Origin of the sequence: Blautia massiliensis (ex Liu et al. 2021), assembly GCF_052064225.1 — a bacterium.
In the GTDB taxonomy this organism is placed as follows: Bacteria; Bacillota; Clostridia; order Lachnospirales; family Lachnospiraceae; genus Blautia_A; species Blautia_A fusiformis.
In genome coordinates this window covers 1-107,266 of the sequence record NZ_JBQHWA010000010.1, presented here as the reverse complement: position 1 = coordinate 107,266, position 107,266 = coordinate 1, and the positions used below count along the sequence as shown (strand labels likewise).

Below are 107,266 nucleotides of genomic sequence, written 5' to 3'. Positions count from 1 at the left end.
GGCAGAGGTGGAAGTGTGGTAACACATGGAGCTGACTGTTACTAATCGGGTGAGGGCTTGACCAAGAAACGCAGGTTAAGAATTGATTCAAGAGTTTGATTAACGATCAACAAGCATGTATGTAGTTTTGAGAGTACAATGTAAAAGAATTTGTGGCCAACAGCCACTTTTTCTTGTATATAGGGGATTGGTCAAATGGTATGATAGGGGTCTCCAAAACCTTTGGTGGGAGTTCGATTCTCTCATCCCCTGCTATTTAAAAGTCGGAAAATCTTGAAAATCAAGGTTTTCCGGCTTTTTCTTTTAATGTATAGTAATTAATATCTCTTTATGCTATATTAATGGTAATTATATTTATGCATGAAACTAAGGAGAAAAAGGAGAATGAAAAAAATTATAATTGCATTTTTAAGCATTGCATTAGTGATTTCACTTAGTTTTAATATAATATTAATACGAAAAAGCAAAATAAATATTAATTCTAATGAGGATAATAATTTAAAAATATCTAAAGATACTTCTAATAATAAGGTAACATTTCCGCAGGAATTGATTGGAACATGGAGCGCAACGGCAAATAGAATTGTACAGATTTTGGATGATGGTACAGTATATTGGATGTATATTCCGGATAGTACACCGGGAGAAGTATATAGTGGAATGATAGGCGTTGTTGACGGAAATAGCTTTATTTTTTCAAAAGAATATGATATTTGGAAATGTACAAATGGACACTATAAGCATTTATCTGATATTCCAGAAAGTGAACTCAAAGATGTTAGTATACTTTATAATATTACAATGTATGGTACCAATGGTTTTTCAGCTCAAAATGTAAATCTAAGTGAATTACCATGGTCATTTGTTAAACAAGAATAAATTGTTGCTAATATTATATAATGGATTAATTTTTTCACCTGCTGAGATAAAAGATGAGGAGTTTGACAAGTTCCAGTCACTCGAACTCAAAGCAGCTCGAGTCATCAACTCCATAACCGGATTAAACCTACGATTTCCAGAAACAGAAAGGAGTGTTGATATGTGTCAGGCTGTACAGGAAATGTGTGATGATGCAAGAGCAGAGGGCAGAACACAGGGGTTTACAGAGGGTGAAAGTATTGGGCTTCAGAAACAGGCGCTGCTTACCGCACAGAAAATGCTCAAAGACAGCAGATTTACACTGGAAGATATCTCTAATTTTTCCGGATTGCCGCTGGATGAGGTAAAGAAATTACAAATGAAATAACATTCTTAGAATTATGTAAACAAAACCAGGGGATTGCCAATCGGCAATCCCCTGAATCATTACTATATATATTATGCTTCTGTCTCAGCTTCAGCGTCCTCATCCTCTTCCGGAGCTGCCTCATACTCACCGATATGAACAACAACTGCATCCTCAGGTGTAATGAAGTGAACGTGTTTGCCTTCCGGAATCGGGAGGTCTTTTACATGAATATCACGGACATCTGCTGGATAGCCGTTAAAGTCAATCACGATGGTATCCAGAAGGTTGGCCGGATCTGCTTTGTAGTGGATCTCTTCCATCTCCTGCTCAACGATACCCTGAACCATGTCGGTGTGCTCCAGTTTGACAGCGACTGTTGTGGAAACCTTCTCACCGGCTACCAGTGCCTGGAAATCCAGAGCCATCAGCTGTTTTTCAATTGGATTATAGTCAATGTTCTTTACCAGGGCATCAACTTTTTCGCCTTCGATGTCCAGGTAAATCTGTGTACCTTCTTTATTTGCTTTAATGAATTTGGCTGCCTCGGCACCGTCAAACTGAAGTGCTACAGGCTCTTTCATTTCTTTTCCACTAAGAATTCCTGTGACGTAACCCTCACGTCTTAATTTTTTAGCTTTTACATTCGGGTTTCTTTTCTCTGCTTTCAATGTGATCATGTCAAATTCCTCCTCCTGATGCATGGATTCCGGTAATGTTGCTGTTCGCGCTGTTCGCAGTAACACGAATTCTGCATTTCTTTTCTGACTGGGATTATTATAGCACTTCTCGGACGAGGTGGCTAACAAAAAGTTTGAAAATTTAAGAGAAATATTTTGTATTGTTTGACTTGTATACAGAAATTCAAGGGTAAAATTAGACAAAAACAAAGGAGGAAATCAACTGTTTACAGAAAAAATTATGGTTTGATGGTTTTGGTTAAAATCCACTTTGTTGACAGAACAGAAATAATTCGGTAAGTCTGTAATAATATCAGAGTCAGCAGGATATTTACAATTTTCGCAGGGAATTTATTCGAATTAGGGAAGTTCTCTGTTTCAATTGCGAAAAGCAGCAAACAGAGGATAGGAATTTGTCTGTATCCCTCTGATTGAAGAAAGGAAGAAAAGTATGAAGAAAAGAGGCAAACTGCAGGTTTCCATATCTTGTCTGCTGTCAGCGGCGCTTCTGACTACAACACCGTTTATGACAGGAGCAGCTGTTTACGGACAGGGGATGGAAGAGGAATTTGTATCAGATCTGGTGGCGGGTAGCGGTCAGGATGAAAATGATTTTTCTGACAGTAGTATAACGACGAATATAACAGATACTTCCGGAGGTGTTCAAACGGCTGAGAACAATTCAGAAATCAACAGATCAGAATATCTGTCCAATGAAAAAGCCGACGAAAAAACGGATGAAGCAAAATCAGACGACATAAGTATAAGTGATATACAGGGAGAATCAGATACCGATCCAAGGAACGAAGGAGCTATTGAAGAGGATTCAACTGAAGCAGACTCAAATAAAGCAGATTCAAATAAATCGGCTTCAAATGGAGTGGCTGAAGCAGACTCTATTTCTATAGAAGAAATACCGGAAGAACAGTCTGACACCCTGAGCATGGAACCTGAATCCGAAGATATGGAAATAACGACAGAAGCAGAGAACCTGGACAGTGGAGAAGCCGTCGCTGCTTATGGAAGCATCAGCAATTCCGGTGTCTGCGGGAGCAACACCCGCTGGACGTGGAAAAACGGTACACTTACAATATCCGGAACAGGCTCTGTAAAAGGAGATCCCGACCATCCGGTCCATCAGATAGATTCCAATGGTAATGAGACAGAAACCGGCTGGTATAGCTGGGGCTTTGCCGGATCTGAGGATGGCACCAAGGTGTATTCCATTTCAAACGATACCACATCTATTATAATAGAGGAAGGCGTTACCAGTCTGGCAGATGGAGTCTTTATCAGTTTTGATGCGCTTACAAGTGTATCTATGCCCAGCAGTCTCCGAAGTATTGGAAATTATGCTTTTTCCGATTGCATAGCACTTCCATCTGTGACAATACCGGAAGGTGTTACAGAGATTGGAGAGAGTGCTTTTTTCGGTATGGATAATCTCTCATTTGTAAAGATTCCAGGAACGGTTAAAACCATAGGGAAAAATGCTTTTCGAACTGCCGGGCGTAAAATTCCAAAACTTACGGTTACCATGGGAAAAGGAATTACAACCATAGGGGCTAATGCATTTACAGCGACTAATATTTATGAGTTAAATATTCCGGACAGTGTAAAAACAATTGGCGAGGGTGCTTTTTACAGCTGCAGCAAATTACAAAAAGTTACAATGGGAGACAGCGTGACAAAAATCGGTGCACATGCTTTTGCGTGGTGTGAAGAACTGACCAGTATCAGACTTTCTAACAATATTACAGAAATTCCGGAATCAATGCTGTATGTCTGCTCGAAGATCACAAAGGTTACGTTGCCGGCAAAGATCAAATCTATTGGAAAAGCTGCTTTTTGTCATTGTGAGAATCTTACAGAAATTACGATACCTTCAGGAGTCACAGAGATTGGGCCAACGGCTTTTGCTTCCACCAAGATCAGATCGGTAGTAATTCCTGATGGAGTGAAAGTGATCGCAGAAGGGGCGTTTGATTTTTGTGAAGAACTGGAGAAGGTCACATTTCCGGCAGGAATCACCGATATAAAAGCAGCAGCATTCGAAGGCTGTAAAAAAATAAAACATGTTTATTACAGCGGTACTCCGAAAAAATGGGCAGCAGTTAAGATATATGGCTGGAATGATCCTATCAGAAGTGACTCGTTTGGAAGCAGTCTTAAGATGCATTATGTATCCGTCACTATGCCGGTAAGCGGAATCGTTTACAACGGTGCTGCAAAGAAGCCTGCAATCACAGTAAAGGATCCGGCAGGAAAAGTCATTTCTTCCAAATATTACACAGTTACCTGGAAAAATAACAAAAACGTGGGAACTGCCAGCGCAACGGTCACTCTCAAAGGAAAGTACGCAGGTACTGTCACAAAAACATTTAAGATCCTGCCGAAAGCAACTGCTCTCAGCGGAGTATCTGCATTATCCAAAGGTTTCAGGGTCAACTGGAGAGCCCAGACATCCCAGACCACTGGATATCAGGTGCAGTATTATGTAAATAAAAATTTTAAAAATCCTGTAACAAAAACAGTTGCTTCTTATAAAACAAGAACATTAACGGTAAAGAAGTTAGGAGCAGGAAAGAGATACTATGTGAGGATCCGTACATACAGGACTGTAGGTGGAAAGAAATACTATTCTGCATGGAGCACGGCAAAAACAGTTACGACCAGAAAATAAATTAACTGAAGCGAGGAAGTCTTCCGCAGGGGTGCCAAAGCAATAAGTACTGGGTGGGGACTTGCTTGTATCAGGAGGAGTACAGCTCTTACTGATAAACTGCGAAGCAGTTATTTGGTTATGAGCAAGTAGCGAAGCGGATACTTTTATCCGCTTGACCCGAATTAAGGAAGTTTCCTGCGGGGTATAAAACATAACACAGCCCTTCGGCGTTTGCAGAATCATGCAGCCCGGAGGGCTTTTTTCGGGCAGAATGACAGAATTTCGCTGCATTATACAATAACGATAAAACAGAAAAATAATCCTCAGGGATCGCACAGAATCCAGAGGCCATTTAACACAAATCCACAGAATCCACAAAATAACTTTACATACAATTCACAAAGCTTTATCTCAACCACGATATCTGAACAGCCGGAAAAGTTCTATACTACAAACCATGCGAGCGAGAGAAGAGAAAGGAGATAAGTAATGTCAGAAATTGCATTTAGGATAAAAAGCGGGAATCCTCGGCAATTCAATTACCGAGATGAAAGCGTAAACTGTGCATATCTGCACTCATTATAAACAGAAATAACAAAACGGTTTTCGTTCAATTTTCTCCTATAAAAGCTTTCTATAAAAAGCTGTATCCAGCATTATAAAAAGAAAGTATGTTCGATATTTTGTTGCAGGATTTTCGATATCATGGTATACTATATGCATGAAAGAAAATCTTATACATTACCGCACTTGTGTGTGCAATATTAATTACCATATGGTATGGTCGGTAAAATACCGGCGGAAGATATTAAATGCGGAGGTCGAGGCATATCTGCAGGAACTGGTGCAGGAGATTGCAGAGGATAAGGGCTTTACGGTCCATCTGTTTGAATGTGGGGAAGGAGACCATGTACACTGTTTTGTGTCAGCCCCTCCGAAATTATCCATAACTGCGATCGTGAAATACCTGAAGGGGATCTCCGGCAGGAAACTTTTCGAACGTTTTCCGGAAATAAGAAACCAGCTTTGGAAAGGGGAGCTGTGGAACCATTCCTATTATGTGGAAACGGTCGGATCTGTATCGGAAGAAAATATCCGCAGGTATATCGAACATCAGAGCAAAGCTTACTGATACGATGGAGGAGAGGAAATGCTGCTGTCAAAGAAAACATCCATAAAGGTCAGCCGGGAATATGCGAACATCATCGGGCATATGTGCTATGCAGCATCCAAGCTCTGGAATGTCTGCAATTACGAGCGTCAGCATTACAAAGAAACTGGGATGGAGCAGTATCCGGACTGGTATTATCAGAAAAAAGCCCATAAAGAGGATCTGTGGTATAAACAGCTCCCGTCCCAGACCGCACAGGAAGTCTGTAAACTGTTGGACAAGGCATGGAAGTCTTTTTATGCCCTGAAAAGATCCGGAGGGATCGAGACTCCCAGACCGCCGCGGTTTAAGCAGAAAAGTATCCCCATTACCTATATGCAGATGGGGATCGCGCATGAAAGGGATACGGGCAGAGTCCGCCTTTCCCTTCCAAAGGCATTAAAAAAATATATGGAAGAAACGTATCAGATCCATGAAAGATTTCTTTACCTTGAAAATAAGATCTTCAGGGACGTGGATCAGATCAAACAGATGCGGATCTATCCGCCGGAGAAAGGAAACTGTAAAATCATAGTTGTTTATGAGGTCCCTGACCAGGAAGAACTTCCACAGAACGGACATGAACTGTCTATTGATCTGGGGCTTCACAACCTTATGACGTGTTATGATTCTGAAAATGGGAAGACGTTTATCCTGGGCAGGAAGTACCTTGCACTGGAAAGATATTTCCATAAAGAGATCGCAAGGGTGCAGGCCCGGTGGTATGGGCAGCAGTCCGGAAAGGGAGTAAAACATCCGGTCACATCAAAACATATCAGGAAATTATATAGGAAAAAACAGGATTCGGTAACAGATTATCTGCACAAAGTCACAAGATATCTTGCAGAATACTGCCGGGAACAGGGGATTACCTGTGTCATTACAGGGGATATCCGGAATATCCGAATGGAAAATGACCTGGGACATCGAACAAACCAGAAGCTCCATAGCCTGCCATATAACCGGATCTACATGATGCTGGAATATAAGCTGAATAGATATGGGATCCGTTTTGTAAAACAAGAGGAAAGCTATACCAGCCAGTGTAGTCCGCTGTCACCGGAAGTGAAAAAGAAATATGCAGAGCCGTCCAACCGGAAACACAGGGGTATGTACAAAGATGATGGCAGGATCTATAATGCAGATGCTGTAGGTGCATATAACATCCTGAGAAAATATCTATCCGTATCCGGAGAGAAAAAGGAACTGTCCGTAACCGAACTAAAAACGCCAGAAATAATAAAAGTAGCTGTATAGCTCTAAAGAGCGAGCAGTAGTGGTGTCATGGACGCACCCTGAAAAGGCGGTATCCCGCCTTAATTCAGATGCTCTGGTAACTCAGTTGCCGAGTAGTTCACAAATGTATGTAAGCAATTTGATTCGGAGCATTGCGGTGTGAAGGATTTTAACCTTGATATACATGATAAAGAGTTTGTGATCTTTGTAGGTCCGTCCGGATGTGGAAAATCCACAACCTTGCGTATCATCGCAGGTCTGGAGGAGATTACAGACGGTGAGCTGTGGATCGACGGTGAGTTTTCCAATTATCTGGAGCCAAAGGAGCGTGGAATGTCCATGGTTTTCCAGAACTATGCTTTATATCCTAATATGACAGTTTACGGAAATATGGCATATGCCCTGAAGATCCGTAAGCTTCCGAAGGATGAGATCGACAGAAAGGTCCGTGAGGTGGCAAAGATCCTGGCGATCGACCAGCTCCACGATTCCTCCGCAGACTATGTAGGCGCTCTGTTAAGTGTATTCCCGGAGGCAAGAGCTACCGTGGAATCCGAGATTGAGAGCATGCTCAACGGAAAAGAGGATGTGGATACAGCTGTGAAAAACATGGCAGACTCCATCAACAAATCCATCGAAGAGTATAATCTGGTGAATGAATAATTCGAAAAGGCGTGGAAACTGAAAAAGAAAAATAAATATATACAGCCAAAAATCCCCGGATAAACTCCAGGGGATTTTTGCTATAGTCACGGAAAAAAACATCCTGACAGGAAAATATCAGGAGAAAAATCAGAGGAATCTCTGGACGTAAGAGTATATATTGGCTATAATGATGAAGTTAATATCTACTCCTCAGGAAGGAAGAAAAATCTGTGAATAGAAGTAAAAGAGAAGATTATAAGAGATTTGTGGTATTTTGTCTGGCAAGTCTGATCGTGATCGCACAGGCAGCGATCTTTGCTTATGTATGGTATGATTTTTACAGTGACCTGATCCTGAAGCCATTCTGGAGAAAAGGTAACTGGGTAATGATACTGATCTATGCGCTGATCTATCTGATGTTTGCCAAGCTTTACGGAGGTCTGAAGGTAGGCTATCTGAAGCGTATCGATGTATTTTATTCATTGACGCTGGCAACGATCTGTACCAATGTTGTGACGTATTTTCAGATCACACTGATCAACAGATGGTTTATGTCGGCCAGACCGGTGATCGAAATGACCGGAGTCCAGCTTGTTGTGACGGTACTGTGGATCTGGGGCTCCAGGTATATTTACTCCAGACTGTACGGAGCCAGAAGGCTGCTGGTGATCTACGGAGACCGTGATCCCGGTGATGTGATCCACAAGATGAACACCCGAAAGGATAAATACGATATCAGCGGTAAGGTTCATATCCGTGAGGGCGAAGAGAAGATCCATGCCATGATGGAAGATTATGAAGGCGTGATCATCTGGGATCTTCCGTCCCAGATCCGAAACAAGTATCTGAAATACTGTTTTTCTCATTCCATCCGCTGCTATATGAGCCCGAAGATTTCCGATATCATCCTGCTTGGAACAGACAGGATCCATCTGTTTGATACGCCGCTTCTGATGTGCAGGAATCAGGGACTTTCCATGGAGCAGCGTGCAGCCAAGAGAGTTCTGGATATCATTGTTTCCGGACTTGGGATCATCGTATCCTCACCCATCATGCTGATCATTGCCATTGCGGTGAAGGCTTATGACGGCGGTCCGGTATTTTATCTCCAGGATCGTCTTACCTATCAGGGAAAGGAATTCCGCATCCGGAAATTCCGAAGCATGTGTGTGGATTCCGAGAAGAACGGAGCACGTCTTGCGTCCAAGCACGATTCCCGTATCACACCGGTAGGACATGTTCTGCGTAACCTGCATCTGGATGAGCTTCCCCAGCTGTTTAACGTGTTTATGGGTGATATGTCTCTTGTAGGTCCACGTCCGGAACGAGATGTGATCATGCAGGAATATGAGCAGGAAATCCCGGAATTCCACTATCGTCTTAAGGTAAAAGCCGGATTGACCGGTTATGCTCAGGTATATGGCAAATATAACACCACACCGTATGATAAGCTGAAGCTGGATCTGTTTTATATTGAAAATTATTCATTCCTTCTGGATATCAAGCTTCTGTTTATGACTGTAAAGATCTTTTTCCAGAAAGAAGTTTCCGAGGGCGTGGATGATAATCAGAAGAACGCTCTTAAGGATTCCGAAGACAAAAAATAAGTAACGAAACGAAATGCGTGTCAGGCTGCGGCAGATCATCCTGACGCGCATTTTGTGGATAGAGAGGACGGAGGTTGTTTTTATGGAAAAGCCGTTGGTTTCCGTAGTGATGCCCGTATATAACGGGGAAAGATATATTGGAAAAGCGATCGAATCAGCACTGGGACAGGAGGTTCCGGTAGAAGTGCTGGTCATTGATGACTGTTCTGCAGACGGCACAGAGCTTGCTGTAATGAAATATATGGACAGCGGAAAGATCCGTTATATCCGAAATGAACAGAATATGGGTGCTGCCCGTTCCAGAAACCGGGGCGTAAAGGAAGCCCGGGGAAAATATATCGCATTTCTGGATGCGGATGACTGGTGGGAAAAGGGCAAGCTGAAAGTCCAGACAGAGGTTATGGAACAGACCGGCTGTGCGATCTGCTCCACCGGAAGAGAGCTGATGACGCCGGATGGGCGCACTACCGGCAAATATATTCCGGTAAAGGAACGGATCACATACAGGGAGCTTCTGAAGCATAACAGCATCAACTGCTCTTCCGTATTGCTGCGAAGAGAAGATGCACTTGCGTTTCCGATGGAGCATGATGACAGCCATGAAGATTACATTACCTGGCTCCGGATCCTGAGAAAGGGAGGATTTGCAGCAGGGATCAACAGACCTTACCTGAAATACCGACTCAGTGAAGGGGGAAAATCCAGAAATAAGCTGAAGTCTGCGGCAATGACTTATCAGGTGTATCGGTATGTAGGATATGGTCCGCTGAAGAGTCTGTTTTTCTTTGTTTCCTATGCGTTCCACGGGATATGGAAATACCGTTGAAAAATTCTGGAAGAGGTGAATAATTCTGACATATATTAATTTTTTATTTCCAAATTCATAAATATATGTTATTATTTATTCATACTTTTATCAAATATTACAAGGTGGAAACAAATGAAACAGAGAACGGATAACCAGGGAGTGCCGTATTCTTACCTGGTCGATAACATTAAAGTAGTACTGATCTTTCTTGTCGTATTTAATCATCTGATCGCATTTCAGCTGGTCAAGGTGGACATGGTGGTGCGTTATGTATGGTATGGGATCACCATTTTTCACATGCCTGCTTTTATTTTTATATCGGGATATCTTTCCAAGAAGCCACAGGATGTACTGAAGAATGTGAAGAATCTGCTGATCCCTTATATTCTTGGATACAGTCTGACCTGGTATGCGTATATCTGGACTGGCAGAAGCATGGATTATGAGCTGCTCCGTCCGTCCGGAACAGTTATGTGGTATGTGCTGGCACTGTTTATCTACAGGCTGACTATCGAAGCACTTGGCAAGATACGTTTTATCGTGCCTCTGAGCATTATTTTTGCATTGTGGGCAGGAACAAGACCGGAATTTACGACCTATCTTTCAAGCTCCAGGATCGTTGTATTTTTTCCGTTTTTTGTGGCAGGCTATCTGTGGAAGAGTGATTACACAGACGTGGTCCGTAAATTCAAGGGTAAATGGATCCTGCTCCTGGTTTCAGCCCTGCTTTTGTATGCAGTTCCGAATTTTATGATCGCCAATGAGATCCCGGTAGATATTTTCCGTGGGAATCATACGTATCAGTTATCGGGAATGGATGATATCACAGGAATGCTGATCCGCCTTCTGATGTATCTGGTATCTTTTGTGCTGGTGCTGACGCTTCTGGCATTGATCCCGGATGTGAAGCTGCCGGTTACCTTTGTTGGAAGAAATACCATGGGGATTTATTTTTTCCATTATCCGATCATGATCGTACTCAACGGCCTGCTTCTTCTCAGCATCCCGCAGATGCTGAATGTCTGGGTGCTTTTCGGAGTATCCTGGGTGCTTGTGCTGATCCTTGGAAGCAAGCCGGTATCTTTCCTCTACGGAGGGGTACTGAACCTGCTTACATTTATTCTGTTCAAACGTGAGAAGCAGGTGCAGGATGAAGGACTTGAGGATGAATATGATGAAGATGACCGTTATGAGATCATACTGAAAAGAAAGAAAGCCATTGAGGAGCTTGCGGCAACTCTGGACGAGGAGGATGCACGTAAGGTGAAGGACGATGTGGCGGCTGTACTGGAACATGAGACAGAAGAGACGGAAGAAATCCGTGACGAGGATTTCTTTGTAGATGAGGATCTTGAGATGGAGGAAGGCATGGATGATGCCGGAGCTCCACAGGAATTTGAGCAGCTCCAGGACCTGGATGATATATTAGAGATCACAGAACCGCAGGGGGGAATGGAAGTGCTTTTGAAAAATAAAGAAGAGAAAGCGCAGGATTAAATTAATAATGAAAAAAGTCATTACTTACGGTACCTTTGATCTGTTCCACCAGGGACATTACAATATTCTGAAAAGAGCCAGGGAGCTGGGGGATTATCTTGTTGTGGGTGTCACCAGTGAAAGCTATGATATCGAACGCGGCAAGCTGAATGTACAGGACAGCCTTCTGAAGCGTATCGAAAATGTCCGCAAGACCGGTTTTGCGGATGAGATCATTGTAGAGGAATATCAGGGGCAGAAGCTAAATGATATTACAAAATACAATATCGACCTTCTGGTAGTCGGTTCGGACTGGCGTGGCAAATTTGATTATCTGAAGAATTACTGTGAGGTCGTTTATCTGGAACGTACCAAAAATATTTCCAGTACCAAGCTCAGAAGTGAGGGTATGATCTACAGCATGGGCATTGTTACGGATGATGCAGAGGACAACGAAATGGTGATGGAGTCCAAGTATGTCAGCGGACTGCATGTAGAAAGTGTGTATTCCGAGGACGTTTTTGTTGCGAGAGAATTCTGTGACAGATACGAACTTGACTCTTATGGTACAGATTACGGACAGTTTCTGGAAGGACTGGATATCATTTATATCCGATCCGGTCTGAAAAACAGGGCAGATTATATCCGAAAGGCACTGGAATGTGATAAATATGTGATCAGTGACACGCCTATGGCTCTGGAGCCGGAAGAGATAAGAGAGCTGTTTGCACTGGCAAAGGCACATCAGGTTGTTCTGGTAGAGAAGCTTACCATGGTCTATCTGCGCGCGTTTACGCAGCTTGTCTGGCTGACACATGGAGCGCTTGTGGGAGATGTGGTAGCTGTAAAATGCGCGATTTCTCAGGATGATTTTGAGGGCGGAAAAAATTTCAGCGAAACAGTCAGCCAGGCGCTGTGTGCATGCATCAAGCTTCTCGGTAAGGATTACCTGGAGGTGAAGAGCAATGCGGTGAAAAGCAGTGACAGCTGCTTTATTTATGATATGATCACGATGAAGTATCTCCGGGCACTGGCGACCATTGAGATCGGAACAACGGTGGATGTGGAAAACGAGCTTGCGATCATCGGAACCAGGGGGCGTATCACCGTACCCGGTGACTGGTGGAATACCGGATATTTTGAAGCCAAAATAGAAGGTCAGGAATTCCTGAAACGCTACAGCTTTAATTTTGAGGGAAATGGTCTTCGCTATCTGCTTCAGGAGCTGGTCATCATGATCCGTGACAGACGGACAGAATGTACGAGATTTTTTTATGAAGAATCAGAAACTCTGGCTGAGCTTTTGAAAATAATTAATCAAAGAGGTTGACAGATGACAGAAAAACAGAAGCTTCTTTTGCAGCTCTTCCGGGAGGTTGACGCGATCTGCAAAAAGCATGATCTTAGATATGTAATGGCCGGAGGTACTCTGATCGGTGTTCTTCGAAATGAAGGCTTTATCCCATGGGACGATGATGTGGACATTTACATGCCCAAAAGTGACTGGGATAAATTTGTAGAAATATGTCAGAACGAGATGCCGCCGAACCGGGCGGTTTATTGTGCAGAAGTGGACCGTAATTATACCAACGGTTTTCCGCGCTACGGAAGTACGGATACCTGTGCGATCCACAAGCATCAGATCATAGGAGACGACAAGGCTGGTGAGATCATTGACGTACTGACTCTGGATCCCATTCCGGATGATGACCGTGAGTATGAGAAATACCGGGACCATATGATGATCTATACGGAACTTCTGAATATCAGCATGGTCGTGGGAGTCAGATGGGAAATTTCTCCCTGGCGGTATCTGTACTGGCTTTTCCGCTATACCTTCTGCGGAAAGGACAGAACCTTAAAGAAATTGGAGAAGATCATGTTTTCTTATAAAGAAGAGGAGTGCAGCCGCTATGCCATGCGATGGGGAGGCTGCCCGTTTCTTTTTGACAAGGATATGATGTTCCCTGTAAAATATATGGACTTTGAGGGCGAAAAGGTTATGATCCCTCACAGGACCAGTGATTATCTGATCTGGCATTACGGGGACGAATGGTCCTATATACCGCCTCATGGGGAAAGAGAATCTCATGAGTCTGTTGATGTTCCGGGCGCCAGCTATCAGGAGGTGCGGGATGAATATATGCCAAGGATCGACAAAAAACGTATCCGCAGACAGATGCTTTTCCGCAAATTCTACTGCCTTCTTATGGCAAAGGGAGACCATAAACAGGATGACAGACGAAGAAGGATCAAAGCCGGTGTTGTAGCCCGGGATGTGTCTGCCCGGCTGATGAGATCCGAAAAAACAGCGGAGACCCTGCTGAAAGAGAGAAGATATGATGTGCTTGGTGAGATCTTTGAGGAGTATTACCGTGTACAGCTCAGCATGGAGTTTATCGGGCGTGAGGATTTTAACGGGATCCGTCCGTTCTATCATCCGATCCTGATCCCGCTGGAGGATGAGGCTTTTCAGGCGGCCATGCTGACACTGATCTATCAGGAGCGTGTTTCCAAGGCATACCGTATGTACGAGGTACGCAAGAAAATGGATCATCTTACTCCGGAAATGGAGCAGACAGTGGAGGATATCCGACGTTTCCGAAAAGCAGCCAGCCACTATGAATTTAAAGAAATGCAGGAAGCAGAGGCGATCGTGGATGATCTTCTCAGAAAATATCCGGATGCTCCGGGATTCCTGAAATTTAAATGCCGGTTTGTGATGGAGCGCCTGGAAGGACCGCAGAATGCTTCTGAAGCGGAGAAATTTCTGTCTTACTGCCTGAGAGTATTTCCCCAGGATGGATATTTTATAAAATATAAGGGGGATCTTCTCTGGAAAAAGGGCCTCCGGAACGAAGCAATGGCAGAGTATCTGAAAGCCAGAGAATGCACCAGTAATGGCATTGTGCAGCTGGAACTGGATAAATTCCTGAAAAAACAGAAGTCCCAGGCGATCCGGGACTGTCGGGATCTGCTTGGAAGCCAGAGAAGATCAGAAGCACTCTCTCTGATGGAATTCTGGAGCAGACTGATGCCGGAGGATGAGGAGATCAGAGGCGCTCTTTATCTTGCGAAGGTATCTTCCGTCCGTACAAAAGGGGAGCTGGAAGAGCTGGTGAGGGAGCTTTGCAAAGAACTGGGGATCACCGGTAATTCTCCAAGGGAGGGAACCCTTGAGGAGCCGGTGTACAAAGAGGCACTTACCTGTGCATGGCAGAGATTCGGCTATCCCAAAGCACTGGCAGAGGGCCGTACCAGGATCCTGTGCAGTGAAGAAGAGGGCGAGATGGAATATCTGGCAGAGGAGATCCGCAGCTTTCTGGTCCATAAGGAATGGCAGGGAGAGGTATACAAGCTTCTGGGAGATATCCGGAAGAAACAGGGGCGTACCCGGGAAGCCTTCGAAAATTATTTCCTTGCATTGGATCATGAGCCGCATCCCTATATAAAAAATGAGCTTTCCAGGATTTTCCTGGAGGATCTTTACGATGGAAGCCGGCGTACCGGATTTTTCGCAAAGAAGGCAGACGTGACAGAATTTCTGAACAGCTGGCTGGATAAGTATAAAAGTCAGGAGGAGCTTCAGAAGCTTCTGAAGCGGATCCTGTAATGACAGATCAACAGAAACGAGGCAGAGTGTATTGAACAGAGAACAGCAGAAAGTACTGGAACTTCTAAAAGAAATAGATACCATATGCAGAAAAAATAAGATCACATATTATCTTTCTCCGTATCTTACCCTCTGTGCGGTAACGGAGCGCCCTTTTCCCATGAATCCGGCAAGCAATGATATTTATATGAAGACCGGTGATATGGCCCGGTTTAAAAACATCTTTGACGAAGAACCGGAGCTGCGCAGAGCTTTGGAATCTATGGAGAATAACAGCCGTTTCCCCGGATTTTTTCTGCGTTATACAGATAAAGATACGTTGTTTTATAAGCTGGACGAGTACGGAAAATACAAACATCCGGGACTGGGAATCAATATCCTTCCGCTGCAGTGTGAATATGGCCCAAAGGGAAAATACCTCTGGAACCGTATGCGCGAAGATGGATGGAAAAGGATCTACGGGAAAAAAGGCAAGTGGCGAAACCGGCGTGAGCTGGGATGTATCTGGATGGTGCGAGTCCTTTCTCTTTGCGGACGAGGCTGGCTGGCAAAGAGCATATTCCGGGATCTGCTCCGGCAGCCGCAGGATGGCGCAAAAACCTATGTACTCCGATATTTTGACCAGAATCTTTATTTTCCTGCGCATATTTTTGAAAATCCCGGGGAGGCAATGCTTGGAGGAGAATCCTTTATGGTCCCGGGAAACACAGACAGCTATCTCACCCGGGCCTACGGCAAAAATTATCGAAATAAGTCAATGGAAAACTATGTTCCCGGCTCGCTGGTGGTGTGCAGCACACTGATCCCATGTGAGGAATTTCTGCAGCAGTCAAAGGAACTGAAGAAATTTGCTTCTGTCAGGAAGAAAAGGGAAAAGCGCAGGCAGTTTGGAATGAATTACCGGGAATATCTTGCACAGTGCTGGGATTATGCAAAATTCTGCGGGGAAAAATATACCTGTGCACTGGCTTATCGCAAAAAGCTCAGCTATATCCGTAATCTCTTCAAAAATGAAGATTATGTGGAACTGGAAAAAGCATTTGCAGGATATACCAGGATGAATGATCGCTGTCTGAAATATGAAGAAGCATTTGAAACAGATCCGGAGGTTTTTGACCTGTATCTTAAGTATCTGGAAAAAACAGGAAGGATCTCGTATATGGAGAAGGTAAAAAAATATGTCTAAGGTCAAGCTTACAGATTATGTTGTGGAATTTTTGCAGAAAAAAGGGATCCATGATTTCTTTGGATATCAGGGAACCATGATCGCACATCTGGTAGATTCCATTGAGAAGAATCCCCATGCAAGAAGTCATTCCAGCTATCATGAGCAGGGAGCTGCTTTTGCCGCCTGCGGTTATGCTCAGGCAAAGAATGCCTGCGGCTGTGCCTATGCCACCAGTGGTCCGGGAGCTGCCAATCTGCTTTCCGGTGTGGCAGATGCGTATTTCGATTCTCTTCCGGTGATCTTTATCACCGGACAGCTGAATACCTATGAATATTCCGGTATTACAGGCCTTCGTCAGCAGGGCTTTCAGGAGATCGATATGGTTTCCATGGCAAAGCCGGTAACCAAGTACGCGGTGCAGGTCCGTGATCCGAAAAATATCGTTCGTGAACTGAATCTTGCATGGCAGATTGCCAATACAGGTCGAAAGGGACCGGTTCTTATCGATCTTCCCATGAACGTGCAGAGAGGCGAGGTGGAAGACCCGGTTTATGATATGGAATTTTCCGAGGAAGAGATCGAGACAGCTGTATATGGAAAAAATGATCCGGAAAACGGGGCAGCCTTTTACAGGGATGCAGTTGCAAAGGCGGATTCTTCTGATGGAGCAGAGGCGGCAGAATATATTCTGAATAAGATCAGGACTGCAAAACGGCCGGTATTTATGATCGGTCACGGAGCTTCCGGAGAAGCAGAAAAAATGCTCACAGATCTGGCGCGTGCCCATCACATTCCGGTGATCACAAGCGTACTTGCCCGGTCCGCACTGAGCTTTGATGATCCTTTGAACTTCGGGTGCATCGGAGGTGCCTACGGACACCGGTATGCAAATATGATCGCCAATGCAAAAAGCGACCTTCTGCTCTGCTTTGGAATTTCCCTGTGTACCCGTCAGATTGGTACTAAGGTTCATGAGTTTGCGAAGAATGCCGAAATCATCCGTGTGGATATTGATCCTTATAATCTTCAAAGAGAGATCCATGAGGGAAGAGAAGATGAGAAATGCTTTTGCGTCAGCGCAGAGACTGTGGTGCGTAAGCTGACAGAGCAGCATGCACAGATCGGTTCTTATGAGGAATGGTTTGCTGTCTGCCAGAAGATCCGTAAGGAACTCTGGAAAGTGGACGATGAGACACCGCAGCGTTATCCGAACCGCATGATCGCATATTTGAGTGATCAGCTTTCCGATACCGGAGCGGTTGCTGTGGATGTGGGACAGCATATGGTATGGAGCTATCAGTCCTTCCACAATCAGCAGGGGCAGAAGACACTTTTTTCCGGCGGACATGGTGCTATGGGATATGCACTTCCGGCGGCTATCGGAGCTTATTATGCTACCGGCAAGCCGGTGGCATGTATCTGCGGAGACGGAGCCTTCCAGATGAATATCCAGGAGCTGCAGTGGGTGAAGCGCGAGAATATCCCGGTGAAGATGATCGTAATGAATAATGAGGCGCTGGGAATGATCCGTCATCTTCAGAGAGATTATTTTGACTGTGTATATGCGGATACCTCCGATGGCAGCGGATTCTCGTCCTGCGATTTTACAGATGTGGCGCAGGCCTACGGAATTCCTGCAAAGCGCATCCAGGGAGAAGACGTGGAAAAATATGCCGGTGGATTCCTGGAGCAGAACGGGCCGGGGCTTCTGGAGATCATGCTGGAGCATGGAACCTACGCATACCCGAAGACCTGTCTGGGTGAGCCGATCCACAATCAGCAGCCTTATATACCGAAACCGATATTTGATGAACTGATGGAGCTGTAAAATGGGAAAAATAACTGTGATCACAGGCGGTACCTCCGGAATCGGAAGAGGGATCGCCGAAAAGATCCTGGCAGAGTCAGCAAAAACTGACAGGATCTTCGTAACATATGGACATGATGAGAAGAAGGCACTGTCGTTTCAGGAGAGCCTTCCTGAGGAAAAAAGATCTCAGGTGACTTTGATAAAGGCAGATATGTCTTCCTATGAAGAGATGATGGTTTTTGTGGAGGAGCTGAAAAAGCAGACAGACCATATTGACTGGCTTGTAAGCAATGCCGGCATCAGCACCTACGCAAAATATGAAGACTACAGCTTTGAGGAGTGGACACGGATCGTAAACACCAATCTTTCCGTACCTGTATTTATGGTCAAAGAGCTGAGAGCCATGATGGTGGAGGGCGGCAGTGTGCTCTTTACCGGTTCCTATGCAGGACAGCAGGCGTATTCTTCCTCCCTTGTATATGGAGTCACCAAGGCAGCCATCCATTTCCTGACAAGATCCCTGGTAAAGGAATTTGAGCCAAAGGGCATCACAGTCAACGCTATTGCACCTGGCTTCATCGAAACTCCGTGGCACAGCGCCCGCACCCAGGAGAGCTACGACCGTATCAACCGGAAGATCGCACTCCACAGGTTTGGAACTGTGGAGGAAGTGGCGGATATGGCTTATGCAGTGCTGTCTAACGGATATATGAACGGCAGTGTGGTGGATATCCACGGTGGTTATGACTACTTTTAATAGAAGTTGAAAGTGTGCAGGAAGACAGAAGAAGATACGTTGTGCCTGCACATAAGGGGCTTCTTATGACTTTCTTTATCTTTCTTTATATTTAAGCGAAAAAGGCTTGACTTGCACACCTGCTCTGTGATAAAATTGACGAGCGACATGGAAGTTAGGTCTTTTTTTTTATGCCCGAAAATGACGACGGATATACGTTCCGGGCGGCATAGAAGACCGTGCAAATGAAAACACTGGAGGTGGAAGTTGTGCGCGTTAAGATTACATTAGCATGCACCGAGTGCAAGCAGCGTAACTACAATATGACGAAGGAGAAAAAGAACCATCCTGAGAGAATGGAGACCAAGAAATACTGTAAGTTCTGTCATACACACACTCTGCACAAGGAAACAAAGTAATCACAGAGATTTGTGAGGTTATGCTATGGAAAAACAGAAATCTGAGGATAAGCCGCAGAAGAAAAGTTGGTTTCAGGGACTTCAGTCAGAATTTGAGAAGATTGTCTGGACAGACCGTCCCACACTGGCAAAGCAGACTGTTGTGGTCGTGATCATCACGATCATCCTGGCAGTGGTTATCAGTGTAATGGATTCCGGAATTCTGGAATGCATTAATTTCTTAATGAAGTAAGGACAAGGTGATTATATGTCAGAAGCAGCAAAATGGTACGTTGTCCATACCTATTCCGGGTATGAGAACAAGGTAAAAGCCAACATTGAAAAGACGATCGAGAACAGACACCTGGAAGACCAGATCCTGGAGGTACGTGTTCCGCTGCAGGATGTAGTGGAGATGAAGAACGGAACCTCAAGACAGGTTCAGAAAAAGATGTTTCCAGGCTATGTGCTTCTCAATATGGTGATGAATGACGATACCTGGTACGTTGTCCGTAATACCCGCGGTGTTACAGGATTCGTAGGACCGGGATCAAAGCCTGTGCCTCTTACAGAAGAGGAAATGATGCCGCTTGGTATCCAGAAACCGGATATCGAAGTGGACTTCGCAGAGGGCGACATGGTAGTCGTTACCGGTGGTGCATGGAAAGATACCGCAGGTGTGATCACAGGTATCAACATGCAGAAACAGACGGTAACGATCAATGTTGAGCTTTTCGGTCGTGAAACACCGGTAGAAATAAGTTTCACAGAAATCAAAAAAGCTGAGTAATTCAAAAACAAGGTAACAGCAAGTGGGAGGGACACACCCCCGCCAATACCACATAGGAGGTGCCGAAAATGGCAAAGAAAGTAACAGGATATATCAAATTACAGATTCCGGCTGGTAAAGCAACTCCAGCACCACCTGTAGGTCCGGCTCTTGGACAGCATGGTGTAAACATCGTACAGTTTACTAAGGAGTTCAACGCAAGAACAGCTGATCAGGGAGATCTTATCATCCCGGTTGTCATCACTGTTTACGCTGACAGAAGTTTCAGCTTCATAACCAAGACTCCGCCGGCAGCAGTTCTTCTTAAGAAAGCTGCAAACATCAAATCTGGTTCCGGTACACCGAACAAGACCAAAGTAGCTAAAGTTACTAAGGCACAGGTTCAGGAGATCGCTGAGCTGAAGATGAAAGACCTCAACGCAGCATCCATCGAGGCTGCTATGAGCATGATCGCCGGTACAGCAAGAAGTATGGGAATCGAAGTCGTAGACTAATAAATACCGAAGCTTAAGTTCGGGGTTCCCGTAGAAAAAGTGAAATTTTCAAGTGGGAGGGCTTTTCCCCGCAAATACCACAGGAGGTTATAGAAATGAAACGAGGAAAGAAATATGTGGAAGCTGCGAAAGCAGTAGACCGCGCAACATTATATGATGCACCAGAGGCTATCAGCCTTGTTAAAAAAGCAGCTGTAGCTAAGTTCGACGAGACCATCGAAGTTCACATCCGTACAGGCTGCGATGGACGTCACGCAGATCAGCAGATCCGTGGAGCAGTTGTTCTGCCACACGGAACAGGTAAAAAAGTTCGTGTACTTGTATTTGCTAAAGATGCTAAGGCAGAAGAGGCAAAGGCAGCAGGAGCAGACTTCGTAGGAGCTGAGGACCTCATTCCGAAGATCCAGAACGAGGGATGGCTTGACTTTGACGTTGTAGTTGCAACACCGGATATGATGGGCGTTGTAGGTCGTCTTGGTCGTGTACTTGGACCGAAAGGTTTAATGCCAAACCCGAAAGCTGGTACTGTAACAATGGACGTAACAAAAGCTGTTAACGACATTAAAGCAGGTAAGATCGAGTATCGTCTTGACAAATCCAACATCATCCATGTTCCGATCGGAAAGGCTTCCTTTACCGAGGAGCAGTTAAGCGACAACTTCCAGACGCTTATGGGAGCTATCACAAAGGCTAGACCTAGCACACTGAAAGGTCAGTATCTGAAGAGCGTTACAATCGCTCCGACAATGGGACCTGGTGTTAAGCTTAACCCGATTAAATTAGCTCAGTAATAAATTTTAAATACCCTGTACAGAGGAAACTTTGTATGGGGTATTTTTTTATACATTTATACACCTTGATTTTTGGGGGCAAAAATCCTACAATAAGGCACAAACAGAGTTGTAACAGACCGAAAGCTCATCAGAGCTTTTTCATATAGATTTTACAGAAGAAAATAATAATCATGTTAATATAAAAAAGATGGGGAAAACGTTTCTGTAAGTAAAACTTACAGATGAATTTGTCGGAACAGGGAGTATAAATTGAGATCAAAAAAGCGTAAAGCGAAGAAAATAAAAAAACAGGTAAACAAAATAAAAATGATACTCTGCCTGGTGGTAGAGGCTATCGTGATCCTGACACTTGTAGTGATCATCGGCTGGAATAAAGGGGTAGGTGACTGGATGGAGTCTCTGCAGAGACCGGTTGTCCGTAAGCTTGAGATGAGCGGTATCAACAGTCCCTACGCAGTGCTGATGCAGGTAAAAGGCGGAAAGATCATCGGAAATATGAAGGGCGATGAGAAGATCTATCCGGCTTCCATGACGAAGATCATGACGGTGATCGTGGCTATTGAGAACCTGGATGATCTGGATCAGGAGATCACTCTGACCCAGGAAATGTTCCAGGGGCTTTATGAGCAGGATGCCACCCAGGCAGGCTTTCAGCCCGGTGAGACCGTGCGGGCCATCGACCTTCTTTATGGTGCCATGCTGCCATCCGGTGCGGAGTGTTGTATCGCACTGGCGGATACCGTAGGCGGTTCCAGGGATGGATTTGTGGAGCTGATGAATAAGAAGGCACAGAGGATTGGAATGAATGGTACACATTTCTGTGATACGACAGGGCTTCATGATCCGGATCATTACAGTACAGTGAGAGATATTGCGGTGCTGCTCAGGTATGCGCTTCGGAACGATACGTTCAGAGAGATCATTGAGAGCCCGCGGCATTCCACAGGAGTGACGAATATCCATCCCATCGGGATCACATATTACAGTACCATGTTCAAAAATCTTTCTGACCCTTCCGTTACCGGCGGCAAGATCCTGGGCGGCAAGACAGGATATACCAGTGAGGCGGGTCTGTGTCTTGCAAGCTTTGCAGAGGTCTACGACAGGGAATACATACTGGTAACGGCAGGCGCATCGGGAAATACCGGAAGCCCACTCCATGTGGAGGATGCGGTGACGATCTATAACCGCCTTGGAAAGGCCATTGAGGCACAGATGACAGGCAGTGATGGATCGGAGTCCTGAAAAGATAAAGGATAGATTCTGTGCATCACGAAGCGTGTTACGGAGAACGGAGTGAACAGTAATGTTTTTGGATAAATAAACACTGGCACAGAGGTGTATGCTGCTGTATTGGCAGCATAACACTTCTGTGCCGTTTTTTTGATTCTTCAAAATGAAATCGTATAGCGGGAACCTGCAATGTATTCACGGCTGATGTAAAGCGGATTTCCATCAGGAGCTTCCATATAGGAATCCAGGATCAGCACGGGATCGCCGGAAGACAGACGCAAAGTTTTTGCCATATCCGGGGAGGCTGCAGTAACAGAAATGGTGCTGCGGCTGGATTCTGCGATCGTACAGCGGTAGGTGTTTTTGATATATTCAAAAAAAGAACCGTTTTCTACAGCGTTCGGATCAAAATCCGGGAAAAGCCGTGTGGGGAGCCAGGTGTGGACATCAATAACCGGAATACTGTCAGCCAGAAGAAGACGTTCCAGGAAAAAAACTTCCTCATCCGAAGTAAGCTGCAGAAAATCAGAGGTTACGCTGTTCGCAGGTTTTTTGCAGAAGGACAGTACGTGAGATTCCGGAATCCGGTCATTCTGACGGCAGGATTCGGAAAAGCTCATATTTTTCTGGGATTCAAATTTCCGGAAGATCATGGGGGATTTTACAAAGGTTCCTTTTCCCTGATGCTTGATAAGATAGCCCTGTGTGCAAAGCTCCTCCACGGTACGTCGGACAGTGATCCGGCTGACATGGTAAAGATCGGCAAGCTCCGGCTCAGGAGGGATTTTTTCTCCGGGCTTATAAGTACCGTTTTTGATCTGCTGGGTGATGATATCCATAAGCTGCTTGTAAAGCGGCTGGATCGAATTTTTATTTAACATGAAAATATCCTTTCTGAGGTTGTTCATAAAAGATATTTTACTATAGTGCGGATGTATTTGTCCAGTAAGGGACAAACCTCTGCAGTGCGTCAGAATGGAATTGGATGAATAATTAATCATAAATCATGAATATACTCTTTACTATAACGTTATAATATGTTATATTCTTCAAAAAGGTAAAATGCAAAAGTACAAGAAGGAGAAATTCATCTGAAAATCCGAAAAAAACCTGTATTTTCAATGGATTCAGAGGATTACCAGACGAATTTCCACGAAAACCGGAGGATGAAAATGGACGCAGTAAAAATCGTAAATAAGATCAACAAAGAGCATGGAACAATCAAAAATGTGTATTTTCTTGCATGCGGAGGATCTCTTGTGGATCTGTATCCGGGATATTATTTTGTCCGTGCGGAATCCGCAGTGATGGATGCACAGTGGATCCCTGCAAGAGAGTTTGCACTGACACCGCCGAAGAAGCTGGGAAAAGACAGTCTTCTGATCATCTGCTCCCACAGTGGCAAGACAAAGGAGTGTCTGGAGGCAGCAAAAACAGGAATGGATGCAGGTGCGGCTGTTGTTACAATGACACATGCGCCAGGTTCCCCATGTGATACAGATAAATGGATCTCCGTTGTATACGACTGGGCACCGGGGGTAAAGGAAGCAGAGAAGCCTCAGGGAATCGTACTTCGTATTCTTAATGAGCTGATGAAGGTACAGGAGCCGGGATATAAGCTTTACGATAAGATCGTGGAAGGCTTTGAAAAGATCGATGATGTTATTGCAGCAGCAGTGAAGGATCAGCAGAATGCAGCATGGCTTTTTGCAGAAAAATATTCAGAGGAACCGAACCTTTATATTATGGCATCGGGAGCCTCCTATTCTCAGGCATATGGCTTTGCGATCTGCTCACTTCAGGAAATGCAGTGGATGGATTGCGGATATCTGAACAGTGCGGAATATTTCCACGGACCGTTTGAGGTAACGGATGAGGATCATCTGTATATCCTTATGATGAGCCGGGGCAGAAATCGTATGATGGATGAGCGTGTGCTGACTTTCCTTGAAAAATACGGAAAGAAATACGAAGTGATCGATGCAGATAAGCTTGGTATGGAAGCAATTGATGACAGCTGCGTGGAATATTTTACTCCGATGCTGTTCTACACCATGACGACCGTTTACCGTACCGCTCTCCAGGATAAACGCCGTCATCCGCTGGATATGAGAAGATATATGGGCGTTGTAGAGTACTAAAGGTGCTGCTGTGCCTGTGCACAGAGAAAGGGAAAATATGAGTAAATACAGTACAAAGCTTCTTGGCTTCGGAGACAATGTAGTGGATATCTATGATCATCTGAAAACCATGTATCCAGGCGGAAACTGCGTAAACGTCAGTGTTTACGGAAAGATGGCCGGATGTGAAAAAACTGCGTATATGGGATATTTCGGAGATGACGACAGAGCAGAACTGATCATGGATACACTGGAAAAAATCGGCGTGGAAACCGTAAAGTGCAGACAGCTGCACGGCGAGAACGGTTATTCCAGGATCACATTAAAAGACGGAGACCGTGAGTTCCTGGATTTTAATGATGGTGGTATCCGTGGAAAAACACCGTATATCCTTGATCGTTTTGATCTGGAATATATGAAAGGCTTTGATGTGGTACATAGCGGAAATTACTCTTTTACGGAGGAAGAGCTGCATAAGATCAAAGAGGCGGGAATTCAGGTTTCTTTTGACTTTTCCGATGATTCCACAGAGGAATATTATGAAAAAACAGCACCGGAGGTTACTTACGCATTTTGCTCCTTTGACGGAACTGACCAGGAGGCAGAAGAGCATCTGAAAAAGATCATCTCCATGGGGCCGAAGCTTGCCATGGCCTCCAGAGGAGCCAGGGGCTGCATTCTTTATGACGGAAGGAATTTTTACCGACAGCCGGCAGCGCCGCTTACGGAAGTAAAAGATACTCTTGGCGCCGGGGATTCACTGATCGCATCTTTCCTTACCGGGTATATCGGAAGAATGAAAAACGGCATGGCGGAGGAAACCGCGATCTGTGAAAGTCTTGAAGAGGCAGCTGCTTTTGCAGCGGGCATCTGTGGCATGGAAGGTGCTTTTGGCTACGGAAAAAAATATGAATAGCAGGAGGGGAAAATAATGGGACGCAATGGAAAAAGCAGAGCTCTTATCTGTTTTGTACTGTGTATGATCATGGCTTTGCCGGTGTATTTCAGCAGTGCAGTGGCAGTAAAAGCGGCAGAACAGCAGACCATCATCATAGGAACGAACGCAGAGTATTCACCGTTTGAATACCTGGATGATAATGGAAATATTACAGGTTTTGATTACGATCTTCTGGAGGCGATCGCCAAGGAAGAAAACGTAAAGCTGGTATGGAAGGATATGCCCTTTGATTCCCTGATGGGTTCCATGGAGGCTGGCGATGTACAGGTGATCGCAGCCGGGATCGGACCTACGGAGGACCGTAAAAAAAGCGTTGATTTTTCCGATGTTTATTACACCGGTACACAGTGCATCATCAGTCGTAAGGATAATCCGATCAAGGATTTTGAGGAGATGTCCGGAAAAACCGTTGCAGTTCTGGAGGGTGCACAGAGTGATATGATCGCATCCGGCGAGACTACTGATTACGGTGAAGTTAAGGATGCCAAAGTAAAAAGATTTAAAAACGCTTCCAGTGCAGTCATGGAGCTGAAAAACGGTGGAGCAGATGCAGTTCTGATCGACAATATCATGGCTGAGATCTACTGCAAACAGAACTCAGACCTGCAGTATGAGTCCGTGCCAAGTACAGCAGAGGATACTGTTTTCTGTATTGAAAAAGGAAACACAGAGCTTGTCCAGATCATCAATGACGGGCTTGCAAAAGTTAAAAAATCCGGGGAATATGATGATCTTTATCAGAAGTATTTTGTGGACACACTTGAAAACAGCGAGGATGTGACAGATGTAGCAGCAACCGATGGTTTTCTGGGACTTTTAAGCTTTATTTTCCTTCAGGATAATCGTTGGAAGTTTTATATTAACGGTCTTGGGATTACGCTGATCGTTTCCCTTTTGTCAGTGATCGTAGGTATCCTGATCGGTCTTGTAGTGGCTTTGGTACGGCTTGGAGCTGCGAAAAAAGGCAGAAGAACCATTCTTTCCACGATCGCGGATATTTATGTTGATGTGATCCGTGGAACACCGTCAGTCCTTCAGCTGATGATCATCTATTTTGCAGTGTTCCACAGCAGGCTGGGATATGTGGCAGCAGTGGTCAGCTTCGGTATCAACAGCGGTGCATATGTTTCCGAGGTTATCCGCGGAGGTATTTTATCTGTAGACAAGGGCCAGAGCGAGGCTGGTCGTTCTCTGGGCCTTGGGTATAAGGATACCATGCGTTTCATTATCATTCCGCAGGCTGTAAAAACCATCCTTCCGGCAATGGGTAATGAGTTTATCCAGCTGATCAAAGAAACATCTATTTTGGGCTATGTGGGTATCATGGATCTGACAAAAGCGGCAAGCTATGTTTCTTCCCGTACTTATCAGATGTTCATACCGCTGATCGTTGCAGGTATCATGTACTATCTGATCGTGAAGTGCCTGAGCCTTCTGCTGAAGAGATTTGAAAGGAGACTGAGAGAAAGTGATTGATGTTAAAAATCTGAAAAAGTCCTTCGGGGACGTACACGTATTAAAGGGAATCACAACTCACGTAAACAAGGGTGAGTGTATCTGCATCATCGGTCCGTCCGGCTCCGGAAAATCTACATTTCTGCGATGTCTGAACCTTCTGGAAAAACCGGAGGAAGGCGAGATCACCGTAAACGGACAGCAGCTTCTGGATCCGAAGCTGGATGTAGATAAATTCAGGGAAAATGTGGGAATGGTTTTTCAGCATTTTAATCTGTTTCCAAATATGACAGTATTGAAAAATATCACCCTTGCGCCGGTGCGCCTTGGCAAATGGAATGCAGCGGAAGCTGATCAGAAGGCGAGGGTTCTTTTGAAAAGAGTCGGCCTTGAAGAAAAAGCCGATGTCTATCCCGGAAAGCTTTCAGGCGGACAGAAGCAGAGGGTTGCCATTGCCAGAGCCCTTGCAATGAATCCCCAGGTGCTTCTGTTCGATGAACCAACATCAGCTCTTGATCCGGAGATGGTCGGAGAGGTTCTTGAGGTTATGAAGGAGCTTGCAAAAGAAGGTATGACCATGCTGGTGGTTACCCATGAGATGGGCTTTGCAAGGGAGGTCAGCGACAGAGTGCTTTTTATGGATGATGGGGTGATTCTTGAGGATAGAAATCCGAAAGAACTGTTTGGGGATCCTCGAGAGGAAAGGACGAAGGAGTTTCTTTCCAAAGTGTTGTAGATTTTTTGGGTAAAAAAGTTCTGTTTTGAAAAAACGGGGAAATTCGTGGGGAGGGGAGGCACTCGGAGTTGCGAAGCCCGTTTCCCCTCCCCACACCCCACCCCTCCGGGCACGCCGCTGTGCTACGCCTTGGAGTGTGGGAATTTATCGGCTTAGTCCTGTATGCTGCTGTATTGGCAGTGTCAGGCTGAGCCGATTTTTGTTTCGCCGGACGGGAAAGCGGCCCGCGCAGCGGGCCTGTTCCCTGTTGTTAATGGAAGTATGTCTATGCCAGTGATGTGACAACAGACGGGAGCAAGTGAGCGCCGTCAATACAGCGACAGGCAGAAGTATGTCTATGCCAGTGATGTGACAACAGACGGGAGCAAGTGAGCACCAGCAATACAGCAGGCAGGAGCAGATTAGCGCCAGCAATACAGCAGGCAGGAGCAGATTAGCGCCAGCAATAGAACAACAGGCAGGAGCAGATTAGCGCCAGCAATACAACAACCACCAGGAACAGGTCTGCTGCGCAGACCGCCTTCCGTCCGGCGGAAAAAAATCGGCTCAGCCTGACGCCACCAATACAGCAGCATACAGGTATTTGCCAATACACTACCCCATACCACAGCGCAGAACAGCGACGTGCCCGGAAAGGGGGAGCGCGAGGGGGAAAAGCGGGCTTCGTAACTCCGAGCGCCTTTCCCCCTCGCAAACCTGCCCATGCCAAAGTGTCCCCCCTGGAAAGGAAACGCCCTCCGCCCAGGAGCGTCCGTCAGACGCCCGACATTGTACAATATCTGGTACAATTTTCTCATTATTTTTATCAATAATACAATTACTTGTATATTATAAAGAACATACTTCCAAGCTGTTGACTTTAAATCCGGAATCTGTTATCTTATGGTCGTCATGAGAAATGTTATATATTACTAACTGCGCGGGCAGTGAACGAAATATTGAGACAACAGGAAAGGATGTGTAACAAATTGGCAAAAGTTGATTTTGAACAGTGGAATGGTTTTAAGGGTGATCGTTGGAAAGAGAAGATCGATGTTCGTAATTTCATCAGTATGAACTATACACCATATGATGGAGATGCTTCCTTTCTGGAAGCACCAACAGAGGCAACAGATAAACTCTGGGGCAAGCTTCAGGAGCTTCAGAAAGAAGAGCGTGCTAAAGGCGGCGTTCTTGATATGGAGACAGAGGTAGTAACAGGAATTACAGCATACGGTCCTGGATATATCGATGAGGAACTCAAAGACCTGGAGCAGGTTGTAGGTCTTCAGACAGACAAACCTCTGAAACGTGCTTTCATGCCATACGGCGGAATCAAAATGGCAGAGCAGGCATGTGAGACTTACGGATACCATGTAAGCGACAAGATCAAAGATGTTTTCAACAACTATGAGTTCAAAACACACAACCAGGGTGTATTCGATATCTACACACCGGAGATGAAGAGAGCACGTCACAACAAGATCCTTACAGGACTTCCGGATACTTACGGACGTGGACGTATCGTAGGTGATTACAGACGAGTTGCTCTTTACGGAATTGATTATCTGATCGCAGGTAAAGAGAAAGATTTCGCAGCATGCGACCGTCAGGGTATGAGACGTTATGACTTCCAGCTTCGTGAGGAGATCGCAGATCAGATCCGTGCTCTGAAGAAGATGAAAGAAATGGCTCAGATCTATGGCTTTGATATTTCCCAGCCGGCTAAGAACGCAAAGGAAGCATTCCAGTGGCTGTACTTCGGATATCTTGCAGCGATCAAAACTCAGAACGGAGCTGCAATGAGTGTTGGACGTATCTCCACATTCCTTGATATCTATATTGAGAGAGACCTTGAGAACGGAACTCTTACAGAGAAAGAGGCACAGGAGCTTGTTGACCATATCGTAATGAAATTCCGTATGGTTAAATTCGCTCGTATCCCGTCTTACAACCAGCTCTTCTCCGGTGACCCGGTATGGGCAACTCTGGAAGTAGCAGGTATGGGACAGGACGGACGTTCCATGGTAACAAAGAACGACTATCGTTTCCTTCATACACTTGAGGATATGGGACCGGCTCCGGAGCCGAACCTTACAGTTCTCTACTCTTCAAGACTGCCTGAGAACTTCAAGAAATATGCAGCAGACATCTCTGTTACAACAAGTTCCATCCAGTATGAGAACGATGATGTTATGCGTCCGGTATGGGGCGATGACTACAGCATCTGCTGCTGTGTATCTGCTACAGAGACCGGTAAAGAGATGCAGTTCTTCGGTGCTCGTGCTAACCTTGCAAAATGTCTTCTTTACGCGATCAACGGTGGTGTTGATGAGAAGACAAAACAGCAGGTAGGACCGCAGTACCAGCCGATCACTTCCGAGTATCTTGACTATGATGAGGTAATCGCAAAATACGACCAGATGATGGACTGGCTTGCACATCTGTATGTTGGAACACTGAACATGATCCACTACATGCATGATAAATACTACTATGAGGCAGCTGAGATGGCACTTATCGATACAAAGGTTGACCGTTCCTTCGCAACAGGTATCGCCGGATTCTCACACGTAGTAGATTCCCTTTCCGCTATCAAATATGCAAAAGTAAAAGCAATCCGTGACGAGGACGGAATCACAACAGACTTCCAGGTTGAGGGTGACTTCCCACGTTATGGTAACGATGATGACAGAGCAGACGAGATTGCAACAACTCTGCTTTCCACATTCCTTGAGAAGCTGAAACACATCCATACCTATCGTGATTCCAAGCCAACCACATCCATCCTTACCATCACATCCAATGTTGTTTATGGTAAAGCTACAGGATCTCTTCCGGACGGAAGAAAAGCCGGCGAGCCTCTGGCACCGGGAGCAAACCCGTCTTACGGCGCAGAGCAGAACGGACTTCTTGCTTCCCTGAACTCTGTTGCAAAGCTTGACTATGAGGATGCCCTTGACGGAATCTCCAATACTCAGACGATCAACCCGGATGCACTTGGCCATTCTGAGGAAGAGCGTACAGAGAATCTTGTAAATGTACTTGACGGATACTTTGACCGTGGTGCACATCACCTCAATGTAAACGTATTCGGTAAAGAGAAACTTATCGATGCTATGGAGCATCCGGAAAAAGAGGAGTATGCAAACTTCACGATCCGTGTTTCCGGATACGCTGTTAAGTTTATCGACCTTACAAGAGAGCAGCAGCTTGACGTTATCGCAAGAACCTGCCACGAAAGGATGTAATAAAAAATATGGACGACCAGAAAAAAATCACTGGCTACGTCCACTCACTGGAGAGCTTCGGCTCTGTTGACGGACCAGGAGTCCGGTATGTGATCTTTTTGAGCGGCTGCGCCATGCGCTGCCAGTTCTGCCACAATCCGGACACCTGGCAAATGAAAACAGGGACGGAGTACACAGCAGATGAGCTGCTTGAAAAAGCCTGTCGATACCGCTCTTACTGGGGAAGTAAGGGCGGTATTACTGTGAGTGGAGGCGAGCCACTGTTACAGATCGATTTCCTCACTGAGCTGTTCAGAAAAGCAAAAAAACTTGGGATCCACACAACACTTGATACCAGCGGCAACCCTTACACAGAAGTGGGTCCGTGGTATGAAAAATGGGAAGAACTGATGAAATACACAGATCTTGTCATGCTGGATATCAAGCACATTGATGAGGAACAGCATAAGATCCTCACAGGATGTACCAATAAAAATATCCTTGCCATGGCCCGGAAGCTTTCCGATATGGGCGTATCCATGTGGATCCGTCACGTACTGGTTCCGGAACGCAATGACCGGGATGACTATCTCCACCGGCTGGCTGACTTTATCGCAACACTGAAGACAGTTGAGAGAGTGGAGGTTCTTCCATATCACACACTGGGAACCTTTAAATGGGAAAATCTGCATATTGATTATCCGCTGAAGGGAATTGATCCGCCAACAAAAGAACGTATCGAAAATGCGGAAAAAATCCTGGGAGCAGGTACACAGTAATAAAAAAACCATATCTTATGTCGAAAAACAGACATAGATATGGTTTTTTTGATGTTCACACCAGTTCTTTGTTTTTGATCAGCATTTCTTTGATGATATCCTGTGTATAGGAACCTAAGCGGCGCTGAGTATCCCGGTCAAGCTCTGAAGGAATGATAGGCTTGCCATATTCGATCACTACGTGTGTAGGTGTCATCTTCGGGAAATTGGCTTCCCAGATATTGGCAGAGTTGCTGATCGCAATAGGAATGATCGGGCTTTTGGCTCTGGCTGCGATCTTGAAGCTGCCGTCATGGAAAGGCAGCATTTCTGTTTCATCAGCATTCTTATTTCTGGTTCCTTCCGGGAAGATACATACGGAAATGCCGGATTTCACATAGTCTGCGGCCTGAAGGATCGTTTTCAGACCCTGCTTGATATCCTCTCTGTCGAGAAAGAGACAGTAGAGATTGCGCATCCAGTTGGAGAGCAGCGGATAATGCTCCATTTCCTTCTTGGCAACATAGCCGGTGCGGATCGGACAGCGGCTGTAGGTGAGCAGGATGTCGAAATAGCTCCGGTGGTTTGCTACATAGAGAACAGCCTGATCCTTTGGAACGTTTTCTTCGCCGATGACGGTGACTTTGGCGCCTGTGATCCACAGGATGAATTTGAATATGGCCTGTACCATGCGCAGAGAGCTGATATCCTTAGTCATGGGAGAAAATTTCCCGATGATCCATTCTACAAGGAGAACCGGAATGGTCAGCACCAGATAGGCGATCACCACGATACAGACAAGTATGAATCGAATCATGTCTTTTGTCCTTTCTGTTATAGATACTTGCGGAGAGTTCCGCAGTAAGATGGTATTTTTATATTATACGAAGAAAATCCGATAGTTGCAATAAATCTTTCCCTGCTCACATAGAATAAATACTGAATAATGGTTACTGTTTACTGGTGATCTTCCGCAAAGCGTGTTACTGAGAACGGAGTGAACAGTAACGAATCATGCAGGTGGCTTATATTATGAAAAAAGCAGTATTTCTGCGGATCGTGCTGACAGCTGCCGTGCTGGCACTGCTGCTTTCCGGGTGTCGATTTGTCCGGGTGGAGGAAGAAGAACGAAAACCGGTAGATTACATCGTTGTGGAACGCCGGGATATCCCGGAGGAGCTTTCCAGGCTTATGGAAGAAAAAAAGGAAAAGGAATTTCAGCTGAGTTATGAAACCGGAGAGGATCTTTACCTGGCCAAAGGGTACGGGCGGCAGATGAGTGGCGGATACAGCATCCAGGTAGAGGAGCTTGGAGAATCCTCGAATGGGATATTTTTTGTTACAAAACTTCTTGGACCGGAGGATCTTAAGGAGGCAGGAGTTCCGTCCTATCCCTGCATTGTGATAAAAACCCGGAAACAGGAAAAGCCGGTAACGTTCCGGGAAAGCAGCAGTCCGGTGAAAAAAGAGTCGGAGAAAGGGGAATAGACTGTGGAATTAAAAAAAGAAAGCATGCAGATATTAAAGGAAAAAAGCAGGGCAAAAAGTCAGATCACTTTTGATGAGGATTTTAATGTACCGGATGTAAAACCGGATGCAGGAAGACTGATCCAGAATAAGGGCAGGATCATTATGGATGATGTCCGTCTTACTGACGGGAAAGGTATTCTTACGGGAAATCTGCAGGTAGATATCCTTTATGTGGGGGAAGAAAGAGGGATCGTCAGCAGTCTTACTGCAAAACTTCCATTTGAGGAAACCTTGAACCTGAAGGATATCATAAACGGGGATAAAATGTGTCTGAAGTGGGAAATTGAAGATCTTACGATCCGCCTGATCCATTCCAGAAAGCTCAATATCAAAGCTTTGGTAACTTTTTGTGCGACTGTGGATGAAACGGAACAGATCCGCCTGCCGGTGGCGCTGGATGCAGAAGAGGTATCCGTCAGAAAAAAAACAGTCCGTTTTCTGGGACTTACCGTACATAAAAAAGATACACTCCGGATCAAGGATGAGTATACCATTGCCTCCAATCGTCCGGATATCGCCAGCCTGATCTGGTATACTATGGATGTACGGGGACTGGATCTGAAGCCGGAGGAAAATGTGGTAAAGGCAAGGGGAGAGCTGTCTGTTTTTGTGCTGTACGGAGCAGAAGATACAGAAGCCCCGGTGCAGTGGCTGGAATATTCGCTGCCTTTTTCCGGAGAAGTGGAATGTCCGGACTGCACGGAGGAACTGATCCCGCTGATCGAAGTTTCGGTGATGCATCAGAGTCTGGAGGCCAAACCGGATGTCGATGGGGAAGAACGGATCCTTGTTTCGGATGTTGTGCTGGAGCTGGATATGAAATTTTTCAGGGAAGAGGAATATGATCTTATTACCGATGTGTATACACCGATCCGTGAATGTGTTCCGGAAGGAAAGAATGAGGTACTGGAACGGCTTCTGGTACGTAATTTTTCCAGATGCAGGATCAGTGACAGGATCCAGGTAAAGGAGACTCAGGGAAAAGTCCTCCAGCTGTGTCACAGTCAGGGAAAAGTGAAGATCGATAAGACCAGGATCGTAGAGAACGGTGTGCAGGCAGATGGCGTGGTTATGCTGAAGATCCTGTACATTATTGGAAATGATGATATGCCGTTTTATTCCATGGAGGCAATGATACCGTTTTCCCATATGGTGGAAGCAAGAGGGATCCGACAGGACAGCTGTTATCAGTTAAAAGCAAAGCTGGAGCAGCTTTCCGCAGCCATGGCAGATGGAAATGAGATCGAGATCCGGGCAACTGTAGGACTGGAGCTTCTGGCAGTTGCCAGAGAACCGGTATTTGTCATTGAGAAAGTAGAGGAAAAACCACTGGATATGAAAAAACTCCAGGCTATGCCGGGAATCCTGGTTTATATGGTAAAACCGGGAGATGAATTGTGGGATATCGCAAGGAAATATCACACATCTATCCAGGAGATCCGGACGATCAATGCTCTCAAGGAAAATCAGGAACCCTCTCCGGGAACTCCGCTTCTTGTTGTGAAAAAAGTGGAAGGTCAGATCAAATAAAAAGTGGAATATTTTGCTGTTGAAAAGAATGTAAAAATCATATAAAATACATGTATAAATACTGTATACAAAGTACAAATGGAGGGGCTTATGCGTTTAAAAGCAATGGCAAAGATCAATCTCGGACTTGATGTTCTGGGAAAGAGAGAGGACGGTTATCATGAGGTACGCATGATCATGCAGACCATCCGTATGTATGATATCCTGGATATCAGAAAGACCAGACGGCCGGGGATCGTACTGACGACCAATCTTCCGTTTATTCCTACAGATCAGAGAAATCTTGTATATAAGGCAGCACAGATGCTGATGGAGGAGTTCGATGTTGAAGAGGGACTTTCCATCAAGCTTCGTAAATTTATCCCGGTGGCAGCAGGCATGGCAGGAGGCAGCTCCGATGCAGCGGCCGCATTTGTGGGTGTGAACCGGATGTTCCATTTAGGGCTTACCGAAGAACAGCTGATGGAACGTGCAGTAAAGGTCGGAGCAGATGTTCCGTATTGTATCATGCGGGGAACAGCTCTTGCGGAGGGAATCGGAGAGAAGCTGACCAGACTTCCGGAAGTTCCGAAATGTTATGTTCTGATAGGAAAACCGGGGATCAATGTTTCCACAAAAACAGCCTATGAGAATCTGAATCTGGAAGGGATCGGAAAACATCCGGACATCGATGGACTCATCGGAGCTATCAGAAATAATGATCTGTATGCCATGGCATCCAGAATGGAGAATGTATTTGAACCGGGGATCATCCGACAGTATCCTGTGATCGGCAATATCAAAAATCTTATGGAAGAAAAAGGTGCGCTGAAAGCCGTGATGAGCGGAAGCGGTCCTACTGTGTTTGGAATCTTTGATAACAGAGATAAGATGGCCGCGGCAGCCAGAAGCCTCAGAAAGAGCGGGCTTGCAAAGACTGTATTTGCCACGGATATTTACAATAGAGATGGAGGAGTTACAAATGACAAGTGATTTTTCTGTGGATATGAATGAATATCTGCCGCTTCGGGATGTTGTTTTTAACACCTTGCGGCAGGCAATCCTGAAGGGAGAGCTGAAGCCGGGCGAAAGACTTCTGGAGATCGCCCTTGCAGAGCGTCTTGGCGTGAGCAGAACACCGGTGCGTGAGGCTATGCGTAAGCTGGAGCAGGAAGGTCTTGTAGTGATGATCCCACGCAGAGGTGCACAGGTAGCCAGCATCACAGAGAAGGATCTGAACGATGTTCTGGAGGTGCGTATCGCCCTCGAAAATGTTGCCATAGAAAAAGCGTGCAAGCTGATCACAGAGGATGAGCTGGGAAGGCTCTGGGTGGCAGCCAAGGAATTTGAAAAAACAAAAGCAGAGGGAAATCTGGTCCGTCTGGCGGAAACCGATGTGGCTTTCCACGAGATCATATATCAGGCTTCTGATAATAAGCGTCTGAATCAGGTCCTGAATAATCTCCGTGAGCAGATGTACCGTTATCGTGTAGAGTATCTGAAGGAGGAGCAGACAAGAAATCTTCTGGTCAGTGAGCATGAAGAACTGGTAAAAGCCATCCGTGAAGGAGATGTGCAAAAGGCGCAGGATATTTCTTTCCATCATCTGGAGAATCAACGAAAAGCGATCATCCGTACTATCCGCGCGGAGAATGAGGCCAAAGAGGCCGAGAAAAAAGAATAAGAACCGGATATGCGGGAATATTAAGAGAGATGTCATTGGGGCATCTCTTTTTTTAACCGAATCAAGTAAGTCCCCTGTTTCAATTGCGAAAAGCAATAAGCAGTGGGGGAACTTGCTGTAAAGGATGGTGACTTTATGGAAACAAGGAAGATATCGATATCTCTTCATGAAAATGAATCGTATATCCGGAAACGGTGTGAAAACTGCGATGATATCCTGATCAGGCCCATGCGCCTTGGTGAGGGACATAAGGCGGACTGTCTGATGGTCTATATTGAGGTTGCGGTTTCAAACATGATGCTGGATGATTCTGCTATCGGAAAAATGATCAATCATTTCTGGGAGATCCCGGAGGAAAAGATCCGGGAATTTATCCGCCGAAACAGTCTTGGAATTGCAGATGTGAAGGAGCTGTCTTCCATGGAGGAGGTATTTGGTGCCATTCTTTCGGGAAATGCAGTTTTCTTTCTGGATGGATACGACAAAGCAATGAAAATTTCCAGTAAAGGATATCCGGGGCTGGCTGTATCAGAGGTGAAAACGGAAAAGGTCCTCAGAGGCTCCAAGGAGGGCTTCTGTGACAGTGTAAAAACCAATGCGGCCCTTGTGAGAAAGCGGATCCGGGATACCAGGCTGAAGGTGGAGCAGAGCAGCATCGGTGTACGCTCCAATACGGTGGTACAGCTTCTTTATGTGGAGGATCTGGTCCATGAGGAGCTTCTGACTGCTGTGAAAGAGCGCCTGGAATCTTTTGCAGTGGACGGGATCCTGGACAGCGGGATGCTGGAACAGCTGACAGAAGAAGCATGGTATTCTCCTTTTCCTCAGTTTCAGACAACGGAGCGGCCGGACCGGGCAGCCCAGGAGCTGCTGAATGGAAAAGCAGTTCTGCTCTGTGACAACTCGCCGGTGGCACTGGTGGTTCCCGGAGCATTCAACAGCTTTATGGAAAGCAGTGAAGACTGGTACAACCGTTTTGAGATGGCATCCTTCCTGCGGGTGCTCCGGTATCTGGCCATGGCTGTGGCAACGCTGCTCCCCGGACTTTATCTGGCTGTGATCCGGTTTCATACACAGATCCTTCCGGCGAATCTGATCCTTTCCTTTGCACAGGCAAGAGAGGGCGTTCCATTTTCCAGTGTAGTGGAGCTGGTGTTCCTGGAACTGTCTTTTGAGCTGATACGGGAGGCTGGTGTGCGGATCCCGGGAGCTCTTGGAAATGCCATTGGGATCGTAGGAGGACTGATCATCGGACAGGCTGCGGTGGAGGCCAATCTTGTCAGCCCGGTGGTAGTGATCATCGTGGCACTGACAGCACTGGGATCACTGGCTATACCTAATGAGGAATTTGCTTCTGCATTCCGGCTTCTGAAGTACGCTTTTCTGTTTCTGGGAGGATTTCTAGGTATATTCGGAATCGTGTTGGGACTGTATCTCACCATGGCGCATCTGGCAGGACTTTTAAGCTTCGGTGTCCCATATCTGGTACCTTTTGTAGAGAAGAACAGTGAGGCGGAAACCGGTGGAAGGATTTTGCGACAGCCCTTCCGGAAGCGGAAATTCCGGCCGCTGTATGCCAGAAATGCCCAGAAACGCAGGCTTCGGACAAGGCCATGGAGCCGGAAAGGATAAAGGTTATGAGATTTGCGGAGAATAACAGGATTTCCCACAGACAGCTTTTTCGGCAGATCATACTGGTGTTTCCGGCGCCGTTTCTGCTGTGCCTGTTTAAGAATGGAGCGATGTTGGGCATCAGTGCCATGGCAGGGACAGCTGCTGCGGCCGTAGTGCTCTCTTTTTATGTGATCTGGCTGATACGTCTGACACCTGCATATGGAGAGCTTTCCAAAAGGACAGGAAGTTTTACTGTACGATTTATCGGACTGTTCTTTTTGGTATATGTGATCGCAAGTTCGGCATTTCTTTCGGGCCTTCTGGGGGAGGTGATCCCGGAAAGTCTGATCAGCGGGATTTCCGGAAAATGGCTGTCTCTTCTTGCAGTTGCAGCCTGTAGTCTGGGAACGCATCGCGGAATGCAGAGAAGAGGGCGGATCGCTGAGGTGTCCGGAAGGATTTTTCTGGCAGGAATCCTTCTTCTGATGCTTTTATGTGCAGGGCAGGGAAAAACAGAGTACTTTATGGAAGTGATGAAAGATCCGGAAACAGGATTTACAGGAGAGCGATGGCTCCGTGATCTGTATACACTTTTGTGTGCTTTTTCAGGAGCAGGACTTCTTCCCTTCGGGCTGGAGTATGCAAAAAAACAGGGAAGTGCCAGAAAACCTGTGATCCTGGCTTTTCTTACAGTTTGCGGGATCATTTTTGGAATGCAGCTCCTTCTTCCGGCAGTCTTTGGAGGTGCACGCCTTAAAAACGAGATCTGTCCGGTACTGCCTCTTCTGGAGGGTGCAGATCTTCCGGGAAACGTACTGGCGAGATTTGATGTGATATGGATGGGATTTCTGGTATTCGGACTTTTGTTTTCTCTGGGAAGTTTGTTTCATTACGGAAATCAGATCGCGGAAAAAACCGGATTCGGGACCGGCCGGTACTGGATCCCGGCAGCAGGCTGGCTGCTTTCCCTGTATGAGAGAAACGGGATGGGGATACGGGAGTATTATGGCTGGTATCTGGGGTACATCTTTGTGCCGTTTCTGCTTGTGATACAGCTTTTTCTCAGTACGGAAAACCGGGGAAGACGGAAGAAAAAAGTAACTGTGGCAGGACTTGTCCTGGTCATCACTTTGACGGGATCAGGCTGTGCGGCAGTAGAACCGGAAAAAAGAGCTTATCCGCTGGCACTGGGGGCCGGTGTTTCAGAGAATGGCTTTGTGCTGAAATATGCAATGCCGGATATGAGTACAGCTACCGGACAGGAAAAACCGGACGAAGATCCGATTTCTGTGCTGACTCTTTCCGGCCGGGACTTTCAGGAGATCGAGGCAGTCTACAACCGGTCTCAGGAAAAATTTCTGGATCTGGGTCATCTTGAAGTGCTGATCCTGGATGAACAGATCCTGGAAGAGGGATCCCGGGAAGCACTGATCGGATATCTGAAGCAGGAAGAGCATATCGGAGAGGATGTCTACGTGTTCCGGACGGATATGCTGGGAGATGTTTTTTACTGGAAAGGAGCCCGGGAAAGCTCCATAGGGGAATACCTTCAGGGAATCCAGGAGAACCGCACATCCGGGCAGCAGAAGAAGGGTGTGACTCTGCGGGAGGTATATCATCAGTTCTGTCAGGATGGAACGCTGCCCTGGCTTCCGGAGATATGGGTGGAAGGTGAGCTTCTGGAAGTGGATTACGGCAGTAATGAATAGATGGGAGCCGGACTGTTAATAATACAGATGATGATCAGTACGATAAATCGTACAGTATATCTCTGGATAAGATCATCAGAAGATTTTTGACAGGAGGGCTTTCTCATGGAGCATATAAAAATGAAGAAGCATGTATTAAAAAAAGCAGGAGGGTTCCTTTTGCTCACGGCAGTGATCCTTGCAGGGAGTACCTGGGAGAGAAGAACTGCCGGTGATCGGCAGCCACAGTTTTATGCCTGGTGGGGAACAATCTATCCGGAATTCTGTTTTGAAAAAGCAGAGGATAACGGGGAAAATAAGCCGGTGAAGATATCCTTCTGGCTTGCGCAAGCCCTGGATTGGTGATACAATATTTCAACGGACCAATCACGTTCGATTAATTATTTCAGGAGATAAGATCAATGAATATAGACAGAAACGCACCGGTGGGTGTGTTTGATTCCGGTATCGGAGGACTGACAGTAGCCAGGGAGATCATGCGCAATCTCCCATCGGAAAAAATCGTATATTTCGGAGACACAGCCAGAGTTCCCTATGGAAGCAAATCCAGAGAAACGGTGATCCGTTATTCCCGCCAGATCATTCATTTTCTGCAGGAACAGAAGGTGAAGGCCATTGTGGTGGCCTGTAATACAGCCAGTGCATTTGCTCTGGATGCGGTGAAGGATGAACTGGATATCCCGATCCTTGGAGTGATCGAGGCCGGTGCCAAAGTTGCTGCCCAGGAAACCAGAAATAAACGGGTGGGCATTATCGGAACGGTGGGCACGGTAGGAAGCGGTATCCATGCCTCTTATCTGAAGGAACTGGATCCGGAGATCACCGTGATCGGAAAAGCGTGCCCGCTGTTTGTTCCGCTGGTAGAAGAGGGCTGGTATCATGATCCGGTCACCGAGGAAGTTGCGAGAAGATATCTGAAGGAGCTGCAGGAGCAGAAGATCGATACACTGATCCTCGGATGTACGCACTATCCTCTTTTAAGATCTACCATCCGCAAGATCATGGGTGAGGAGGTCTGCCTTGTGAATCCTGCATATGAGACGGCGCTGGAGCTTAAAAAGTTACTCTCCAGACTGGATCTTGCCAGCAATGAGGTAGCACAGGAGGAATTTCCGTATCGTTTTTATGTAAGTGATCTTGCAGAGAAGTTTAAGGATTTTGCCAATTCCATCCTGCCGTATAACGTAGAAAAAACACAGAAGATCGATATCGAAAAATATTAAACAGATCTGTACATAAATGATAGGAGAAAAGAATGCAGAAAGAAGTTTTGATCCATGTAAGAGGGCTTCAGATGATGGATGCACAGGGGGATCAGGAACCTATAGAGATCATTGTTCCGGGACAGTATTATTTCCGCAATGGTTCTCATTACCTCAGATATGAGGAACTGCTGGATGAAACAGCAGAGCCCACCATCAATTACATAAAAGTATCCGGAAAGGGTCTGGAGGTCAGCAAGAAGGGTCTGGTCAATGTACACATGGTATTTGAACAGGGCAAAAAAAACATGACCTATTATACTACCCCTTACGGAACACTTCAGATGGGGATCTCAGCTACGAATCTGGAGCTGACGGAAAGCGAAGAGAACCTTCAGATTAAAGCAGATTATGCGCTGGATATGAATGAAGAACATGTGGCAGACTGCTATCTGGCGATCCAGGTACAGCCAAGAGACTGCAAGGATTTTGTTTTATAGATCCTGCAGAAAATAAAAGATATATAATTACACTACATAAGAAAAGCCGCCGTGCATCAGGGGAATTCCTGAAAGCATGGCGGCTGTTTTGGATTCTGATCATTTACGGAATCTTGCGAGGAAGCCTTTTTTCTTCTTCTGTGGTGCTTCGAGAGAACCACGGATTCCTTTTACGCCAACGATGTAAAGGCCGCTGACTTCAGCTTTGATCTCTTTTTTGACCGGGATCAGATCAAAAACTTTTTCATCTGCAATAAGGATGTTGATCTTCGGACCGACTTTGGCTTTTACGATCGGAAGCTTGGACCGGCGCATAAGCTTAGGTGTCTGGTCGATGACCATCTGTGGAAGTCCGGAATCTTTCAGCGGCATCCGTTTTTTATCGATGACCAGCATGGAAACTGTCTGCTTGTTAGCCTGGATCTGAGCCTGCTGTTCGTCCTGTTTTTTCTGAGCTTTTTTTCCGAAGAAATAGAGTGCGATCACTGCTGCGATCAGAATAACGAGGATGACCAGAAGAACGATGGTAACTGTACTCATTTGAGAATCCCCCTGTATATATATTTGTTTCGCAATCGGTTACATTACGCAAACAACATTTTAGCATTGTTTCGTCAAAAAGGCAATTAAAAAAGTGAAAAAGACAGGTGGAACGGTGGAAATTTCAGCAGTTACCAGTTATAATGATTACGATGCAGTTCATCTGTGTATGCTGCAGAGATTAGAGGACATAACTATCTTTGAGCTAACATATGTAATGGATAAACCAGAGATGGAGGAAATATTATATGAAAGAGAACAAGCCCCGGGGAACCCGACCGGAAATGGGGACTCCTGAGTATGAAGAATGGCGGAAAGAGGTATTGAAACGCCGCAGAAAGCGCCAGCTTAAGGAACGCAGAAAACGTCTGGCCATCATAACAGCGGCAATGATCGTCGCAGTCGGGGCATCAGTAGGGGTCGGTGCACTGAAGGGCAGAAGTGAGAAGGCTTCAAAAGAGAAGATGGTTTCTTCTGACAAACAGAAAGAACAGACTGTTTCCGGAGAAAAAGCTTTAGAAGCAGGTACTAAAAATACAGAGACCGCTTCCAAAGATACTCTCGCAGAGGCAGAGCTTCTGGCCAGTCAGTATAACTATGACAAAGCTATCGATCTTCTGAAAAAGGCTCCGTCCTATGATTCGGATAAGAAGATGCAGGCAGCTGCAAAAAAATACGAAGACATAAAAGCAACCTGTACGGCATGGCCCCTTGAAAAGGTGACACATGTCTTTTATCATATTTTGATCAAGGATCCATCCAAAGCGTTTGACGGAGACTACAAAGAAGCAGATTATAATCAGGTCATGACAACCATTGATGAGTTTAACAAGATTACGCAGATCATGTATGACAAGGGCTATGTGATGGTAAGCATCAAGGACATGGCAAAGGCAGACGACAACGGGAATATCACAGAGGGAGAGATCCTTCTTCCGCCTGGGAAAACGCCGTTTGTCCTCTCACAGGATGATGTATGCTATTATCATTACATGGACGGTGACGGCTATGCCACGAAGCTGATCGTGGATGATAAAGGAAAGATCCGCAATGAATATGTGGAAGATGACGGAAGTGTCTCCGTGGGAGATTACGACATGGTTCCGCTGATCGACCGTTTTGTGGAAAAGCATCCGGATTTTTCATACCGCGGTGCAAAAGGAATCCTGGCACTTACCGGATACAACGGGATCCTGGGATACCGTACCGACGAAAGCTATGAGACCCGTCCGGCAGATCTGGATGAGAATAAAGTACAGTGGCTGGATGAACATCCGGATTTCAGCCTGGAAAAAGAACGGACAGCCGCAAAAAAGGTTGCCGATGCCATGAAGGCAGAAGGCTGGGAATTTGCGAGCCATACCTGGGGACATCAGAATGTGGGACAGGTCACACTGGAGAAGCTTCAGGCAGATACCGAACGTTTCAAGAAAAATGTAGATCCGCTGATCGGGGGAACGGATGTTATCATTTTTGCTTTTGGAACCGACATTACCAATGACCAGGAGTATTCCGGGGATAAATTCGAATATCTGAAGGGGCAGGGATATAATTATTACTGCAACGTGGATTCCAGCCAGTATTATGTACAGATCCGGGATCGGTACTTCCGTCAGGGAAGACGGAATCTGGATGGATACCGTATGTATTATAATCCGGAACTGTTATCCGATCTTTTTGACGTAAAAGATGTTTTTGATCCGGCAAGACCGACACCGGTACCGCCGATGTAACGGTCATATCCGGAGATACGAGGGGACTTTTAGAAAGGGGCATATATATTATTATGAAGAAAAAAATTGCAGGTGTACTGACAACAGTGCTTGCGGCGTCACTTCTTGTGGGCGGAAACCATCCGGTCACTGTTCAGGTGGACAATATGATTTCCGGGACACAGGATGACGAGGATACACAGTCTGATGAAGCGGAAGCAGAAGCTGCGGAAGCCGAAGAAGAACAGTCCGAAGAAGCCAAAGTAGCAGCGGATCCGGAGGACCAGCCGGCAGCTGCCGAGACACCGAAGGAAGAAAAAAAGGCAGAAAAAGAAACACAGAAAAGAGAAGCTGCCGAGAACAGCTCCGACAGTACTTCCTCAGACGAAAAAACACTTCTCAAAAAAGCCAAAAAACTGGCACAGCAGTATGATTACACCGGCGCGATCTCCGTGTTGAAAAACAACTGGAAATTTGCCACCAGTGACAAGATGCAGGAAGCAGCAGCAGCCTACATGAAAAAAAGAGATGCCTGTGTGGAATATCCACTTGAGAATATCACCCATGTATTTTTTCATTCCCTGATCGTGAATACCTCACTGGCCTTTGACGGAGATTCCGATGAGGCCGGATATAATCAGATGATGACCACAGTCAGCGAGTTCAAAAAAATGCTCCAGATCATGTATGATAAGGGTTACGTACTGGTGAGTCCTCATGATATGGCTGTGATCAATGATGACGGAACCATGAGCAGGGGAAAGATCATGCTGCCGGAAGGCAAGATTCCTTTTGTTCTTTCAGAGGATGACGTCAGCTACTATCATTATATGGACGGAGACGGATTTGCCACAAAGCTGGTGATCGACGACAACGGAGATATCAAATGCGAGTATAAGAAGGCAGACGGTACAGTTGTGACCGGAGATTACGATGTGGTGCCGATCCTGGATTCCTTTATCAAAGAACATCCGGATTTTTCCTATCATGGAAGAAAGGGTATCCTGGCAATGACCGGTTATAATGGTGTTCTGGGCTACCGTACAGATGGGGCATATAAGACCAAGAAGAATCTTCAGGATGACCAGAAGGCTTTTCTCAAGGCCAATCCGGATTTTGACTATGATAAAGAAGTAAAAGCAGCCAAAAAAGTGGCGAAGGCCATGAAAAAGGACGGGTGGGAATTTGCAAGCCATACCTGGGGTCACAGAAACGCTACAAGCTCCACAGCAGCGGAGTTGAAGACCGATAATAAAAAATGGGAAAAATATGTGGCACCCATCCTCGGAAAAACCGATATGATCATTTTTGCCTTTGGTGCGGATATCGGCGACTGGGAAGGATACACCTCGGATAATGAGAAGTATGAGTATTACAAAAGCCGTGGCTACCGCTATTTCTGCAATGTAGATTCCAGTCAGTATTTTGTGCAGATCACAAGTGAATATTTCCGTCAGGGAAGACGGAATCTGGATGGATACAGAATGTATTACAATCCGGATATGCTCAGTGACCTGTTTGATGTATCGGAGGTGTGGGATTCTTCCAGACCGACACCGGTACCGGAAATGTAAGACAGCAAACACACTTTACAAATCTGTATAAAAAAAGATTATAATCGAACCGACAGTACTTGATGAAGGGAGTAGGTTATGAAGAAAAAAGCATATCTCATGGTTCTTGCACTGTGTGCGGCACTGGCGATCACTGCATGTGGCACATCAACAGACCAGAAAGATGACAAAAAACCTGCAGCAGAAGCGCAGGATACAACAGATAAAGAAGATTCCGGATCTGCAGATTCCAAAGAGTCAGAAGAAACGGATTCCAATAAAGACAGCGAAGAGGCAGCCTCCGGAGATACAAGGCTTGTTTCCGTGGATGATGTGAGCAAATATGTGACCATCGGAGAATATAAGGGACTGACTCTTGATAACACAGTAGAAGCCGTAACCGATGATATGGTTGACGGAAGGATCAAGGAAGAACTTCAGAACAAGGCTGAGGAAGTAACGGAAGGCAGTGTTCAGAACGGAGATGTGGTTACCATTAATTATGTGGGAACCAAGGACGGAGTGGCTTTTGACGGCGGTACTGCAAATAATTATGAGCTGACCATAGGCTCCGGAACGTTTATCGACGGATTTGAGGACGGGATCATCGGAATGAAAAAAGGTGAGACCAAGGATCTCGATCTGACTTTCCCGAAGGAATACTCTTCGGAAGAGCTGGCCGGACAGGAAGTGGTATTTAAGGTCACTCTGCAGAGCTTTAAGCGTGCACCTGAGCTTACCGATACCTGGGTAGCCAAGAATACAGACTGCAAGAGTGTGGATGATTACAAGAAGGAAATCCGTACCACACTGGAGGATGAAGCGAAGACAAGTGCACAGAACACATTGCGTGAAACTGCATGGAACACAGTGCTCTCAGCATCTGAAGTGAAGGAATATCCACAGGAGGATCTGGATACAGCCAAGACAGAGTTTCGCAGTCTGTATGAGAATTATGCAAAACAGGGTGATATGACGCTGGAGGATTTTGTAAAAGCTCAGGGAATCTCCATGGATGATTTTGAGGAGCAGAGCGGTCAGTATGCGGAGTTTAAAGTAAAGCAGAACCTGATCGTACAGGGGATCATGGATGCGGAGAATATGACACTTGAAGACAAAAAATCTCTCAGTATCCAGGATGAACTGATCAAAGCATACAGTGTGAAGGATCTGGCTGCGCTGGTAGATAAATACGGACAGGCAGCCGTGGATGAATCCATCGGACTTCTCAGAGTGGAAGATTTTATCCTGGACAATGCAACGGTTGAGGAGAAGGTTTCTGCCGGTGATACCCAGGGAGTAAACGGAGATGATCCTTCCTCGGACGGAAGCAGTGCGGAAGGTACCGTGGATGAAGAGCTGGAAGCGGCAGAGACTACAGATATGGTGCCGGAAGACGGCGAGGCGGATCAGGATGCAGCGGGTCAGGAGTGATCGGACAGTATCAGCGGCTAAAAAAGTGTGGTGCCCGGAATGTGTTCCGGGTACCATTTTTTTTACATGTGCATCGCGAAGTGTGTTACTGAGAACGGAGTGAACAGTAACAAATTAAGAGATTCTTTCGGGAATTTCCATTGTATTTAAGCGTTAAATGCGGTATGATTAAAGAGAGACATTAAATATCAAAGAAAGATATGGGTATATAAACGGGGATGTAAAAAATGGACAAAAGAGTTTTGCGTGAGAGGATGCGCAGAAAACAGCAGCAGTTAAGACGGCGGCGGATGATGAAGCGGATAACCTGTGTAGTTGCGGCGATTCTTCTGCTGGTTTTTGTTGTTCGAGGGGTAATTCTTCCCATCGTCAACCATGCAGGCGGCGGAAGCAATAAGGATGCGGAGACAGTAAATGTCCAGGCAAATACCGCCGGAGCTTCCACAGGAAGCAGTACGAAGGACGGTACGGCATCGACGGATACGGCTGCTTCGGATACAGACAGCGCGGATTCCGGTACGGATGCAACGGTGATGCCGGTAAAGGGCAGTGCAGCAGGCGAAAGGCTTTCTGTTATGACTCCGGGATGGCATGAGGATTCTACAGGAAAGTGGTATCAGAATCCAGATGGTACATATTATGTAAATGGTTTTGCGGATATTGACGGAACAACATACAGCTTTGATAAAAAGGGATACATGCAGACCGGATGGGTGGAGAAAGGTGTGAAGGACTATTATTTTAATGAGGAGGGCTCTTATGATCCTTCCAAGAAGCGCCCGATGATCGCTCTGACCTTTGATGATGGTCCTGGAGAGTATACAGAGACACTTCTTGATACTGTTGAGAAATATAATATCCATGTTACGTTCTTTATGCTGGGACAGAATGTGGAGGGCCGTGAATCTACCATACAGCGAATGGTAAAGCTTGGCTGCGAGATCGGTAACCATACTTGGGATCATCAGGAACTGCCGAATATGGACCTTGATTCTGCTTTGCAGGAGTTCCAGAAGACGGATGATGCACTGGTAAAAGCCTGTGGGCAGGCATCAACGGTATGTCGTGCACCGTATGGCGCGATCACAGATGAGCAGATGAGTGCAGTTGGCAAGCCTTTCTTCATGTGGTCTACGGATTCTCTGGACTGGAAGCTGATGGATGCGGATGCAGATTATAATCAGATCATGAATGATTCTTCCTTGGGAGATGGTTCTATCATCCTGATGCATGATATTCATGAACCATCTGTGAAGTGTGCCACAGAGAAGCTGATCCCGGCACTGATCGACCAGGGATATAAGCTTGTAACAGTCAGCGAGCTTGCAGAAGCGAAGGATGTTACGTTACAGAGTACTTCCTATTCTGACTTCTGGGACAGCTCTCTTCAGGCTGGTCGTGTTGCAGGATATGCAGGAAATTCCAGCGATTCAGAGGATTCCTCTGAGGATGGCTCCGATGGAAGCGATTCTTCTGACGGATCGGATGTCAGTGACGGATCTTCCGATGAAGGGGACTATTCCGATGGCTCTGACGAAAGTGATTATTCTGATGGATCTTTCGATGATGGAAGCTATGATGACGGTTCCTACGACGAATCTTATGACGATGGAAGCGAAGAATATTAAAAAATAACAGGAGAGACCTGAATGACAAAATGTGCGTCATTCAGGTCTCTTTTTTGACTTTATCTGACACTGTCGGATAATAGACACATATTAGCCGGAGAGGGTTTTTCCTTGACTGAAAATATGGGGATTGGTATAATTATAGAATAAAAAACTCCACTTAAAATTGGGGAATGGACGGTGGCAGAACTATAAAGGGAGGTACCTGAAAATGGGAAAGAAATTACAATTTACGGAGCTTGACCAGTATCTGTTTGGTCAGGGCACGAATTATGATATTTACAGGAAGCTGGGAGCACATCCAGATACGCAGAACCGGAAAAAAGGGGTTTATTTTGCAGTGTGGGCACCTAATGCACAGGCGGTTTCTGTTATAGGTGAATTCAACGAATGGGATACGGAGAAGAATCCCATGAAAAAAGTTGGACCCATTGGCGTTTATGAGACATTTGTACCGGGAGCGAAGATCGGACAGCTGTATAAATTTTACATTACAGGTGCACATGGTGAGGAGCTTTACAAGGCAGATCCATATGCCAATGCCGCTGAAATGCGTCCCGGAACAGCCTCTCGTATTACAGATATCACCAACTATAAATGGAAAGATGATACCTGGATGAAAAATCGCGAGAACTTTGATCCGGACACAAGTGCCATGTCTATCTATGAGGTGCATCCGGGTTCCTGGATGAAGCATCCGCAGACAGCAGAGGATGAGGATGGTTTCTATTCCTACAGAGAACTGGCGCCGAAGCTTGCACAGTATGTCAAAAAAATGGGATACACCCATGTGGAGCTTATGGGTATCGCAGAGCATCCTTTTGACGGTTCCTGGGGCTATCAGGTAACCGGCTATTACGCACCGACTTCCCGCTACGGAACACCGCAGGATTTCAAATATCTGGTGGATTATCTTCACCGTCAGAAAATCGGTATCATTCTTGACTGGGTACCGGCACATTTTCCGAAGGATGCACACGGACTGGTTAACTTTGACGGAACTGCTGTATATGAGCATGCAGATCCGAGACAGGGTGAGCATCCGGATTGGGGAACCAAGATCTACAATTACGGACGTCCGGAGGTGAAGAATTTCCTGATCGCAAACGCTCTTTACTGGGTAGAGGAATGCCACGTTGATGGTCTTCGTGTAGATGCGGTTGCATCCATGCTCTACCTGGATTACGGTAAGAAAGACGGTGAGTGGATCGCCAATAAATACGGTGGAAACAAGAATCTGGAGGCTATTGAATTTTTTAAGCATCTGAATACCGTTGTTCTCGGAAGAAATCATGGAACTGTCATGATCGCAGAGGAATCTACCGCATGGCCGATGGTAACAGGTAAGGCAGAAGACGACGGGCTTGGATTCTCTCTGAAGTGGAATATGGGCTGGATGAACGACTTCCTGGAATACATGAAGCTGGATCCATATTTCCGTAAATTTAATCATAATAAGATGACATTTTCTATGACTTATGCATACAGTGAGAAATATGTTCTGGTTCTGTCTCATGATGAGGTAGTACATCTGAAGTGTTCTATGCTGGAGAAGATGCCAGGAGAGCTGGATGATAAATTCAAGAACCTGAAGGCCGGATATACTTTTATGTTCGGGCATCCGGGTAAGAAGCTTCTGTTTATGGGACAGGATTTCGGACAGCTGCGTGAGTGGAGTGAGGCCAGAGAGCTTGACTGGTATCTTCTTGGCGAGGAAAATCATCAGAAGCTGCAGCAGTATGTCAGTGATCTTCTGCATATCTACCGCAAATATCCGGCACTTTACGGTGCAGATAATGATCCATCTGCATTTGAGTGGATCAATGCCAACGATGGCGACAGAAGTATCTTCAGCTTTGTGAGAAAATCTCCTACAAGACGTAATAATATCCTGATAGTATGCAACTTTACACCGGTAGCACGTCCGGATTACCGTGTAGGCGTTCCGAAGAAAAAACAGTACAAGCTGATCATGGATGAGCAGGGGCTTCTTCCGAAGGGCAAGGTATTTAAAGCCGAAAAGAAAAATTGTGACAACCGGGAATTTTCTTTTGCATATCCGTTGGAAGCTTATGGAGTTGGTATATTTACATACTGATATTCTGTATAGCGAAATCTTTGAAAGAAAATATAAAAGATAAAATAAAAATACCGGAGATCTGTGTACCTTTGAAGTGTTGGCTTCAGAAGTGCCGGATCTCCGGTATTTTATGAATCAGGGTATAGACTGGTTACGAAAAGTTATTGCTATTCTTCGCTATCATCGTAGGAACCATCATCGTAGGAACCGTCGTCGTAGGAACCATCGTCGTAGGAACCATCATCGTAGGAAACGTCATCGTAGGAACCGTCGTCAGAGTAACTGTCGTCGTAGGAACCGTCATCCGAGGAGTCGTCTGTGCTGCCTGAGTTATTATCAGCAGAGTTAAAGTCTTCGGAAGTGATGTCAATGCCTTTATCTGCGTAATATTTTTCTGCTGTGATGGAGTCGGTATCTTCTACGACATTTCCGGATGCATCGATCATGTTCAGGTCTGTGTCAATGGTCACATCAAGGAGGTTGGTTCCTGTGGATGGAGTGACATTCATGGACATGATCTCGTTGAACTTCTTTTTCAGGTTGTCAAGAGTGAATACACCGGAGCCAATGTATGACTGTACACCGTTCTGAGATGCAAGTTCTTCTGTGTAATCGGAAAGCATATATGGTCCGAATTCACCGGCATCGCTGTTGTAATGCATGACCAGAGGTTCCACTGTAGGGGTCAGGATCTCAATTGAGGTCTTGCCGTCCTGTACGGTTTTCTGAATGGTGAATTTTGCCATTCCGCCGAGAAGTTCTTCCAGCTTCTGCTGGGTGGATACGAAATTTCCCAGAGAGTAGAAGACTACAGTTTCATTGCCTTTGTCATCAGTAAGGCGGCCATATGGCTGGAGTACATGTGGATGTCCGCCGATGATGACATTTACGCCCTGCTCCATAAGGTAGGCTGCCCACTGTTTTTCGTATTCGTTTGGCATGGTTTCGTCTTCGGTACCCCAGTGTGCTACAAAGATGATGCAGTCGGCCTGCTGTTTTGCTTTCTGGATCATGGCTGTAATCTTGTCTTTGCGGATCATGTCGATCATGTAGTCTTTTCCTTCAATGCCGCCTACGTTTGTGCCGTAGGTGTAATCCAGAAATGCGATCTTGATACCGTTTACTTCACGGATCTTGACGGTGTCGGCATCTTCCTGGGAGTCGTGGATCCCCAGAAGTGTGACATCCGGATATTTGGTTTTCCAGAAGTTCAGTGTGTCTGTGAGGAAGCCTTCTCCGAAGTCATCGATATGGTTGTTGGCGGATTCTACTACGTTGAATCCTGCTTTTATAATGGCGTCTCCTACTTCTGTGGGTGTTGCAAAGGATGGGTAGGAGCTTACGCTGTCATGGTCGGTTGTGAAGACGGTTTCCTGATCGATCATTTTGATGTCTGCGTCCTTGATGGCGTCCTGGATGTGGGTGTAGATCTTGTCGTAGTTCCAGTTGCCGTCAGAGGATGCGCCTGCGTCGATGAGACTCTGGTGATAGAGGTTGTCGCCTACTGCGATGACGGAGGCAGTGGTAGTTTCGGCAGTGGTGTCGGCTGCTTCCTGATCGGCCTTGGCTTTGACTGCCGCGGCTTTTTTCTGGGCGTCTATGGCTGGTTTGCGGATGAGGCGGTAGTCCAGTTGATTGAAGAAGAGGACCAGGATCGCAAGGACGATGACGGATGCCATAAGACTTACGCGGGCATTGCTGCGTTCGCGGAAGTTCAGGGGGATGTTGTCCTTGGGGTTGCGCCGGGTTTCTCTGAGGGGCTCCGGGGTGGAGCTTTTTTTGAAGACTCCTTTGAGGGAGTCGGGGATTTTGATGTTGGGTGGAAATTTCATTTATGTTTTACCTTGTCTTTCTTTGGATTTTGAATGCGATTGATTGGTGATTGTTCGCTTTGTGATTTTTGATTTTTGTTGCGTGGTTGTATTATAGCAGATTTTTATTTTGGTGGGAAGAGGGTGGTGGGGGTGAACGTACGCCCGAGCCGGGGATGCTGTCTGGTCTGCGGCTTCGTCGGGGGCTGGCTTCTAGGCTGCCGGGAATCTGCTAAAAGCGTTTTCCAAAAGTCCGAACTCGCGTCTTGCAGCCGCTCAGACAGCGGACTTTTGAAAAACAACGCAGATTTCCGCCAGCCAAGAATCAGCTCCCCTCCTGCAGAGGCAGACCAGACAGCATCCCCGGCTCGGGCTGTGAGGTTCAAGGCGGTAGGGCTAGGGTGGCTGGGCGGGAGTTGGATGAGCCGTCAGCGCTGCGCTGGACGGCGTGGAGGAAAGGCTGAGTTTCCTTGTGGTTTGATGGGAAGGGGGGTGGGCCGAGGCGCTTCGCTGTCGGCTGGGAGTGTGTCGAGGTGCTTCGCTGTCGGCTGGGAGTGTGTCGAGGTGCTTCGCTGTCGGCTGGGAGTGTGTCGAGGCGCTTCGTTGTCGACTGGGAGTGTGTCGAATTGTGGTGGAATTTTTGGATGGGTTTTGCGTGATTTTTTTTCTGGTGTATGGTATGGTTGGTATATCTTATAAGATCTTTTGTCTGTATGGACATTCTTGGAGCTTCGGGTTCTGAAGCGTTTTCCATTTTTTGTTACTGTGAAGGTTATGAAAATCCGTTTTATGGGGTTTTTATGTTTTCTTTGTGTGGTATAATTTATATATCAGTAGGAGTGTTAATGAATAACAATACTATATTTGACGATGTTTTCCGGACAATGGTGGAGAAGATGACTTACCTGCTCGTTCCGCTTATCAACGAGGTGTTTCATACCTCATATCCGAAGGATGTGAAGATCGTGCATCTTCGGAATGAGCATCAGCTGGAGGACGGGGAACTGATCACGGATGCCCAGCTTTTGATCGGGGATAAGGTGTATCATATTGAGTGTCAGAGTACGGATGATACTACGATGGCGATCCGAATGTTTGAGTATGATTTTGCGATTGCTTTGGAGAGTAGGCGGAGAGTAGGACGGAAGTTTTATGTGGAGTTTCCGAGATCATGTGTAATTTATTTAAGATCTACGAAGAATACGCCGGATGTTGAGGAAGTGGAGCTGCTGCTTCCGGATGGGCAGGTGTGTGTATATCGTGTTCCGACGGTGAAGGTGGAGCGTTATACAAAGGATAGCATTTTTGAGAAGAATTTACTGATGTTACTTCCGTTTTATGTAATGAGATACGAGGAGTCGGCGCATATAATAGGGGAGGATTCTGAGAAACTACGAAGATTATTGAATGAATATGAAACTATACGGATGAATCTGGAGAAAGAGCTTTCGATGTCTGGAAGGTCTGATCTATATACAGATTTGAATAGATTGATTGTAAGGATATCAGATTACATTTTCCGAAAAGAAGAAAAATCAAGGAGTAGATGAAGTTATGGGTGGAAAGGTTTTACAGTTGGAATCGGAACGCTTGTTTGAGCTGGGAGAAGCACGTGGGAAAATTATTGGAAAAGCAGAAGGAAAAGCAGAGGGAAAAGCAGAGGGCGAGGCTATTGGAGAAACGAGGATGAGGATGTTGATCAATCGTTTGATCGCGGATGGTCGAATGGATGAGATTGGGAAAATCATAGACAGTGCGGAGGCTTGCAGGGAGTTGTATAAAGAGTATGGTTTGTGAGAAATAAAGAGGATATTTTGTTACTGGTGACAAATGTCAGATTTTTACAGAAGAGAGGATATAAACATGGGTGTTTACAGGCGTAAGGCACAGTATCATGAGACGGATCAGATGGGGATCATCCATCATTCCAATTATGTGAAATGGATGGAAGAGGCCCGGATCGATTTCATGAAGGAGTTGGGCTTTGGTTATGGTGAGGTGGAGAAGCGGGGGATTGTTTCTCCGGTTGCAGGGGTTTCAGTTTCTTATAAGAAGCCGGTGCTTTTTGATGATGTAGTAGGGATTTCGGTTTCGGTGAAGAAGTACAGTGGTGTGGTTCTGGAGCTGGCTTATGAGTTTTTTAATGTGACCAGAAGTGAGGTTTGTACAGAGGCTTCCTCGAAGCATTGTTTTACCAGGAATGGGGAGCTGGTTTCTCTGAAAAAAGAGATTCCGGAACTGGATGTGCTGTTCAGAAGCTGTGTGAAGGGGGATTGAGTCTGATGGAAGTTGTGGAGATGCTTGATAATCTGAAGGAAAAGGCCCGCAGGGACCCGGCGCTTCGGGAGATGTTGCTTGCTACCCGCAGGGAGAAAGAGCCGCTGGCTGCTTTCTGTAAGAAGTGCCGGGAGCTTGGGGTTCCGGTTTATGAGATGGATCTGATCGCAGCTGGTGAGGAATTTTATGCAGCGATGAAGAGGAGTACCAATGGCGGCGGAGAGAATTCTCCGATGCTTGAGGGTGAGGATGATTTTTATGAACTGTTTTTTGCTGGGTTGGAGTGAAAAAACAGTTTCAAAATTCCGCATCAATATACTTCTCCAGCACCGGGAACTGTACACCACCGATCTTTAGTACCTGGCTGTGGAAAGCTTTCAGATCAAAGTCCTGGCCAAGGCGGTTCTGTTCGGAAGTGCGTAAGTCCAGAAGGCTTAAGTAGCCCCAGTAGTATTTCAGATAATTTCCCGGGGTTTCCAGGATATACTGGTAGATCTCGGAGACAACGGCGCTGTCTTCGATACCAAAGGCTTTCAGAAAGCTGGCGGCTTCGGCCTGAGTCCAGCCGTTGTAATGGATCTCAATGTCCAGAAGGGAGTACATGCATAAATTGATGCTTCGGTTCAGCCAGGAGATCCTGGCAAGCTCTGTGGCAGAAGGATCCTGAATATAATCGGCGGCGTACTGGTAGGCATAGGGTTCGATGTAGGTGGCCCATCCTTCTGCAAAGCCGGAGGTGCAGAGAAGATTTCGGATGTTGGAGGATTTTTGGCGTTGGAAGGTGACAGTCTGGTAAAGATGCCCCGGGAATCCTTCATGTGCCAGTGTGGTAAAAAGCTCCAGGCCCTGGTAGCTGGCAGCCGGATTTATGTAGATCACATTGGGGGTTCCGGTATCCATAGGTGGGGTGAGATAAAAGGCAGGGCTTAGATATTCTTTCATGGAATCGTGGACTGTGCGGAGCTCAAAGGTGACATCTGTGAGAGGTGGGAAGTCTGTTTGGATCTTCTGCTGCAAGGCATTCAGCATCTGGGCAGGCTTTATTTCTCTGAAAGTGATTCCCCGGCTGAGAGTAGTCAGAAGCTCCGGGTTTTGTCGAAGTATGGTTCCTGCGATGCCGATCTCGTCGGAAAGCTGTCCGGAGAGTCGTTTTTCCATTTGCTTTACAGGAACGTAAGAGCCGGTCTGACTCTGAAGAAGATAGAGATAGTAGGCTTTCCCTCCCTTGAAATAAGTCAGGCCACGAGTGTTTTTTCCTGTGCCACGCAAAGCTTCCAGACCGGTCATAAGTTCCTGATAGGCTGGGATGACTTCTGTTTTCATAAGATTTTGGTGGGCCAGGAGCAGAGCGTTCTGCTCTGGCATGGAAAGCTTTCCGTATTCAGAGAGTTTTTTCTGAAAGATATTCAGCATATAGCTGCTGTCGGGATTCCGGATAAAAGAACTGCATTGTGCCAGGATCCGGTCCAGTGTGGTGTCACTCATAAAAAAACCAGCTTCGGATTTCTTTTTCTCAAATTCCAGGATGCTCCGAAAGTATGGGCGGATGGTGGTGAGAAGAGTGAGATAGTCGGTGATATCACGATCTTCATAAAAGGCATATTCCGCCAGAAGAACCGGAAGCTGAGCCTGAATACCAAGACTTGGGCCAAGAGGCTCCTGAAGCAGATAATTGTCGCCCAGTGATTTTTCCGTGTGGTAATAGAGGAGCATGGAGTCCAGCGTCAGCTGATTTTCCGTAGAAAGGCGGCTGTAGCGGAAGGATTTCAGCTTTTTTTCGTACTGGCTGCAGATCTGGTATGTATTTTTCATATCTGTGGGGACAGTGCCAAGAGAAGCTTTTTTTCGCCGGATACCCTGTTTTTCCGGATGTGCCAGGGTATAATGGAGGGTAAGGGTGCTGCCGGAAACTTCATTTTGAAAAACTTTTCCGGAAAAAGCTTCGAATTTTCCGTTTTCTGTGATCCCGTGAGTGGAAAAATAACCGGCAGTAAGGCCGGTGAGAAGTGCCAGGATAAGAAGCAGAGTGATGAAAATAGGAGATTTATTTTTCCTGATTTTAAGAGACATAAGACAGTCTTTCATTACTGTTTACAGACAGATACCATGTGGAGAGTACTGATGGTCTCGAAGCAAACAGTAACGTCCTTTCAGAGTGGCGCTTTGTTCTATCATATTGGAAAATTACGGAATTTATGATATTATGTGAGCGGAAATATACAAAAATGGAGAAATAACATGAGTGATATTTATGATCTTGCAATTTTAGGCGGAGGTCCGGCAGGGATCACGGCAGCGATCTATGCGTCCAGGGCCAGGTTAAATACCATATGGATCGATAAAAACTTTGCACCGGGCGGTCAGGTCACAGCTACCTATGCGGTGGATAATTATCCGGGAATGCCGGGGATATCGGGCATGGATCTCGGAGAAGCCTTTGGGGCGCATGCCCGGAAGCTGGGATTGGAACCGCAGCGAGAGAAGATTCTTTCCCTGGAAAATATTTCCGGAGAGATCAAGACGATTCGTACAAAAAAGCATGAATATCAGGCGAAAGCTCTGATCCTTGCCTTTGGGGCAGAGCACCGGAAGCTGGATATCCCGGGAGAGGATGATCTGAGCGGCCTTGGTGTTTCCTACTGCGCTACCTGTGACGGAGCTTTTTATAAGGATCGGACTGCAGTGGTAGTGGGGGGAGGAAACGTGGCAGCAGAGGATGCAGTTTTTCTTTCCGGCCTCTGTGAAAGGGTATATCTTGTTCATCGCCGTGATGCGCTTCGAGCAGATCAGGCACTTCAGGAGAAAGTCTTTGCCTGTGAGAATATAGAAATGGTGTGGGACAGTGTTCCCCTTGAGATCCTGGGACAGGATGAAGTGACCGGTCTTAAGATCCGTAATATAAAAACAAATGAAGAGAGGGAACTGACCGCAGAAGGTGTTTTCATTGCTGTGGGGATCGTTCCTAATACAACACTTGTAAAGGACCAGCTCAAGCTGGATGAAAATGGATATATCTGTGCAGGAGAAGAGGGTGTTGCCAGCGCACCTGGGGTTTTTGCAGCGGGGGATATTCGTACCAAGGCACTTCGCCAGATAGTAACTGCTGTTTCAGACGGAGCCAATGCAGTGGCTTCCGCACAGAAATATCTCTGGAGGAAAGATAATGGCAACGATTAAGGAAATCGCGCAAAGAGCAGGCGTGAGTACAACAACTGTTTCCAACGTCATACATGGAAAAACAAAAAAAGTATCTCCTGCCAATATTCAGAAGATCGAGAATCTTATCCGGGAGATGGGGTATGTCCAGAAAATGGGACTGAGAGTTCTGAATAAAGAAAAATCCCAGCTGATCGCAGTTGTGATCAATTATCATAAAGACTTCAAGGATTCTATCATCGGAGATCCTTTTTATGGAAAGATCATCGGTTTTATCGAGAAATACGTGCAGGAACTGGGATATTATCTGATGCTGTATTCCGCAAAGGATACAGATAAGATATTCCAGATGGTCATGGGCTGGGATGTAGATGGTGTTATTGCCATTTCCTTCAGCAAAAGCAACTGCGAAAAAATCTATCAGCTGATCAACAAACCGATCGTTTCTATTGATGCATATGGTGAGCTTGATGCAGGCCAGGAAAACCATGTCCTGAATATCGGACTGGACGACGAAAGTGGCGGCTATCTTATGACAAAATATCTTCTGGAATGCGGCTATGAGCATATCCAGGTTTGTGCAGGCCGTGATAATGGTGTGGATCATCTTCGTTACATGGGCGCTCAGCGGGCGGCGAAGGATTTTGCAAAGAAAAAGCAGAAGGTGCAGTTTACCGCTCTTGGAATGAACTACGCCAAACGAAAAGAAAGCTATGCGTGGCTGCTCCAGCGGAAAAAACCAAAGGCCGCACTGTTTTTCCTGTCGGACCTCTATGCATTGGAGGCTATCAGCTTTTTCAGCAGTCGTGGAGTAAAGATTCCGGAGGAGATCGGAATTGCAGGATACGATAACATCAGTTATGCGGAATTTTCCGTGCCTCGTCTGACTACTATCAGTCAGAATGTGGAGCAGAAGGCGTCTCTTGCAGTGGAAATTCTGATGGAACGGATCAATGGAGTGGAAAAAGAGCGTGAAAATGAGATCATGCTTCCGGTCACGCTGATCCCCAGGAGATCTGTACAGCCGCAGCATGAGGAAAAGTAAGTCTGCAGAGAATGTATCTGATCTGATCAGGGGGTAGATACGAGAAGTCACTGCAGAACTGTGAAAAACAGAAAATCGGGACTTTCAATATAGTAAGAGTACAGAGAATCTGAGATATAAAGATATCAAAAGCCGAAATATACGGGAACTGTCAGTGTCTGACAGTCAGAGTATTTTCGGCTTTTTGTAAATTTACCTGAAATCGTAAAAGAGTTATCCTGTGTAGGTTCGTGCTGAAGATGTGGATAATAAGCATTTGCTGTTCTATGTGAAACCTGCACAAAACTATGATTTTGAACTTGTTACAATGATAGGTTATGTACATAACCTATTTACACAGCCTAACTTTGATGCTATAGTGTGAACACAAAGGTTAGGTACATAACCAAAGGGAAAGAGTACAGAAGGAGTGAATACCAGATGAAACAGATTCTGATCGCCACACATGGAAAAATGGCCTCCGGCATTCGTTATACAGCAGAGTTGATCGTTGGAAAAATGGATGAGATCACAACCATCGACGCTTATGTGACACCGGAAGACAATGTGGAGAAAAGGTTTGAAGAATATTTCGCACAGCATGAAAACGACAGGATTTTCGTTTTCACAGATCTGATGGGAGGAAGCGTAAATCAGAAGCTTCTGGGATACAGCCAGAAAGAAAATGTTACGCTGATCACAGGAACCAACCTTCCGGTCCTGATGCAGGTCATGATGGCAGATGACGATGTGACAGAGGAGGAGATCCAGGAGTTCATCGATGATGCCAGAGAAGAGCTTCAGGTAGTGGACTTTGGCGGTGGAAAGAAATCCACATCTGAAAAAAATGCCGAAGAAGATACTGCACAGAGTACCGAAAATAACGCACAGACTTCAGAAGGTGCTGCATCGGATGCAGAAAAATCCGCACCGAAAAAAGCTCTGGCTCCCCAGTCCTATGACAATTCCACAGCAAAGATCACCGCACTTCGTGTAGATGACCGTCTGATCCACGGACAGGTTGCCATGACCTGGACCAAACAGCTGTCTGTACAGGGAATCGTGGTAGCTAACGACGAGGCAGCTAACGATAACACCCAGAAGATGGCATTGAAAATGGCCGTACCGGGCGGAATCAAATCGCTGATCAAACCGGTGGATGAAGCCATTCGTATATTAAACAATCCGAAGGCATCCAGGATACGTATCCTGGTTCTGACAAGAACGGTAAAGGATGCTCTGAAGATAAGACAAAGTGTTGGTGAGATCGGATTCCTCAATGTAGGAAATACGGGACGTTTTGATGGGATCGATGTTTCCGAGAAGCTTGTCCTGACCCCGACTATCATGCTGACAAAAGCAGAACAGAAGGCACTGAAAGAGCTGGTGGCTCTTGATCCGAAGACCTGTATGCAGCAGGTACCCAATGATGAGCAGAAGCTTGTGAAGGATATACTGGACAAGCTTGACTGACATCCACTGAATAAATAAAACGTAGCACAAAAAAGGGAGGAAAGAAAAAATGTTAAACGCATTTCTTGTAGCACTTGCCGTATTTATCTGTGTCGGCGGTGCAGAGCTGGTCGGATTTACCATGCTGAACCGTCCGATCGTCATCGGGCCACTGGTAGGTCTGTTCCTTGGAGATCTTCACACAGGAGTTATCATCGGAGCTTCATTGGAAGCTGTATTCATGGGAGTTGTAAATATCGGCGGAGCTTCTGCAGCAGAACCCGGAATTGCCACAGCTGTAGGAACTGCCTTTGCCATCATGCTTGGCAAAGGCTCTGAGGTTGCCCTGACACTTGCACTTCCAATCGGTATCCTTGGTCTTCAGATCAAGACTGTTCTCTACATTTTTATTGTAGGTATGTTTGCAAAAACCTTCGACCGTCTGGCGGCAGAAGGAAAAGAAAAACAGATCGTTGCTCTTCACTATGGGCTCTGGGCTGTAAACTGGTTTTTATATTCCCTGTTCGCATTTTTCGGGATACTGTTCGGATCTGATGCAGTCAGTGCACTTCTGGATGCCATCCCGGATGTTGTTATGAATGGTCTGACAGTTTGCGGCGGACTTCTTCCGGCAGTAGGTATGGCAATGTTGATGAAGATGCTCTGGGATAACAAGATCTGTATGTTTTATTTCCTGGGCTTTGTCCTTGCAGCATACTTAAAGCTTCCACTGATCGCTCTTGCCGTGATCGGTGTGATCATTGCCATTTCCATTGGTATGAATGATTACAAGCTGAACCAGCTTGCGGCGCAGAGAGTGACAGCTTCACCGGCCGGTGGTTCTGACGAATATCTTGATGAAGAAGAGGAGGAATTTTTCTCATGAGTAATTTAACGAAATCCATTCCTGCAGATGAAAGAAAAATGCTGAGAAAAGCGTTCTGGCGTTCCTTCACTCTGTATGCGGCAGTAAGCCCGGCAAAACAGGGAGCTTCCGGTTTCTGCTATTCCCTGATGCCATTTATCAACAAATTTTACAAAAACGATGAGAAAGGCAAAAAAGCTGCCCTCACAAGAAGTATGTCCTACTTCAATACAACCATCACCTGTTCCACTTTCATCATGGGTCTTGTAGCTTCCATGGAGAAGAAAAACAGCGAGCAGAAGGATTTTGACGCGAGCTCTATCAATGCAGTTAAATCCTCTCTGATGGGACCTCTGGCCGGTATCGGTGATTCCATTTTCTGGGGCGTTCTCCGTGTGATCGCAGCCGGGATCGCAGTAGGTCTTGGTGCATCCGGAAATGTTCTGGCACCGATCGTGTTCCTGCTTCTTTTCAACATTCCGTCTATTCTTGTGAAATATTATGGAACATTCCTGGGCTACAAGCTTGGTTCCGAATATATTCAGAAGGTTTATGCAAGTGGTCTTATGAACATCCTGACAAAAGCTGCCAGTATTGTAGGTCTGATCATGGTCGGCGGCATGACTGCCAGCATGGTAACCTTTAATTCCACTTATGAGCTCACCATGAAGGGTGAATCTGTTCTGAACCTCCAGAACATGCTGGACCAGATTTTTATCGGTATTGTTCCTCTTGGACTGACTCTTCTGTGCTACTATCTGCTGAAAAAGAAAAATATCAGCATCACAGTTCTGATCATCGGTGTTATCATCCTGAGCATCCTTCTCTCTCTTCTTGGAATTGCATAAACCTTAAGGATAAAGATCAGAACTATGAAAAGGCGGACCCCAGGTGGTCCGCCTATAAAAAACCTGGAAAAAAGTTATATTGAAATAACTGGCCGCAAAAAGGGCAGTTGAAGAGTATCTGACGGGATATAAATAAGCGGCAAATACGGATCATAAATATCTGCTCAATGCAAAATAAAGGAGACATAAGAAATGAAAGATTGGTGGAAGAATTCCGTTGTATATCAGATTTATCCAAGAAGCTTTAAGGACTCCAACGGGGACGGCTTCGGCGATCTCAAGGGTATTATTGAAAAGCTCCCTTACCTTCAGAATCTTGGGATCGATGTGATCTGGCTCAGTCCTGTTTTTGACTCCCCACAGGACGACAACGGTTACGATATCAGTGATTACCGGAAGATCTACGCGGGCTTCGGAAGTAACGAGGACATGGATGAGCTGATCGGAAAAGCTCATGAGCATGGTATCAAGATCATTCTGGATCTTGTTGTCAACCATACTTCCGATGAGCATGCATGGTTTGTGGAAAGCCGGAAATCAAAAGACAGCAAATACAGTGATTATTATATCTGGAAGGATCCGAAAGCGGACGGCAGTGAGCCAAACAACTGGGGCTCCAGCTTCTGTGGAAGTGCCTGGGAATATGATGAAGAGCGCGGCCAGTATTACCTTCATTTTTACAGCAGAAAACAGCCGGATCTCAATTGGGAAAATGAAACCGTCCGTAAGGAAATCTATGATCTGATGAAATTCTGGATGGACAAAGGTGCTGACGGATGGCGCATGGATGTGATCGCATCTATCTCCAAGGATCAGTCCTTCCCGGATTACCCGAAAACGGATGGCCGCAAGTATTATACAGGAAAATATCACAGCAACGGACCAAGACTTCATGAGTTTATCCATGAGATGAACCGGGAGGTGCTTTCAAAATATGACTGTATGACGGTAGGTGAGGCGCCGGGCTCCACACCGGAGGTTGCAAGACTATTTACAGATCCGGAGCGTGAGGAGCTGAATATGATCTTCACATTTGAGCATATGAACATCGACCGTATTCCGGGCTCTGTAAACCGCAAGTGGGAATTGAAGCCTTTTGATCTCCGTGATCTGAAACGTGTTATGAGTGAGTGGCAGAACAAACTTTATAACAAGGGCTGGAATGCTCTGTATTTTGAAAATCATGACCAGCCACGTGTGATCTCCAGATGGGGAAATGATACTACTTACCGCGAGGAATGTGCAAAGGCTTATGCTACCGTTCTCCATGGTATGCAGGGAACTCCTTATGTATATCAGGGAGAGGAGATCGGTATGACAAACGTGCAGTTCCCGCTGGAGGAGTACGAGGATATCGAGGTTCGTAATGCATATCAGGATCTTGTCGTTAAGAACAAAACCATTTCTGAGGATGATTTCCGCAAGGCAGTATGGAACAAGAGTCGTGACAATGCCAGGGTTCCGATGCAGTGGGATGACAGCGAAAATGCAGGATTTACGACCGGTAAGCCATGGTTCCGCATTTCTGATCGTTACCAGGAGATCAATGTAAAAAAAGCTCTGGAAAAAAATGATTCCGTGTTTTATTATTATAAGGATCTGATCTGTCTTCGTCATGAGGAAGAGCTTCTCACAGAAGGTGACTATCAGCTCCTTCTTCCGGAAGACGAGAAGATCTTTGCATATTTAAGAACTTCCGACAAAGAGCAGTGGATCGTGGTGGCAAACCTTTCTGAGGATACGGTAAGTACAGAAGGTCTTGCAAAATATGTGTCCGATAAAGAGGATATTAAGATTGCAAACTATAAGGACAGAACAGGAATCAAAGCGGACTTAAGACCGTACGAGGCGTTTATGATGAGGATCCGGTAATTTCTGAGCTGTTGTATATGTAGTAGTAAAGTGGAAGAAAAGTCTCCGCTTTACAGAGAGCAGGTATGAGTATTTGTGCGTATCTGTACTGCCAAAGGATATCCGGGTGCAGTGCAGATACGCTTTTTGCCTGTGGAGAAAAGACAAACAGGAGGAAATTATGGAAAAATATATCATTGCAGTGGATATGGACGGAACTCTTCTGAACAGCGAGAATAAGATTTCTGAAAGGAACAGAAATGTTCTGCAGCGTCTGATCGATGACGGACATTATGTGGTGCCGGCAACCGGAAGGACCAGAGAGCTGATCCCTCAGGAGTTTTCTGTGCTCCGGGGTGTGAAATGGGGAATCGTGGAAAACGGCTGTGTTGTCTGGGATTACGATAAAAATGAGATGATCTGGCGAAAAACCATGCCCAAAGGAATGGTAAGCAAAATCCTGAAGGATGTGGAAAACAGTGGCGCAAAAGGCTGGATCGCAGAGGCTTATGCAAACGGAATCGCCTATTCTGATGCGGATGCCAGAGATTATGTGGCATCTGTAGCGGATAAAGCTCTGCTGGAAAAAACTTTTGTAGATTATTTTCTCAGCAGACATGAATATGTTAAGGATTTTTATCATCAGGAAGATATTCTGGATCAGGCAGAGAAGATCAATATTTATTTTGATGATATGGAGACCAGCAGGGCACTTCGTGAGAAATGGAAGGATCTGGATGATGTGGCAGTGACTACTTCCATCAGCGGCAATGCGGAGTTTAATGCAGCAGGCGTGGACAAGGGTGTGGGTCTTGCCATGCTTCGCACAAAGCTTGGTATTGACCGGATGCATGTGATCGCTTTCGGAGATAATGAGAATGATCTGGAAATGCTGGAGGGTGCAGGTATCGGTGTTGCTATGGGCAATTCCAAACAGTATGTAAAGGATGCAGCGAATGAGGTGACCGGAGATAACGATCATGATGGTGTGGCGGAATTTCTGGAGAGGTTTTTCGGGCTGTAAGCTGTGGTTGATCGTGATCGTTAATATAAGGGACAGGGAAATGTATTTTTCTCTGTCTTTTTTATTTGCATTTTTGGTGATATAAGGTATGATAAACAAAGAGGATGCGGGGATTGCTGGTTTTGACTGGTAGTTACCGGTGAAAATTATTTGAGGAGATCAGGAGGATACTTTTTAATGAAAAATCTGATACCAAAGCGTGTGATGGAGTATATCATTATCACATTTGCTGTTGTTTTGATGGATGTTGGGATTTATGTATTTAAGTTTCCGAATAATTTTTCCTTTGGTGGTGTTTCGGGTATGGCGGTTGTGTTTTCGCATTTTATTCCGATGACGTCTGCGCAGATCAACCTGGTGATCAATCTGATTTTGCTGGTGATCGGGTTTATTGTTCTTGGCCGGGATTTTGGAGTGAAGACGGCTTATGTTACGGTTGTTTCTTCTTTGCTTCTGAATGTGTTTGAGAAGGTTTTTCCTATGGACAGGGCGCTGACGGGGAATATTATGCTGGAGCTTTGCTTTGCGATCATTTTGCCGGCGCTGGCTGCGGCGCTGCTGTTTTTTGAGAATGCTTCGGGTGGTGGCACGGATATTGTGGCGATGATCATTAAGAAGTATTCTACGATGAATATTTCGGGTGCATTGTTTGCGGTGGATTGTGTGATCGTTGTTGTTTCGTTTATGGTGTTTGATCTTACTACGGGGCTTTGTTCTGTACTGGGGCTTATGGCTAAGACGTTGCTGATCGATAAGTCTATTGAGAGGATGAAGCTGAATAAGTATTTTACGATCATTTCCAGTAAGCCGGATGAGATCTGTGAGTTTATTATGAATGGGCTGGATCGGAGTGCTACGGTTTATCATGGGGAGGGTGTTTATTCGCATAAGGATAAGAAGATTATTCTGACGGTTGTTGATGTGAGACAGGCGGTGCTTCTGCAGAGGTTTATTGATGAGGTGGATCCGCAGGCGTTTTTGATGGTTACTAAGAGTAGTGAGGTTGTTGGGAAGGGGTTTATGAGTTATATTTGATGCGATCGTATGGGGTTGTATGCTGATCGTAGGTGATTGTGTATGATTGTAAGCTGATGGAAATTAGGAGAGCGTTCTTTGTGGTCTGGATGGGCTGCGGGGCGCTCTTTTTTGTGGTGGATGGCGGATGCCGGACGCCTGGGAGACGGGTGCCGGTTTGCTCCGGGCTTCGTCGGGGGCTGCTTCTAGGCTGCCGGAATTCTGCTAAAACCGTTTTTAAAAAGTCCGAACTCGCGGCTTGCTGCCGCTCAGACAGCGGACTTTTTAAAAACAACGCAGATTTCCGCCAGCCAAGAATCAGCTCCCCTCCTGCAGAGTCGTAGCCAACCGGCACCCGTCTCCCCGGCTGTTCGGTTCCGGGCGGGAGGTAGTGGTGGGGGTGTGGGGCGACTGGCGGAAGTGGGGATTGATGAGGGCTGGAGGATTGAGTGGATTCCTGGGAGTTGGATGGCTGATTGGTGTGTGAAGGTTTTGTGAAAGGGGTTTGACAGGTGGGGGTTTTTATGGTAGGATACACACTTGCGTAACAAATTTAATAAAAATGTAACAAAATGGCGAATGAGGAGCGTGGCGAAGTGGATCGTGAATGTCTGTCTGAATGGATGGATTGTGTTGCTGCGTGGTTTTCTGAGAGGAGTTTTATTGTTTATGTTTTATAAGAAATTTGCTGCTGTTGTTCTGAGTGCTGTTCTTGTGGGTGTGGTTCCTTCTGTTGTTTTTGCGGATGTGGATGGTGTCAGTGCTGTGTCTGATGGAGATGTGGAGGAGCTTTCTATTGAGGATGATTTTTCGGATGGTGCGGATTCTATTTCTGCTTTTGCCAGTGTTCTGGCGGATAAGACGGTTTCTGAGGTTCAGGGGTATCAGGAGGCGAAAGCTGAGGCTGAGGTGATCGCACAGGAGAGGCTTGAGGCTGAAGCGGCTGCTGAGGCTGCGCGTAAGGCGGAAGAGGAGCGGAAGGCTGCTGAGGCTGCGTGTCTGGAGAAGCGGCAGGGGATTGTGGATTTTGCGCTGCAGTTTGTGGGGAATCCTTATGTTTATGGTGGTACGAGTCTGACTAACGGGGCGGATTGTTCGGGGTTTGTGATGTCTGTGTTTGCGGAGTTTGGGTATGAGCTTCCTCGTGTTGCTGCAGCTCAGTGTTCGGCTTCTGAGAAGAAGAGTGTTGCGGATATTGAGGCTGGTGATCTGGTTTTTTATGGTGAGGGTTGTATTGATCATGTGGCCCTTTATATTGGTGATGGCAAGATCGTTCACGCCAGTACAGCGGCTACAGGGATCAAGGTTTCCGATTATGATTACCGGGCTCCGGCTGCGGTTGGTTCGTTTGTGGCTTAGGATATAGATATAAATGATTTACTGATATGAAATATAAACTGTCTGCGGAGATTTTTTGGCCGGGTAGGCTGAAAAATAGCTGCAGGCAGTTTTTTTGCAGAAAAATAGTGTATAATTTAACCGAATCAAGTAAGTCTCCTGCGGGTTGCGAAAAGCAATAAGCAGTGGGTGGGGACTCGGAAAAAATTCAGAAAGGTTGTGGGGGTATGAATACGAAGGAAATCAGTGGCAGGCGGCAGATGGAGTTTCTGGCCGGGTTTGATTTTGTCAGAGAAGCGGGTACTGCGGGGGAAGTGAAGGCGGCGAAGATGATCCGGGATACTTTGGACAGCTTCGGAGTGAAGAATCGGATGGAGGAGTTTGATTTTTGGGGTTTTCGGATCAACAGAGCGGTGCTTAAGATTGTGGAGCCTTATCAGAAGGAGTATGTGGTGACCGGGTATGGAAGATGTGGAAATACTGGGGCAGAAGGTCTGAAAGCGGATTTTTTGTATGTGGAGAATGGGGATGCTGTCAGTCTTTCCCGGGCGAAGGGCAAGATCGTTATGGTGAATGGCCGGGTGAGTGGTGATGTGTATCAGAGACTGGTGAGCGCCGGAGCTGTTGGTTTTATCAGTGTGGAGGGTTCTCCGCTGGATGAAGGAGTGGACAGGGTTCCCTGTCAGCGCAGCCTGCCGATGATCTTTCCGGGGGATGCAGCAGAAGTGATAGAAGGATTGTCGGAGTCTGCAGAGGATATTCACGAGATGCAGGAAAAATATAGTGGCAGGATTCCGGGGGCGAATCTTCATTATAAGGATGCAGTGGAGCTGGTGACGGAGGGTGCGTCTGAGGTGTGCCTGGTTGTGGAACAGGATGTGACGGCGTGCAGATCCCGTAATGTAGTGGCGAGGATCGAAGGTACGGATAAGAAAGATGAGATCTTGACGATTACGGCGCATTATGATTCGGTGCCGGAGGGACCGGGGGCCTATGATAATATGGCTGGGGCAGCGATCATCATGGAGCTTTGCAGATATTTTCAGCAGTATAGACCGCGCAGGACTATGGAATTTGTGTGGTTTGGTGCTGAGGAGAAGGGTTTGCTGGGCAGCCGGGATTATATCAGAGTTCATGAGAGTGAGCTTGGAGCGCATCGTTTTAATATGAATGTAGATCTGGCCGGGCAGCTGATCGGAGGAAATGTTCTGGGAGTGACGGGAGAGGCTTCTGTTTGTGATAAGCTTCTTGAGATCGCGGACGGAGCAGGGATCGGAGCGTCTGTGAAGAATCAGATCTGGGGAAGTGATTCCAATTCTTTTGCATGGAAGGGAATTCCGGCCATGACTCTGAACCGGGATGGTTTTGGCATGCATACCCGTTATGATACTATTGATCTGCTGTCTGCCTGGTCGCTGGAGAGAAGTGCGATCCTTCTGGGATGTATTGCGGATGCGCTTGGGAATGCGGAGGTTTTCCCGTTTGAGAGAAAGATGCCGGAGAAATTTATCGGAGAGCTGGATGAATATATGTGCAGATAGTAAAAATCTGATTTTATCTGCTCATAACTGGATATTTGTTATGGAACTGTGGGGACTTGTCTGTTTCGGGAAGAGTACAGACAAGTCCTCATAAGTTATTCAATATTTTCAATGTTTATTGACCTTTATAATTCCGCAAGGGAACATGTGGCTTTGAGTCAGGGGGATATTTGCAGCTTTGTAAGGGATTCCCGGAACAGGGGGCAAGCGGAGGTTCGCAATTGAACCAGTGGAATTACTTGATTTGATCAAAATACGATAAAACAATAAAAAATAATACAAAATAATTGACAGTAAGATATCAAACTGTTATACTGAAATCACAGGCTTTCCAGGGATCAATGCGCCGGATATTGTTTTGCGGAGTATTGATTTCTGGAACTTTTATCACAGAAAAATCAGGAATGAGGAGATAGGACCATGTTTACAGAAGAACGACAGAATGCAATAGAGAAATGTCTCCGCGAAAAAGGAAAAGTCAGGGTCAAAGAATTAAGCGAGATGTTTCAGGTTACGGAGGACTGTATCCGCAAGGATCTCAAGATCCTTGAAAATGCAGGCAGATTAAAGAGGACTTACGGCGGAGCGATCCTGTCACAGGAGTATCCTCTGGAGAGAAACGTAGTAGACAGGCGTATGTACAATCTTGATAAGAAGAAAGTGATCGCTGCGAAAGCCTTCAAGCTGATCAAAAATAACGAAACGATCTTTCTGGATGTTTCCACTACAAATATAGAGCTGGCAAGGCTTATCGCTTCGTCGGGTATACATGTTGTGGTTGTCAGCAATATGATCGATATCCTGCAGATCCTTGCTGCGAATCCGTCCATCACGGCCATAGGCACAGGGGGAACTATGTACCGTTCGGTGAACGGATTTATGGGAGCTGCGGCCATTGAGGTGATCAAGCAGTACAGCTTTGACCGGGCATTTTTGGGAAGCTGTGGCGTGGATATGACAGATTTTGCAGTTACTACATCCGGAGTGGAGGATGGATTGACCAAGAAGGCGGCAGTGCAGAGCAGCAGACATAAATATGTGGTTATGGAGAGAGAGAAGTTTTATTTTAACGAATCTTATAAATATACACATTTTGATGATATCAGCGGGATCATTACCGATGAATTTCCGGATGATACCATTGTGAACATACTGAGGAATACCGGAGTGAAATTACTCTGAGCAGACAGTAATAAAGGGGGATTTTTACATGAAAGACTATATTCTGGAAACCTGTGTGGATTCTGTGGAATCCGCCATGGCAGCAGCCGAGGGTGGTGCGGACAGATTGGAGCTTTGCAGCAATCTGATCATCGGGGGAACAACTCCCTGCCCATGGCTTTTTGAGGAAATAAGGAAGCGTTCGGATATCCGGATCCATGCGCTGATCCGTCCGCGGTTTGGAGATTTCTGTTATACAGATGCGGAATTTTCCATGATAAGGAATGCAGTAAAGGATTTCCGCAAAATGGGAGCGGAGGGTGTCGTGGTAGGTATCCTGAAACCGGATGGCACCTTGAATATGGAACAGATGAAAGAGCTGATGGATGCGGCGGGAGATATGTCTGTTACGCTGCACAGGGCTTTTGATGTGTGCGCAGATCCGATCGAGGCTATGGAACAGGCAATTTCGCTGGGAATCGATACGATCCTTACCTCCGGACAGAAGAATACCTGCCTTCAGGGTGCGGAGCTTCTGAAGGAACTGGAAACCAGGAGTCAGGGACGTATCACCATCCAGGCGGGGAGTGGCGTCGGTGCGGAAGTGATCCGCCAGCTTTATCCCCTTACCGGGATCAAGGCTTATCATATGAGCGGCAAGGTTGTAACGGACAGTGCGATGCAGTTTCGCAAGGAAGGTGTCAATATGGGACTTCCGACATTCAGTGAATATGAGATATGGCGTACAGATATTGAAAATGTTCGTGCTGCAAAGAAAGTTCTGGAGGAATTATAATGGCTGAGGGGAAGATTTTTCTGAAAGAAAACCGTGATCGGATCGAAAAAAAATATCGGGAGCAGGTGATGGGGTTACCGCAGGCTTTTGCGGAGATTGATAAAAAGCTTGCGGAATGCACAGATGAAGTGGCTCTGGCGTGCAAATATTTATATGCGTTCATGCCATACAGTGATATCGGAAATTACGCGTTTGAAGTATTTCTGGATTATGCGGAGAATGGCGTATATTTATGGAAGGAAAACTCCAGGGTGGCAGAGCTGCCGGAGGAAATCTTTTTGAATTATGTGCTGTTTCACAGAGTAAATGAGGAGGAGATCGCACCCTGCCGTACATTTTTCCGCAGGGAGATCGGAGAGAGAACTGAGGGAATGAGCTTCCGGGAAGCTGCCCTGGAGGTGAACTACTGGTGTGCACAGGAGGCTACCTATCATTGTACAGATGATCGTACCCTGTCTGCACTTGCCGTATACCGCAGAGGAAACGGAAGATGCGGAGAGGAATCTGTATTTACCGTTAATGCACTGAGAAGTGTTGGTGTACCTGCCCGTCAGGTATATGCACCAAAGTGGTCTCATTGTGATGACAATCATGCCTGGGTGGAAATCTGGTGCGATGGAAGCTGGTATTTTCTGGGAGCCTGTGAGCCGGAGGAGATCCTGAATAAGGGATGGTTTACCAACGCTTCCTCAAGGGCCATGATGGTCCATTCAAGAGTTTTTGATACCATGATCCCGGAGGGAGAAGTGATCGGCAAAGACGGTATGGTGACTATGCTCAACGAGCTGAAACGATATGCGCTGACAAAAGAGATCACTGTGTCTGTAAAGGATTCACATGGAAAACCTGCAGAAGGTGCAGAAGTTTCTTTTGAGGTGCTGAATTATTCGGAATATGCCCCGATCGCAGAACTGAAAACCGACAGTCTGGGAAAAGTCTGCCTGACAACAGGACTTGGAAGTATCCATATTTCTGCAAGGATGTATGCAGATGGAGAATGGCTGCATGCAGAAAACAGCATGGATACAAAAACAGAGGACTGCTGTGAGATCTGTCTGATGCCCGTAGGAAAGGAAAAGGGTATTTTTTATGAGGAGTGGACGGAGATCGATATGATCGCACCTCATGATGCACCTGTAAATAAAGATATGCCAACACCGGAGCAGAAGGAAAGAGGCAGCAGACGTCTGGCAGAGGCAAACGCTTACAGGGAACAGAAGGTAAGAAACCTGAGCAATCCGGAGTACCGGAAATTCCTGGAAAAAGAAATCGGAGATTCTTCAATGAGAAAAAAACTCCTTGAAGTCCTCACAGAGAAAGACAGAACAGACTGTATCAGCCAGGTTCTGGAGGAGCATCTGAAATCTGCATTACCGTATGAAAAAAACATGGATGCAGATATTTTTGTACCATATGTACTGAACCCGAGAGTTGACGATGAAGTTTTGCAGAAATACAGAAAAGCGATCCTTGAGCAGCTGTCGGAAGAAGAAAAAAATATGCTGCAAAAGGAACCGGCGAAGATCTGGAAGTGGATTGAGGATAAGATCGTTTCCAGCCCGGAGAAAGAACGCAGCAGTGTGATCACCACGCCGTCCGGATGTCTGAAAACGGGAACAGGAAGCCTTCTGTCAAAGAAGATCCTTTTTGTGGCAATGGCGAGAACACTGGGGATTCCGGCACGCCTGAACCCTCATGACCGTTCCATGGAGTATATGAAAAACGGAAAATTCATCCCGGTATCTGCGGAAACGGAGAAAAAGGCATCGATCCTTCTGAAGGCAAGTGCGGATACACAGTGGAAATATTTCCAGAACTGGAGCATCGCAAAACTGGAAGCCGGAAAATATATCACACGAAAGCTGGAAGCCGAAAATTTCAGAGATCAGGTGATGAAGCTGCCGCTGGAAGCGGGAAATTACAGGATCCTTACCTCAAACAGACTGCCAAATGGAAATATATTTGCAGCGGAGTATTATTTTGAGGTTCAGATCGGAGAAATGAAGAGGGTGGAGCTGGCATTTCGGAATGCAAACCTGGAAGACATGCTGGAGAATATCTCCATACCGGAATTTACTCTCAGAAAAGAGGATGGAAGCACCGTGAAGGCATCAGAACTGACGGCAGATGGGAAGCATATCCTGGCGTTTCTGGAAGAGGAGAAAGAACCGACGGAGCATATCTTAAATGAGATGATGGAGCAGGAAGAAGCTTTTTCCCGATATGCGAATAGGATCATTTTTGTAGTAAAAAGCAAAAAGCGCTGGAGACCCCTACCCTTTCAAGAGCACTGGGCAAGCTTGGAAATGTTCAGATCTTATATGATGATTTTTCAGAGATCATCAATACACTGGGAAGAAGAATGTACGTAGATCCGGATAAGCTTCCGCTGATCATTGTGACAAACGGAAGCCTGAATGGGATCTATGCAACCAGCGGATACAATGTGGGAACCGGAGATATGCTGCTGAGACTGCTGTGACAGATATAACGGATATATACAGAAGGAACACAGGCCGTATCATCGACTGTGTCGGTGACGGTCTGTGCCTCCTGTAAAAGCTGTGAAATTATTGCAGTGGTTCAGATGCTCAGAATATGCGGGCAGATCGGAATGAAAATGCCTGTTGTGCTTCCCGAAATTGTCGTAATAAAAGTTGCTTTGCATTACTTAGCATCAGAAAAGAGATCACGCACAGAATCCCGGTAAATGCATTCCGGCTTCAGGCGTATCGTTCTTGGAAAATCACTGTAGTCTCCGTTCATTCTGCGAAGCAGCAGATCACAGGCCTGCTCTGCCAGACCGGTCAGCGGCTGACGGACAGCGGTCAGCTGAGGAGAAAGCAGCATAGACAGTTCAAAATCATCAAAGGAGACAACAGACAGGTCTTCCGGGATCCGGATGCCAAGGCTGTAGATCGCTTCATAAATACCGAGGCATAGTGTATAGTTCGCAGAAAATACGGCAGTCGGACGTTCCGGAAGATTCCATAATTTCTGCATTGCCTGATATCCAAAGTCGTTTGCGTAATTTTCAGCGATGATATAATCGGGATTAACAGGAATATCGTAGTCTTCCAGTGCCCGGAGATAGCCTTTTTTTCGTTCACATGCAGTATAGGATGCAGGGGAACCGTTGACAAGGGCGATCTTCTGATGCCCCATTTTTATCAGATGCTCCACGATCTCATAGGCTCCGGAGGTACAGCTGGTCTGTACACAGTCTGTACGGTGGAAATGGCTGTGTTCTTCCAGCTCCACAACAGGGATCTTGGTATGCTCCACGGCGGAACAGATGTCCTTGCTCAGACAGAACGAAGAAATGATAAGACCGTCGATCCCGGAGCGAAGCATGTGAGGGACGAATTTATTGACATGATCCTTATATTTGTCGCCGCTCATAAATGTGAGAGAATAACCGTGAGCGCGCATGGTGTTTTCTATTTTGCTCAGAAGAAAAGCATTATGCGGATTATTGGGAGGACCGGATACCAGACCGATACGGTAAGTCTTGGAGGAACGAAGTCCCCGGGCCGTATTTCGTGGAACGTAATTCAGTTTCCGGATCGCTTCGTCGATCTGCTTTTTGTTTTGCGGCCGTACAGTTCCGCCGTTGATATATTTTGAAATGGTGGCCAGTGCCAGACCGGTTTCTCTGGCAATGTCCTTGATGGTTGCACTCATAAATCAATCCTTTCCGGATGCTGTACTGTTGTGTTCGGACAGGTCTTTTACGGAGCGCCGCGGGTGGAATACAACATCCAGCATGTCTATTTTTGGAAAATCCGTATAGTCTCCATGGATCCTTTTTAAAAGTAATTCCACAGCATGTTTCCCCATGCTTGTCAGATCCTGTGAGACGCAGGTCATAGTCGCGCTCATGGTCTTGAAAAGCGGATCATCATCAAAGCACACAAAGGAAATATCCTGAGGAACGGAAATCCGTGCCTGGCTGGCAGCGCTTAAACCACCCATTGCGGAGAGATAGCAGTCAAAAAAAACAGCAGTAGGGGGATCGGAAGAATCAATAAGCTTCTGTAAATGCAGGCTGCTCTGGATGATCGTTTCTGCAGTGGAAGCAAAAGAAACAGGGGGAAAAGAATCCTGCTGTTTCAGAAGGTCAATGCCATTTTTCTGATATACATCCACAAAGCCCTGGATCCGCTGCTCGATGGTGTAGGAGTCCAGATACTGTTCCATAATCCAGACCTTTGTGTGACCTTTTTCCAAAAGGTGCTCTGCCAGCAGTGCACCGCCTCTGTAATTATCAGAAATAACACAGTCTACAGGAAAATGTCTCATGGAAGCAGGAATCTGATCGAGCATTACAACCGGTATGCCGGCATTCTGTAAAAGCTGGTACAGGTCATCATGCCAGCAGGCTGGGAGCATGATAACTCCGTCAAAGTGCTGGGAGATAATATCCTGTATCGTATCGATTTCCTTCTGATGTTCAAAAAAGAAAGAACAGACAATAACTGTATAACCATGATCCGTGAAATGCTTGATAATGGAGTTGACAAGCTCGCCCCAGAAATAATTACCAAGATCTGAGATCAGGATACCGATGGTATGTGTGTTTTTGGCACGGAGAAGCTGGGCATTCCGGTTTGGGGTATATCCAAGCTCCTGAATTGCCTTTTCTATAAGGATACGATTTTCTTCCCGTATTTTTTTGTGGTTTATATATTTGGAGATCGTTGCGGTGGACAGGCCTGTCGCACGGGCGATATCATTGATCGTAACGTTCATGTAAAGCCTCCGGTTCTGATGCATTTACAGATAATATAGTATTTTCATATTATATCATGAAAAAGAAAATGCCTCAATACACAAGGCGTTTTTTACACATAAAGTATCAGAAAAAACGAGCGTATTGTACATAAAATTGATAAAAATGAAACGTTTAACAAAACCTGATACGAAAAAGTACACAAAAACAAGACGGAATAATTGTAAAAAATAGGAAAAATGATTTTTACCCTATGATTTTACTTGAAAAGCTGCTTCGGATGCGGTAAGTTAGTCTTAACAAAAAACGAAACGTTTTACGCAACAAGAAAATCAGCTATACGAAATAAGGAGAAGGTTATGGCAGACACAAAGCAGCAGTGGTATAAAGATGCCAAATACGGATTATTCATCCATTGGGGACTTTATTCCATCCTTGCAGGAGAATGGAAAGATCCGAAGACCGGCGAGGTCACCAAGACAGACTGTATCGCAGAGTGGATCGAGAACAATCTCAACATTGACAAGGAAGATTACAGAAAGCTGAAAGATGAGTTCCATCCGGACAAATTTGACGCGGACATGTTTGTGAAAAGAGCGAAAGAGCAGTGGGGTGTTAAATATATCGTTCTTACTTCCAAGCATCACGAGGGATTCGCAATGTACGATTCCAAGGTCAGTGATTTTAATGTAGTGAAGGCTGCAGGAAGAGATATCTTAAGAGAGCTTTCCGATGCTTGTAAGAAATATGACATGACAATGGGTATCTATTATTCACAGGCTCAGGACTGGGATGATGACAATGCCTATAAGAAGGATTACGAAGACAAGAACGAATGGAAGCCGGAATTCCGTACATACTTCGATGAGAAATGCAAGCCGCAGTTAAAAGAGCTTCTTGAGAACTACGATAATATTTCCCTGATCTGGTTTGATACTCCGATGGGAATGACCGCAGACGAAGCTCAGGAATTAAGAGACTGGGTTAAGGGTATTAAGCCTGACTGCATCATCAGCGGACGTATCGGACACCAGAAGGGCGATTACATGACCACCGGTGATAACTTTATCCCACGTCTTCCATACGACGGTGACTGGGAAGTACCGGCAACTGTAAATGATACATGGGGTTATAATAAATACGATACAAACTGGAAGAATCCGGATGATATCCTGAACCTTCTTCTCAAGATCGTCGGCAGAGGCGGAAATTACCTGCTGAACGTAGGACCAATGGCAGACGGAACTGTTCCGGAAGCTTGTGTCGAGGTTATGAATGAGGTTGGTAAATACGTGACTGAGAATGCGGAAGCAATTTACGGAACCAAGAATGTTGGTATCTATCCGTATGAGATTCCGAGCATTGAATTTACAAAGAGACCACATAAGCTTTACGTACACGTACTTGCACCGAGATATCGAGTTGAACTGCTGAACATCGGTAATCAGTTAAAGGGTGCATATGTGGTAAGCACAGGAGAAAAGCTTCCGTGCCGCGCATTAAAGTGCTGTGAAGGAAACTCGATGATAGAGGTAGAGCTTCCGGAGAAGCTTCAGGGGGCAAAGAACTACTGTGTATGCCTGGAGCTTGAGGAAGAAGAGCCGATCTTTGAGGCGATCATCGATTGATCAATTTATGAACATCAATGGGAAAACTATATAATAAAAAATCATATCAAGGGAGGATTTATTCATGAAGAAACGAATGAAAAAAGTTGCAACACTGTGTCTCGCCGGTGTAACAGCAATGTCAACAGTAGGCGTAACAGGAAGCGCCGTATTTGCAAAGGGTGACACAAACTACGATGTAGACAATATGGATTTTGAAAACGTTGAGCTTCGTGTAGCATTCAGATTTAACAACGGATCTGATACAGACGGACAGGCTAAATGGTATTACAAAGCACTTGAAGAGTTCAATAAAGAGAACGAAGGAAAGATCCATGTAACAGATGAGAGTATTTCTACAGAGTCTGATTACGAAGAGAAGCTTACAACAGATTTCGCTTCCGGTAATGTACCGAACGCATTCCTTCAGTATGGCGGAAGCCGTACAAGAGAGTATGTAGATGCAGGATATATACTGGATCTGACACCATACTTTGAACAGTATCCGGAATGGAAAGAGGGAGTTCAGGATTTTGCATGGGAGACAACACAGTTTGACGGCATTGAAGGAACCTATGGTATTCCGTGGTCCGCTTATCAGCTCTGCCTCTACTACAACAAAGATTACCTTGATCAGGTTGGCGTAGATGTTCCGGAGTCCTGGGATGATCTTGTTGATGCCTGCGCGAAATTAAAAGATGCAGGAATCCAGCCATTCAACTACTCTGACAAAGATAACTATCACTTCGAGCATCTGATGAGTGCTCTTGCTCTGAAAGCTTACGGAACAAGCATCGCAGATGATCTTGCAAGCGATAAAGAAGCTTACAACGGCGAGAAGATGGTTGCAATCTATCAGAAGATGAAAGATATGATCGATGCAGGATACTGGGGAGACGGAATCCTCAGCACAGACTTCAACACAGAGAGAAATATGTTTGAGGCAGGAAAAGCTGCATTCACAGTTGACGGAACATGGAACTGCGGTAACTTCCAGAATGACTCCGATACAACTCTCTTCGATGCTCAGAAGATCGGTGTTACAAGAATTCCTTATATCGACGAAGCAAACAAGACTGTAGAGATGGGCGGCGGTTCTGATACATACTACATCACTACATTAAACAAGAGCGATGAGGAAATCGCAGCAACTGTTAAATTCATCAAATACCTTACAAGTGTAGATTCCATCAACGAAATGTGCAAATCCAGCCCGACAACATATGCTGAGAAGGTTACGATTGATACAGGTAACTATCTGCTTGACGATGTAAATGCGATCATGGCTGAGAATACAGAGTCTAAACTTGAGATTCCGACATATGATACAAACACAGCAGCTATGGATACAATCCGTAATTCTCTTCAGGCATTAGCAACAGGTGCAAGTGCACAGGAAGTTGGAGACGATATCGTTGATAAAATGTCTGCTTACGAATAAAGAGAATTTTGACTGAACGCATGATGTGTGGATAAGAGAAACAGGGGGAAGCATCATCTGCTTCCCCTTGTTCATTACGGAGGTATACATATGGCAGGTAAATCTGTACCAAAGGTAAAACAGAAGCTGGACAAAAAAGATCTTGCGCTTTCTTTAGCGTTCCTTCTTCCGGCAATTTTAATAACTGTTATTTTTGTCATCTACCCTGTTTTTGATACCGTAGGCTTATCATTCCGTAAATGGAACGGTATGTTTGGTGCGGCAAAGCAATGGGTAGGACTTGAGAACTATCAGAAGATTTTTTCAGATAATCTGTTCTGGAATGCAATGCTCAACAGTGTGTACTTTATGATCGGTGGTTTCGTTATCCTGATGCCGCTTTCATTTGGTCTCGCAATGCTGGTAACTACAAAGATCAAGGGAACCGGATTCTTCAGAACCTGCTACTTCCTTCCGAATATGTTAGGAACAACAGCAGTAGCCCTGATGTGGACATTTATGTTAAATCCGAACTTTGGTATCTTTAATACCATTGAAAATATTTTCGGCCTTCATGGTGCGATCCCTGATGTGCTGACGATAAAGACTGTAAACGTCTGGATCGTTATCCTGGTAAATGAGTGGATGTATGCCGGATATAACATGCTGATCTTTGCAGCTGGTCTGGTAGCGATCCCGGATGAGTTAAATGAGGCAGCAGCACTGGATGGAGCTACCGGATGGCAGAGAGTTCGTTACATTACCCTGCCTCTGATGAAAAACTCCTTCAAGGTATTCTCTATTTTGTGTATCACAGGATGTCTGAAAGTATTCGATATTATCTGGGCGATGACAAGAGGAGGCCCGAACGATATCAGCTCCACGCCTTCAATCATGCTTTATACACAGGGATTCTCCTATAAGCTGTTCGGACGAAGCAGTGCATACGGTGTTATTCTGTTAGTGCTGGGTGTTGCACTGAGTCTTATAACCAATCATTTGTTCCGTGAAGATAAAGATCTTGCAATGTAGGCGGAAGGAGAAGAGACGATATGGAAAAAACAGCTAATAAACAGAAAATGCATGGAGGAAAGATAGCGCTGTACGTTATCGCGATCCTGTGGACAGTTGTTACACTGTTTCCGGTAGTAGTGACCGTAATGGCTTCCTTCAAAACAAACTCAGAGATTTACCTGAACCTGTTAAGCTTCCCTAAGAAGATTATGCTCCAGAACTATATCAGCGCAAACAAAACAGCGGATGCATTGAATACCATCAAGAACTCCCTGGTTGTAGCGACTCTGACAACTGTATTTAATACTGTAGTCGGAATGATGGCAGCATACATCTTATCAAGAAAAGATTACAAATTCCTGAAATGGGTATATGTATTCTTCATGATCGGAGTAATGGTTCCGGTTCACTGTACACTGATCCCGATCAACAACATTGCAACAGCATTAAATGCAAAGAACAACCTGTTCTTCCTGATCCTGATCTATGTTGCGTTTGGTATGTCCCAGGCGATATTCCTTTATACAGGATTCATGGATGGAATCTCCAGGAACCTGGATGAGGCGGCGATCATTGATGGATGTAACAACTGGCAGCTGCTGTGGAAGATCCTTTTCCCTGTCTGCAAGCCGATCATCGCAACAGAGGCGATCTTCGTATTCATCTATGGATACAGTGAACTTGTATTCTCCATGATCCTGATGACAGATACCAAATATTTCACAGTTTCACGTGCGATGCTGAACTTCTCTTCCGCACATACACAGGAGATCGGAAGTCAGTTTGCATATGTAGTAATGTCCGTAATTCCGATGCTTATCATTTACATCGTGTTCCATAAACAGATTGAAAAAGGTATGCTTTCCGGAGCTATCAAAGGCTGATGCTTTTAATCTAAACAGGAGGAAAAAATAATGTATCAGTTTGACAGAAAAGAATATGAAAAACGTATGGAGTGGTACCAGGATGCCCGTTTTGGAATGTTTATCCACTGGGGATTATATTCTATCCCTGCAAGAGGCGAGTGGGTGCGAAGCGTAGAGGAAATACCCGAGGAAGAATATCTTCCGTTTATGAAAGAATTTGATGCAAGAGACTACAATCCGAAGCAGTGGGCAAAAGAGGCCAAGGCTGCAGGTATGAAATATGTAGTCCTGACAGCGAAGCATCACGACGGCTTCTGCTTATTTGACAGTAAATACACAGATTACAAGGTAACAAACACACCGGCAGGAAGAGACCTGATCAAGGAGTATGTAGAGGCACTTCGTGAGGAAGGCCTTAAGGTTGGAATCTATTTCACACTGCTTGACTGGCATCATCCGGATTATCCACATTACGGAGATCGTATCCATCCAATGAGAAACCACAAAGAGTGCGGAAATGAGAACCGTGATTTCTCACGTTATACAGAATATCTGTATAATCAGGTAGAAGAGATCTGTACAAACTACGGACAGATCGATATCATCTGGTTTGATTTCTCCTACGACGATATGAGAGGGGAAAAGTGGGGCGCAACCAAGCTGATCAACATGGTGCGCAGCTTACAGCCGCAGGTTATCATCGATAACCGTCTGGAAGCCAGTGGAGAGGGAAGAGGATCCCTGTATGAGTGTGATCCGACACCGTACCATGGCGATTTCGTAAGCCCTGAGCAGATCATCCCGCCGGAAGGAATCTGCGATAAGGAAGGCAATCCGATGGTCTGGGAAGCATGCTTCACCATGAACAACAACTGGGGATACTGTGCAAACGATCATTATTACAAACCGGCTTCCATGCTGATCAAGAAGCTGGTAGAGTGTGTTTCCAAGGGTGGAAATATGATCCTGAACGTAGGACCGGATGCCAAAGGTAAATTCCCGAAGGAATCTTCTGCGATCCTGGCTGAGATCGGCCGCTGGATGGATAAGAATCATGACAGTATCTACGGCTGTGTACCGGCTGAAAATATTCCGAAGCCGGATTACGGACGTATCACCAGAAACGGAAACAAATACTATGTGCATATTTATGAGAATACACTGGGACCACTTCCGCTTCTGGGATTTGATAAGGATAAGATCGTGAAGGTGCGTGCGCTGGATGACGGACATGAGGTGCCGATCTCCAACGCATGGATGCACAGCGATTACCCGGATATCGCATTCGTTGATCTGGGACCTGACCCGGTACTTCCGGACCCGGTAGACTATGTTCTCGAAGTAGAGATGGCTGAGTAAAAAACTAATCGTAACTGTTCAGTACCCTCACAGTTACGAGTCAAAATGCATTCCAAATCACCTTCGGTGATGGCATTTTGCCTTATATGTCTCGGGATTTTGACAAAAAACGTGCCAAAACGCCTCGCGGGATACTACCTTCTGAATAGTTACAACTAATCAATAATAAAAAAGAACAACAGGAAAAGCAGGAGATATGCGAATCTCAGTTATCCGGTTGTTCTTTTTTACCATAAGGAGGATGATATAAGTAACTAAATATATTGTAAAAAGATATTAAATGTGTTTAAATATACTTATGGAGGTATATTATGGACACATCAAATATCACAAATTATAAACCAAAAGATTTTTCTGAATTATTAGGTGTTTCTGTAAAAACGCTTCAGAGATGGGACAGAGAGGGAATCTTAAAAGCAAACCGAACTCCAACAGACAGGCGTTATTACACATATGACCAGTATCTTCAATTTAAAGGTATAAATATAGAACATGATAAACGAAAAGTTGTTATTTATGCAAGAGTATCTACCAAAAACCAAAGGGATGATCTTCAAAATCAGACAGCATTTCTGCGTCAGTTCTGTAATGCCAGAGGAATGATCGTAGACCAGTGCATTGAAGACTATGGAAGCGGACTTAATTATAACCGCAAGAAATGGAATGGATTACTGGACGAAGTCATGGAGCAGAAGGTCAAAACCATAGTGATCACGCATAAAGACAGATTTATCCGTTTTGGATACGACTGGTTTGAAAGATTCTGCATGAAATTCCACACAACGATACTGGTGGTGAACAATGAAGAACTGTCACCACAGGAAGAACTTGTACAGGATATTATTTCCATCCTTCATGTGTTTTCCTGTAGATTATATGGACTTTGTAAGTATAAAAAACAGATAGAAAAGGATGAGGAGATTGCTGAAGAGCTTCAAGACAGAGATCAATCCTACAGAAGAGCAGAAGATCAAAATACATAAGACAATCGGCACATGCAGATATATTTATAATTTCTACCTGTTTCATAATAAAGAACGTTATGATGCCGGTGAAAGATTTATGAGCGGCAAGTCGTTCAGTGTATGGCTGAACAATGAATACCTTCCAAGGCATCCGGAATATTTCTGGATCAGAGAAGTCAGTTCCAAATCGGTAAAGAATGCTATCGAAAATGCCTGTACCGCTTTTTCAAGATTTTTTCATCATCAGAGTAGTTTCCCGAGATATAAGAAAAAAGGAAGATCTGATGTAAAAATGTATTTTGTAAAGAATAATCCCAAAGACTGTCTCTGTGAACGTCACAGGATCAAGATCCCAACACTTGGCTGGGTAAGGCTGAAAGAAAAAGGTTACATTCCGACCTCTAAGGATGGATATGTGATCCGAAGCGGGGCAGTTTCCATGAAAGCAGGCAGATATTATGTGTCTGCACTTGTCGATATACCTGCTCCGGAAGCAGATGGAAATTTCACTGATGGGATCGGAATTGATCTGGGGCTGAAAGACTTTGCAGTTGTGTCAAATGGAACTGTATACAGAAATATCAATAAAACAGCACGGATTAGAAAACTTGAGAAACAATTAAGACGGGCACAGCGAAAGCTTTCCCGTAAATATGAGAACTTAAAGAAAGGAGAGACCACTCAAAGAGCAAATATATGCAAACAAAAGCTTAAAGTACAGAAACTTCATCATCGGATAGAAAATATCCGTACAGATCATATCAACAAGGTAATATCTGAGATCGTGAAAACCAAGCCGTCTCATATAACGATTGAGGATCTGAACATATCCGGGATGATGAAGAACCGGCATCTCTCAAAAGCAGTTGCGTCCCAGAAATTCTATGAATTCCGGACAAAATTGAAAACAAAATGTGCTGAATATGGAATCGAACTGAGGGTAGTTGACCGATGGTATCCATCTTCCAGGATCTGCCACTGCTGCAGCTGTATTAAAAAAGATCTGAAACTTTCAGACAGGATCTACAGATGTACATGTGGATATATTGAGGACAGAGATCTCAATGCAGCACTGAATCTGAGAGATGCAGAGACTTACGAAGTTGCATGATCCCGCAAACGTAAGTATGTACCGAAGGCTATTTCGGGAATTAACGACTGTGGAGTGTACTTAGGATCTGTGAGTAGAGATAACTCCGGTTACTCAAAAGCATACACAAAGAAACAGTAAGCGGTATTCGTGAGAATCCGCATTATCTCGATGTGAGTATGTTTGATCACATTTTGAGTGGCAGAAGGAAAAAGATTATGATCATTTATACAGGAAAAGATTACTATGACGTAAGCAGAAAAGCGGCAAACATCATGTCTGCACAGATCATCATGAAGCCAAATGCTGTTCTCGGACTTGCTACAGGCTCCACACCGGTGGGAATGTACAAGCAGCTGATCGAGTGGTACAAAAAAGGAGATCTGGACTTTTCGCAGATCACATCCGTAAATCTTGATGAATACAAAGGACTTTCCGGAGATAACGATCAGAGCTATCGTTATTTTATGAACACAAATCTGTTTGATCATGTAAATATCGATAAGGCAAGAACCTATGTGCCAAACGGACTGGAAGAGGACAGTGAGAAAGCCTGCGCGGATTACAATGAGATCATCCGCAGCGTGGGTGGTATCGATATGCAGCTGCTTGGAATCGGCGGAAATGGCCACATCGGCTTCAACGAGCCGGGTGCAGCATTTGAGAAGGAGACTCACTGCGTAGACCTTACGGAGAGCACCATCAAGGCAAATGCAAGATTCTTTGAGACTATGGATGATGTGCCGAAGCAGGCATATACCATGGGTATCAAAAACATCATGACTGCAAAGAAAATCCTTCTGGTCGCTACCGGAGAGGCAAAGGCAGATGCTCTTTACAAATCTCTCTATGGACCGATCACGCCCAACGTGCCGGCATCTATCCTGCAGCTTCACCCGGATGTGACGGTAGTGGCCGATGAAGGCGCTTTAAAGCTGATCCGTGAGAAGGGACTGCTGTAAGAGATACAGAGGAAATTTCCGCGAATTAAATGAACGCAGATCACGGATATCCGTTTGAGCCAAGAGGATATCAGCGATCACTCATGGGATTTTCCGGATTTAGTTAAAAAAGAAAGCTTCGATCTAACTCTCATCGATGAGCGATGTGCTCAGAGAGTGGATCGAAGCTTTTTGTGCTTTCGGGATGTGAACCTGCAGGTGGCTGCAAACAGGCCGGTGGGCCGGACATTTGCATTCTCAGGCTTTTTTCAACGTTTTGTGATAAACCATGACAGAAACGATGGCTGTAAACGCCTCTGTGATCCAGAATGCGTTCCACACGCCATCAGGACCCATAAAACGGGACAGAAGATATGCGGTGGACATGATAACGACCACATAGCGGAAAAGCGAAATTACAAGGGATTGCGTTCCTTTTCCAAGGCCTTCCATGGCACCGGAGGTGGTGACGGATACTGCGGAAACCAGGAAGCCGGCGCTGATGATCTTCAGTGCTCTGGAGCCTGCGGCAATGGTTTCCGGGGTAGTTGTGAAAAGTCTCATAAGCTGTCCGGAAGCCAGGAGGCAGATAACGGTTCCAAAGAGCATGATCACACAGCTGGACTCCAGGGTGAGCCGGAAGATTTTTTTCACACGCTTCATCTCACGGGCACCGAAGTTGTAGCCGATCAGCGGGCGCATTCCCTGGATGATTCCGTTGGCCGGGAGATACAGGAAGGTCTGCAGTTTGTAATAAATGCCAAGGATCACCACATAACTGTCCGAGTAAGCGGCCAGTACGGAATTCAGAAAAGAGATCAGGAATGATGGCAGTGCCAGATTCAGGATCGCGGGAACACCGATGGCATACAGGCTCAGATCCGTTTCTTTGCTTGTTTTCAGGGCTTTGGGCGTTACACGTACCGGAATAGGCTTCAGGATATAAAAGACCATATAGACCGCAATGGTGAGCACCTGGCCGATGCCAGTAGCCAGAGCTGCGCCCCGGATACCCAGCTTCGGGAAAAAGCCGATTCCCCAGATCAGGAACGGGTCCAGGATGATGTTGCTGATACATCCCACAAGCAGGGCGAGCATGGATACTTTCATCCGTCCTACAGCCTGGAAAAGTTTTTCGAAGAAAAGGCTGATGGCAATTACTGTGGAAAACAGGAAAACGATGGTAGAATACTCCAGCCCCATTCGGATCACGGTTTCATCCTGGGTGTACATCTGAAGGAATACGGGCATAACAGCGATGCTGATCACAGTCATCAGGATCCCGTGGATCACAGACAGAAAAAATCCATGGGTTGCGGCAGTATCTGCTATTTTTTTGTCCCCTGCGCCAAGGTGATAGGAAACTCTGGCGTTGATTCCGATCCCGAAGCCAATGGCAACGGCGTTGATCATGTTCTGGACCGGATAGACAAGGGACAGGGCGGTCATGGCCTGCTCGCTGATCTGTGCCACGAAGAAGCTGTCCACAATGTTGTATAGTGAGTTTACAAGCATGGAAAAGACCATAGGTAGCGCCATGGATGCCAGCAGCGGGCCGACAGGCTTTTCCTTCATAAATGTGCTGTTCATGAAAAATCCCCCTTTATATCAGAATCGTAAGAATATCAGGTGCGGAGAACAGAGCGTGTTTTTTACACAATAAAAGCCACACAATCTGTCTTCTCGAATCGGACAGATTGTGTGGCGAAAAAAGTTCAAAACTGAAAAATCCACACGTTGTTTTAGTGTTTTCACATTAACAAAAAACAGTGCTGATGTCAAGACCGCACGCAGGAGAAACACCATAAAAAGCTGCAAAAAGAAAGGCTTGATATAAAATCGGAGAGGATTGGCAACATTAGACAGGTGCGTGCGGATACGGGCAATATCAGCCCTGAAAAGGTCGTTCTGGCAATATGCACAAAACTTGTCGAACCATGGTGGATAAGTGAAAAACTTTCCAAAAAGTTTTCCACATGACAAAAATCCGCAAATCCGCCAATAATCAAGTTATGCACAAATTTATCCACATTATCCACAAGGATAACCATGTGGATGACCTGATTTACATAAATAAATTTAAACATATGTTTTGTGTAAAATGATAAATCTGTAAAACGAATGAAAAAAATCTGTGAAACTATTGACTTTTATATATTCTAAATACCATAAAATATTTTACGTAAAAGATATAATTTAAAAGAATACAATAGAATAGTCAGATAATAATGAGAGATTTTATGTAAAGATGGAATAAAGTGCAGGTGATAGGAAAATCTATGGCAATACTCCTGAAATGAGAATTATTACGTGATACAGCCAATGCCGCATACCCTTATCAGATGTGTAGAAAACCTGAAAAGGAGAAAAATATTGTAATAAATGTGGATAATCAGCGAGTTTACGGATGTTAAAAATGGATATATATGGTACAATATATAAAAGTATGAAAGGAAGGGCGATCATGAAAAGAAAAAATTTCAGGAGGGCGATGGCAATAGCACTGGCAACTGCATTGAGTATGCAGAGCATTCCGGTCTATGCCACAGAAACATTTCCGGCGGAGGATTTTTCGGAAAATTTTTCGGGTGAAACCGCGGAAGAAATTTCAGAAGATCTTGAGGAAGAAATACTTGAATCTGTGGAAGAATCTGCAGAGAACACAGAAATCTCTGACGATGAAACTGAAGTTCCAGAAGATGAAGAAGATGAAACCGGAGAGGGGTCGGAAAGCAGTAACGGAGAACCGGTGCAGGAGGAAATTACCGGAGAAAACGAAGAACAGTCTGATGCGGAAGAACCTGCTGATGAAGAAGGGGCGGAGGAGGAACTGTCAGGCACCGGTGCGGAAGAAAATGTAGAAGATCTTCTGCCAGAGCAGGACACGGAAGTACTTTTGGAGGATAACAGTGAAGTTGCTGCTGAAACCCAGATCAATGCGGTAGATTTCACTTACACAAAACTGGATGGAAATTATGTTTCCGTGACAGGATATACCGGAGTCGAAAAGGATCTTATCATTCCGGAAATCATTGACGGACTGACGGTAAAGGAAATTAGTGATTACGCATTTTCCGGCAGTGATATTACATCTGTTCATTTCCCGGACAGCCTTACAAAAATAGGATGCTGCGGTTTTGCTTACTGTGATGGTCTGACAGAGATTACTGTGCCGGACAGTGTGACAGAGATCGGGCACTGGGGATTCAGTGAATGTAAGAATCTTGAAAAGATCAATTATCCAAAAAGTCTTACCAGTATGGGAACGGGTGTTTATGAGGGCGATGTAAAACTAAAAAGCATCATAATTCCGGATGGAGTGGAGAAAATTCCGGCCTATGCATTTGAAAACTGCAGTAATTTTACAGAGATTAGCATGCCGTCCGGTCTGAAGGAAATTGACGATTATGCCTTTATGGGATGCAGCGGTCTGACAAAGATCGAATTGCAGGAAGGACTTGTCAGGATTGGAGAACATGGTTTTGGGCAGTGCAGCGGTCTGACAGAAGTTGTATTACCGGAAAGCCTCACAGAACTTGATTCCTGGAGTTTCAAGGATTGTGAGAACCTGGAAAAGATCAATTATCCGAAAAATCTTGAGCAGACAGGAGAAGGCGTTTATGAAGGAGATGTGAAGCTGAAAAGCATGACAGTACCGGAGGGGGTGGAAATCATCCCTGCAAAGACATTTGCCTGTTGCAGTAACTTTACAGAGATCAATCTTCCATCTAGCCTGAAAAAAATCGAAAGTTTCGCATTTGGAGAATGTACAGGGCTGACTGGGATCAAACTGCCGGCGGGACTGACGGAAATTGGAGATAGGGCGTTCTCGGGCTGTAGGAGCTTAAAAAAAATCAAACTGCCATCAGGTCTGACGAAAATCGGAAATACTGTATTTGTAGATTGTACAGAACTAAACGAGATCAGTTTTCCAGCAGGAGTTACCGGTATAGGAGACCGCTGCTTCTGGAACTGTACCGGACTGATAAGAGTCGTACTGCCTGACAAGCTGGAAAAGCTGGGTGAATATGCATTTTTGGGGTGCACAGCCCTCACAAAAGTTAGTCTGCCAAACAGTCTGAAGGAAATCGAAAAAAAGACATTTCAGAATTGTGGCTGTCTGACAGAAGTTGTGATACCGGGCAGTGTAAACAAGATTGCGGACGATGCTTTTGAAGGCTGTCCCAATATTGTAATTTACTGTAATTATTATTCTTATGCATCTGCTTATGCAATTAGCAAAGGAATCCCGTTTGTATCAGCCGGACAGTCCGGGAAGGATGACCGTTCTGTTCTAGATAATAGTGCAACCAGTTATTATGGCGATTTTAACAGTATGACAGCTAATGGCTATGTTGCAATGACTGTAAAATATAAGATTAAGGATGAACAGAAAAATAATATAGCTATAGATAAGATTGAGATCACTATGCCATCCAATGCTGTGTTTGACGAAACTACGCTGAAAGTAAATGGAGAACTTTGTACTGATTACACCTATGATGGAGAAAAAACTTTGCAGATTCCTATGCGTAATAATAGGAAAGAGGGTGTGATTCGGTACAGTGTCAAAGTAATAAATCAGACGGACACTACCAGCAGTGCAGTACTGTATTTTACCCAGATGGGTTTGACGGGGATTAAGACAAAAGAAACAATAGGAATCGTCAATGAAAATATCAGAGTTTTTACCATTGATGCACCGCAGGCCGTTTCGGATGAGGCTTTTGATGTATCCGGTGCAGCACCGGCTTCCAGTACTGTTACTTTGAAAATCGACGGAAAAGAACAGAAGCAGGTGAAAGTTTCCAAGGCTGGTTACTGGTCCGACAGCCTGCAGCTGCAAAATCCTGCGGATTATCAGGATTATGAAATAGAAGCAGTCTGCAGCTCTTATGGCCAGGATACGGAAACAAGAAAAATAATGGTAAGTTACCATCAGGATGAGCCCGTGCTGAAGACTTTTAACATGATATATAATGAAAATAAGCAGATCAAAACAAGGGACATGTTGAATACAAATGGTGTAACACCGGTTGTTTATTATTACCCGGGTGCGAAATTTAATTTTGAACTTGCTTTTGAAAATGCGGATCAGATCAAAGATCTGTATGTGACCAGTACCAGAAATGGCGAAACAAAATATCTGAAGGCTGCATATGACCAGAGGAAAAAAAGATTTGTCACAGACGGATATTTTGATGAAAATGATCAGTATTATGTTCCGGGAATAATCAGTTATGAATACAATAGACCAACGCCGGAAGTTACGGTAGGTCAAAGTGTAAACTGGGATAACCTGCTGAAGAAGCTTCCGCAAGCAGCTGCAAAAAATCTGCAGGTGACCCTGAGCTCCAATGAGCTTTACCAAGCAAGTCTGGTACTTTCTGATTTTGGAGAGGAGTTTTCAAAGTATGCCATTGATACTTCTATCAGTATATTTGATGAAACAAACGGAACAGAAGTGGAAAAGTGGAAAGGCCTGCTGGAGGCGGGAGATGATATATGCTCTTATATCGTGCCGGGACATAATGACGGCGAAAAATATATCTGCAATCTGGATTATTCGGATAAGAAAACCTGGTATATGCTGGTAAAAGATGTATCCGGAAATAAATATATCGGACTTGCACTGGATACTGCCATGGAAAATACATCGGATATGGACAAGTACTGGAATATGCTGCAGGCTTCCTCAGCACTTTCCACTGTTAATAATTCTGCCTCTATGATATATAAAAATTATCAGATCGAGAAAGATATGGATCAGCTTCGGTCGGATGTACTCACCTCCGGTTACTATTCTTCCACAGAAGAACTGGATCAGGCGTTAAAACAGGTTGATCAGCTGGAAAATGACCAGAAAATGTTTTCTCTCATGACAACCATGCTGCCTCTTGTGATGGCATCACCGGTAGCGGTCGGAGCTACGATGTCAGCTGCGCCGACGATACTTTTTACCGCATTGCTGGGTGCGATCACAGCTTCTTCTTCCATTTTCTGGAATATCAGAAAAGGAAACATTAAGGGAGAAAACTACAGATCAAAATTCGTTATTGATCCAAGCGGTTATGTATACGATCAGGTCACAGGAAAGAGACTGGAAAATGTTACAGTAACTGCCTACTGCATCGAATATGATGAAAGTGAGAATTTTTGGAAAAATGTACCTTCCGCAGATGAATATGGAACAGTGTGGGATGCACTGGAATACAATCAGCAGAATCCATTGTATACAAACAGTGACGGCAAATACGCTTGGGATGTTCCGGAAGGCTGGTGGCGTGTCAAATATGAGAAAAAAGGATATAAGACTACTTGGAGTGACTGGATGACTGTGCCGCCTCTTCAGACAGAAGTAAATATCGGAATGGTTCCGGATGGAGTGGTGGAAGCAGAACATAAATGGGATAAAGGAACGGTTACGATCAATCCAACCTGTACTGCCACAGGAATCATCCGCTATGAATGTCAGGATTGTCACCAGACCAAAACAGAAGTGTTGCCGATTGATTCGAAGAATCATGAAAAAACAACAAATGTTGTGACAAAAGCAACTGTAAAGAAAAATGGTTCTGTAACAAAGAAGTGTACAGCCTGTAAGAAAGTAGTATCGAAAAGCATTATTTATTATCCGAAGACCATAAAACTTACAAGGACAGGTTTTGTATATTCTGGAAAAGTCCAGAAACCTAGAGTAGTCATAGGAGATGCAAAAAATAAAACAATTTCTTCTTCCCTTTATACTCTGAAATATTCAGCCGGATGCAAAAATGTCGGCAGATATACAGTCAGAGTTACATTTAAAGGCAATTACAGTGGTGCTGTTTCTCTGTATTATCAGATCCTTCCGAAAGGAACTGTGATCTCAGCGGCAACATCCAGATCAGGCGGTTTTACTGTCAGATGGAAAAAGCAGGCTACCCAGACAAGTGGATATCAGATCCAGTACGCCGAAAATAGCAGTTTCCGGGGGGCCAGAACGATCACTATATCTAAAAATTCAACTACAGTTAGAAACATTCTGAAATTAAAAAAGAATAAGAAATATTACGTGAGAATACGTACTTATAGAAAGGAAAAGGGAAAGAACTATTATTCCTCTTGGTCAAAGACAAAAGCGGTAACAACAAAGAAATAGTATAACGGATAACCAAAAAATCCTCCGCAGAACCGGAAAGATCTGCGGAGGATTTTTTTAACTGTTTTGTTTCATACGTTTGATCACCTTCAGACGTGTAAACTCTTCACGCTCTTTTTCCTCCAGAGCATTGGTGATATCTCGGGTGAGAGTTTCATATCTGGGGATGGTGATGTTTTTCAGCGCATTGGCACGCTTCTGGGTTTTTTTGATGTTGGTGGCAAGACGGATGGCGGCGTTTTCGATCATGGAGAGCTGGATGGACAGCTCCTTTACACGCTCGAAGGCTGCCTTGGCCTCGTCCAGGGACAGCTTGGTGCTGTAGTAGGCGTAGGTCGGCGTGTTGCCTGCTTTTTTGTCATATTCCACAAGAGGGATCTCGGTTCCCATGACACTCCTGGTTTTGATCCGGATGGAATCTTCCACAGGAACGGTATGAGAGATCTGGTCTACGAAAGCGATTCCAATTTCCATATTTGCCTTCTGAAGAGCCGCATAAGCGGTACGGAAGGTCTCATCGATCTGTGACTGGATATCCTTTGCCTGATCGATCAGCTCCATCATTTCACGGATCAGGATATTACGCTTTTTGTCCATAAGCTCATAGCCCTGTTTGGAAAGAGCCAGAGAGTTTTTTGCAAGTATGAGATTTCCCTTGGTGGGAAAGGTATTCGGATCCATAAAATCACCTCACTAACGGACGGTTTCTCTGTAATACTGATCCAGAACTTTGGTATCGATACGGTCGAGCTCTTCTCTTGGAAGAAGGCCAAGAAGCTCCCAGCCCTTATCCAGAGTTTCGATGATGCTTCGATTCTCTGTTTCTGACTGTCCTACAAATTCTGCCTCGAAGGCTTTTCCGAATACAAGGTACTGCTTATCCAGCGGAGAAAGCTCATCCTCACCGATAACGGATGCCAGAGCTCTTGCATCGCCTACCTTTGCGTAGCAGGAGAAGAGCTGGTTGGCAACATCCTGATGATCAGCACGTGTGAAGCCTTCACCGATACCGTCCTTCATCAGACGGGACAGGGATGGCAGAACATTGATCGGCGGATAGATCGCCTGACCGTGAAGCTGGCGGTCCAGTACGATCTGGCCTTCTGTGATATATCCGGTAAGGTCGGGGATCGGGTGTGTGATGTCGTCGTTTGGCATGGTCAGGATCGGAATCTGGGTTACAGAACCGGTGCCGCCACGGACGATTCCCGCACGCTCGTAAAGGGTTGCAAGCTCACTGTACAGATATCCGGGATAACCTTTTCGTGAAGGGATCTCACCCTTGGAGGAGGAAACCTCTCGCATGGCCTCACAGAAGGAGGTGATATCGGTCAGGATTACCAGGATATGCATGCCTTTTTCAAAAGCAAGATACTCAGCGGCAGTGAGGGCGATCTTCGGTGTCAGAAGACGCTCTACAACCGGATCGTTTGCAAGGTTCAAAAACATCACAACGTGGTCGGACGCACCGCTTTCTTCGAAGGTCCTGCGGAAGAATTCCGCTACGTCGTATTTCACACCCATTGCCGCAAAAACAATGGCGAATTTTTCATCGGAGTCTGCTCCCAGGGAAGCCTGCTGAACGATCTGTGCAGCCAGCTTATCATGTGGAAGACCGTTACCGGAAAAGATCGGCAGCTTCTGGCCGCGGATCAGTGTGGTCAGTCCGTCAATAGCGGAGATACCGGTGTTGATATAGTTTCGTGGATATTCACGGGTTACCGGATTCAGCGGAAGCCCGTTAATGTTCAGGCTGACCTCCGGTGTGATCTCGCTAAGCCCGTCAATGGGCTGGCCGATACCGTTAAAGGTACGTCCCAGGATCTCAGGAGAAAGCCCGATCTCCATAGGATGTCCGGTAAGACGTGTGTGTGTATTGCCGAGGGACATATTGTCAGTTCCCTCAAAAACCTGGATAACGGCCTTGTCCTCATAGATTTCCACGATACGGCCGATCTTTTGAGTGCCATCCTCCATGTGGAATTCCACGATCTCCTCGTAAGATGCGTTTTTTACACCCTCAAGGACAACAAGGGGGCCGTTTATTTCACTCAGGCCAAGATATTCGATTGCCATAAACTGATCCCTCCTTTAACCGTTTCTTTCCAGTACATTGTCGTAGAAGCGGTCGATATCTTTATGATATTCATCAAAACGCTCCGGCTCTTTATTTGGAACCTCGTATTTGATGGCGATGATACGTTCAAAGATCTTATCCTCCTTCAGCACGGAAACCGGCATGCCACGGTTTACAAGGGCACGGCACTTTTCGTAGAGATAGAGGATGGTTTCCATCATCAGGAACTGCTTTTCCATAGGAACACTGGTGTCCTCCTGGTGAAAAGCGTTCTGCTGCAGGAAGCCCAGACGGATAACCCTGGCGATCTCCAGCGTCAGCTTCTGATCATCCGGAAGAACATCGCTTCCGATCAGCTTGACGATCTCCATAAGAGAGCTTTCCTGGTTGAGGATAGCCATGATCTGGTTTCTGTCATAAACAAATTTCGGGGAGACATGCTCTCTGTACCAGGGAGTCAGGTCCTCCAGATATTCGCTGTAGCTGGTCAGCCACTGGATGGCAGGGAAGTGACGGGCATAGGCAAGAGCCTTGTCCAGTCCCCAGAAGCAGCGGACAAAACGTTTGGTATTCTGTGTGACCGGCTCGGAGAAGTCACCGCCCTGAGGGGAAACTGCACCGATAATGGATACGGAACCCTCTGTTCCGTTCAGGTTCTGCATCATTCCCGCGCGCTCATAGAAGGCGGAAAGCTTACTTGCCAGATATGCAGGGAAGCCTTCCTCTGCAGGCATCTCCTCCAGACGTCCGGAAAGCTCACGGAGAGCCTCGGCCCATCGGGATGTGGAGTCTGCCATGATCGCTACATCATAACCCATATCACGGTAATATTCCGCAAGTGTAACACCTGTGTAGATGGAAGCCTCACGGGCTGCAACCGGCATGTTGGAGGTGTTGGCGATCAGTGTGGTACGGTCCATCATCAGGTTTCCGGATTTCGGGTCGATCAGCTTGCTGAAGTCCTCAAGAACCTGTGTCATCTCGTTTCCACGCTCGCCACAGCCGATGTAGATGATGATATCTGCGTCAGACCACTTGGCGATCTGGTGCTGTGTCATGGTTTTTCCTGTTCCGAATCCGCCGGGAACTGCGGCAGTGCCTCCCTTGGCAATAGGGAAAAGGGTATCCAGGATTCGCTGGCCGGTAAGGAGCGGAACGCTGGCCGGGAAACGCTTGTAGGTCGGTCGTGGAACACGGATCGGCCATTTCTGGGCAAGTGCCAGTTCTTTTTCGGTTCCGTCATCAAGACGGATGGTAACGATAGGCTCCAGAACGGTATAGGCACCGTCAGGAACTGCATGGATAACGGTTCCGTGTGTAATGGTGGGCGGAACCATGGATTTGTGAAGGATGGAGGCAGTTTCCTGTGTCTCGGCAATAACCGTGCCTGCACCGATGACGTCACCTTCCTTTACGGTAATGTGGGTTTCCCATTTTTTTTCTGTGTCAAGAGAGTCAACGCTGACACCACGGGAAATATATTTTCCAGAGGCCTGGGCAATCTCTGCCAGAGGTCTCTGGATACCATCAAAAATATTGTGGATGATTCCCGGACCAAGGAGAACGGAAATAGCGTCTCCTGTTCCGATAACAGTTTCTCCGGGTTTCAGCCCTGTAGTTTCCTCAAAAACCTGTATGGTCGTCATATGTTTCTTAAGACCGATGACTTCTCCAACCAGTTTTTCAGGGCCTACATAGACCATCTCGGAGATCTTGAAGCCGGTGTCGCCCTTGAGGTAGATAACAGGACCGTTAACACCGTAGATAATACCTGTTTTACTCATGTGCTGGACCTCCGTCAAATTTGAATTCTCTGTAAGCTGCCTGATAGCCTTCCTCAAAGGAATTGTCGATGAGGATATTTTTTTCAGGGATTATCGCCTTGATCCCGCCGATAAAGGATTCATCGGAAACCTTCAGCGGGAAACCGGTCTTTACAGTGAGAGACTTCAGACGGGGTTCATCTTCTTTTGAAAGATAGATCTGGATCTCATCGTGTTCCGCGAAGCGGACAGCTTCCTCGATCTTTGTACAAAGATATTCTTCATAGCGGGGAGATTCCATGAATTTCAGGATCTGTGCCCGGACATCTGCAAAAAGTTTTTCTTTTAAGCGGCTCTGTCTGGCAGTCCAGTTTCGCCGGATGTGAAGCTGCTCTGCGGAAAGTGCCTTGTTGATCTCACGCTTTGCGTTTGCGATCTCGGCTTTGCGGGAACTGGCAGCATTTCCCAGAGACATTTTTTTATGTTCCTCCAGTGCGGCATCCAGGGCTTCCTTGTGTTCCCGGACATCTTTTTCCGCCTGACGGCGTGCTTCGTCCACGGAGGTGTCATAGAAGTGTTTAAGCTTCTCTTCAATTGTCATAATATCACCTGCCTATAATTTTAATCCGATGGCCTCATTTACATAAGATGTAATGAAATCAGGTCTGCGGCCGGTACCATGTCTGTCAGGAATTTCAATGATGAGAGGTGTTTTGTGATGAAGCTTGACATCATCAATGATCTCAGGAAACTCCCGGCCGAATTTTTCGGTCAGGAGTATGATTCCGATCTCTTTGTCTGCGATGGTGCGCTCCAGAGCTTCCTTCAGCTCGTCGTGCTCATGAACGATCACACCCTCTACACCGGCCAGTCTCATTCCTGTCAGAGTATCAATATTGTCACTGATCAGATACATTTTCATATCAAAGTTTACCCAGGATCATGAAGGAGATGATCAGTCCATAAAGAGCAACACCTTCGGCAAGACCTACGAAGATAAGAGATTTACCAAGGATGCTCTGATCCTCACTGATCGCTCCAAGTGCTGCGCTTGCCGCACTGGCAACGGCAATACCACCACCGATACAGGAAAGTCCGGTAACAAGTGCTGCTGCGATGTAACCCATACCTGTTGCAAGGCCTGCGTCAGCGCCTGTAGCAGCCTGTACGGAAGCTCCGCCTGCAAATGTTACGGCAATGGCGATAAGCATGATACCGAAGAAGAAAAAGGCGTTAACACCAAGAGCTGTTTTGTAGCGGCCACGGCTTTTTTCGCCGAGAAGATAATATCCAAATGGAAGAATGATGCTGAGTACAAGTGCAACTGCGATTGTGATCTGTGTAATGACTGTCATGATGATGACCTCCTTAATATTCGTTTAATTGGCTGCCTGGATCAGAAGGAGTTCTGATGCTGGCATTTTATTTGTTTTTTGAGCAGAACGGCTCGAACTTCCGGCCGCTGCCTTTGTAAAAACGGCTGAACATTTCGTAATATTCCAGACGGAGTACCTGGATACCTACGATCAGGCCCTCCATGGCGCATACAAACAGGTTTCCGAGAATGATGACGATCCAGTTGGGACTGCCGTTCTCTGCGCCTGCAAGCATAAGCACAACCTCCATCATGGCTGCATGGCTGACTGCAAAAGCACCGATACGCACGAAGGAGAGTGTGTTGGAAAAGTAACTCAGGATAACCTCGAACAGTTCAAAGATACCCTGTACGATAAACATGCCTTTTTCTTTTGGCATAACCTCGGCTTTTTTCTCTACCAGGTTTGTGAGCGGCTCCTTGAAGAAGATCAGAAGCAGCGGTAAACCGAACATAATAGCAAGGACTGCGCCGCCTGGAACTGCATGTCCGGACACAAAAAGTCCGATGCAGAGAACTGCGGAACCATAAAATACAAGTCCTGCCACCGCGTTGGTGTCAAACCAGGTTTTTTCAACATCGTGCATCTTAAACGAATTGATGATGTTGAAAACCATGCACAGGAGAATGATTCCCATGCCGAAGCCGATGGCAACAATAAATACGGTATTCAGTTTTCCGATAAAAGGTATGGTCGTCATACTGTCTACAGGCCGCAGCCACAGGGCAGGTATGAGATCCTCAAATCCAAAGACACTTCCGAACATCAGGCCGAAGAATGTGGAAAAGACTCCGGCGCAGCTGATGATTCCGGCAAGATCGATATGTTTCCGTTTGTACAGGAACAATCCTCCGATAAAGAGCAGGAGTCCCTGGCCTGCATCACCGAACATGGCTCCGAAGATAAAGGAGTAGGTGATGGCAACGAACCAGGTGGGGTCCATTTCGCCATAAGCAGGAAGTCCGTACATTTTTACATACATTTCAAATGGTTTGAAAAGTTTTGGATTTTTCAGTTTGGTTGGCGGTTGATGGCTCGGATCGTGTTCCGGTGTGTTGGTGTCTTCGCCGTCGACCAGACAGAAGATCCGTTCATCGGAAGCAATGTCCGCCTGAAAAGCTCTGGTGTCGGCTTCTGTCATCCATCCGCAGAGAATATAAAAATTCTCGTGCTTTCCGGTACAGGCTGCGGCTTTGCGGACATCGAAGTTCCTGGAAAACTGGAGCAGAGTGTTTCTGGCGGTAACAATGGTTTCTGCCTTATCCGAAAGAAATCTCTGGTATTTCTGTTTCTGTGCTTCCAGGTGCTTCATGGCATCGTCGTATTGTTTGCTTACGTTTGAAAATGCCTGCTGTGCAGTTCCGGTATAATTATCCGGCACAAAAATCTTTTCAAAATGCATGGAAGAGTAGGCTGCGTCAATTTTGTGTGCTTCGTGTTTCGGTACGAAGTAAACGCCCCAGACATACTGATCATCTTCATCGCATTTAAGGAAGATGGTGTTCAGATTGTCGTAAATATATTTCTTGAATTTTTCATAATACTGTTTTTCAATACGTCCAAAATGAAAATGGATGTACTTCAGATGAAGTATGGAGGAAATATTGTAATCAATATTTCGGAATGGACGTATGATCCGCAGAGATTCTTCCAGAGAGGAACATGTTTCTTCCAGTTCGGATTGTTCTTTCTGGAGCTGATCCGCCTGAGAGCGGATCTCCTTTACTGTGGAAAGTGCTGTTTCAATACCGGGGCTTCTGTTAGAAGTGGCCGGAGGGCTTTTCAGCTCTTCGTAAATGGTATTGATGGAATTTAAGGCGTCTCTGTAGGGATTGACCTCCAGGAAAGGTGTCAGGCTTTCTACTGTGGTCAGCTCAGAGAGCGCGTTTTCCAGATGGATCTCGTACTTGCACAGGTAGGTGTTTACAACCCGGTCAATATCTGCCTTGGGACCGGTGATGCTCAGAAAATTCATTTTTTCAATCACGTTGCTACCTCCTGGTTATTAACCGTTGCGTATATAACGCAGGGATTGTTCTGGGTCCACGCCATAGCGCACGCATTCAAGGGCAATGGTCAGACGGTTGACTTCATGTTCTTTGTGATATAAATAGGAATAGATGACTGCTACGGAATAGGGATCCTTGCGTGCTTCCTGTTCCAGTATGCTGCGAAGAATATAGTTATAAAATTCTTCCAGACTGGCGACGGTCAGCTGTTCGTATTTCTTACCATAATAAGTTCCATTGAAGATACGACGGAACTCTTCTGGTGTAGGGGCCTCCACAAGGGTGGTGATCTCCTCTTTGCGGAGCTTGTAGTTCATGGGGACCAGCAATGCGTAAATAGCAGCCGGTTCCATCTGAAAGCAGCGTTTGGAGCGCTGGATGAACTGCAGGTTCAGCATATCGAATTTTTCACCGTAAGCCTTGGTGATCTGTTTCAGATCGTTACCTTTGAAAAGCTTCTTCCGCACATTCCAGATCTGTGAAAAATACGAAAGGTCAAGTGCCATGCCGAAGTCAAAAAGCGTGGCATTTCCACGTTCGTTGACCTGAGACAGCGGAATAAAAAAATCAGTTCCCTTCAGTGCCGCAATGAATTCATCCATATTGGTGCAGGCGGTAAGCCTGTCAATGTCCAGCTTGGAATGATGTCTGAAAAAATCGCGGTAGGGAGAAATATCTACGGGATCGGTGTCCCGGTGATCAAAGAGATTCGTCATGATTTCTTTCAGGATGCGGATCTCATAACGCTTCGAGTAAAGCGACAGGAACGTTCGCTGTTCCTGATTTGCAAAGTGGTAAAGCCTTGAAAAATTCAGGAAGATGGATTTCTTCAGGAGTTTTTCTATCTGTCCGCGGTGAAGATCATTTTCATCGAGACCGGACCAGATATTCTGATATTCGGGAGTCCGTTTCAGGTAGGCTGTTACCTGGGGGACATTGGGAAGCTGAACGATTTCTTCCAGCTGCTCATCTGTCACAAGCCTGCTCTGCATGGCGCGGATCTTGGTGGAGAGTCCGCTGTATGAGAGGACAGAGCCCATTGAATCACTTCCTTTCCCTTCAGGTTTCGGTGATGCCTGTTATTTTCTGAAACAGCTCACTGCAAAGACTTTCGTGATGGGCTTCGTAATAGGCATCCAGCCTGGATAGCTGGTCTTCGGTTTCTGCACGAAGCTCATTGATCCGGGCGTCTTTCTCGCGGGCCAGATATTCACGGATCTTCCGGATCTCGTCGCTGGTTTCTTTTTCAAGTGAAGCGTCGAATTCCTTCGTCTGTTTTTCTGCTTCTTCCGAGAGAGCCTGTTTCTGTCGCACAGCGTCCTGCATGATGGCATTGGCTGTAGCTTCGATTTCCGAAAGCTTATTTAGGATTTGTTCCATAGCGCCCTCCTTGTTTGTTTATTGTTTATAATTGATTTTTATATGATACACCTTTTTTATGGTAAAAACAACTAAAATTTTGTTAATTTTTCTGCAAACTTTTGAGGGGAATGTGGGTAAAAAGATATTTTTTGGGGTTTTGTGGGAAAAGAGGAAAACCGCAAAGGGGCCATAAAGCCATGGCCCCTCTGCACACCCCTCGGGCTTTTTTTAGGAGTTCTTGGTTGTGGTGATGTAAGGTTGTTGACTTGTGTATGTATGCTGCGGTGTTGGATGTGTGAGGTTGAGCCGATGTGTGTGGATGCGGATGGTGTTGGATGTGGATGGTGTTGTGGGTGGACGGCGAGGCGCGTTGCTGTCGCCTGGTTGAGGGGATGTGTATATGGATGCGGATGGTGTTGTGGGTGGACGGCGAGGCGCGTTGTTGTCGCCTGGTTGAGGATTTTTTTAATTTTTTGCTTGCGGCGGGGTGGGGGTTACATGTATAGTTGAATATTGGGATGCCTTGCACAGGGTGTTTTATCGGATATTCTGGAAGAGGAATGATGATTTTTTGGATTTGTGCAGGTATTCTGGTTTGTGTGGCTGGTGGCGGATGTATTATAGTGGTTTCATTGGTTTGGGGAATTGTTATAGACTGCTTTTGCCGGCTGCGAGAGGTAGTTATTTGATTTGTATATTATAGGAAGATTAATTTGGAGGTTATTTATGAGATTACGTAATATTCCCGGGGCGAAGGATGCGATTTTGGAGTGTGACTGGGTGATTGATGAACCGGAGAAGTTTAAAGGGGAATGGGCGAGTGTTTTTGGGGAGAAGAGACCGCTTTTTCTTGAGGTTGGTATGGGAAAAGGGCGTTTTCTGATGGATATGGCGCGGCTGCATCCGGAGAGGAATTATGTTGGGATCGAGATGTATGACAGTGTGCTGCTTCGGGCACTTCAGAAGAGGGAGGAGCTTGAGGAGGCCGGGGAGAAGTTTTCAAATCTGGTGTTCATCCGTGTGGATGCAAGGCTTTTGCCGGAGATTTTTGAGAAGGATGAGGTTGACGGGATTTATCTGAATTTTTCCGATCCGTGGCCGAAGGCCCGTCATGCCAAGAGAAGACTGACTTCCAGGGAGTTTTTGAAGAGGTATGAGCAGGTCCTGAAAAAAGAGGGTACTGTGGAATTTAAGACAGATAACCGTGGATTGTTTGAATTTTCCCTGGAAGAGGTGAAGGAGTCTGACTGGAACCTGGAGGTTTGTACGTTTGATCTTCATCATGATGAGGAGCTGGTGAAGGGAAATGTGATGACGGAGTATGAGGAGAAGTTTTCTTCCATGGGCAATCCGATCTGTAAGATGGTGATCAGACAAAAATAGAAGAGGTAAGGTTAGGTGGTTTTCAGAAGGTATCTGATATCAAAGCTTATCTGGCGCATAGATATTCTGCATTAATATAGAAGGTTGTTTTATCGGGCTGATCTGTAAAACAGATCGGCCTGTTTTCATATAATAAATAAGAGGGAGCGTCAGGCAGGAATATATGAATCTGCAGGAGAAGCTGCCTGATCTGTATAAAGAAAGAGGGGAAGATAAGGTTTGAAAAAAAGAAAATCCAACTCGTTCCGTCGAAATCTCAATAGTGTAAAACGCGGCGTCAAAAGCCAGGCATTTCAGATCAGAAATTCGCTGTCAGAAATAGAAAAATCACTGAACAAAATTGCATCAAATGAAGATATAAAAAATAAAAAAGAAAAAAATAAAAAAAATTAAAAAAAGGTGTTGACTTTCTTCAAATCATAACGTATAATACAACATGTCTTGAGGAACGGACGAAATAAAAAACGAAAGACAAATAATTAAATAAGCGTCTTTAGCTCAGTTGGTAGAGCACCTGACTCTTAATCAGGGTGTCCAGGGTTCGAACCCCTGAAGACGCACTAAAGGCACTGTTTTTGCAGATATAGAGCTGCGGGGACGGTGTTTTTTTGTTGTGTTTATGTGGGTTTTAAGAGGGGATAAGGATATCTGGGCGTGAAGTGATGCGGAGTAAATGGACCGAGATGAAAATGTCGATCATCAGATAGAATTAGAATGTCTAATATAGACACCATGATTATAGGTATAGATCCTTTTGAATAAAGAAAGGATGGTATACTATGGGAGTTTGTAAGAAGATAAAAAGGAGGGCCGGGTCTTGGAAGGGACCCGGCAGAGTATGAAAAGAAAAATAAGTAATGATCTATAAGATGAAAAAGCTTTGTGCTTTATTTGATTAATAATATACCGTCAAAATGTGATGGAACTGTGAGAAGCGTTTTAAAAATTTGTGAGGAAAGTCTAAATATCTTATAAAGTCTGATAAACTGCGAAGCAGTTATTCGGTGTAGAGCCGCGTAGCGAAGCGGATTGCGAATATCCGCTTGACTCGAATCAAGTAAGTCCCCTGCGGGGGGCGAAAAGCAATAGCAGTCGGTGGGGCTTGTAAGAATAGAAAATTCTGAAATTTGTACAAAAATAGTGAAAATAAATAAGACTTTTTTAAGCTGATACGGTATAATAAACCATAGCATAAAAATCCGGAGGGGAAATGAACGAGTATGGATGTGGTACACATGTTATATGAACAGGTGCGGAAATTTTTCTGAGGGGTATAAATGAATATATCTATATTTTATATTCAGCGGAAAATGTAATATCCGGAAAGATGGTTCAATTCTGAGGTATTCAGATGAAAAGGGAGGAGATGGCTATGGAGAAAGTGTTTGAGGCGATCAATGGAGTGTTCAGCTTTATCGGTCCACTGTCTGATTTTCTGTGGGAGTTCCCCACGAATTTTGACTGGTACAGCAGTATCCCGATTCTGGGAAATATATCCTTTGCGATCATATTACTTCTTGGGTCCGGGATTTTTTTCAGTTTCAGGATCGGTTTTATGCAGGTGACTTACTTTAAAAAAGGAATCAGGACCATGACGGAGAAACGTGTTGTGGAAACAGGAATTTCGCCGCTTGCATCGTTTTTCCTGAGTTCAGCTATGCGTGTAGGACCGGGAAATATCCTGGGCGTAACAGGTGCTATTGCAGTGGGTGGACCGGGGGCCCTGTTCTGGATGTGGATATCTGCGTTTTTCGGGATGGCAGTTGCATACATGGAGGGTGTCCTTGCTCAGATTTTCAAGGAGAAGAAGGACGATGAGTTTGTAGGAGGTCTTCCTTTTTATGGGAGAAAGCTTCTTGGAAATAAGGTATGGATCGGTGTTTTTCTTTCGGTATTGTATATTCTGTATGCGCTTTGCTGTCTGCCGGCACAGGGCTTTAACGTTGTTTCATCAGTAGGACGCATGGCAGAGATCGTAACCGGAAAAACCATTCCAAGCGGATCAGCCTTCTATTATATAGTAGGTACGCTGATCGTAATCCTCACAGCAGCTATTGCATTTGGCGGAATCAAAAAAGTATCCAGATGGACAGATATGATGGTGCCGGTGATGGCAGTGCTCTATATGGTAGTAGTGTTACTTCTTATCATATTGAATTTTACCCGTATTCCGTATTTCTTCGGAAGCGTGTTTGCAGGAGCCTTTAAGCCGGATGCATTTTTTGGAGGTGTTTTTGGAACGGTTCTTGCACAGGGCGTAAAACGAGGCCTGATGTCCAATGAGGCTGGTCAGGGAACGATCACCATGTCAGCGGCAGCAGCTGACGCAAAGCATCCATGTGAGCAGGGTGTGATCGCTTCTCTGGGAGTTTTTCTTGATACCATTGTGATCTGTACACTTACCGGATTTGTGGTAGTTATGGCACATTGCTGGACGGGAGCAGATGCGGAAAGCTGGCAGGCTCTTGATAAACTTCCCAAATATACGGAGTCCATTGCTGTGCTGACTCCGGGAACTGCAATGAACGGGATCGTTACATTTCTTGTAACCTTATGTTTCTGCCTGTTTGCATTTACCTGTCTGCTTGGAATGATCAGCTTTTCGGAAATCGCAGCAAACCGTATCCGCAAGGATAAGATCTGTATTAATTTTGTACGCTGTATCGGTCTTTTTGTTGCCGCATTTGGTATCCTCTGTAATATCGCAGGACTGGAGCTTGGAAATCTCTGGGCATTTTCTGATCTTGGAAATATTCTGATCGTATTTTTCAACGTACCGATCGTTTATGTCGGTGCGAAATATGTTTTCCGGGCGACCAGACATTATAAAAAGAATGACGGTACTCCGTTTACATCGGAGGTAATTGGAAGAAATGACTGCGCTTACTGGGATGAGCAGGCAAAAAAGCAGTAAAAAATTTTTCCGGAAAATAAAAATTCCGGTGGGAGATAAAATTAGCATTGTAAAAGTGCATGTACTCATTTATAATGAGTAACAGATTCTAAAGATGTTATAAATAACAGGAGGAAAGCCTTGAAAAGAGAATTAGTTATTGTCATTGATTTTGGCGGTCAGTACAATCAGCTGGTTGCAAGACGTGTCAGAGAATGCAATGTATATTGCGAAATTTATTCTTACAAGACAGATCTTGAGAAGATTAAAGCGATGAATCCTAAAGGAATCATCCTTACCGGCGGACCAAACAGCTGCTATGAGGCAGATTCACCGACTTACCAGAAGGAATTATTTGAGCTTGGTATTCCGGTACTTGGACTTTGCTATGGAGCACAGCTTATGATGCATGTCCTTGGCGGAAAAGTTGAGAAGGCAGATGTCAGCGAATACGGTAAGACAGAGCTTCTCATCGATAAGAAAGATTCCAGGATCTTCAAAAATGTATCCGACAAAACAATCTGCTGGATGAGCCATACAGACTATATTTCCCAGACTGCACCGGGATTTGAGATCGCTGCACATACTGCAGACTGTCCGGTAGCAACTGCACAGAATGAAGAGAAGAAACTGTATGCGATCCAGTTCCATCCGGAAGTACTGCACACAGTAGAAGGAAAGACAATGCTGTCCAACTTCGTACTTGGTGTCTGCGAATGTGCCGGAGACTGGAAGATGGATGCCTTTGTTGAACATACGATCAAAGAGATCCGCGAGAAAGTCGGTGATGGAAAAGTTCTCCTTGCCCTGTCAGGTGGTGTAGATTCCTCCGTGGCAGCAGGACTTCTTTCCAGAGCGATCGGCAAGCAGCTTACCTGCGTATTTGTAGATCATGGCCTTCTTCGTAAGGATGAAGGTGATGAGGTTGAAGGTGTATTCGGACCGAATGGTCAGTTTGACCTGAACTTTATCCGCGTGAACGCACAGCAGAGATATTACGACAAGCTTGCCGGTGTTACAGAGCCTGAAGCGAAGCGTAAGATCATCGGTGAGGAATTTATCCGTATTTTCGAGGAAGAAGCCAAGAAGATCGGTGCTGTAGATTTCCTTGCACAGGGAACCATTTATCCGGATGTTGTAGAGAGCGGTCTCGGCGGAGAATCCGCAGTGATCAAATCCCATCACAACGTAGGAGGTCTTCCGGATTTCGTTGATTTCAAAGAAATCATTGAGCCGCTTCGTGACCTGTTCAAAGATGAGGTCCGTAAAGCCGGCCTTGAGCTTGGAATTCCGGAAAGACTGGTATTCCGTCAGCCATTCCCGGGCCCGGGACTTGGAATCCGTATCATCGGTGAAGTCACCGAGGAAAAAGTACGCATCGTACAGGATGCAGACTACATCTACCGTGAAGAAGTCGACAATGCAGCCGCCGACTACAAAAAAGAACACGGAGAAGATCCGTCCTGGATGCCGAACCAGTACTTTGCAGCCCTTACAAATATGCGAAGCGTAGGTGTAATGGGAGACTTCAGAACATACGATTATGCAGTGGCGCTCCGCGCCGTTAAGACCATTGACTTCATGACTGCGGAGTCTGCTGAGATTCCTTATGCAGTACTTAATAAGGTGATGAACCGTATTATTAATGAAGTTAAGGGCGTAAACCGCGTATTCTATGATCTTACAAGTAAGCCGCCTGGAACGATTGAGTTTGAATAATGAAAAAATTCTGGAAACCCTTATAAACAGGGCATTTCCGGGCACAAGAAGTTCTATTTGATAACAAAATGATAACACCGGATATTTAGGTAGTATTTATCAGCAATCCGGTGGTTGTCAGGTAATATGTGTGAAACCAACAAAAAAGGTCTTACTGAATTGAGTGAAATCAATTTGGTAAGGCCTTTTTTCGTTGGTTTTTATGTTGTTTTTTTCGGGTAATTGTACCGCCACTGGTCATATTCTTCTTTGGTGATCTCCCCGGATTTTAGTTTTTCTGCCTGTTCCTGCCATGCGTAGAACATATCAAACATAGAAAGGTAGGTGGTTCCTTTGGACTTATCCAGCCGGAGACAGAGTTCTCCGTCAATTTCTCCAATATGAAGTCCGTAAAGGTCTTCTAATGTAAATAAGGTGTGCATCAGCCCAACATAACTGTCAATGTCCGGTACAGCGAGTGCATGAGGGGAGACCTCAAAAATGTCAGCCAGTGCATTCAGATAGTTTTCCTTTGGACTGCGAGAGCCTTTTTCGTACTGTGCAATGCGGACATCAGCCTGTGATTCGCTGAATCCCAGCTGTTGACCTAAATATTTCTGCGTGAATCCACGCAGAAGTCGAAAATGATGAATTCTTTCTCCTATTGCCATGCTCATATCTCCTGTCTTTTACTTGATAAATTGAGTATAGCATATATGTATAGTACAGACAAGGAGAAACCATACAAAAAAGTATAGAATTTTTGTTTTGAAACACTTGACCAATACAAAAAAGTATAGTATCATACGGACTATACAGAAATGTATAGTGAGAAACGAAGGAGGGATTTTACAATGAGTAACTCAAACTTCCCACACCAATAAGGTGTGCTGAACCTTGAAAATCCAATATTTCAGCCAATAAAAAAGGCATAAATACAATCCTTTGGTATA

88 protein-coding genes, 2 tRNA genes and 1 pseudogene are annotated in these 107,266 nt (G+C 45.5%); 72 read left to right on the top strand and 19 right to left on the bottom strand.

Going from position 1 to position 107,266, the window contains the following annotated elements; all coding sequences use genetic code 11:
- Nucleotides 1-181 precede the first annotated feature (181 nt).
- The 3 genes from ACTNDQ_RS05945 to ACTNDQ_RS05935 all read left to right on the top strand — a co-directional run bounded on the left by ACTNDQ_RS05945 (nucleotide 182) and on the right by ACTNDQ_RS05935 (nucleotide 1,246).
- Nucleotides 182-252 (top strand) — tRNA-Trp (locus ACTNDQ_RS05945).
- A gap of 132 nt (nucleotides 253-384) precedes the next feature.
- Nucleotides 385-879, top strand: a complete 495-nt coding sequence (locus ACTNDQ_RS05940; RefSeq protein ID WP_441064128.1) for a hypothetical protein — start codon at nucleotides 385-387, stop codon at nucleotides 877-879.
- A gap of 160 nt (nucleotides 880-1,039) precedes the next feature.
- Complete coding sequence (locus ACTNDQ_RS05935) at nucleotides 1,040-1,246, top strand: hypothetical protein (RefSeq protein WP_417032088.1); 207 nt, start codon at nucleotides 1,040-1,042, stop codon at nucleotides 1,244-1,246.
- A gap of 71 nt (nucleotides 1,247-1,317) precedes the next feature.
- Here the strand turns inward: ACTNDQ_RS05935 and ACTNDQ_RS05930 are convergent, their stop codons facing one another.
- Nucleotides 1,318-1,905, bottom strand: a complete 588-nt coding sequence (locus ACTNDQ_RS05930) for a 50S ribosomal protein L25 (RefSeq protein ID WP_342992729.1) — start codon at nucleotides 1,903-1,905, stop codon at nucleotides 1,318-1,320.
- Nucleotides 1,906-2,356: 451 nt separating this feature from the next.
- Between ACTNDQ_RS05930 and ACTNDQ_RS05925 the strand changes: the two genes are divergently transcribed.
- From ACTNDQ_RS05925 to ACTNDQ_RS05840, 18 genes are all read left to right on the top strand, one after another.
- Nucleotides 2,357-4,588, top strand: coding sequence for a leucine-rich repeat protein (locus tag ACTNDQ_RS05925; protein ID WP_441064125.1), 2,232 nt, complete (start codon nucleotides 2,357-2,359; stop codon nucleotides 4,586-4,588).
- Nucleotides 4,589-5,291: 703 nt separating this feature from the next.
- Nucleotides 5,292-5,702, top strand: a complete 411-nt coding sequence (tnpA, locus tag ACTNDQ_RS05920; RefSeq protein WP_207724697.1) for an IS200/IS605 family transposase — start codon at nucleotides 5,292-5,294, stop codon at nucleotides 5,700-5,702.
- Between the two features lie 18 nt (nucleotides 5,703-5,720).
- Nucleotides 5,721-6,977 (top strand): RNA-guided endonuclease InsQ/TnpB family protein, encoded by a 1,257-nt coding sequence (locus tag ACTNDQ_RS05915; RefSeq protein WP_441064123.1) that lies wholly within the window; start codon nucleotides 5,721-5,723, stop codon nucleotides 6,975-6,977.
- A 138-nt stretch (nucleotides 6,978-7,115) separates the two neighbouring features.
- Nucleotides 7,116-7,619: an ATP-binding cassette domain-containing protein gene (locus ACTNDQ_RS05910; protein ID WP_441064121.1), complete on the top strand. Its 504-nt coding sequence runs from the start codon at nucleotides 7,116-7,118 to the stop codon at nucleotides 7,617-7,619.
- Between the two features lie 212 nt (nucleotides 7,620-7,831).
- Nucleotides 7,832-9,208, top strand: coding sequence for a sugar transferase (locus ACTNDQ_RS05905; protein ID WP_021651254.1), 1,377 nt, complete (start codon nucleotides 7,832-7,834; stop codon nucleotides 9,206-9,208).
- 82 nt (nucleotides 9,209-9,290) lie between these two features.
- Nucleotides 9,291-10,034 carry a glycosyltransferase family 2 protein gene (locus ACTNDQ_RS05900; RefSeq protein ID WP_441064118.1) on the top strand — a complete coding sequence of 248 codons (744 nt, stop codon included), beginning with the start codon at nucleotides 9,291-9,293 and terminating at the stop codon, nucleotides 10,032-10,034.
- A 114-nt stretch (nucleotides 10,035-10,148) separates the two neighbouring features.
- On the top strand, nucleotides 10,149-11,513 hold the full coding sequence (locus ACTNDQ_RS05895; protein ID WP_441064116.1) for an acyltransferase family protein: 1,365 nt from the start codon (nucleotides 10,149-10,151) through the stop codon (nucleotides 11,511-11,513).
- Between the two features lie 7 nt (nucleotides 11,514-11,520).
- Nucleotides 11,521-12,822 (top strand): adenylyltransferase/cytidyltransferase family protein, encoded by a 1,302-nt coding sequence (locus ACTNDQ_RS05890; RefSeq protein WP_441064114.1) that lies wholly within the window; start codon nucleotides 11,521-11,523, stop codon nucleotides 12,820-12,822.
- A 3-nt stretch (nucleotides 12,823-12,825) separates the two neighbouring features.
- On the top strand, nucleotides 12,826-15,105 hold the full coding sequence (locus ACTNDQ_RS05885) for a LicD family protein (protein ID WP_441064112.1): 2,280 nt from the start codon (nucleotides 12,826-12,828) through the stop codon (nucleotides 15,103-15,105).
- 31 nt (nucleotides 15,106-15,136) lie between these two features.
- Entirely contained in the window at nucleotides 15,137-16,291 is a 1,155-nt protein-coding gene (locus tag ACTNDQ_RS05880) for a LicD family protein (RefSeq protein WP_329983031.1), read from the top strand.
- Nucleotides 16,284-18,101 (top strand): thiamine pyrophosphate-binding protein, encoded by a 1,818-nt coding sequence (locus tag ACTNDQ_RS05875; protein WP_288787078.1) that lies wholly within the window; start codon nucleotides 16,284-16,286, stop codon nucleotides 18,099-18,101. Before ACTNDQ_RS05880 ends, ACTNDQ_RS05875 begins: the two co-directional genes overlap by 8 nt.
- Nucleotide 18,102: 1 nt before the next feature.
- Nucleotides 18,103-18,840 carry an SDR family NAD(P)-dependent oxidoreductase gene (locus ACTNDQ_RS05870; RefSeq protein ID WP_278795579.1) on the top strand — a complete coding sequence of 246 codons (738 nt, stop codon included), beginning with the start codon at nucleotides 18,103-18,105 and terminating at the stop codon, nucleotides 18,838-18,840.
- A gap of 248 nt (nucleotides 18,841-19,088) precedes the next feature.
- Nucleotides 19,089-19,238: a 50S ribosomal protein L33 gene (gene rpmG / locus ACTNDQ_RS05865; RefSeq protein WP_044961412.1), complete on the top strand. Its 150-nt coding sequence runs from the start codon at nucleotides 19,089-19,091 to the stop codon at nucleotides 19,236-19,238.
- Nucleotides 19,239-19,263: 25 nt separating this feature from the next.
- The gene (secE, locus tag ACTNDQ_RS05860) at nucleotides 19,264-19,470 is read left to right on the top strand and encodes a preprotein translocase subunit SecE (RefSeq protein WP_021651261.1); all 207 of its coding nucleotides are present in this window, start codon (nucleotides 19,264-19,266) and stop codon (nucleotides 19,468-19,470) included.
- 15 nt (nucleotides 19,471-19,485) lie between these two features.
- The gene (nusG, locus tag ACTNDQ_RS05855; protein ID WP_015525332.1) at nucleotides 19,486-20,007 is read left to right on the top strand and encodes a transcription termination/antitermination protein NusG; all 522 of its coding nucleotides are present in this window, start codon (nucleotides 19,486-19,488) and stop codon (nucleotides 20,005-20,007) included.
- A 68-nt stretch (nucleotides 20,008-20,075) separates the two neighbouring features.
- Nucleotides 20,076-20,501, top strand: coding sequence for a 50S ribosomal protein L11 (gene rplK, locus ACTNDQ_RS05850; protein ID WP_015525333.1), 426 nt, complete (start codon nucleotides 20,076-20,078; stop codon nucleotides 20,499-20,501).
- Nucleotides 20,502-20,596: 95 nt separating this feature from the next.
- Nucleotides 20,597-21,292, top strand: a complete 696-nt coding sequence (rplA, locus tag ACTNDQ_RS05845) for a 50S ribosomal protein L1 (protein WP_015525334.1) — start codon at nucleotides 20,597-20,599, stop codon at nucleotides 21,290-21,292.
- A 252-nt stretch (nucleotides 21,293-21,544) separates the two neighbouring features.
- Nucleotides 21,545-22,540 (top strand): D-alanyl-D-alanine carboxypeptidase family protein, encoded by a 996-nt coding sequence (locus ACTNDQ_RS05840; protein WP_330664839.1) that lies wholly within the window; start codon nucleotides 21,545-21,547, stop codon nucleotides 22,538-22,540.
- A gap of 146 nt (nucleotides 22,541-22,686) precedes the next feature.
- On the opposite strand, the gene ACTNDQ_RS05835 is transcribed toward ACTNDQ_RS05840, so the two are convergent.
- A complete protein-coding gene (locus ACTNDQ_RS05835) occupies nucleotides 22,687-23,409 on the bottom strand; it encodes a GntR family transcriptional regulator (protein WP_022427097.1) in 723 nt (240 codons plus the stop codon).
- A gap of 291 nt (nucleotides 23,410-23,700) precedes the next feature.
- Here ACTNDQ_RS05835 and ACTNDQ_RS05830 point away from each other — a divergent pair, with 291 nt between their 5' ends.
- The 6 genes from ACTNDQ_RS05830 (at nucleotide 23,701) to pflA (ending at nucleotide 31,785) form a co-directional block, all read left to right on the top strand.
- Nucleotides 23,701-24,669: an SIS domain-containing protein gene (locus tag ACTNDQ_RS05830; protein WP_015525336.1), complete on the top strand. Its 969-nt coding sequence runs from the start codon at nucleotides 23,701-23,703 to the stop codon at nucleotides 24,667-24,669.
- 37 nt (nucleotides 24,670-24,706) lie between these two features.
- Nucleotides 24,707-25,564, top strand: coding sequence for a PfkB family carbohydrate kinase (locus ACTNDQ_RS05825; protein WP_441064106.1), 858 nt, complete (start codon nucleotides 24,707-24,709; stop codon nucleotides 25,562-25,564).
- 15 nt (nucleotides 25,565-25,579) lie between these two features.
- Nucleotides 25,580-27,082, top strand: coding sequence for an ABC transporter permease subunit (locus ACTNDQ_RS05820; protein WP_022427099.1), 1,503 nt, complete (start codon nucleotides 25,580-25,582; stop codon nucleotides 27,080-27,082).
- A complete protein-coding gene (locus tag ACTNDQ_RS05815) occupies nucleotides 27,075-27,797 on the top strand; it encodes an amino acid ABC transporter ATP-binding protein (protein WP_118625124.1) in 723 nt (240 codons plus the stop codon). Before ACTNDQ_RS05820 ends, ACTNDQ_RS05815 begins: the two co-directional genes overlap by 8 nt.
- 968 nt (nucleotides 27,798-28,765) lie before the next feature.
- Nucleotides 28,766-31,027 (top strand): formate C-acetyltransferase, encoded by a 2,262-nt coding sequence (gene pflB / locus ACTNDQ_RS05810; protein WP_227589026.1) that lies wholly within the window; start codon nucleotides 28,766-28,768, stop codon nucleotides 31,025-31,027.
- 8 nt (nucleotides 31,028-31,035) lie between these two features.
- Entirely contained in the window at nucleotides 31,036-31,785 is a 750-nt protein-coding gene (gene pflA, locus ACTNDQ_RS05805; protein WP_278795585.1) for a pyruvate formate-lyase-activating protein, read from the top strand.
- A 55-nt stretch (nucleotides 31,786-31,840) separates the two neighbouring features.
- Here the strand turns inward: pflA and ACTNDQ_RS05800 are convergent, their stop codons facing one another.
- Nucleotides 31,841-32,581: a lysophospholipid acyltransferase family protein gene (locus ACTNDQ_RS05800; RefSeq protein ID WP_015525341.1), complete on the bottom strand. Its 741-nt coding sequence runs from the start codon at nucleotides 32,579-32,581 to the stop codon at nucleotides 31,841-31,843.
- Between the two features lie 215 nt (nucleotides 32,582-32,796).
- Between ACTNDQ_RS05800 and ACTNDQ_RS05795 the strand changes: the two genes are divergently transcribed.
- The 9 genes from ACTNDQ_RS05795 (at nucleotide 32,797) to ACTNDQ_RS05755 (ending at nucleotide 41,512) form a co-directional block, all read left to right on the top strand.
- A complete protein-coding gene (locus tag ACTNDQ_RS05795; protein ID WP_237972550.1) occupies nucleotides 32,797-33,252 on the top strand; it encodes a protease complex subunit PrcB family protein in 456 nt (151 codons plus the stop codon).
- Between the two features lie 3 nt (nucleotides 33,253-33,255).
- A complete protein-coding gene (locus tag ACTNDQ_RS05790; protein WP_278795586.1) occupies nucleotides 33,256-34,824 on the top strand; it encodes a DUF3794 and LysM peptidoglycan-binding domain-containing protein in 1,569 nt (522 codons plus the stop codon).
- A gap of 90 nt (nucleotides 34,825-34,914) precedes the next feature.
- Nucleotides 34,915-35,796, top strand: a complete 882-nt coding sequence (gene ispE / locus ACTNDQ_RS05785) for a 4-(cytidine 5'-diphospho)-2-C-methyl-D-erythritol kinase (RefSeq protein WP_015525345.1) — start codon at nucleotides 34,915-34,917, stop codon at nucleotides 35,794-35,796.
- Nucleotides 35,786-36,487 (top strand): GntR family transcriptional regulator, encoded by a 702-nt coding sequence (locus ACTNDQ_RS05780; protein ID WP_022427303.1) that lies wholly within the window; start codon nucleotides 35,786-35,788, stop codon nucleotides 36,485-36,487. Before ispE ends, ACTNDQ_RS05780 begins: the two co-directional genes overlap by 11 nt.
- 135 nt (nucleotides 36,488-36,622) lie before the next feature.
- Nucleotides 36,623-38,119, top strand: a complete 1,497-nt coding sequence (locus ACTNDQ_RS05775; protein WP_022427304.1) for a spore germination protein — start codon at nucleotides 36,623-36,625, stop codon at nucleotides 38,117-38,119.
- Nucleotides 38,120-38,124: 5 nt separating this feature from the next.
- The gene (locus ACTNDQ_RS05770) at nucleotides 38,125-39,810 is read left to right on the top strand and encodes a GerAB/ArcD/ProY family transporter (protein ID WP_441064100.1); all 1,686 of its coding nucleotides are present in this window, start codon (nucleotides 38,125-38,127) and stop codon (nucleotides 39,808-39,810) included.
- A gap of 105 nt (nucleotides 39,811-39,915) precedes the next feature.
- Nucleotides 39,916-40,155 carry a hypothetical protein gene (locus tag ACTNDQ_RS05765; RefSeq protein ID WP_021653073.1) on the top strand — a complete coding sequence of 80 codons (240 nt, stop codon included), beginning with the start codon at nucleotides 39,916-39,918 and terminating at the stop codon, nucleotides 40,153-40,155.
- 56 nt (nucleotides 40,156-40,211) lie between these two features.
- Nucleotides 40,212-41,033: a glutamate racemase gene (gene murI, locus ACTNDQ_RS05760; protein WP_441064098.1), complete on the top strand. Its 822-nt coding sequence runs from the start codon at nucleotides 40,212-40,214 to the stop codon at nucleotides 41,031-41,033.
- Nucleotides 41,034-41,065: 32 nt separating this feature from the next.
- Nucleotides 41,066-41,512, top strand: a complete 447-nt coding sequence (locus ACTNDQ_RS05755) for a DUF1934 domain-containing protein (protein ID WP_021653071.1) — start codon at nucleotides 41,066-41,068, stop codon at nucleotides 41,510-41,512.
- A 99-nt stretch (nucleotides 41,513-41,611) separates the two neighbouring features.
- Here ACTNDQ_RS05755 and ACTNDQ_RS05750 read toward each other — a convergent pair whose 3' ends face one another.
- Entirely contained in the window at nucleotides 41,612-42,052 is a 441-nt protein-coding gene (locus ACTNDQ_RS05750; RefSeq protein ID WP_021653070.1) for a type IV pilin, read from the bottom strand.
- Nucleotides 42,053-42,146: 94 nt separating this feature from the next.
- Here ACTNDQ_RS05750 and ACTNDQ_RS05745 point away from each other — a divergent pair, with 94 nt between their 5' ends.
- The 6 genes from ACTNDQ_RS05745 to glgB all read left to right on the top strand — a co-directional run bounded on the left by ACTNDQ_RS05745 (nucleotide 42,147) and on the right by glgB (nucleotide 50,477).
- Nucleotides 42,147-42,350, top strand: coding sequence for a hypothetical protein (locus ACTNDQ_RS05745; protein ID WP_278795590.1), 204 nt, complete (start codon nucleotides 42,147-42,149; stop codon nucleotides 42,348-42,350).
- Nucleotides 42,301-43,785: a polysaccharide deacetylase family protein gene (locus ACTNDQ_RS05740; RefSeq protein ID WP_320810294.1), complete on the top strand. Its 1,485-nt coding sequence runs from the start codon at nucleotides 42,301-42,303 to the stop codon at nucleotides 43,783-43,785. The genes ACTNDQ_RS05745 and ACTNDQ_RS05740 overlap by 50 nt, the downstream gene beginning before the upstream one ends.
- Before the next feature lie 53 nt (nucleotides 43,786-43,838).
- Nucleotides 43,839-45,338 (top strand): polysaccharide deacetylase family protein, encoded by a 1,500-nt coding sequence (locus tag ACTNDQ_RS05735; protein WP_441064095.1) that lies wholly within the window; start codon nucleotides 43,839-43,841, stop codon nucleotides 45,336-45,338.
- Nucleotides 45,339-45,416: 78 nt separating this feature from the next.
- Entirely contained in the window at nucleotides 45,417-46,751 is a 1,335-nt protein-coding gene (gene tig, locus ACTNDQ_RS05730) for a trigger factor (RefSeq protein ID WP_278795593.1), read from the top strand.
- A gap of 227 nt (nucleotides 46,752-46,978) precedes the next feature.
- Nucleotides 46,979-48,379 (top strand): polysaccharide deacetylase family protein, encoded by a 1,401-nt coding sequence (locus ACTNDQ_RS05725; protein WP_288823443.1) that lies wholly within the window; start codon nucleotides 46,979-46,981, stop codon nucleotides 48,377-48,379.
- Nucleotides 48,380-48,590: 211 nt separating this feature from the next.
- Nucleotides 48,591-50,477 carry a 1,4-alpha-glucan branching protein GlgB gene (glgB, locus tag ACTNDQ_RS05720; RefSeq protein WP_021653063.1) on the top strand — a complete coding sequence of 629 codons (1,887 nt, stop codon included), beginning with the start codon at nucleotides 48,591-48,593 and terminating at the stop codon, nucleotides 50,475-50,477.
- A gap of 149 nt (nucleotides 50,478-50,626) precedes the next feature.
- Here glgB and ACTNDQ_RS05715 read toward each other — a convergent pair whose 3' ends face one another.
- Nucleotides 50,627-52,291, bottom strand: coding sequence for a CapA family protein (locus ACTNDQ_RS05715; RefSeq protein WP_441064092.1), 1,665 nt, complete (start codon nucleotides 52,289-52,291; stop codon nucleotides 50,627-50,629).
- 824 nt (nucleotides 52,292-53,115) lie between these two features.
- Here ACTNDQ_RS05715 and ACTNDQ_RS05710 point away from each other — a divergent pair.
- The 4 genes from ACTNDQ_RS05710 (at nucleotide 53,116) to ACTNDQ_RS05695 (ending at nucleotide 54,834) form a co-directional block, all read left to right on the top strand.
- On the top strand, nucleotides 53,116-53,820 hold the full coding sequence (locus ACTNDQ_RS05710; RefSeq protein WP_441064090.1) for a hypothetical protein: 705 nt from the start codon (nucleotides 53,116-53,118) through the stop codon (nucleotides 53,818-53,820).
- Between the two features lie 4 nt (nucleotides 53,821-53,824).
- Nucleotides 53,825-54,067, top strand: a complete 243-nt coding sequence (locus tag ACTNDQ_RS05705) for a hypothetical protein (RefSeq protein WP_441064088.1) — start codon at nucleotides 53,825-53,827, stop codon at nucleotides 54,065-54,067.
- 66 nt (nucleotides 54,068-54,133) lie between these two features.
- Nucleotides 54,134-54,547, top strand: coding sequence for an acyl-CoA thioesterase (locus tag ACTNDQ_RS05700; RefSeq protein ID WP_227945569.1), 414 nt, complete (start codon nucleotides 54,134-54,136; stop codon nucleotides 54,545-54,547).
- A 5-nt stretch (nucleotides 54,548-54,552) separates the two neighbouring features.
- Nucleotides 54,553-54,834 carry a hypothetical protein gene (locus ACTNDQ_RS05695; RefSeq protein WP_015525365.1) on the top strand — a complete coding sequence of 94 codons (282 nt, stop codon included), beginning with the start codon at nucleotides 54,553-54,555 and terminating at the stop codon, nucleotides 54,832-54,834.
- A 10-nt stretch (nucleotides 54,835-54,844) separates the two neighbouring features.
- Here ACTNDQ_RS05695 and ACTNDQ_RS05690 read toward each other — a convergent pair whose 3' ends face one another.
- On the bottom strand, nucleotides 54,845-56,617 hold the full coding sequence (locus ACTNDQ_RS05690; RefSeq protein WP_278795599.1) for a DUF885 domain-containing protein: 1,773 nt from the start codon (nucleotides 56,615-56,617) through the stop codon (nucleotides 54,845-54,847).
- Between the two features lie 168 nt (nucleotides 56,618-56,785).
- Between ACTNDQ_RS05690 and trxB the strand changes: the two genes are divergently transcribed.
- From trxB to ACTNDQ_RS05625, 13 genes are all read left to right on the top strand, one after another.
- Entirely contained in the window at nucleotides 56,786-57,724 is a 939-nt protein-coding gene (gene trxB, locus ACTNDQ_RS05685) for a thioredoxin-disulfide reductase (protein WP_441064087.1), read from the top strand.
- Nucleotides 57,711-58,748 carry a LacI family DNA-binding transcriptional regulator gene (locus ACTNDQ_RS05680; protein WP_227574146.1) on the top strand — a complete coding sequence of 346 codons (1,038 nt, stop codon included), beginning with the start codon at nucleotides 57,711-57,713 and terminating at the stop codon, nucleotides 58,746-58,748. Before trxB ends, ACTNDQ_RS05680 begins: the two co-directional genes overlap by 14 nt.
- Nucleotides 58,749-59,168: 420 nt before the next feature.
- The gene (locus ACTNDQ_RS05675; protein ID WP_278795600.1) at nucleotides 59,169-60,200 is read left to right on the top strand and encodes a PTS mannose/fructose/sorbose transporter subunit IIAB; all 1,032 of its coding nucleotides are present in this window, start codon (nucleotides 59,169-59,171) and stop codon (nucleotides 60,198-60,200) included.
- 49 nt (nucleotides 60,201-60,249) lie between these two features.
- Nucleotides 60,250-61,065, top strand: a complete 816-nt coding sequence (locus ACTNDQ_RS05670) for a PTS mannose/fructose/sorbose/N-acetylgalactosamine transporter subunit IIC (RefSeq protein WP_059086278.1) — start codon at nucleotides 60,250-60,252, stop codon at nucleotides 61,063-61,065.
- A complete protein-coding gene (locus ACTNDQ_RS05665; protein WP_059086277.1) occupies nucleotides 61,062-61,892 on the top strand; it encodes a PTS system mannose/fructose/sorbose family transporter subunit IID in 831 nt (276 codons plus the stop codon). The genes ACTNDQ_RS05670 and ACTNDQ_RS05665 overlap by 4 nt, the downstream gene beginning before the upstream one ends.
- 192 nt (nucleotides 61,893-62,084) lie before the next feature.
- Nucleotides 62,085-63,764, top strand: a complete 1,680-nt coding sequence (locus tag ACTNDQ_RS05660; RefSeq protein ID WP_441064086.1) for a glycoside hydrolase family 13 protein — start codon at nucleotides 62,085-62,087, stop codon at nucleotides 63,762-63,764.
- Nucleotides 63,765-63,924: 160 nt separating this feature from the next.
- The gene (locus ACTNDQ_RS05655) at nucleotides 63,925-64,767 is read left to right on the top strand and encodes a Cof-type HAD-IIB family hydrolase (RefSeq protein ID WP_278795601.1); all 843 of its coding nucleotides are present in this window, start codon (nucleotides 63,925-63,927) and stop codon (nucleotides 64,765-64,767) included.
- Between the two features lie 177 nt (nucleotides 64,768-64,944).
- Nucleotides 64,945-65,802, top strand: a complete 858-nt coding sequence (locus tag ACTNDQ_RS05650) for a YitT family protein (protein ID WP_022426920.1) — start codon at nucleotides 64,945-64,947, stop codon at nucleotides 65,800-65,802.
- A 648-nt stretch (nucleotides 65,803-66,450) separates the two neighbouring features.
- Complete coding sequence (locus ACTNDQ_RS05645; RefSeq protein WP_278795603.1) at nucleotides 66,451-67,140, top strand: C40 family peptidase; 690 nt, start codon at nucleotides 66,451-66,453, stop codon at nucleotides 67,138-67,140.
- A 206-nt stretch (nucleotides 67,141-67,346) separates the two neighbouring features.
- Complete coding sequence (locus ACTNDQ_RS05640) at nucleotides 67,347-68,660, top strand: M28 family metallopeptidase (RefSeq protein WP_279199992.1); 1,314 nt, start codon at nucleotides 67,347-67,349, stop codon at nucleotides 68,658-68,660.
- 420 nt (nucleotides 68,661-69,080) lie between these two features.
- Nucleotides 69,081-69,842 (top strand): DeoR/GlpR family DNA-binding transcription regulator, encoded by a 762-nt coding sequence (locus ACTNDQ_RS05635; RefSeq protein ID WP_278795605.1) that lies wholly within the window; start codon nucleotides 69,081-69,083, stop codon nucleotides 69,840-69,842.
- Between the two features lie 28 nt (nucleotides 69,843-69,870).
- The gene (locus ACTNDQ_RS05630) at nucleotides 69,871-70,617 is read left to right on the top strand and encodes a copper homeostasis protein CutC (protein WP_441064085.1); all 747 of its coding nucleotides are present in this window, start codon (nucleotides 69,871-69,873) and stop codon (nucleotides 70,615-70,617) included.
- The gene (locus ACTNDQ_RS05625) at nucleotides 70,617-72,989 is read left to right on the top strand and encodes a transglutaminase domain-containing protein (protein WP_441064083.1); all 2,373 of its coding nucleotides are present in this window, start codon (nucleotides 70,617-70,619) and stop codon (nucleotides 72,987-72,989) included. Before ACTNDQ_RS05630 ends, ACTNDQ_RS05625 begins: the two co-directional genes overlap by 1 nt.
- A gap of 295 nt (nucleotides 72,990-73,284) precedes the next feature.
- On the opposite strand, the gene ACTNDQ_RS05620 is transcribed toward ACTNDQ_RS05625, so the two are convergent.
- Together ACTNDQ_RS05620 and ACTNDQ_RS05615 are read right to left on the bottom strand one after the other, a co-directional pair.
- Nucleotides 73,285-74,301 (bottom strand): LacI family DNA-binding transcriptional regulator, encoded by a 1,017-nt coding sequence (locus tag ACTNDQ_RS05620; RefSeq protein ID WP_227588837.1) that lies wholly within the window; start codon nucleotides 74,299-74,301, stop codon nucleotides 73,285-73,287.
- 3 nt (nucleotides 74,302-74,304) lie between these two features.
- Nucleotides 74,305-75,369, bottom strand: a complete 1,065-nt coding sequence (locus tag ACTNDQ_RS05615; RefSeq protein WP_441064081.1) for a LacI family DNA-binding transcriptional regulator — start codon at nucleotides 75,367-75,369, stop codon at nucleotides 74,305-74,307.
- A 243-nt stretch (nucleotides 75,370-75,612) separates the two neighbouring features.
- Between ACTNDQ_RS05615 and ACTNDQ_RS05610 the strand changes: the two genes are divergently transcribed.
- From ACTNDQ_RS05610 to nagB, 8 genes are all read left to right on the top strand, one after another.
- A complete protein-coding gene (locus ACTNDQ_RS05610; protein WP_441064079.1) occupies nucleotides 75,613-76,977 on the top strand; it encodes an alpha-L-fucosidase in 1,365 nt (454 codons plus the stop codon).
- Between the two features lie 64 nt (nucleotides 76,978-77,041).
- A complete protein-coding gene (locus ACTNDQ_RS05605; protein WP_173754095.1) occupies nucleotides 77,042-78,397 on the top strand; it encodes an ABC transporter substrate-binding protein in 1,356 nt (451 codons plus the stop codon).
- A gap of 90 nt (nucleotides 78,398-78,487) precedes the next feature.
- Nucleotides 78,488-79,408 carry a carbohydrate ABC transporter permease gene (locus tag ACTNDQ_RS05600; protein ID WP_215707359.1) on the top strand — a complete coding sequence of 307 codons (921 nt, stop codon included), beginning with the start codon at nucleotides 78,488-78,490 and terminating at the stop codon, nucleotides 79,406-79,408.
- Nucleotides 79,409-79,428: 20 nt separating this feature from the next.
- On the top strand, nucleotides 79,429-80,274 hold the full coding sequence (locus tag ACTNDQ_RS05595; protein ID WP_278795608.1) for a carbohydrate ABC transporter permease: 846 nt from the start codon (nucleotides 79,429-79,431) through the stop codon (nucleotides 80,272-80,274).
- A gap of 30 nt (nucleotides 80,275-80,304) precedes the next feature.
- Entirely contained in the window at nucleotides 80,305-81,615 is a 1,311-nt protein-coding gene (locus ACTNDQ_RS05590; protein WP_021653144.1) for an alpha-L-fucosidase, read from the top strand.
- Nucleotides 81,616-81,941: 326 nt separating this feature from the next.
- Nucleotides 81,942-82,598, top strand: coding sequence for an IS607 family transposase (locus ACTNDQ_RS05585; protein WP_279200040.1), 657 nt, complete (start codon nucleotides 81,942-81,944; stop codon nucleotides 82,596-82,598).
- Entirely contained in the window at nucleotides 82,528-83,691 is a 1,164-nt protein-coding gene (locus tag ACTNDQ_RS05580) for an RNA-guided endonuclease InsQ/TnpB family protein (RefSeq protein WP_279200001.1), read from the top strand. The genes ACTNDQ_RS05585 and ACTNDQ_RS05580 overlap by 71 nt, the downstream gene beginning before the upstream one ends.
- A gap of 197 nt (nucleotides 83,692-83,888) precedes the next feature.
- The gene (gene nagB / locus ACTNDQ_RS05575; protein ID WP_015525385.1) at nucleotides 83,889-84,632 is read left to right on the top strand and encodes a glucosamine-6-phosphate deaminase; all 744 of its coding nucleotides are present in this window, start codon (nucleotides 83,889-83,891) and stop codon (nucleotides 84,630-84,632) included.
- Between the two features lie 237 nt (nucleotides 84,633-84,869).
- On the opposite strand, the gene ACTNDQ_RS05570 is transcribed toward nagB, so the two are convergent.
- Nucleotides 84,870-86,201 (bottom strand): MATE family efflux transporter, encoded by a 1,332-nt coding sequence (locus ACTNDQ_RS05570; RefSeq protein ID WP_278796446.1) that lies wholly within the window; start codon nucleotides 86,199-86,201, stop codon nucleotides 84,870-84,872.
- Nucleotides 86,202-87,075: 874 nt separating this feature from the next.
- On the opposite strand from ACTNDQ_RS05570, the gene ACTNDQ_RS05565 reads away from it, so the two are divergent.
- Nucleotides 87,076-91,752, top strand: a complete 4,677-nt coding sequence (locus ACTNDQ_RS05565; RefSeq protein WP_279200007.1) for a leucine-rich repeat domain-containing protein — start codon at nucleotides 87,076-87,078, stop codon at nucleotides 91,750-91,752.
- A 57-nt stretch (nucleotides 91,753-91,809) separates the two neighbouring features.
- On the opposite strand, the gene ACTNDQ_RS05560 is transcribed toward ACTNDQ_RS05565, so the two are convergent.
- The 9 genes from ACTNDQ_RS05560 to ACTNDQ_RS05520 all read right to left on the bottom strand — a co-directional run bounded on the left by ACTNDQ_RS05560 (nucleotide 91,810) and on the right by ACTNDQ_RS05520 (nucleotide 100,357).
- A complete protein-coding gene (locus tag ACTNDQ_RS05560; protein WP_059086266.1) occupies nucleotides 91,810-92,433 on the bottom strand; it encodes a V-type ATP synthase subunit D in 624 nt (207 codons plus the stop codon).
- Nucleotides 92,434-92,445: 12 nt separating this feature from the next.
- A complete protein-coding gene (locus ACTNDQ_RS05555; protein WP_118071946.1) occupies nucleotides 92,446-93,828 on the bottom strand; it encodes a V-type ATP synthase subunit B in 1,383 nt (460 codons plus the stop codon).
- A 15-nt stretch (nucleotides 93,829-93,843) separates the two neighbouring features.
- Nucleotides 93,844-95,613 carry a V-type ATP synthase subunit A gene (locus ACTNDQ_RS05550; RefSeq protein ID WP_195656210.1) on the bottom strand — a complete coding sequence of 590 codons (1,770 nt, stop codon included), beginning with the start codon at nucleotides 95,611-95,613 and terminating at the stop codon, nucleotides 93,844-93,846.
- On the bottom strand, nucleotides 95,606-96,193 hold the full coding sequence (locus ACTNDQ_RS05545; RefSeq protein WP_278796443.1) for a V-type ATP synthase subunit E: 588 nt from the start codon (nucleotides 96,191-96,193) through the stop codon (nucleotides 95,606-95,608). The genes ACTNDQ_RS05550 and ACTNDQ_RS05545 overlap by 8 nt, the downstream gene beginning before the upstream one ends.
- A 12-nt stretch (nucleotides 96,194-96,205) precedes the next feature.
- Nucleotides 96,206-96,514 carry a V-type ATP synthase subunit F gene (locus ACTNDQ_RS05540; RefSeq protein WP_021653137.1) on the bottom strand — a complete coding sequence of 103 codons (309 nt, stop codon included), beginning with the start codon at nucleotides 96,512-96,514 and terminating at the stop codon, nucleotides 96,206-96,208.
- A gap of 1 nt (nucleotide 96,515) precedes the next feature.
- Complete coding sequence (locus tag ACTNDQ_RS05535; RefSeq protein ID WP_195566107.1) at nucleotides 96,516-96,947, bottom strand: ATP synthase subunit C; 432 nt, start codon at nucleotides 96,945-96,947, stop codon at nucleotides 96,516-96,518.
- A gap of 67 nt (nucleotides 96,948-97,014) precedes the next feature.
- The gene (locus ACTNDQ_RS05530; protein ID WP_278796441.1) at nucleotides 97,015-98,955 is read right to left on the bottom strand and encodes a V-type ATP synthase subunit I; all 1,941 of its coding nucleotides are present in this window, start codon (nucleotides 98,953-98,955) and stop codon (nucleotides 97,015-97,017) included.
- Between the two features lie 18 nt (nucleotides 98,956-98,973).
- Nucleotides 98,974-100,017 (bottom strand): V0D/AC39 family V-type ATPase subunit, encoded by a 1,044-nt coding sequence (locus tag ACTNDQ_RS05525; protein ID WP_278796440.1) that lies wholly within the window; start codon nucleotides 100,015-100,017, stop codon nucleotides 98,974-98,976.
- 19 nt (nucleotides 100,018-100,036) lie between these two features.
- Nucleotides 100,037-100,357 carry a hypothetical protein gene (locus ACTNDQ_RS05520; RefSeq protein ID WP_278796439.1) on the bottom strand — a complete coding sequence of 107 codons (321 nt, stop codon included), beginning with the start codon at nucleotides 100,355-100,357 and terminating at the stop codon, nucleotides 100,037-100,039.
- Between the two features lie 708 nt (nucleotides 100,358-101,065).
- Between ACTNDQ_RS05520 and trmB the strand changes: the two genes are divergently transcribed.
- The 4 genes from trmB to guaA all read left to right on the top strand — a co-directional run bounded on the left by trmB (nucleotide 101,066) and on the right by guaA (nucleotide 106,334).
- On the top strand, nucleotides 101,066-101,722 hold the full coding sequence (gene trmB, locus ACTNDQ_RS05515; RefSeq protein ID WP_092072632.1) for a tRNA (guanosine(46)-N7)-methyltransferase TrmB: 657 nt from the start codon (nucleotides 101,066-101,068) through the stop codon (nucleotides 101,720-101,722).
- A gap of 487 nt (nucleotides 101,723-102,209) precedes the next feature.
- A tRNA-Lys gene (locus ACTNDQ_RS05510) sits at nucleotides 102,210-102,282 on the top strand.
- Between the two features lie 812 nt (nucleotides 102,283-103,094).
- Entirely contained in the window at nucleotides 103,095-104,636 is a 1,542-nt protein-coding gene (locus ACTNDQ_RS05505) for an alanine/glycine:cation symporter family protein (RefSeq protein WP_114001909.1), read from the top strand.
- Nucleotides 104,637-104,756: 120 nt separating this feature from the next.
- A complete protein-coding gene (gene guaA, locus ACTNDQ_RS05500) occupies nucleotides 104,757-106,334 on the top strand; it encodes a glutamine-hydrolyzing GMP synthase (protein WP_021652384.1) in 1,578 nt (525 codons plus the stop codon).
- Nucleotides 106,335-106,537: 203 nt separating this feature from the next.
- Here the strand turns inward: guaA and ACTNDQ_RS05495 are convergent.
- Nucleotides 106,538-106,984: pseudogene (locus tag ACTNDQ_RS05495) on the bottom strand (helix-turn-helix domain-containing protein); the annotation flags it as partial.
- Between the last annotated feature and the right edge of the window lie 282 nt (nucleotides 106,985-107,266).

What these genes read in the sequence shown, in the direction of transcription:
- ACTNDQ_RS05940 (WP_441064128.1), top strand. Translation starts at nt 385, where the DNA reads ATGAAAAAAATTATAATTGCATTTTTAAGCATTGCATTAGTGATTTCA.
- ACTNDQ_RS05935 (WP_417032088.1), top strand. Translation starts at nt 1,040, where the DNA reads ATGTGTCAGGCTGTACAGGAAATGTGTGATGATGCAAGAGCAGAGGGC.
- ACTNDQ_RS05930 (WP_342992729.1), bottom strand. Translation starts at nt 1,905, where the DNA reads ATGATCACATTGAAAGCAGAGAAAAGAAACCCGAATGTAAAAGCTAAA.
- ACTNDQ_RS05925 (WP_441064125.1), top strand. Translation starts at nt 2,357, where the DNA reads ATGAAGAAAAGAGGCAAACTGCAGGTTTCCATATCTTGTCTGCTGTCA.
- tnpA (WP_207724697.1), top strand. Translation starts at nt 5,292, where the DNA reads ATGAAAGAAAATCTTATACATTACCGCACTTGTGTGTGCAATATTAAT.
- ACTNDQ_RS05915 (WP_441064123.1), top strand. Translation starts at nt 5,721, where the DNA reads ATGCTGCTGTCAAAGAAAACATCCATAAAGGTCAGCCGGGAATATGCG.
- ACTNDQ_RS05900 (WP_441064118.1), top strand. Translation starts at nt 9,291, where the DNA reads ATGGAAAAGCCGTTGGTTTCCGTAGTGATGCCCGTATATAACGGGGAA.
- ACTNDQ_RS05895 (WP_441064116.1), top strand. Translation starts at nt 10,149, where the DNA reads ATGAAACAGAGAACGGATAACCAGGGAGTGCCGTATTCTTACCTGGTC.
- ACTNDQ_RS05890 (WP_441064114.1), top strand. Translation starts at nt 11,521, where the DNA reads ATGAAAAAAGTCATTACTTACGGTACCTTTGATCTGTTCCACCAGGGA.
- ACTNDQ_RS05885 (WP_441064112.1), top strand. Translation starts at nt 12,826, where the DNA reads ATGACAGAAAAACAGAAGCTTCTTTTGCAGCTCTTCCGGGAGGTTGAC.
- ACTNDQ_RS05875 (WP_288787078.1), top strand. Translation starts at nt 16,284, where the DNA reads ATGTCTAAGGTCAAGCTTACAGATTATGTTGTGGAATTTTTGCAGAAA.
- ACTNDQ_RS05870 (WP_278795579.1), top strand. Translation starts at nt 18,103, where the DNA reads ATGGGAAAAATAACTGTGATCACAGGCGGTACCTCCGGAATCGGAAGA.
- secE (WP_021651261.1), top strand. Translation starts at nt 19,264, where the DNA reads ATGGAAAAACAGAAATCTGAGGATAAGCCGCAGAAGAAAAGTTGGTTT.
- nusG (WP_015525332.1), top strand. Translation starts at nt 19,486, where the DNA reads ATGTCAGAAGCAGCAAAATGGTACGTTGTCCATACCTATTCCGGGTAT.
- rplK (WP_015525333.1), top strand. Translation starts at nt 20,076, where the DNA reads ATGGCAAAGAAAGTAACAGGATATATCAAATTACAGATTCCGGCTGGT.
- rplA (WP_015525334.1), top strand. Translation starts at nt 20,597, where the DNA reads ATGAAACGAGGAAAGAAATATGTGGAAGCTGCGAAAGCAGTAGACCGC.
- ACTNDQ_RS05835 (WP_022427097.1), bottom strand. Translation starts at nt 23,409, where the DNA reads ATGTTAAATAAAAATTCGATCCAGCCGCTTTACAAGCAGCTTATGGAT.
- ACTNDQ_RS05830 (WP_015525336.1), top strand. Translation starts at nt 23,701, where the DNA reads ATGGACGCAGTAAAAATCGTAAATAAGATCAACAAAGAGCATGGAACA.
- ACTNDQ_RS05825 (WP_441064106.1), top strand. Translation starts at nt 24,707, where the DNA reads ATGAGTAAATACAGTACAAAGCTTCTTGGCTTCGGAGACAATGTAGTG.
- ACTNDQ_RS05820 (WP_022427099.1), top strand. Translation starts at nt 25,580, where the DNA reads ATGGGACGCAATGGAAAAAGCAGAGCTCTTATCTGTTTTGTACTGTGT.
- pflA (WP_278795585.1), top strand. Translation starts at nt 31,036, where the DNA reads ATGGACGACCAGAAAAAAATCACTGGCTACGTCCACTCACTGGAGAGC.
- ACTNDQ_RS05800 (WP_015525341.1), bottom strand. Translation starts at nt 32,581, where the DNA reads ATGATTCGATTCATACTTGTCTGTATCGTGGTGATCGCCTATCTGGTG.
- ACTNDQ_RS05795 (WP_237972550.1), top strand. Translation starts at nt 32,797, where the DNA reads ATGAAAAAAGCAGTATTTCTGCGGATCGTGCTGACAGCTGCCGTGCTG.
- ispE (WP_015525345.1), top strand. Translation starts at nt 34,915, where the DNA reads ATGCGTTTAAAAGCAATGGCAAAGATCAATCTCGGACTTGATGTTCTG.
- ACTNDQ_RS05780 (WP_022427303.1), top strand. Translation starts at nt 35,786, where the DNA reads ATGACAAGTGATTTTTCTGTGGATATGAATGAATATCTGCCGCTTCGG.
- ACTNDQ_RS05775 (WP_022427304.1), top strand. Translation starts at nt 36,623, where the DNA reads ATGGAAACAAGGAAGATATCGATATCTCTTCATGAAAATGAATCGTAT.
- ACTNDQ_RS05770 (WP_441064100.1), top strand. Translation starts at nt 38,125, where the DNA reads ATGAGATTTGCGGAGAATAACAGGATTTCCCACAGACAGCTTTTTCGG.
- ACTNDQ_RS05765 (WP_021653073.1), top strand. Translation starts at nt 39,916, where the DNA reads ATGGAGCATATAAAAATGAAGAAGCATGTATTAAAAAAAGCAGGAGGG.
- murI (WP_441064098.1), top strand. Translation starts at nt 40,212, where the DNA reads ATGAATATAGACAGAAACGCACCGGTGGGTGTGTTTGATTCCGGTATC.
- ACTNDQ_RS05755 (WP_021653071.1), top strand. Translation starts at nt 41,066, where the DNA reads ATGCAGAAAGAAGTTTTGATCCATGTAAGAGGGCTTCAGATGATGGAT.
- ACTNDQ_RS05750 (WP_021653070.1), bottom strand. Translation starts at nt 42,052, where the DNA reads ATGAGTACAGTTACCATCGTTCTTCTGGTCATCCTCGTTATTCTGATC.
- ACTNDQ_RS05740 (WP_320810294.1), top strand. Translation starts at nt 42,301, where the DNA reads ATGAAAGAGAACAAGCCCCGGGGAACCCGACCGGAAATGGGGACTCCT.
- ACTNDQ_RS05735 (WP_441064095.1), top strand. Translation starts at nt 43,839, where the DNA reads ATGAAGAAAAAAATTGCAGGTGTACTGACAACAGTGCTTGCGGCGTCA.
- tig (WP_278795593.1), top strand. Translation starts at nt 45,417, where the DNA reads ATGAAGAAAAAAGCATATCTCATGGTTCTTGCACTGTGTGCGGCACTG.
- ACTNDQ_RS05725 (WP_288823443.1), top strand. Translation starts at nt 46,979, where the DNA reads ATGGACAAAAGAGTTTTGCGTGAGAGGATGCGCAGAAAACAGCAGCAG.
- glgB (WP_021653063.1), top strand. Translation starts at nt 48,591, where the DNA reads ATGGGAAAGAAATTACAATTTACGGAGCTTGACCAGTATCTGTTTGGT.
- ACTNDQ_RS05715 (WP_441064092.1), bottom strand. Translation starts at nt 52,291, where the DNA reads ATGAAATTTCCACCCAACATCAAAATCCCCGACTCCCTCAAAGGAGTC.
- ACTNDQ_RS05710 (WP_441064090.1), top strand. Translation starts at nt 53,116, where the DNA reads ATGAATAACAATACTATATTTGACGATGTTTTCCGGACAATGGTGGAG.
- ACTNDQ_RS05705 (WP_441064088.1), top strand. Translation starts at nt 53,825, where the DNA reads ATGGGTGGAAAGGTTTTACAGTTGGAATCGGAACGCTTGTTTGAGCTG.
- ACTNDQ_RS05700 (WP_227945569.1), top strand. Translation starts at nt 54,134, where the DNA reads ATGGGTGTTTACAGGCGTAAGGCACAGTATCATGAGACGGATCAGATG.
- ACTNDQ_RS05695 (WP_015525365.1), top strand. Translation starts at nt 54,553, where the DNA reads ATGGAAGTTGTGGAGATGCTTGATAATCTGAAGGAAAAGGCCCGCAGG.
- ACTNDQ_RS05690 (WP_278795599.1), bottom strand. Translation starts at nt 56,617, where the DNA reads ATGTCTCTTAAAATCAGGAAAAATAAATCTCCTATTTTCATCACTCTG.
- trxB (WP_441064087.1), top strand. Translation starts at nt 56,786, where the DNA reads ATGAGTGATATTTATGATCTTGCAATTTTAGGCGGAGGTCCGGCAGGG.
- ACTNDQ_RS05680 (WP_227574146.1), top strand. Translation starts at nt 57,711, where the DNA reads ATGGCAACGATTAAGGAAATCGCGCAAAGAGCAGGCGTGAGTACAACA.
- ACTNDQ_RS05675 (WP_278795600.1), top strand. Translation starts at nt 59,169, where the DNA reads ATGAAACAGATTCTGATCGCCACACATGGAAAAATGGCCTCCGGCATT.
- ACTNDQ_RS05670 (WP_059086278.1), top strand. Translation starts at nt 60,250, where the DNA reads ATGTTAAACGCATTTCTTGTAGCACTTGCCGTATTTATCTGTGTCGGC.
- ACTNDQ_RS05665 (WP_059086277.1), top strand. Translation starts at nt 61,062, where the DNA reads ATGAGTAATTTAACGAAATCCATTCCTGCAGATGAAAGAAAAATGCTG.
- ACTNDQ_RS05660 (WP_441064086.1), top strand. Translation starts at nt 62,085, where the DNA reads ATGAAAGATTGGTGGAAGAATTCCGTTGTATATCAGATTTATCCAAGA.
- ACTNDQ_RS05655 (WP_278795601.1), top strand. Translation starts at nt 63,925, where the DNA reads ATGGAAAAATATATCATTGCAGTGGATATGGACGGAACTCTTCTGAAC.
- ACTNDQ_RS05650 (WP_022426920.1), top strand. Translation starts at nt 64,945, where the DNA reads ATGAAAAATCTGATACCAAAGCGTGTGATGGAGTATATCATTATCACA.
- ACTNDQ_RS05645 (WP_278795603.1), top strand. Translation starts at nt 66,451, where the DNA reads ATGTTTTATAAGAAATTTGCTGCTGTTGTTCTGAGTGCTGTTCTTGTG.
- ACTNDQ_RS05640 (WP_279199992.1), top strand. Translation starts at nt 67,347, where the DNA reads ATGAATACGAAGGAAATCAGTGGCAGGCGGCAGATGGAGTTTCTGGCC.
- ACTNDQ_RS05635 (WP_278795605.1), top strand. Translation starts at nt 69,081, where the DNA reads ATGTTTACAGAAGAACGACAGAATGCAATAGAGAAATGTCTCCGCGAA.
- ACTNDQ_RS05630 (WP_441064085.1), top strand. Translation starts at nt 69,871, where the DNA reads ATGAAAGACTATATTCTGGAAACCTGTGTGGATTCTGTGGAATCCGCC.
- ACTNDQ_RS05625 (WP_441064083.1), top strand. Translation starts at nt 70,617, where the DNA reads ATGGCTGAGGGGAAGATTTTTCTGAAAGAAAACCGTGATCGGATCGAA.
- ACTNDQ_RS05620 (WP_227588837.1), bottom strand. Translation starts at nt 74,301, where the DNA reads ATGAGTGCAACCATCAAGGACATTGCCAGAGAAACCGGTCTGGCACTG.
- ACTNDQ_RS05615 (WP_441064081.1), bottom strand. Translation starts at nt 75,369, where the DNA reads ATGAACGTTACGATCAATGATATCGCCCGTGCGACAGGCCTGTCCACC.
- ACTNDQ_RS05605 (WP_173754095.1), top strand. Translation starts at nt 77,042, where the DNA reads ATGAAGAAACGAATGAAAAAAGTTGCAACACTGTGTCTCGCCGGTGTA.
- ACTNDQ_RS05600 (WP_215707359.1), top strand. Translation starts at nt 78,488, where the DNA reads ATGGCAGGTAAATCTGTACCAAAGGTAAAACAGAAGCTGGACAAAAAA.
- ACTNDQ_RS05595 (WP_278795608.1), top strand. Translation starts at nt 79,429, where the DNA reads ATGGAAAAAACAGCTAATAAACAGAAAATGCATGGAGGAAAGATAGCG.
- ACTNDQ_RS05590 (WP_021653144.1), top strand. Translation starts at nt 80,305, where the DNA reads ATGTATCAGTTTGACAGAAAAGAATATGAAAAACGTATGGAGTGGTAC.
- ACTNDQ_RS05580 (WP_279200001.1), top strand. Translation starts at nt 82,528, where the DNA reads ATGAGGAGATTGCTGAAGAGCTTCAAGACAGAGATCAATCCTACAGAA.
- nagB (WP_015525385.1), top strand. Translation starts at nt 83,889, where the DNA reads ATGATCATTTATACAGGAAAAGATTACTATGACGTAAGCAGAAAAGCG.
- ACTNDQ_RS05570 (WP_278796446.1), bottom strand. Translation starts at nt 86,201, where the DNA reads ATGAACAGCACATTTATGAAGGAAAAGCCTGTCGGCCCGCTGCTGGCA.
- ACTNDQ_RS05565 (WP_279200007.1), top strand. Translation starts at nt 87,076, where the DNA reads ATGAAAAGAAAAAATTTCAGGAGGGCGATGGCAATAGCACTGGCAACT.
- ACTNDQ_RS05560 (WP_059086266.1), bottom strand. Translation starts at nt 92,433, where the DNA reads ATGGATCCGAATACCTTTCCCACCAAGGGAAATCTCATACTTGCAAAA.
- ACTNDQ_RS05555 (WP_118071946.1), bottom strand. Translation starts at nt 93,828, where the DNA reads ATGGCAATCGAATATCTTGGCCTGAGTGAAATAAACGGCCCCCTTGTT.
- ACTNDQ_RS05550 (WP_195656210.1), bottom strand. Translation starts at nt 95,613, where the DNA reads ATGAGTAAAACAGGTATTATCTACGGTGTTAACGGTCCTGTTATCTAC.
- ACTNDQ_RS05545 (WP_278796443.1), bottom strand. Translation starts at nt 96,193, where the DNA reads ATGACAATTGAAGAGAAGCTTAAACACTTCTATGACACCTCCGTGGAC.
- ACTNDQ_RS05540 (WP_021653137.1), bottom strand. Translation starts at nt 96,514, where the DNA reads ATGAAAATGTATCTGATCAGTGACAATATTGATACTCTGACAGGAATG.
- ACTNDQ_RS05535 (WP_195566107.1), bottom strand. Translation starts at nt 96,947, where the DNA reads ATGACAGTCATTACACAGATCACAATCGCAGTTGCACTTGTACTCAGC.
- ACTNDQ_RS05525 (WP_278796440.1), bottom strand. Translation starts at nt 100,017, where the DNA reads ATGGGCTCTGTCCTCTCATACAGCGGACTCTCCACCAAGATCCGCGCC.
- ACTNDQ_RS05520 (WP_278796439.1), bottom strand. Translation starts at nt 100,357, where the DNA reads ATGGAACAAATCCTAAATAAGCTTTCGGAAATCGAAGCTACAGCCAAT.
- trmB (WP_092072632.1), top strand. Translation starts at nt 101,066, where the DNA reads ATGAGATTACGTAATATTCCCGGGGCGAAGGATGCGATTTTGGAGTGT.
- ACTNDQ_RS05505 (WP_114001909.1), top strand. Translation starts at nt 103,095, where the DNA reads ATGGAGAAAGTGTTTGAGGCGATCAATGGAGTGTTCAGCTTTATCGGT.